90 protein-coding genes and 1 pseudogene (2 of these 91 only partly in view) are annotated in these 115343 nt (G+C 71.4%); 28 read left to right on the top strand and 63 right to left on the bottom strand.

Annotated elements, in window-relative coordinates:
* A protein-coding gene (locus ABZ117_RS03790; protein WP_356817056.1) for a 3-hydroxyacyl-CoA dehydrogenase NAD-binding domain-containing protein crosses the window boundary here: on the top strand, positions 1-731 show its 3' end. The gene continues 1399 nt to the left of window position 1, outside the view; the window shows 731 of its 2130 coding nt (coding positions 1400-2130); its start codon lies beyond the left edge, outside the window; it ends in the stop codon at positions 729-731.
* An 88-nt stretch (positions 732-819) separates the two neighbouring features.
* On the opposite strand, the gene ABZ117_RS03795 is transcribed toward ABZ117_RS03790, so the two are convergent.
* Positions 820-1836 (bottom strand): hypothetical protein, encoded by a 1017-nt coding sequence (locus ABZ117_RS03795; RefSeq protein WP_356817057.1) that lies wholly within the window; start codon positions 1834-1836, stop codon positions 820-822.
* A 72-nt stretch (positions 1837-1908) separates the two neighbouring features.
* On the opposite strand from ABZ117_RS03795, the gene ABZ117_RS03800 reads away from it, so the two are divergent.
* On the top strand, positions 1909-2301 hold the full coding sequence (locus tag ABZ117_RS03800) for an NTP pyrophosphohydrolase (RefSeq protein ID WP_356817058.1): 393 nt from the start codon (positions 1909-1911) through the stop codon (positions 2299-2301).
* Here the strand turns inward: ABZ117_RS03800 and ABZ117_RS03805 are convergent.
* The 10 genes from ABZ117_RS03805 to ngcE form a co-directional block, all read right to left on the bottom strand.
* The gene (locus ABZ117_RS03805; RefSeq protein WP_356817059.1) at positions 2222-3760 is read right to left on the bottom strand and encodes a glycosyltransferase family 39 protein; all 1539 of its coding nucleotides are present in this window, start codon (positions 3758-3760) and stop codon (positions 2222-2224) included. The two genes, ABZ117_RS03800 and ABZ117_RS03805, sit on opposite strands and share 80 nt — an antisense overlap.
* Before the next feature lie 72 nt (positions 3761-3832).
* Positions 3833-5359, bottom strand: coding sequence for an amino acid permease (locus ABZ117_RS03810; protein ID WP_356817061.1), 1527 nt, complete (start codon positions 5357-5359; stop codon positions 3833-3835).
* A 141-nt stretch (positions 5360-5500) separates the two neighbouring features.
* Positions 5501-7429: a 1-deoxy-D-xylulose-5-phosphate synthase gene (gene dxs, locus ABZ117_RS03815; protein ID WP_356817063.1), complete on the bottom strand. Its 1929-nt coding sequence runs from the start codon at positions 7427-7429 to the stop codon at positions 5501-5503.
* A 141-nt stretch (positions 7430-7570) separates the two neighbouring features.
* The gene (locus tag ABZ117_RS03820) at positions 7571-8863 is read right to left on the bottom strand and encodes a sugar ABC transporter permease (RefSeq protein WP_356817065.1); all 1293 of its coding nucleotides are present in this window, start codon (positions 8861-8863) and stop codon (positions 7571-7573) included.
* Positions 8860-9648, bottom strand: coding sequence for an ATP-binding cassette domain-containing protein (locus tag ABZ117_RS03825; protein ID WP_356817067.1), 789 nt, complete (start codon positions 9646-9648; stop codon positions 8860-8862). The genes ABZ117_RS03820 and ABZ117_RS03825 overlap by 4 nt, the downstream gene beginning before the upstream one ends.
* Positions 9649-9831: 183 nt before the next feature.
* Positions 9832-10947: a substrate-binding domain-containing protein gene (locus ABZ117_RS03830; RefSeq protein ID WP_356817068.1), complete on the bottom strand. Its 1116-nt coding sequence runs from the start codon at positions 10945-10947 to the stop codon at positions 9832-9834.
* A gap of 121 nt (positions 10948-11068) precedes the next feature.
* Entirely contained in the window at positions 11069-12268 is a 1200-nt protein-coding gene (locus ABZ117_RS03835; RefSeq protein WP_356817069.1) for an ROK family transcriptional regulator, read from the bottom strand.
* 186 nt (positions 12269-12454) lie between these two features.
* The gene (locus ABZ117_RS03840) at positions 12455-13378 is read right to left on the bottom strand and encodes a carbohydrate ABC transporter permease (RefSeq protein WP_356817071.1); all 924 of its coding nucleotides are present in this window, start codon (positions 13376-13378) and stop codon (positions 12455-12457) included.
* 15 nt (positions 13379-13393) lie between these two features.
* Positions 13394-14329, bottom strand: a complete 936-nt coding sequence (locus ABZ117_RS03845) for a sugar ABC transporter permease (RefSeq protein ID WP_356817073.1) — start codon at positions 14327-14329, stop codon at positions 13394-13396.
* Positions 14330-14452: 123 nt separating this feature from the next.
* Complete coding sequence (gene ngcE / locus ABZ117_RS03850) at positions 14453-15901, bottom strand: N-acetylglucosamine/diacetylchitobiose ABC transporter substrate-binding protein (RefSeq protein ID WP_356817075.1); 1449 nt, start codon at positions 15899-15901, stop codon at positions 14453-14455.
* Between the two features lie 383 nt (positions 15902-16284).
* On the opposite strand from ngcE, the gene ABZ117_RS03855 reads away from it, so the two are divergent.
* Both ABZ117_RS03855 and ABZ117_RS03860 read left to right on the top strand, forming a co-directional pair.
* Positions 16285-20088: a GH92 family glycosyl hydrolase gene (locus tag ABZ117_RS03855; RefSeq protein WP_356817076.1), complete on the top strand. Its 3804-nt coding sequence runs from the start codon at positions 16285-16287 to the stop codon at positions 20086-20088.
* 697 nt (positions 20089-20785) lie between these two features.
* Complete coding sequence (locus tag ABZ117_RS03860; RefSeq protein ID WP_356817077.1) at positions 20786-23497, top strand: SpoIIE family protein phosphatase; 2712 nt, start codon at positions 20786-20788, stop codon at positions 23495-23497.
* Between the two features lie 71 nt (positions 23498-23568).
* On the opposite strand, the gene ABZ117_RS03865 is transcribed toward ABZ117_RS03860, so the two are convergent.
* Positions 23569-26364, bottom strand: a complete 2796-nt coding sequence (locus ABZ117_RS03865; protein ID WP_356817078.1) for an aconitate hydratase — start codon at positions 26362-26364, stop codon at positions 23569-23571.
* Positions 26365-26865: 501 nt separating this feature from the next.
* Here ABZ117_RS03865 and ABZ117_RS03870 point away from each other — a divergent pair.
* A complete protein-coding gene (locus ABZ117_RS03870) occupies positions 26866-28395 on the top strand; it encodes a UDP-N-acetylglucosamine 1-carboxyvinyltransferase (protein WP_356817080.1) in 1530 nt (509 codons plus the stop codon).
* A 178-nt stretch (positions 28396-28573) separates the two neighbouring features.
* On the opposite strand, the gene ABZ117_RS03875 is transcribed toward ABZ117_RS03870, so the two are convergent.
* Positions 28574-29506, bottom strand: a complete 933-nt coding sequence (locus ABZ117_RS03875; RefSeq protein WP_356817082.1) for a hypothetical protein — start codon at positions 29504-29506, stop codon at positions 28574-28576.
* 383 nt (positions 29507-29889) lie between these two features.
* On the opposite strand from ABZ117_RS03875, the gene ABZ117_RS03880 reads away from it, so the two are divergent.
* On the top strand, positions 29890-30360 hold the full coding sequence (locus ABZ117_RS03880; protein WP_356817085.1) for a hypothetical protein: 471 nt from the start codon (positions 29890-29892) through the stop codon (positions 30358-30360).
* 261 nt (positions 30361-30621) lie between these two features.
* On the opposite strand, the gene ABZ117_RS03885 is transcribed toward ABZ117_RS03880, so the two are convergent.
* The 4 genes from ABZ117_RS03885 to ABZ117_RS03900 all read right to left on the bottom strand — a co-directional run bounded on the left by ABZ117_RS03885 (position 30622) and on the right by ABZ117_RS03900 (position 33284).
* On the bottom strand, positions 30622-31188 hold the full coding sequence (locus ABZ117_RS03885; RefSeq protein ID WP_356817086.1) for a YetF domain-containing protein: 567 nt from the start codon (positions 31186-31188) through the stop codon (positions 30622-30624).
* Positions 31189-31534: 346 nt separating this feature from the next.
* Positions 31535-32176: an NAD(P)-binding domain-containing protein gene (locus tag ABZ117_RS03890; protein ID WP_356817088.1), complete on the bottom strand. Its 642-nt coding sequence runs from the start codon at positions 32174-32176 to the stop codon at positions 31535-31537.
* Complete coding sequence (locus ABZ117_RS03895) at positions 32173-32490, bottom strand: hypothetical protein (protein WP_356817090.1); 318 nt, start codon at positions 32488-32490, stop codon at positions 32173-32175. Before ABZ117_RS03895 ends, ABZ117_RS03890 begins: the two co-directional genes overlap by 4 nt.
* 92 nt (positions 32491-32582) lie before the next feature.
* The gene (locus ABZ117_RS03900) at positions 32583-33284 is read right to left on the bottom strand and encodes a TetR/AcrR family transcriptional regulator C-terminal domain-containing protein (protein WP_356817399.1); all 702 of its coding nucleotides are present in this window, start codon (positions 33282-33284) and stop codon (positions 32583-32585) included.
* Positions 33285-33337: 53 nt separating this feature from the next.
* On the opposite strand from ABZ117_RS03900, the gene ABZ117_RS03905 reads away from it, so the two are divergent.
* From ABZ117_RS03905 to ABZ117_RS03920, 4 genes are all read left to right on the top strand, one after another.
* Positions 33338-34069: an SDR family NAD(P)-dependent oxidoreductase gene (locus ABZ117_RS03905; RefSeq protein WP_356817092.1), complete on the top strand. Its 732-nt coding sequence runs from the start codon at positions 33338-33340 to the stop codon at positions 34067-34069.
* A 79-nt stretch (positions 34070-34148) separates the two neighbouring features.
* Positions 34149-34922, top strand: coding sequence for a hypothetical protein (locus tag ABZ117_RS03910; RefSeq protein ID WP_356817094.1), 774 nt, complete (start codon positions 34149-34151; stop codon positions 34920-34922).
* A 245-nt stretch (positions 34923-35167) separates the two neighbouring features.
* Positions 35168-35551, top strand: coding sequence for a hypothetical protein (locus tag ABZ117_RS03915; protein ID WP_356817096.1), 384 nt, complete (start codon positions 35168-35170; stop codon positions 35549-35551).
* A 6-nt stretch (positions 35552-35557) separates the two neighbouring features.
* Positions 35558-39457 carry an AAA domain-containing protein gene (locus ABZ117_RS03920; RefSeq protein WP_356817097.1) on the top strand — a complete coding sequence of 1300 codons (3900 nt, stop codon included), beginning with the start codon at positions 35558-35560 and terminating at the stop codon, positions 39455-39457.
* Between the two features lie 133 nt (positions 39458-39590).
* On the opposite strand, the gene ABZ117_RS03925 is transcribed toward ABZ117_RS03920, so the two are convergent.
* The 4 genes from ABZ117_RS03925 to ABZ117_RS03940 all read right to left on the bottom strand — a co-directional run bounded on the left by ABZ117_RS03925 (position 39591) and on the right by ABZ117_RS03940 (position 43087).
* A complete protein-coding gene (locus ABZ117_RS03925; RefSeq protein WP_356817099.1) occupies positions 39591-40082 on the bottom strand; it encodes a hypothetical protein in 492 nt (163 codons plus the stop codon).
* A 319-nt stretch (positions 40083-40401) separates the two neighbouring features.
* Positions 40402-41376, bottom strand: coding sequence for a hypothetical protein (locus ABZ117_RS03930; protein WP_356817101.1), 975 nt, complete (start codon positions 41374-41376; stop codon positions 40402-40404).
* Between the two features lie 401 nt (positions 41377-41777).
* Positions 41778-42497, bottom strand: coding sequence for a cysteine hydrolase family protein (locus ABZ117_RS03935; protein ID WP_356817103.1), 720 nt, complete (start codon positions 42495-42497; stop codon positions 41778-41780).
* A complete protein-coding gene (locus ABZ117_RS03940) occupies positions 42497-43087 on the bottom strand; it encodes a cysteine hydrolase family protein (RefSeq protein WP_356817105.1) in 591 nt (196 codons plus the stop codon). Before ABZ117_RS03940 ends, ABZ117_RS03935 begins: the two co-directional genes overlap by 1 nt.
* A 145-nt stretch (positions 43088-43232) precedes the next feature.
* Between ABZ117_RS03940 and ABZ117_RS03945 the strand changes: the two genes are divergently transcribed.
* On the top strand, positions 43233-44225 hold the full coding sequence (locus tag ABZ117_RS03945; RefSeq protein ID WP_356817107.1) for a helix-turn-helix domain-containing protein: 993 nt from the start codon (positions 43233-43235) through the stop codon (positions 44223-44225).
* 16 nt (positions 44226-44241) lie between these two features.
* On the opposite strand, the gene ABZ117_RS03950 is transcribed toward ABZ117_RS03945, so the two are convergent.
* The 10 genes from ABZ117_RS03950 to ABZ117_RS03995 all read right to left on the bottom strand — a co-directional run bounded on the left by ABZ117_RS03950 (position 44242) and on the right by ABZ117_RS03995 (position 57095).
* Positions 44242-46365: a SpoIIE family protein phosphatase gene (locus tag ABZ117_RS03950; protein ID WP_356817109.1), complete on the bottom strand. Its 2124-nt coding sequence runs from the start codon at positions 46363-46365 to the stop codon at positions 44242-44244.
* A gap of 524 nt (positions 46366-46889) precedes the next feature.
* On the bottom strand, positions 46890-48098 hold the full coding sequence (locus ABZ117_RS03955) for an MFS transporter (RefSeq protein WP_356817111.1): 1209 nt from the start codon (positions 48096-48098) through the stop codon (positions 46890-46892).
* The gene (locus tag ABZ117_RS03960; RefSeq protein ID WP_356817112.1) at positions 48098-48619 is read right to left on the bottom strand and encodes a GNAT family N-acetyltransferase; all 522 of its coding nucleotides are present in this window, start codon (positions 48617-48619) and stop codon (positions 48098-48100) included. Before ABZ117_RS03960 ends, ABZ117_RS03955 begins: the two co-directional genes overlap by 1 nt.
* A gap of 11 nt (positions 48620-48630) precedes the next feature.
* Positions 48631-49875, bottom strand: a complete 1245-nt coding sequence (locus ABZ117_RS03965) for a type III PLP-dependent enzyme (RefSeq protein WP_356817114.1) — start codon at positions 49873-49875, stop codon at positions 48631-48633.
* Positions 49872-51161, bottom strand: coding sequence for a DUF6271 family protein (locus ABZ117_RS03970; RefSeq protein ID WP_356817115.1), 1290 nt, complete (start codon positions 51159-51161; stop codon positions 49872-49874). The genes ABZ117_RS03965 and ABZ117_RS03970 overlap by 4 nt, the downstream gene beginning before the upstream one ends.
* The gene (locus ABZ117_RS03975) at positions 51158-52189 is read right to left on the bottom strand and encodes a phytanoyl-CoA dioxygenase family protein (protein ID WP_356817117.1); all 1032 of its coding nucleotides are present in this window, start codon (positions 52187-52189) and stop codon (positions 51158-51160) included. Before ABZ117_RS03975 ends, ABZ117_RS03970 begins: the two co-directional genes overlap by 4 nt.
* A gap of 155 nt (positions 52190-52344) precedes the next feature.
* Entirely contained in the window at positions 52345-53856 is a 1512-nt protein-coding gene (locus tag ABZ117_RS03980) for a glycoside hydrolase family 3 protein (protein ID WP_356817119.1), read from the bottom strand.
* 8 nt (positions 53857-53864) lie between these two features.
* A complete protein-coding gene (locus tag ABZ117_RS03985) occupies positions 53865-54695 on the bottom strand; it encodes a carbohydrate ABC transporter permease (protein WP_356817121.1) in 831 nt (276 codons plus the stop codon).
* Entirely contained in the window at positions 54692-55693 is a 1002-nt protein-coding gene (locus tag ABZ117_RS03990; RefSeq protein ID WP_356817123.1) for a sugar ABC transporter permease, read from the bottom strand. Before ABZ117_RS03990 ends, ABZ117_RS03985 begins: the two co-directional genes overlap by 4 nt.
* 121 nt (positions 55694-55814) lie before the next feature.
* Positions 55815-57095, bottom strand: coding sequence for an extracellular solute-binding protein (locus tag ABZ117_RS03995; protein WP_356817125.1), 1281 nt, complete (start codon positions 57093-57095; stop codon positions 55815-55817).
* A gap of 303 nt (positions 57096-57398) precedes the next feature.
* Between ABZ117_RS03995 and ABZ117_RS04000 the strand changes: the two genes are divergently transcribed.
* Positions 57399-58217: a GntR family transcriptional regulator gene (locus ABZ117_RS04000; RefSeq protein ID WP_356817126.1), complete on the top strand. Its 819-nt coding sequence runs from the start codon at positions 57399-57401 to the stop codon at positions 58215-58217.
* Positions 58218-58314: 97 nt separating this feature from the next.
* Here ABZ117_RS04000 and ABZ117_RS04005 read toward each other — a convergent pair whose 3' ends face one another.
* From ABZ117_RS04005 to ABZ117_RS04015, 3 genes are all read right to left on the bottom strand, one after another.
* Positions 58315-58761: a DUF6299 family protein gene (locus ABZ117_RS04005; RefSeq protein ID WP_356817128.1), complete on the bottom strand. Its 447-nt coding sequence runs from the start codon at positions 58759-58761 to the stop codon at positions 58315-58317.
* A 151-nt stretch (positions 58762-58912) separates the two neighbouring features.
* Positions 58913-59311, bottom strand: coding sequence for a RidA family protein (locus ABZ117_RS04010; protein ID WP_356817130.1), 399 nt, complete (start codon positions 59309-59311; stop codon positions 58913-58915).
* Entirely contained in the window at positions 59308-60438 is a 1131-nt protein-coding gene (locus tag ABZ117_RS04015) for an acyl-CoA dehydrogenase (RefSeq protein WP_356817132.1), read from the bottom strand. The genes ABZ117_RS04010 and ABZ117_RS04015 overlap by 4 nt, the downstream gene beginning before the upstream one ends.
* A 230-nt stretch (positions 60439-60668) precedes the next feature.
* Between ABZ117_RS04015 and ABZ117_RS04020 the strand changes: the two genes are divergently transcribed.
* Entirely contained in the window at positions 60669-62279 is a 1611-nt protein-coding gene (locus ABZ117_RS04020) for an AMP-binding protein (RefSeq protein ID WP_356817134.1), read from the top strand.
* Positions 62276-63088: a PaaX family transcriptional regulator C-terminal domain-containing protein gene (locus tag ABZ117_RS04025; RefSeq protein WP_356817136.1), complete on the top strand. Its 813-nt coding sequence runs from the start codon at positions 62276-62278 to the stop codon at positions 63086-63088. Before ABZ117_RS04020 ends, ABZ117_RS04025 begins: the two co-directional genes overlap by 4 nt.
* A 34-nt stretch (positions 63089-63122) precedes the next feature.
* Here the strand turns inward: ABZ117_RS04025 and ABZ117_RS04030 are convergent, their stop codons facing one another.
* A complete protein-coding gene (locus ABZ117_RS04030; protein WP_356817137.1) occupies positions 63123-65483 on the bottom strand; it encodes a bifunctional salicylyl-CoA 5-hydroxylase/oxidoreductase in 2361 nt (786 codons plus the stop codon).
* A 7-nt stretch (positions 65484-65490) separates the two neighbouring features.
* Positions 65491-66318 (bottom strand): enoyl-CoA hydratase family protein, encoded by an 828-nt coding sequence (locus tag ABZ117_RS04035; protein ID WP_356817139.1) that lies wholly within the window; start codon positions 66316-66318, stop codon positions 65491-65493.
* Positions 66319-66533: 215 nt separating this feature from the next.
* Between ABZ117_RS04035 and ABZ117_RS04040 the strand changes: the two genes are divergently transcribed.
* The gene (locus tag ABZ117_RS04040) at positions 66534-66971 is read left to right on the top strand and encodes an ATP-binding protein (protein ID WP_356817140.1); all 438 of its coding nucleotides are present in this window, start codon (positions 66534-66536) and stop codon (positions 66969-66971) included.
* On the opposite strand, the gene ABZ117_RS04045 is transcribed toward ABZ117_RS04040, so the two are convergent.
* The 7 genes and pseudogenes from ABZ117_RS04045 to ABZ117_RS04075 all read right to left on the bottom strand — a co-directional run bounded on the left by ABZ117_RS04045 (position 66931) and on the right by ABZ117_RS04075 (position 77506).
* Complete coding sequence (locus tag ABZ117_RS04045) at positions 66931-68379, bottom strand: amino acid permease (protein WP_356817142.1); 1449 nt, start codon at positions 68377-68379, stop codon at positions 66931-66933. The genes ABZ117_RS04040 and ABZ117_RS04045 overlap by 41 nt on opposite strands.
* 100 nt (positions 68380-68479) lie before the next feature.
* On the bottom strand, positions 68480-69487 hold the full coding sequence (gene argF / locus ABZ117_RS04050) for an ornithine carbamoyltransferase (protein ID WP_356817144.1): 1008 nt from the start codon (positions 69485-69487) through the stop codon (positions 68480-68482).
* 62 nt (positions 69488-69549) lie between these two features.
* Positions 69550-70773, bottom strand: coding sequence for an arginine deiminase (locus ABZ117_RS04055; RefSeq protein WP_356817145.1), 1224 nt, complete (start codon positions 70771-70773; stop codon positions 69550-69552).
* Between the two features lie 101 nt (positions 70774-70874).
* Positions 70875-71414: a DUF5825 family protein gene (locus tag ABZ117_RS04060; protein WP_356817147.1), complete on the bottom strand. Its 540-nt coding sequence runs from the start codon at positions 71412-71414 to the stop codon at positions 70875-70877.
* Positions 71411-73258 carry a RiPP maturation radical SAM C-methyltransferase gene (locus ABZ117_RS04065; protein WP_356817149.1) on the bottom strand — a complete coding sequence of 616 codons (1848 nt, stop codon included), beginning with the start codon at positions 73256-73258 and terminating at the stop codon, positions 71411-71413. The genes ABZ117_RS04060 and ABZ117_RS04065 overlap by 4 nt, the downstream gene beginning before the upstream one ends.
* A gap of 191 nt (positions 73259-73449) precedes the next feature.
* On the bottom strand, positions 73450-75993 hold the full coding sequence (locus tag ABZ117_RS04070) for a polynucleotide kinase-phosphatase (protein ID WP_356817151.1): 2544 nt from the start codon (positions 75991-75993) through the stop codon (positions 73450-73452).
* Positions 75990-77506: pseudogene (locus ABZ117_RS04075) on the bottom strand (3' terminal RNA ribose 2'-O-methyltransferase Hen1). The gene ABZ117_RS04070 and the pseudogene ABZ117_RS04075 overlap by 4 nt, the downstream one beginning before the upstream one ends.
* Positions 77507-77692: 186 nt before the next feature.
* Here ABZ117_RS04075 and ABZ117_RS04080 point away from each other — a divergent pair.
* Positions 77693-78649, top strand: a complete 957-nt coding sequence (locus ABZ117_RS04080; protein WP_356817152.1) for a serine hydrolase — start codon at positions 77693-77695, stop codon at positions 78647-78649.
* Between the two features lie 118 nt (positions 78650-78767).
* Here the strand turns inward: ABZ117_RS04080 and ABZ117_RS04085 are convergent, their stop codons facing one another.
* The 5 genes from ABZ117_RS04085 to ABZ117_RS04105 form a co-directional block, all read right to left on the bottom strand.
* The gene (locus ABZ117_RS04085) at positions 78768-79691 is read right to left on the bottom strand and encodes an LLM class F420-dependent oxidoreductase (protein ID WP_356817153.1); all 924 of its coding nucleotides are present in this window, start codon (positions 79689-79691) and stop codon (positions 78768-78770) included.
* Positions 79692-79823: 132 nt separating this feature from the next.
* Positions 79824-80318 (bottom strand): DUF6099 family protein, encoded by a 495-nt coding sequence (locus ABZ117_RS04090; protein WP_356817155.1) that lies wholly within the window; start codon positions 80316-80318, stop codon positions 79824-79826.
* A 168-nt stretch (positions 80319-80486) separates the two neighbouring features.
* Positions 80487-80840, bottom strand: a complete 354-nt coding sequence (locus tag ABZ117_RS04095) for a nucleotide pyrophosphohydrolase (RefSeq protein WP_356817157.1) — start codon at positions 80838-80840, stop codon at positions 80487-80489.
* Entirely contained in the window at positions 80837-82033 is a 1197-nt protein-coding gene (locus ABZ117_RS04100) for an ATP-binding protein (RefSeq protein ID WP_356817159.1), read from the bottom strand. Before ABZ117_RS04100 ends, ABZ117_RS04095 begins: the two co-directional genes overlap by 4 nt.
* A 1143-nt stretch (positions 82034-83176) precedes the next feature.
* A complete protein-coding gene (locus ABZ117_RS04105; protein ID WP_356817160.1) occupies positions 83177-83554 on the bottom strand; it encodes a cell division protein SepF in 378 nt (125 codons plus the stop codon).
* A gap of 230 nt (positions 83555-83784) precedes the next feature.
* On the opposite strand from ABZ117_RS04105, the gene ABZ117_RS04110 reads away from it, so the two are divergent.
* The 4 genes from ABZ117_RS04110 (at position 83785) to meaB (ending at position 90670) form a co-directional block, all read left to right on the top strand.
* Complete coding sequence (locus tag ABZ117_RS04110; RefSeq protein WP_356817401.1) at positions 83785-85524, top strand: hypothetical protein; 1740 nt, start codon at positions 83785-83787, stop codon at positions 85522-85524.
* A 144-nt stretch (positions 85525-85668) separates the two neighbouring features.
* Positions 85669-87486, top strand: a complete 1818-nt coding sequence (locus ABZ117_RS04115; RefSeq protein ID WP_356817162.1) for a methylmalonyl-CoA mutase family protein — start codon at positions 85669-85671, stop codon at positions 87484-87486.
* Positions 87486-89660, top strand: coding sequence for a methylmalonyl-CoA mutase (scpA, locus tag ABZ117_RS04120; RefSeq protein ID WP_356817164.1), 2175 nt, complete (start codon positions 87486-87488; stop codon positions 89658-89660). Before ABZ117_RS04115 ends, scpA begins: the two co-directional genes overlap by 1 nt.
* Positions 89661-89665: 5 nt before the next feature.
* On the top strand, positions 89666-90670 hold the full coding sequence (gene meaB / locus ABZ117_RS04125; protein WP_356817166.1) for a methylmalonyl Co-A mutase-associated GTPase MeaB: 1005 nt from the start codon (positions 89666-89668) through the stop codon (positions 90668-90670).
* Positions 90671-90873: 203 nt separating this feature from the next.
* On the opposite strand, the gene ABZ117_RS04130 is transcribed toward meaB, so the two are convergent.
* Complete coding sequence (locus ABZ117_RS04130; RefSeq protein ID WP_356817167.1) at positions 90874-92469, bottom strand: hypothetical protein; 1596 nt, start codon at positions 92467-92469, stop codon at positions 90874-90876.
* A gap of 342 nt (positions 92470-92811) precedes the next feature.
* Between ABZ117_RS04130 and ABZ117_RS04135 the strand changes: the two genes are divergently transcribed.
* The 5 genes from ABZ117_RS04135 to ABZ117_RS04155 all read left to right on the top strand — a co-directional run bounded on the left by ABZ117_RS04135 (position 92812) and on the right by ABZ117_RS04155 (position 97606).
* On the top strand, positions 92812-94287 hold the full coding sequence (locus ABZ117_RS04135) for an amidase family protein (protein WP_356817169.1): 1476 nt from the start codon (positions 92812-92814) through the stop codon (positions 94285-94287).
* Between the two features lie 61 nt (positions 94288-94348).
* On the top strand, positions 94349-95017 hold the full coding sequence (locus tag ABZ117_RS04140) for an HAD family phosphatase (protein ID WP_356817170.1): 669 nt from the start codon (positions 94349-94351) through the stop codon (positions 95015-95017).
* Between the two features lie 23 nt (positions 95018-95040).
* On the top strand, positions 95041-96519 hold the full coding sequence (locus ABZ117_RS04145; RefSeq protein ID WP_356817172.1) for an MFS transporter: 1479 nt from the start codon (positions 95041-95043) through the stop codon (positions 96517-96519).
* Between the two features lie 59 nt (positions 96520-96578).
* On the top strand, positions 96579-97421 hold the full coding sequence (locus ABZ117_RS04150) for a helix-turn-helix transcriptional regulator (protein WP_356817174.1): 843 nt from the start codon (positions 96579-96581) through the stop codon (positions 97419-97421).
* Positions 97403-97606, top strand: coding sequence for a DUF397 domain-containing protein (locus ABZ117_RS04155; RefSeq protein WP_356817176.1), 204 nt, complete (start codon positions 97403-97405; stop codon positions 97604-97606). The genes ABZ117_RS04150 and ABZ117_RS04155 overlap by 19 nt, the downstream gene beginning before the upstream one ends.
* A gap of 12 nt (positions 97607-97618) precedes the next feature.
* Here the strand turns inward: ABZ117_RS04155 and ABZ117_RS04160 are convergent, their stop codons facing one another.
* The 5 genes from ABZ117_RS04160 to ABZ117_RS04180 form a co-directional block, all read right to left on the bottom strand.
* The gene (locus tag ABZ117_RS04160) at positions 97619-99382 is read right to left on the bottom strand and encodes a thiamine pyrophosphate-dependent enzyme (protein ID WP_356817178.1); all 1764 of its coding nucleotides are present in this window, start codon (positions 99380-99382) and stop codon (positions 97619-97621) included.
* 14 nt (positions 99383-99396) lie between these two features.
* Positions 99397-100980 carry an FMN-binding glutamate synthase family protein gene (locus ABZ117_RS04165; protein ID WP_356817180.1) on the bottom strand — a complete coding sequence of 528 codons (1584 nt, stop codon included), beginning with the start codon at positions 100978-100980 and terminating at the stop codon, positions 99397-99399.
* A 129-nt stretch (positions 100981-101109) separates the two neighbouring features.
* On the bottom strand, positions 101110-101322 hold the full coding sequence (locus tag ABZ117_RS04170) for a hypothetical protein (RefSeq protein ID WP_356817181.1): 213 nt from the start codon (positions 101320-101322) through the stop codon (positions 101110-101112).
* 255 nt (positions 101323-101577) lie between these two features.
* Positions 101578-102600 carry a DUF2637 domain-containing protein gene (locus ABZ117_RS04175; RefSeq protein WP_356817183.1) on the bottom strand — a complete coding sequence of 341 codons (1023 nt, stop codon included), beginning with the start codon at positions 102598-102600 and terminating at the stop codon, positions 101578-101580.
* Positions 102601-103167: 567 nt separating this feature from the next.
* Positions 103168-104400, bottom strand: coding sequence for a PP2C family protein-serine/threonine phosphatase (locus ABZ117_RS04180; RefSeq protein ID WP_356817185.1), 1233 nt, complete (start codon positions 104398-104400; stop codon positions 103168-103170).
* Positions 104401-105247: 847 nt separating this feature from the next.
* Here ABZ117_RS04180 and ABZ117_RS04185 point away from each other — a divergent pair.
* The gene (locus ABZ117_RS04185) at positions 105248-105607 is read left to right on the top strand and encodes a hypothetical protein (RefSeq protein WP_356817186.1); all 360 of its coding nucleotides are present in this window, start codon (positions 105248-105250) and stop codon (positions 105605-105607) included.
* A 153-nt stretch (positions 105608-105760) separates the two neighbouring features.
* Here ABZ117_RS04185 and ABZ117_RS04190 read toward each other — a convergent pair whose 3' ends face one another.
* Both ABZ117_RS04190 and ABZ117_RS04195 read right to left on the bottom strand, forming a co-directional pair.
* Positions 105761-106159 carry a Fic family protein gene (locus ABZ117_RS04190; protein WP_356817188.1) on the bottom strand — a complete coding sequence of 133 codons (399 nt, stop codon included), beginning with the start codon at positions 106157-106159 and terminating at the stop codon, positions 105761-105763.
* 123 nt (positions 106160-106282) lie between these two features.
* Positions 106283-107080 (bottom strand): alpha/beta hydrolase, encoded by a 798-nt coding sequence (locus ABZ117_RS04195; RefSeq protein WP_356817189.1) that lies wholly within the window; start codon positions 107078-107080, stop codon positions 106283-106285.
* A 147-nt stretch (positions 107081-107227) separates the two neighbouring features.
* Between ABZ117_RS04195 and ABZ117_RS04200 the strand changes: the two genes are divergently transcribed.
* Entirely contained in the window at positions 107228-108112 is an 885-nt protein-coding gene (locus ABZ117_RS04200; RefSeq protein ID WP_356817191.1) for an AraC family transcriptional regulator, read from the top strand.
* A gap of 51 nt (positions 108113-108163) precedes the next feature.
* Here ABZ117_RS04200 and ABZ117_RS04205 read toward each other — a convergent pair whose 3' ends face one another.
* The 3 genes from ABZ117_RS04205 to ABZ117_RS04215 form a co-directional block, all read right to left on the bottom strand.
* Complete coding sequence (locus ABZ117_RS04205) at positions 108164-109405, bottom strand: NAD(P)/FAD-dependent oxidoreductase (RefSeq protein ID WP_356817192.1); 1242 nt, start codon at positions 109403-109405, stop codon at positions 108164-108166.
* A gap of 722 nt (positions 109406-110127) precedes the next feature.
* The gene (locus ABZ117_RS04210; RefSeq protein ID WP_356817194.1) at positions 110128-110559 is read right to left on the bottom strand and encodes a DUF1360 domain-containing protein; all 432 of its coding nucleotides are present in this window, start codon (positions 110557-110559) and stop codon (positions 110128-110130) included.
* A 97-nt stretch (positions 110560-110656) separates the two neighbouring features.
* Entirely contained in the window at positions 110657-110971 is a 315-nt protein-coding gene (locus tag ABZ117_RS04215; protein ID WP_356817196.1) for a hypothetical protein, read from the bottom strand.
* Between the two features lie 212 nt (positions 110972-111183).
* Between ABZ117_RS04215 and ABZ117_RS04220 the strand changes: the two genes are divergently transcribed.
* Complete coding sequence (locus ABZ117_RS04220) at positions 111184-111447, top strand: hypothetical protein (RefSeq protein ID WP_356817198.1); 264 nt, start codon at positions 111184-111186, stop codon at positions 111445-111447.
* Between the two features lie 516 nt (positions 111448-111963).
* Here ABZ117_RS04220 and ABZ117_RS04225 read toward each other — a convergent pair.
* The 4 genes from ABZ117_RS04225 to ectB form a co-directional block, all read right to left on the bottom strand.
* On the bottom strand, positions 111964-112587 hold the full coding sequence (locus ABZ117_RS04225) for a LysE family translocator (protein ID WP_356817402.1): 624 nt from the start codon (positions 112585-112587) through the stop codon (positions 111964-111966).
* Positions 112588-113159: 572 nt separating this feature from the next.
* Positions 113160-114392: a cytochrome P450 gene (locus ABZ117_RS04230; RefSeq protein WP_356817200.1), complete on the bottom strand. Its 1233-nt coding sequence runs from the start codon at positions 114390-114392 to the stop codon at positions 113160-113162.
* A gap of 229 nt (positions 114393-114621) precedes the next feature.
* Positions 114622-115161, bottom strand: a complete 540-nt coding sequence (gene ectA / locus ABZ117_RS04235) for a diaminobutyrate acetyltransferase (protein WP_356817202.1) — start codon at positions 115159-115161, stop codon at positions 114622-114624.
* 51 nt (positions 115162-115212) lie between these two features.
* Positions 115213-115343, bottom strand: the 3' portion of a protein-coding gene (ectB, locus tag ABZ117_RS04240) for a diaminobutyrate--2-oxoglutarate transaminase (protein WP_356817203.1). It continues 1132 nt past the right edge of the window; only the last 131 of its 1263 coding nucleotides appear in the window; the start codon falls outside the window, past its right edge; its stop codon occupies positions 115213-115215.

A 115343-nucleotide genomic window follows, 5' to 3' on the forward strand; every position in this document is an offset into this window, starting at 1 on the left:
TCAAGAACCCCGAGCGGGTCGTCGGCTTCCACTTCTTCAACCCGGTCGCGGTCCTGCCGCTGCTGGAGATCGTCCGCGGCGAGCAGACGGACGACGCCTCGCTGGCGACCGCCTTCGCGGTGGCCAAGAAGCTGAAGAAGACGGCGGTTCTGGTCAAGGACGCCCCGGCGTTCGTCGTGAACCGCATCCTGACCCGCTTCATGGGCGAGATCCAGAACGTCATCGACGAGGGCACCCCGGTCGAGGTCGCCGAGAAGGCCGTCGAGCCGCTCGGTCTGCCGATGTCCCCGCTGGTGCTGCTGGAGCTGGTCGGTCCCGCGATCGGCCTGCACGTCTCGCAGACCCTCAACCGGGCCTTCCCGGACCGCTTCACCGTCTCCCCGAACCTGAAGGCGGTCGTCGAGGCCGGCAAGCGCGGCTTCTACGTCTACGACAGCGGCAAGCCGGAGCTGGACCCCGAGGTCGCCGCGCTGCTGAAGCAGGGCGACACCGTCCTCACCGAGGAGCAGGTGCGGGCCCGGGTGCTGGACGCGGTGGCGCAGGAGATCGGGCTCATGCTCGACGAGGGCGTCGTCGCCGAGGCCCAGGACATCGACCTGTGCCTGATCACGGGCGCCGGCTGGCCCTTCCACCTGGGCGGCGTCACGCCGTACCTGGACCGTGAGGGTGTCTCGGAGCGCGTGAACGGCAAGAAGTTCCTGGCGCCGGGCGTGGCGAGCGTGCCCGCGTAACGCCTGTTCCGGTCGGACACCGGGTGCCCGCGCTCCTCCGAGAGTGCGGGCATCCGGCGTTTCCCCGGCCGTTGCCCGCCGGTCGGGATCACGCCTCCTGCCACGCCTCCAGCGCGAGCCCCGGCTCGTCCTTGCGCCGGGTCAGCAGGAGCCGCCCGGTCGACGGGGACCACGTCGCCGCCACCACCCGGTCCTCCTCGTCCGTGGCGAGGCACACCAGCGCGTCCAGGGGCAACTGCGGGCCCGACTCGGTCCACCAGGCGCCCGCCGGCTCCACCTCGGTCGGATACGCGGCGAAGGCGACGCGTCCGCTCGCCGACCGCTGGGCCAGCAGGGTGCAGTCGTAGCCGTCCAGCGCGCAGCGGACCGCCGCGACCGGGCCGGGGCCCGCCGCCGGCAGGAGGGTGGCCGGCTCGTCGCCGGGACGCCAGGCGCACAGGTCGCCGGAGGTGTCGGTGTAGAAGACGGTCGTCCGCTCGGGTGAGGTGGCGAGGGCGCGCAGGGTACCCGGGCGGACCAGGGTCTTGAGGGTCTCCCGGAGCACGGGCTGGGCGCCCGGCTCCTCCTGGCGCCAGTGCAGCAGACCCTGCGGCACCGCCGCGTACAGCTCGACCCTGCCGGACTCCCCCGTGACCGCGGCCAGTCCGTCGGTCACCTCGTCGCCCTTCAGGTCCCGCCAGGGTTCCCAGCCGCCCTTCTCCTTCTGTGCGAGCAGGCTCACCCCGCCGTCGCCGTCGGGCACGAAGAGATGGGCGCGGCCCTGGGCGTCGACGGCGGCCGCGGGGGTGCCGGTCCGGCCGCCCTTCTTGTGCGGGTGGCCGACCGGGTTCCAGTCCAGGGCGGCCAGGTGCGGGCGGAAGTGCGTGGAGTGCACGAGCCCGGACTCGCCCTTGCCGGTGGGCCGCCAGGAGACCAGGTGGGCGTAGCCGTCGGCGCCCTGGCCGACCGCGAGGACGGGGTGCAGCCGCTGGTCGCCGCCCACCCGGCGCGGGGCGGACCAGGGGCCGCCGGGGCCGCGCTCCGCCCGGCACAGGACGGCGTCGCCCGACAGCTGGTAGACACTGAGCCGGCCGTCTCGGCCGCGGAGGAGCCAGTCGCCGTTCACCGGTTCACTTTATGCCGCTCGGCAGCGGCCCCGGGGCCCGGCCCCCGCCCGCCGCCGTGGCACCCTTGCCGCATGACCGAGCCCCTGGACACCCCGTCTCCCCCGGTCCCGCTGCTGGTGATCGTGGACGGCGCGAACGTCGTGGGTTCGCGGCCCGACGGCTGGTGGCGCGACCGTAAGGGGGCGGCCGAGCGGCTGCGGGACCGGCTGGCGGACCAGGGCCTGCCCGGGCGTGCGGAACCGGTGGAGATCGTGCTCGTGGTCGAGGGCGCGGCCCGTGGGGTGACGTCGGTGCCGGGTGTGCGGGTGGAGGCGGCCCCGGGCAGCGGCGACGACCGGATCGTGGAGCTGGCCGCCGCGAGCGCCGGCCGGGCCCGCCTGGTGATCACCGCCGATCGTGAGCTGCGGCGCCGGGTTGCGGAGCTGGGCGCGGAGGTGGCCGGTCCGCGTACGGTCCTGGGCTGAGCCGCGCCCGCTGTGCCCCCGGTACCGGGGCGTACAGCAGCGCGCCGTCCACCCGGCCCGCCCGCGTGTACCCCGCGGCCAGCAGCCGCCGCAGGGTGGGGACGCGGTCGGGAGCGTACGGCCCGCCCCGGGAGTCGTCCACGACCAGCGCCGGGGCGTGTGCGGCCAGCTCCCGGCGGAAGACCGGCCAGGTGCCGGCGACGGCGTACTCCTCGCCGACCCGGAGGCCGTCGCGGCCACCGCTGTAGTTGGTGAGCAGGCCCGCGGTGAGGTAGCGGGTGGCGGGGGTGCGGCCGGCCAGCCAGTACGTCTCCGGATGTATGCCCCACACGAGGACCCGGTCGGCGGGCCCGGTGCGGTGGGCGAGGGCCGCCGCGAGCCGTTCGGCGTGCCGGAGTTCGGGGCGCGGGGCGAGCAGGCCCCAGGCCAAGAACAGGGCGCAGCAGCAGGCGGAGATCCGGACGGCGGCCCGGTGCCGGTCCCGGGGCGGGGCCTGGAGCGCGGCGGTCGCCAGGAGGGCCAGCGGCGGGGTGAGCTGGAGGTAGTAGTGGCCGAAGAAGTGGAAGCCGAGGGTGACGGCGGCGGCCGAGGATGCCAGCCACAGCCACAGCTCGGGCGCCGGCGAGCGGGCGGCGCGCACGGCCCGTACGACGGGCGGGAGCAGGCCCGCCGACGCCCCGGCCAGGAGGGCGGTGTTGGCCGACGCGCGGGCCAGGACGTGCAGTCCGGAGCCGGTGAGGGAGGCGTACGCGGCGGAACCGGTCACCGTCCAGAACAGGAAGCCGGCCGGGCCGGTGAGCAGCGCCGCGACGGTCACCGGCACCACGCAGCCGGCCGCGAGCCGTGCCACGTCCGCGCGCGGGGCGCCCCGGCTGTGCAGCAGCCAGGCCACCGGCAGCAGGACCGCGCCGCCGGTCTGCTTGGTCAGGAACGCGGCGGCGACGGCGGTCCCGGCCGCGCCCCAGCGCCCCCGGTCGGCGCACCACAGGGCCGCGGCGGTGGCGGGCAGCATGAACACCTCGAAGGTGGCGGCCTGTGCGTCCTCGGGGTTGAGGCCGACGGAGACCAGCAGGTACAGCACTCCGGCGGTGCGGCCCGCGCGGTCGCCCCAGCGGCGGCGGGCGAGGGAGGCCAGCGTCACGGCGGTGAGCAGCTGGGCGAGGACGGCGAGCACCCGCAGCGGGGCCAGGGAGCCGGACCCGCAGACCGCGAACGCGGCCTGGTACAGCCAGGGCAGCAGCGGCGGTTTGCGGTCCACCACCGTGTCGTACAGCCGGCCGCCCTGGAGCAGCAGCCCGGCCTGTACGGCGAGATAGCCCTCGTCGGGGTTCCACAGCGGCCGGAGGAAGGACGGGATCCGGGTGACGCAGGCCAGGGCCGCCAGGAGGGGCAGCAGCCGCGGCCAGTACGCCGTCCGGGTGACCGCGGTCCGTACGGGGGCGAGCGGGGCGGCGAGCATGGTCAGCACGCTATCCGGCCCCGCGGTCCGCGCCGTGGCGGACATACGGGGCCGGTGCCGGAACGCGTCCGGTCAGGCGGTGTCCCCGCTCGGCGGCGGTGCGGCCCGGCCGGCCGTGACGCTCTCCCGCCGGCCGAGGCGGCTGTGCGAGCGGCCGTAGAGGAAGTAGACGACGAAACCGATGAGCATCCAGATCGCGAAGCGCAGCCATGTCTCGGCGGGCAGGTTCAGCATCAGCCACAGCGAGGCGCACACCGACAGGATCGGGATGACCGGCACCCACGGGGTGCGGAACGCGCGGGGCAGGTCGGGGCGGGTCCGGCGGAGGATGACGACGCTGATCGCGACGACGACGAACGCGAACAGCGTGCCGATGTTGACCAGTTCGCCGAGGGTTTGCAGGCTGGTGAAGCCCGCGACCACGGCGATGATGACGCCGAGCAGGATCGTCGGCCGGTACGGCGTGCGGAAGCGCGGGTGGGTGCGCGAGAAGAACCGCGGCAGCAGCCCGTCGCGGCTCATCGCGAAGAACACCCGGGTCTGGCCGAGCAGCAGGATCATGCAGACGGTGATGAGGCCGATGGTGGCGCCGAAGCTGATCACGCCCGCGAACCAGGGGTGCCCCGTGGCTTTGAAGGCCTCCGCGAGCGGGGCCTCCACGGACAGCTTCGTGTACTTCTCCATGCCGGTGACGACGATCGACACCGCGACGTAGAGCAGTGTGCAGATGATGAGGGAGCCGATGATGCCGCGGGGCATGTCGCGCTGCGGGTTGCGGGTCTCCTCGGCGGCCGTGGCCACCACGTCGAAGCCGATGAAGGCGAAGAACACGATCGAGGCGCCGGTGAAGATGCCCATCACACCGAAGTTGGACGGTGCCCAGCCGAACATCAGCTGGACCAGCGGGGCCTTGAGGTTGCCGCCGGCCTCCGCGGGCTGCGCCGGGGGGATGTACGGGTGGTAGTGGGCCGTGTTGACGATGAACGCGCCCGCGATGATGACGATGAGCACGACGGTCACCTTGACCGCCACGACCACCTGGGTGACGCGCGCGGACAGCTTCATGCCGACGACGAGGACGGCCGTGAGCGCCAGCACCAGCAGGGCGGCGAAGATGTCGAACCCGAAGCCCTGGGCGCCGTCGCGTCCGCCGAGTACGGCGGGGACGTGCCAGCCGATGTTGTTGCCGAGGAACGACCGGAAGTAGCCCGACCAGCCGACGGCGACCACCGCCGTGCCCAGTGCGAACTCCAGGACCAGGTCCCAGCCGATGATCCAGGCGGGCAGCTCGCCGATCGAGGCGTACGAGAAGGTGTACGCGGACCCCGCCACCGGGACGCTGGAGGCGAACTCGGCGTAGCACAGGGCGGCGAGGGCGCAGGCGACGCCCGCGGCGACGAACGACAGGGAGATCGCGGGGCCCGCGGTCGTCTTGGCGACCGAGCCGGTGTAGACGAAGATGCCGGTGCCGATGATCACACCGACACCGAACACGGTCAGGTCCAGCGCGGACAGGGACTTCTTGAGCGCGTGCTCCGGTTCCTCGGTGTCGAGGATGGACTGCTCGACCTTCTTCGTCCGGAAGAGGGTACTGCTCACGGGCCTACCTCCCACGCGCTTGTCGTCCTCGACATGATTCGAGAGGGCCGGGGACGCGTATGCCCCGGCACAGGCAGGTTCACGCAAAAACGCCGGCTCCGCCACCTGGAGTGGCGGAGCCGGCGCCCGGAGCGTGCGGTTCTAGTCGCGCGCGGGTTCCACGGAGTCCACCGCGTCGGCCGCGCGGTCGAACCGGCCGTCGAGCTTGGAGACCAGCCCGGTGACCTGGCGGGCGATGTCGGGCGCGGTCAGTCCGATCTCGGTGAGCACCTCGGCGCGGGAGGCGTGGTCGAGGAAGCGCGGCGGGATGCCGAAGTCGCGCAGCGGCACGTCCACGCCCGCGTCGCGCAGCGCCTGGGCGATCGTGGATCCGACACCGCCGACGCGGCTGTTGTCCTCGACGGTGACGACGACCCGGTGCCGCTCGGCCAGCGGGGCCATGGCCTCGTCGACGGGCTTGACCCAGCGCGGGTCGACCACGGTGGTGGAGATCCCCTGCCGGTCCAGCAGGGCGGCGATCTCCAGGCACATCGGGGCGAGGGCGCCCACGGAGACCAGCAGCACGTCCGGGCCGTCGGTGCCGGGCTCGCGGAGCACGTCCATGCCGCCGACCCGGCCCACGGCCGGTACGGCGGGGCCGACGGCGCCCTTGGAGAAGCGCACCACGGTCGGCGCGTCCTCGACGGCGACGGCCTCGCGCAGCTGGGCGCGGACCTGGTCGGCGTCGCGCGGCGCGGCGAGCCGCAGCCCCGGCACGACCTGGAGGAGGGACATGTCCCACATGCCGTTGTGCGAGGCGCCGTCGGTGCCCGTGACACCGGCCCGGTCGAGCACGAAGGTGACCCCGCACCGGTGCAGGGCGACGTCCATGAGGACCTGGTCGAAGGCGCGGTTGAGGAAGGTGGCGTACACGGCGAAGACGGGGTGCAGCCCGCCGTGCGCGAGGCCCGCCGCGGAGACGGCGCCGTGCTGCTCGGCGATCCCGACGTCGTACACCCGATCGGGGAAGCGCTTGGCGAACCTGTCCAGGCCGACGGGCTGGAGCATGGCCGCGGTGATCGCGACGATGTCCTCGCGCTCCTCGCCGAGCCGCACCATCTCCTCGCCGAACACGGAGGTCCAGTCGGCGCCGGAGGAGGCGATCGGCAGCCCGGTGTCGGGGTGGATCTTGCCGACGGCGTGGAAGCGGTCGGCCTCGTCCTGGAGGGCGGGCTGGTAGCCGCGGCCCTTCTCGGTCAGGCAGTGCACGATCACCGGGCCGCCGAACCGCTTGGCCCGGGCCAGGGCCGACTCCAGGGCCTCGATGTCGTGCCCGTCGATCGGGCCGACGTACTTCAGGCCCAGGTCCTCGAACATGCCCTGCGGGGCGATGAAGTCCTTCAGCCCCTTCTTGGCGCCGTGCAGCGTCTCGTACAGCGGCCGTCCGACGACCGGGGTGCGGTCGAGGATCTCCTTCGTCCGGGCCAGGAAGCGCTCGTAGCCGTCGGTGGTGCGCAGCGTCGCCAGGTGGTTGGCGAGCCCGCCGATGGTCGGGGCGTAGGAGCGCTCGTTGTCGTTGACGACGATGACGAGCGGGCGGTCCTTGGCCTCGGCGATGTTGTTCAGCGCCTCCCAGGCCATGCCGCCGGTCAGCGCGCCGTCACCGATCACGGCGACGACATGGCTGTCCCGCTCGCGCAGCTGGTTGGCCTTGGCGATGCCGTCGGCCCAGCCGAGGACCGTGGAGGCGTGGCTGTTCTCGATGACGTCGTGCTCGGACTCGGCCTGCGAGGGGTAGCCCGACAGGCCGCCCTTCATCTTCAGCCGGGAGAAGTCCTGCCGGCCGGTGAGCAGCTTGTGCACGTAGGACTGGTGGCCGGTGTCCCACAGCACCTTGTCCTTCGGCGATTCGAAGACCCGGTGCAGGGCGATGGTCAGCTCCACGACACCGAGGTTCGGGCCGAGGTGGCCGCCGGTCTTGGAAACCGCGTCGACGAGGAAGGTCCGGATCTCCCCTGCCAGCTGATCCAGCTCCTCCAGGCTGAGCCGGTCCAGATCGCGCGGTCCCGTGATACGGGTCAGCAGCGGCACCCGTGCCTCCTTGCAGTAGAGCTGATCGAGCTTTGCCGGGCCTGTCGAGTCTAATGTTCCGGCTTCGCGGGTGGTGTCCGGGTGTAGGACACGGCAGTGCCCGGCGCCGCGAGGGCGCCGGGCACGGGGATCGTCGGGGTGTTACGCCCGCCCGGCCGACTTCTGGGTCTTGCGGGTCACCGCGTCGATGACGACGGTGGCCAGCAGGACGCCGCCGGTGATCATGTACTGGACCGGGGAGGCGATGCCCTGGAGGGCGAGGCCGTACTGGATCGAGACGATCACCAGCACGCCGAGGAGCGCGTTCCAGGTCCGGCCCCGGCCGCCGAACAGGGACGTGCCGCCGATCACGGCCGCCGCGATCGCGTTCATCAGCAGGTCACCGCCGCCGGCGCCCTGGTTGGCCGAGGTGATCTTGGAGGCGATGAACAGACCGCCGATGGCGGCGAAGGTGCCGGAGATCGCGTAGACCGAGATCCGGACCGCCGCGACGTTGATGCCGGCCCGGCGGGACGCCTCGATGCTGCCGCCGAGCGCGAAGATCTTGCGGCCGTACGCCGTGCGGCGCAGCACGAAGTCGGTGATCACCAGGACCGCCAGGAACAGCACCACGGCCAGCGGCAGGCCCTTGTACTGGTTGAAGACGGCGGCGGCGGCGAAGGCCACCACGGCGAGGAGCACCGTGCGGACGATGATCTCGCTCAGCGGACGGGACGGCACACCCGCGGCCTCACGGCGGCGGTTGTCGAAGAACGTGGTGAGGAAGAACACGGCGACGGCGACGACGGCGAGGCCGTAGGCGGCCGCCACGTCACTGAAGTAGTAGCCGCTCAGCTTGGCGACCAGACCGCTGTCGTCCAGGTTGATCGTGCCGTTGCTGCCGAGGATCTGGAGCATGAAGCCGTTCCAGAACAGCAGGCCGGCCAGGGTGACGGCGAAGGCCGGGACACCGACCCGGGCGAAGAAGAAGCCGTGGATCGCGCCCGCGACCGCGCCGGTGAGGATGGCGAGGATCAGCGCCAGCCACTCGGCCATGCCGTGCGTGATGTTGAGGACGGCGAAGGTGGCGCCCGCGACACCGCTGACCGAACCGACCGACAGGTCGATCTCGCCGAGCAGCAGGACGAAGACGATGCCGACGGCGATCATGCCCGTGCCGACCATGGCCACGGAGATGTCGGACAGGTTGCCCGCGGTGAGGAAGTTGGAATTCAGGCTGGCGAAGATCGCCCAGATGACGATCAGGCCGACGACGACCGGGATCGAGCCGAGGTCACCGGCGCGGATCTTGCGCTTGAACTCGCCGACGTAGCCCGCGAAGCCCTGCTCGCGCACGAGCAGCCGGGGGTCGACGGCCACGTCCGAGCCGGCGGCGGCCTCCGGGTTCTCCACGGTGTGGGACCCGGCAGGGGCGGAGGTCTTGTCGATGCTCACTTCTGAGCCTCCCCGTTGCGCGCCGCACGGCGGGTCACGGCGTTGTCCGTGGCACCGGTGATGGCGGAGATGATCTCTTCCTGCGAGGTGGACTTGACCTCGAACACGCCGTTGTTGCGCCCCAGGCGCAGCACGGCGACCTTGTCCGCCACGGCCTTCACATCGGCCATGTTGTGGCTGATGAGGATCACGGCGTGGCCGCGCTCGCGCAGCCGCTCCACGAGGTCGAGGACCTGCGCGGTCTGCTCGACACCGAGGGCCGCGGTGGGCTCGTCGAGGATGACCAGCTTGGGCTCGCCGAGCATGGAGCGGGCGATGGCCACGGTCTGGCGCTGACCGCCGGAGAGCGAGGCGATCGGGATGCGCACGCTGGGGATGCGGATCGACAGCGTGGTGAGCAGCTCACGGGAGCGGCGCTCCATCTCCACCTCGTCCAGGACGCCGCGCTTGCGCAGCTCCCGGCCCAGGTAGAGGTTGCCGACGACGTCGATGTTGTCGCACAGCGCGAGGTCCTGGTAGACGGTCGCGATGCCCAGGTTCTGGGCGTCGTGCGGCTTGCTGATCTGTACGGTTCTGCCGTCCCACTCGATGACGCCCTCATCGATGGGATGCACGCCGGCGATCGTCTTGACCAGCGTGGACTTTCCGGCGCCGTTGTCGCCCACCAGGGCGACCACTTCACCGGCGTGGACCTCAAGCTCGACGTCGGTGAGCGCCTGGACGGCACCGAACCGCTTGGAGACCCCGCGCAACGCCAGCACGGGCGTAGCGGACACGTGAACCATCTCCTTCGCCGCCTGACCCGGCGGGAGGTTGTGCAGAAGTGTGGAAAGGGGGGTCCGTCCGGCGCCCCGCCCTAGCTTTGCGGGGCTGGTGGATGCGGGGCACCGGAGGGGCTTGTCACCGCGCGCGTCCGCCGGAGGTTTTCTCCGGGGACCTCGCGGGTGGGGTGAGCGTCGTGCGGCTGCTTACTTCAGACCGATCTTGGCGCAGGCCGACTTGTACTTGTCGGTGCAGATGTCGCTGATCGTGTAGAAGCCGTCCTTGATGACGGTCTGCTTGATGTTGTCCTTGGTCAGCGAGACGACCGGGACGATGACCGAGGGGACCTGCTTCGTGGTCGCGCTGTCGACCTTGCTCGTGGCGATGGAGTCGAGCTTCTCGCCCTTGCCGAGCGCGACGGCCATCTTAGCGGCCACGGCGGCCTCCTGCGGGTAGGACTTGTACACGCTCATGTACTGGTCACCCGTGACGATGCGCTGCACACCGGCCAGCTCGGCGTCCTGGCCGGTCACCGGGACGTTGATGCCCGCGGCCTTGAGCGCGGTGATGATACCGCCGGCCATGCCGTCGTTGGCGGAGTAGACGCCCACGATGTTCTTCTTGCCGAGGGCGGAGATGGCGCCCTCCATGTTGGCGTTGGCGTTCTCCGGCTTCCACTCCTTGGTGTCGTACGACTTGGCGATGTCGACCTTGCCCTTGAGCTCCGCCAGCGCGCCCTTCTTGAAGAAGGCGGCGTTCGGGTCGGTGATCGCGCCGTTCATCATGACGATCTTGGCGGAGGGCTTGGCCTTGGCGCCCAGCGCCTTCAGCAGGGCCTTGCCCTGGGTGTGGCCGACCGCTTCGTTGTCGAAGGAGGTGTAGGCGTCGATCGGGCCCTCGGCCAGGCGGTCGTAGGCGATGACCGGGATGCCGGCGTCCTTGGCCTTCTTGACCGAGCTGGCGATGGCCTTGGAGTCCACCGCGTCCACGATCAGCACGTCGACGTTGTTGGTCACCATCGTGTCGACCTGCTGGTTCTGCGTGGTGGCGTCCTGCTTGGCGTTCGCGTAGACGACCTTGCCCTTGCCGTTCGTCAGGTCCGCGACCTGCTTCTCGATGATGGGCTTGTCGAACTTTTCGTACCGCGCGGTCTGGTTCTCCGGAAGGAGCAGGCCCACCGTGATGGCGTCGCCCTTCTTCTTGCCGGAGCTGGCGTGGTCGCTGCCACCCTTGGATTCCTTGGCACTGCCACAGGCGGCCAACGAGACGGCCATGGCACCGGCGGCGACGGCAACGGCGACACGACGCATACGTGCGTTCACTTGAGAAACCTCCCTGACGAGGCCGCGTCGTTGCGGCCGAGGTGGCTGGAAGTCAACTCGGCCACACGTGCGACGTCAAGAAGTAAATCCTTAACGAGATGGCAACGGTGCCATCCGTTCTCTAAGTGAAGGCAGGGGTCGCCACGTGGAACGCCCCCTCCAAAAGGGTCGAATCACCCATCTCGCTGAGGGCCAGGGCGAGCGCTCCCAGTACTTCCGCACGACCGCCAAGTGCCCCGGGGCGCACGGACAGTTGGCGCGCCGCGCTGGGGATGGCGTAGCGGCCGACCGACTCCCTGATGGGCCCGAGGACCAGCTCACCGGCCTCGGCGAGATCACCGCCGAGGACCACCCGGCTCGGGTTCAGCAGGTTGCAGAGATTGGCCACTCCGCTGCCGATGTGGCGGCCCACGTCGGCGACCACCCGGCGGCAGCCCGGGTCACCGTCCCTGGCCAGCCGTACGACGCCCTCCATGGTCAGCTCGCTGCCGTGACTCGGCTGGAGCAGCGGGAGCACATAGCGTGCCGCTGCGAAGGTCTCCAGGCAGCCGCGGTTGCCGCAGCGGCAGACCGGGCCGGACTCGTCGAGGGTGATGTGCCCGATCTCGCCGGCCGTGCCGCCGGGGCCGCGGTAGATCTTCCCGTCGATCACCAGACCGGCGCCGACGCCGCTCGCGACCTTGATGTAGGCCAGGTCGCGCACGCCCTTGCCGCTGCCCCAGACCAGCTCGCCGAGGGCGCCGAGGTTGGCGTCGTTGTCCACGTGCACGGGCACGCCCAGCCGTTCGCGCAGCTCCTCGGCGGGCTTGGTGCCGCCCCAGCCGGGCAGGATCGCGGTGGACCCCAGCGTGCCGGACTCCACGTCGATCGGACCCGGCACGCCGAGTCCCACGCCGGCCACCTTGGACCGGTCCACCCCGGTGGCCGCGACGAGCCGGCTGACCAGCTGTTCGGCCCGGTCGAAGCCCTGGTCGGCGGAGGCGTCGACGTCCAGCGGCTCGGCCTCCTCGGCCAGCACCTGGTGGGCGAGGTTCCCGATCGCGACGCGCAGATGGGTGTGCCCGAAGTCGACGCCGATCACGATGCCGGCGTCCCCGCTCAGGCTGACGCTGCGGGCCCGCCGCCCGCCCGCCGACGTGGGCGTGACCTCGACGGTTCCGCCGTCCTTCAGTTCCCGCACGATATTGGAGACGGTCGCGGCCGACAGACCGGTCGTCCGCGCGATCTCCGCCTGCGTGAGGGACCCGGCCAGGCGCACGGCCCGGACGACCCGCTCCAGGTTGGCTCGGTGCAGTGATGACTGCGACCCTGGAGTCTCCACGACGACCTCCTGAGCGCGGGGCCGCTTCGATGAGGCCCCGTGTATGTCCAACTAGTGAACTCTAAGCTGAGCCGTTCGGGGTGACTCCCGTCAAGAGGTTGAACCGTTTCCGGGTATCCGGACACACGCGTACGCGCCGTCCCCGGAGCCCGGGGCGGCGTGCGCGCGGACGGTCGCGGCGTGCGGTTACTTGAGGGTCGCCGAGGTCAGCCCCGCCTGCACCTGGCGCTGGAAGGACAGGTACACGACCAGCATCGGGATCATGGCAATGGTCACACCCGCGAACAGAACCGGCAGGTCGGCGGCGTATCCCTGCTGCTGGTTCAGCTGGATCAGGCCCTGGGTGAGAACGTAGCGTTCGGGGTCGGAACCGCTCTGCGGCTGCATGAGGACCGTGGGCAGGATGAACTGGTTCCACTGCCCCAGCGTGTTGAAGATCCCCACGCTGATCAGTCCCGGCTTCGCCATGGGCAGCATCACCTGGAAGAACGTCCGGGTGTGCGAGGCGCCGTCCAGAACGGCCGCCTCGAAGACCGCGGTGGGCAGGGTCCGGAAGAAGGCGTGCATGAAGAACACCGTGAACGGCATCGAGTAGGCGATGTAGACCAGGACCAGCCCCTGGTAGGTGTTCAGCATGTCCAGTCGCTTGACCATGAAGAACAGCGGGACCAGGGCCAGGAACACCGGGAACATCGCGCCGGCGACGAAGAAGTAGTAGAGCAGCCGGTTGCCCGGGAACGGGTAGCGGGCCAGGACGTAGGCGGCCATCGACCCGAAGAGCATGGTCAGCGGTACGGAGAAGACCAGGACGATCACGGTGTTCAGGAAGTAGTCGCCGATGCCCTTGTCCCAGGCGCGGGCGAAGACGTCCAGGGACCAGTGCCGGGGCCAGCCGAAGGCCGAGCCGCCGATCTGGGTGTCGGTCTTGAAGGAGCTGAGCACCAGCCACAGCAGCGGCAGCACGATCAGCAGGGCCCACAGGGCGAGGAAGCCGTGGGAGAAGGCGTTCAGGACCACGCCCTCGCCGCGCCGGCCGCCGGCTCGCAGGGGGGTGCCGGCGACGGGCCGGGCGGCCGGCGCGGGGGCGGTTTCCTTGATGGGTGTGCTCATCGTCGTCTCTTCCGCTCAGAACTCGATGCGCTCGCGGCGGGTGGCGCGCAGCGTGACCACGGACAGCACCAGCGTGAGCAGCAGCATGACGACGCCCATGGCGCAGGCGTAGCCGCTCTTGCCGTAGTAGAGGAAGTTGCGCATCATCACCGTCGACATCACGTCGCTGTGGTGGTCGGGGCCGCCGCCGTACGCGCCCATGTTCTGGGTCATGGCCGACACCAGGACGAACATGTCCATGGCGACGATGCCGAGGTAGACCCAGGCGGTCTGCACCGAGTCCCACAGCAGGGGCAGGGTGATGCGGAAGAAGGACTGGTTGCGGCTCGCCCCGTCGATCAGGGCGGCCTCGTAGATGTCCCGCGGGACGGACTGCATGGCGGCGGAGAACAGCACCAGGTAGAAGCCGACGCCGTGCCAGACCACGACCAGCATCAGCGCCCAGAGCACCATGTTCGGCTCGTTGAGCCATTCCACGGGGTTGTCGGCGTCGACCAGCCCGGTCTTGATCAGCAGGCCGTTGAGCAGGCCGCCGCCGTCGCTGCGGTACACGGCGTTGAAGAGCACCGCGAGGATCGCCAGTGACAGCACCTGCGGGAAGAAGTAGAGGATCTTGTAGAACGTCGCTCCGGCGACTCCCCGCACCCCGCCGGCCCGGCTGCGCCCGCCCGCGTTCAGCATGAAGGCGAAGAACAGGGCGAGCAGAATCGTGATCACCGGGATGAAGACCAGGAAGAGGATGTTGTGCCAGACGGCCTCCAGGAAGATGTCGTCCTGGAACAGCGCCCGGTAATTGTCCAGACCGACGAAGCGGAAGGTCTGCGACTCTCCCCTCCAGTCGGTCAGCGAATAGCCGATCGTCTGGATGTACGGCCAGATCACGAAGATCAGATAAAGCGCCACGGGGACGAGGAGAAACCCCGTGACGAACCGGTACTGCCCTTTGCGCATACCTGCCCCTGACATTCCGGCCCGCACCGGCGCCCCGGAGGGAACGCGGGGAACTGCGCGACACGCCGCGACGGGCCGTCGTCCGCAGTCACACCCGCGCCCCCCGGAGGCGGCCCGGCGGACCTAGTCCCGGTGGTTCTTCTTCGACGCGGGGTCCTTGGCCTGCTTGTCCACCGCTGCCTGACAACGCTTCAGCCACTCCTTCGGCTGGATGCGTCGGGCCATCAGCTCGTTGGACGCGGCCTCGATGGCGGTGCCCATCTCGCCGTACCACTCGGTGTACAGGTAGCGGAAGGTGTGGTCACCGGCCGCCTTGGACGCCTCGACCGTGGACTGGGTGCCCGGACGCAGCCGCACATCCGGGTCGACGCCGTCCTTGAGGATGGTGAGCGAGTTGGCCTGCTTCGCGAAGAGCGTCGACCACTCCTTGGAGAGCATGCGCCGCATGAACTCCTTGGCGGCCGGCAGGTTCCCGCCCTTCGACGGGATGACGAAGGGTTCGCCCGAGCCGGCCCGGATCGCCTCGAACGGCAGGGCGCTGCCCGACAGCAGCGGCATGGGCAGGAACTTCATGTCGAAGTCCGTCGGCGTCTGCTTGAGCTGCTCGTTCTCCAGCCAGGAGCCGCAGGTGATGAACGCGGCCTTGTACTGGTTCCAGCGGGTCTGCGACTCGGTGTGGGTCAGGCCGTTCGTGCCGGGCATCAGATAGCCCTTCTCGACGACCTCGTAGACGGCCTCGACGGCGGCCTGCGCGGCGTCGGAGCCGACGAACGCCTTGGGGTCCAGGTTGTCGATGGCCTTCATCGCGTCCAGACCGCCCTTCTTGGCGATCAGGTCCATCAGGGCGACGTTGATGTAGTACGGGTACTTGCCCTGGTGGGCGAGGCCGCCGATGCCCTGCGACTTCGCGTCCTTGCAGATGGCGAGGAAGTCGTCCCAGGTCTTCGGCGCCTGCCAGCCCTTCTCCTTGAAGAGCTTGCCGGAGTACCACAGGCCCCAGACCGTGTAGATGTAGTTCAGCGCGACGATCTTGCCCTCCTGCATGCCCGGGTCGAGCGTGCCGGGGATCAGGGTGTCGCGGACCTTGCGGGCCGGGTCGTCGAGCGAGGGCGCGTCCAGGACCTCGGCGAGGTCGAGGAGCTGGCCGTTCTTGTACAGGACATCGATGTTGATCTTCTGGGCGCCCGAGTCGTCCACGATGTCCGGCGGGTTGCCCGCGTTGAAGCGCGGCTGGAGCTTGCCGGTGATCTCCTGGGTGCCGGTGTGGCTGGAGGTGATGCCGAGCTTGCCGGCGAAGTCGGCCTCCCACGCCTTGGCGTAGTCGTCGCCGTATCCGCCCTTGAAGACGACGACGTCGAGTTTGCTGCCCTTCTTGGCGCCGAAGGGGTTGTCCTTCGACGTCTTCCCCTTGGCCGTGCCCTCGCCGTCACCTCCGCCTCCGCCACCGCTGGCGCACGCGGACAGGAAGCTCATCGCCGGGACACTGACCAGGCCGAGCGCGGCGGACCGCTTGATCAGTGCGCGGCGGCCGACACCTGCGCTGCCGTGGTCCCCTTCAGAAGTGGATGCCATGCTCAAGTCCTCGCCTTCTCCAGGACTCAGGCGGTGAACCGGATCCTGCCCGGCACCGCGGTCGGGTCAAGCTGGGTGGTGCAGGAAGTGCGGAGTACGCGTGCTGCCGGGAGTGCGATTCTGTACCGGGCGCCGACAGGTATAGTCCACTTCCCGCCGACGGAGCAAGATCGAGCGCAAGGTGGCCATGGGTCTTTTCCGAGTTGAGACCTCGCGGAAATATCCGGAGCCGCCGCGTGCCATGCCCGGAAAACCAGCGGCATAACGCCCTGAATGCCACAGCCAACACCCTTGACATCTCCGGCCACTTGACCACCTACTGGTTTCTGCGCCCCGTAACTGACAACGTTGTCCGAAGAGGGTGCGGGAGGGGAATTCCGTAGATGCAGCTCAGAACTCGGCACAGCTGGGGCCCGGCGGCCGTCCTCACGGCCGCCTTTGTCATGGCCGTCAGCGCGCAGGGCGCGGCGGTCGCCCTGCCGGCCAGGGCCGCGGCGGCCGACCAGGAGTTCGCGTCCTCGTTCGAGGCGGGGGATCCGGCGCCGGACTGGCTGAACACCGTCGACACCGGGCCGGACGGCGGCAAGCGCGCCTCGGGCGTCGACGGCGGGTACAGCACCGGCATCCCGGGCAATGTCACCGACCATGTCACCGAGGTCGGCGCGAGCGGCGAGAACCCGGGCGCGGGCGAGGTGAAGGAGAACCTCGTCGACGGCGAGCCCGGTACCAAGTGGCTGACCTTCGAGCCCACCGGCTGGGCGGAGTTCGACCTGGACAAACCCATCCGGATAACGACGTACGCCCTCACCTCGGCCAACGACTACGCCGAACGGGACCCCGCGGACTGGACCCTGCGGGGCTCCACCGACGGCAAGGACTGGAAGACCGTCGACACCCGTTCGGGCGAGGCGTTCTCCGAACGGTTCCAGACCAAGTCCTACGACCTAGCCGAACCGGCCGAGTTCCGGCACTTCCGGCTGGAGGTGACACGGAACAACGGTGCCCCTGACCTCCTCCAGCTCGCCGACGTGCAGTTCTCCACCGGCGGTGGGGGCGGGCCGGTGCCGCAGGACATGCTGGCCCTGACCGACCGGGGACCGAGCGGCTCGCCGACCGCCAAGGCGCGGGCCGGTTTCACCGGAAAGCGGGCCCTGCGCTACGCCGGACGGCACACGGCGGCCGGCCGTGCGTACTCCTCCGACAAGGTCTTCGACGTGAACGTGAAGGTCGGCCGCGACACCCTGCTGTCGTACCGCCTCTTCCCCTCGATGGCCGACGGCGACCGCGACTACGACGCCACCTTCGTCTCCCTCGACCTGGCCTTCACCGACGGCACCTATCTGAGCGATCTGAAAGCACTGGACCAGCACGGCTTCCCGCTCTCGCCGCGCGGACAGGGCGCCTCGAAGGCGTTGTACGTCAACCAGTGGAACAACGTGAGCGCGCGGATCGGCGCGGTGGCGGCGGGCCGGACGGTCGACCGGATCCTGGTGGCGTACGACTCCCCCGCCGGTCCGGCGAAGTTCCGCGGCTGGATCGACGACGTGTCTCTGCGACCCGTGGCACCGGAGCGGCCGAAGGCGCACCTGTCGGACTACGCCCTGACCACCCGCGGCACCAACTCCAGCGGCAGCTTCTCGCGCGGCAACGACTTCCCGGCGACGGCCCTGCCGCACGGCTTCAACTTCTGGACGCCGGTCACCAACGCGTCCTCGCTGAGCTGGCTGTACGAGTACGCACGTGCGAACAACGCCGACAACCTGCCGACGATCCAGGCGTTCAGCGCGAGTCACGAGCCGAGCCCGTGGATGGGCGACCGGCAGACCTTCCAGCTGATGCCGTCGGCCGCGTCCGGCACCCCGGACACCGGGCGCGAGGCGCGGGCACTGCCCTTCCGGCACGAGAACGAGACCGCGCGGCCCTACTACTACGGCGTCCGGTTCGACAACGGCCTCAAGGCCGAGATGACCCCGACCGACCATGCGGCCGTCCTCCGCTTCACCTACCCCGGTGACGACGCGAGCGTGCTGTTCGACAACGTCACCGAACAGGCCGGTCTGACGCTCGACAAGGAGCACGGCACCCTCACCGGTTACTCGGACGTGAAGTCGGGGCTGTCCACGGGCGCGACCCGGCTGTTCGTGTACGGCGAGTTCGACAAGCCGGTGACGGACGGCGGCGCGAGCGGGGTGAAGGGCTTCCTGCGCTTCGACGCGGGCGCCGACCGCACCGTCACCCTGCGGATCGCGACCTCGCTCATCGGCGTCGACCAGGCGAAGGACAATCTGCGCCAGGAGGTACCGGACGGCGCGTCCTTCGACACGGTCAGGGCACGGGCGCAGCGCGTCTGGGACAAGCTGCTGGGCAGGGTCGAGGTGGCGGGCGCGACGCCGGACCAGCTGACCACGCTGTACTCCGGGCTGTACCGGCTGTACCTCTACCCCAACTCCGGCTTCGAGAAGGCCGGCGGGAAGAACCGGTACGCCTCCCCGTTCTCCCCCATGCCGGGCCCGGACACCCCGACGCACACCGGCGCGAAGATCGTCGACGGCACGGTGTACGTCAACAACGGCTTCTGGGACACCTATCGCACCACCTGGCCGGCGTACTCGTTCCTGACGCCCTCCCAGGCGGGGCGGATGGTCGACGGGTTCGTGCAGCAGTACAAGGACGGCGGCTGGACGTCCCGCTGGTCCTCCCCCGGCTACGCCGACCTGATGACCGGCACCTCCTCGGACGTGGCGTTCGCCGACGCCTACGTCAAGGGCGTGAAGTTCGACGCGGAGGCGGCGTACGACGCGGCCGTCAAGAACGCCACCGTCGTCCCGCCGATGCCGGGCGTGGGCCGCAAGGGCATGAGCACCTCACCCTTCCTCGGCTACACCGGCACCGACACGCACGAGGGCCTGTCCTGGGCGATGGAGGGCTACGTCAACGACTACGGCATCGCGAAGATGGGCGAGGCGCTCTACCGGAAGACGGGCGGGAAACGCTACCGGGAGGAGTCGGAGTACTTCCTCAACCGGGCCCGGGACTACGTCAAGCTGTTCGACGCCAGGGCCGGCTTCTTCCAGGGCCGGGACACCGGGGGCGACTGGCGCGTGAAGTCCTCGGAGTACGACCCGCGCGTGTGGGGCTACGACTACACGGAGACCAACGGCTGGGGCTACGCCTTCACCGCCCCGCAGGACAGCCGGGGCCTGGCCAACCTCTACGGCGGCCGGGACGGGCTCGCGGACAAGCTCGACACCTACTTCGCCACCCCGGAGACGGCCTCCCCGGACTACGTCGGCTCCTACGGCGGAGTCATCCACGAGATGACCGAGGCCCGGGACGTCCGCATGGGCATGTACGGCCACTCCAACCAGGTCGCGCACCACGTGCTCTACATGTACGACGCGGCCGGCCAGCCCTGGAAGACGCAGGCCCACGTGCGCGAGGCGCTCTCCCGGCTCTACACCGGCAGCGAGATCGGGCAGGGCTACCACGGCGACGAGGACAACGGCGAGCAGTCGGCCTGGTACCTCTTCTCCGCGCTCGGCTTCTACCCGCTGGTCATGGGCAGTGGCGAGTACTCCATCGGCTCCCCGCTGTTCAAGCAGGTCACGGTGCACCTGGAGAACGGCCGGGACCTGGTGGTCCGGGCGCCGCACAACAGCGCCAGGAACGTCTACGTCCAGGGCGTCACGTTCGACGGCCGCCCCTGGACGTCGACCTCGCTCCCCCACTCCCTGCTGTCCAAGGGCGGGGTGCTGGACTTCTCCATGGGCGCCGAACCCTCGACGTGGGGAACGGGCAAGGACGCGGCCCCGGTCTCCGTCACCCGGGACGACAAGGTCCCGGCGCCCCGGTCGGACGTCCTGAAGGGCGAGGGCCCGCTCTTCGACGACACCTCGGCGACGAGCGCGACGCTCACCTCGGCGGACCTGCCGGTCCCGGGCGCCGTGAAGCCGGTGCAGTACACCCTGACCTCGTCGGCGGACCGCACCAGGGCGCCGGCCGGCTGGACCCTCCAGGGCTCCGCCGACGGCACGGCCTGGCGGACCCTGGACCACCGCTCCGGTGAGACGTTCGCCTGGGACCGGCAGACCCGCGCCTTCACCATCGCCGCGCCCGGCACGTACACGAGGTACCGCCTGGTCCTGGACGGCGCCTCGGACCTGGCGGAGGTGGAGCTGCTGGCCTGACCGGCCGGCGCGTACGGCGGCCGGCCGTTCGCCGGACGGCGCGCGGCACGGCGGTGGAAGGGAGGCGGCCCGCCCCGGATCCGGGGGCGGGCCGCCTCGGTGTGCGGGCCTCAGCCCGTCGCGAGGGTGAACACGTGCAGGTCGCCGTCGCGCGGGAGCGTGACACTTCGGATCGCCTTGCCCGCCGGACCCGGTACGGCCTGGCGGCGAACACGTACGTCGCGACCGGGTCCTTGTCCGCGCCCGCGACATCGCGGTACGCGTTCCTGGCGACGACCTCGGCGGCCGTCGGGTGAGGCGGGCCAGGTGAACGTCAGCCCGTCGACGGTGGGGCACCGGTACCACGGAAGAGCGCCCGCGTCCGGCCGGGCGCGCCCCCGCCTCACCCGGCCGGACCGGTCAAGCGGGTCGACATCGTTGGTGGTCGCGGCGGTGGAGTCACGTACGAACTTTCTGACAACGATGTCGCGCCTCCACGCCGGCGCACGAGCCACGCACGCCCCGCCCCCTCCGGGCAGGTCGCGGCCCCACTCCGCCCGCTCCGTCCCGCCGGTGGCCGTTTGGACGCCCGGGCGCGGCGGGTGGATGCTGGAGAGCAGATGCCGTCCCGGGTCAGGAGTCCCGGGACGGTATACGGACCGTCCATCTCGTGGACGGGCCATAGCCAGCCGCAATTCACCAGTGCTACACATGCCGCATGTCGGACGCACCTGCCCGATTCAGACGCCTCGCATGGCGCACTGTGATCGGCAAAAGTCCCCGCAGCGTCGCCGGACAGGTCTTCCTGCTCCAGGTCGCGCTGGTGGTGCTGCTCGTGCTCTGCGCCGTCCTCGCCCTCGTCCTCCAGTCGCGGCGGGACACCACCACGGAGGCCAGGCGCCGGTCCGTCGCCGTCGCCGAGACCTTCGCCCACGCTCCGGGCCTGCGACAGGCACTGGAACGCCCTGATCCGTCCAAGGTCCTCCAGCCGCTCACCGAGGCGGCGCGCAAGCCCGCCGGTGTCGACTTCATCGTGGTCATGGACACGCACGGCATCCGGTACACCCATCCGATACCCAGCCGGATCGGCAAGCGGTTCGTGGGCACCATCGCGCCCTCCCTGGCCGGAAAGGTGTACACCGAGAGCGTGCACGGTCCGCTGGGCCACGAGGTGCAGGCCACCGTGCCCGTCGAGAACGCCCGTGGCAAGGTGATCGCGCTGGTCTCCGCCGGGCTGAAGGTCAGGAACGTCACCAGCGAGCTGGACCGGCAGCTGCCGATCATCCTCGGCGCCGGCGCCGGCGCCCTCGTGGTGTCGACGGGTGGTACGGCGCTGGTGGGCCGCAGGCTGCGGCGCCAGACCCACAGCCTGGCTCCGGACGAGATGACCCGCATGTACGAGCACCACGACACGGTCCTGCACTCGGTGCGCGAGGGCGTGCTCATCGTGGGCCCCGACGGCCGGCTGCTGCTCGTCAACGACGAGGCCAGACGCCTGCTGGAGCTGCCGGCCGACAGCGAGGGACGGACCGTCCGGAACCTGCCCGACCTCGACCCCGCGACGGTGGAGCTGCTCGCCTCCGGGCGCGAGGCCAGTGACGAGGTGCACTTCGCCAAGGGACGTCTGCTCGCGGTCAACCAGCGCCCCACGGACCGGGCGGGAGGCCCCGGCGGGACCGTCGTGACGCTGCGCGACTCCACCGAGCTCCAGGCGGTGTCGGGCCGCGCCGAGGCCGCCAGGGAGCGCCTGGAGCTGCTGTACGACGCGGGGCTGTGCATCGGCAGCAGCCTGGACGTGGTCCGCACGGCCGACGAGCTGGCGCGGGTCGCCGTGCCCCGCTTCGCCGACTTCGTCACCGTGGACCTGGCCGACGCCGTACTGCACGGGGACGAACCCGCTCCGGCGCGGGACACCATGTTGGCGGCGACGGACATGCGGCGGGTCGCGGTGAGCGGCATCCGGGACGACCACCCGCTCTACGAGCAGGGCCGGCTGATCGACTTCCTGCCGTCCACGCCGCAGGCCCGCGGCTACGGCGCCGGACGCTCCGAGCTGGTGACGGACCTGTCGTCGGCCGACGGCTGGCGGGCACAGGACCCGGAGCGGACCCGGCAGATCCTGGACTACGGCATCCACTCGCTGATCGCCGCCCCGATCCAGGCACGCGGGGTCGTGCTGGGCATGGCCAACTTCTGGCGTGCCAAGCAGGAGGCCTTCGACGTCGAGGAGCTGTCCCTTGCGGACGAGCTGGTGGCCCGGGCAGCGGTCAGCATCGACAACGCCCGCCGCTTCACCCGGGAGCACGCCCTCGCGGTCACGCTCCAGCGCAGTCTGCTGCCGCGCGCCCTGCCCGAGCAGGGCGCGCTGGACGTCGCCTACCGCTATCTGCCGGCGCAGTCCGGGGTGAGCGGTGACTGGTTCGACGTGATCCCACTGCCGGGCGGCCGGGTCGCGCTGGCCGTCGGTGACGTGGTCGGGCACGGTCTGCACGCCGCCGCGACGATGGGCCGGCTGCGGACCGCGGTGCACAACTTCTCCACCCTCGACCTGCCGCCCGACGAACTGCTCCATCACGTGGACGACCTGGTCAGCCGCATCGACCAGGACGAGGCCGGCGCGGACCGGGCCGGGGAGATCGTGGGCGCCACCTGTCTGTACGCGATCTACGATCCCGTGACGCGGCACTGTGCCATGGCCCGGGCCGGGCATCCGGCGCCCGCGCTGGTCCACCCCGACGGCCATGTCGTCTTCCCCGACCTGCCGGCGGGCCCGCCACTGGGCCTGGGCGGCATGCCGTTCCAGACGGCCGAGCTGGAGCTGGCCGAGGGCAGCCAGCTCGTGCTGTACACCGACGGCCTGGTCGAGGACCGCTCGCGTGACCTGGACGTGGGCCTGGAGATGCTGCGCCGGGCACTGGCTGGCCACCCCGACCGGTCGCCGGAGGAGAGCTGCCGGGCGGTGCTGGAGGAGCTGCTGCCCGAGCGCCCCAAGGACGACGTGGCCCTGCTGGTCGCCCGCACCCGGGCGCTGCCGCCCGGGCAGGTCGCCGACTGGGACGTGCCGCGCGACCCGGCCGCCGTGTCGAGGATGCGCGGTGCCGTCTCCGGCCGGCTGGAGGAGTGGGGGCTGTCGGAGCTGGGCTTCGGGATGGAACTCGTACTGAGCGAGCTGATCACCAACGCCATCCGGTACGGCTCCGATCCCGTCCATGTGCGGCTGATCCGGGACCGCACGCTGATCTGCGAGGTGGCCGACGGCAGCAGCACCTCGCCGCATCTGCGGTACGCGGCGACGACCGACGAGGGAGGCCGGGGGCTGTTCCTGGTCTCCCAGCTGGCCGAGCGCTGGGGCACCCGGTACACCCCGCACGGCAAGGTGATCTGGGCCGAACTGACGCTGCCGGACCTCTCGGCGTTCCCCGCGGACTGAGGGGGCCCGGGCACGGCGAGGGCCGCATCCCCGGGGTCGGGGATGCGGCCCTGGACCGCCTGCCGTGCCGCTTACTTGCGGATCAGGCTGCGCAGCACGTACTGCATGATGCCGCCGTTGCGGTAGTAGTCGGCCTCACCGGGGGTGTCGATGCGGACGACCGCGTCGAACTCGACACCGGTGTCGGTGGTGACCTTGACGGTGCGCGGCGTGGTGCCGTCGTTCAGCTCGGTCACACCGGAGATGGAGAAGGACTCCTCGCCGGTCAGGCCGAGGGACTCGGCGTTCCGGCCCTCCGGGAACTGGAGCGGCAGGACGCCCATGCCGATGAGGTTCGAGCGGTGGATGCGCTCGTACGACTCGGCGATGACGGCCTTCACACCGAGCAGCGCGGTGCCCTTGGCCGCCCAGTCGCGGGACGAGCCGGAGCCGTACTCCTTGCCCGCGAGGACGACCAGCGGGATGCCCTGCTCGATGTAGTTGCGCGAGGCGTCGTAGATGAACGACACCGGGGCGTCCGGCTGGGTGAAGTCGCGGGTGTAGCCGCCCTCGGTGCCCGGCGCGATCTGGTTGCGCAGGCGGATGTTGGCGAACGTACCGCGGATCATGACCTCGTGGTTGCCGCGGCGGGAGCCGTAGCTGTTGAAGTCGCGGCGCTCCACACCGTGCTCGGTGAGGTACTTGCCGGCCGGGGTGTCGGCCTTGATGGCACCGGCCGGGGAGATGTGGTCGGTGGTGACCGAGTCGCCCAGCTTGGCCAGGACGCGGGCGCCCGTGATGTCGGAGACCGGGGTGGTCTCCATGGTCATGCCCTCGAAGTACGGGGGCTTGCGGACGTACGTCGACTGCGGGTCCCACTCGAAGGTGTTGCCGGTCGGGATCGGCAGCGCCTGCCACTGGGCGTCGCCCGCGAAGACGTCCTGGTAGGACTTGTTGAACATGTCCTCGCCGATGGCGTTGGCGACGACCTCGTTGACCTCGGCCTCGGAGGGCCAGATGTCCTTCAGGAAGACCGGGTTGCCGTCCTGGTCGGTGCCGAGGACGTCACGGGTGATGTCCACCTTCATGGAGCCCGCGAGGGCGTACGCGACGACCAGCGGCGGGGACGCCAGGTAGTTCATCTTGACGTCGGGGTTGATGCGGCCCTCGAAGTTCCGGTTGCCGGAGAGGACCGAGGTGACCGCGAGGTCGTGGTCGTTGACGGCCTGGGAGACCTCCTCCGGCAGCGGGCCGGAGTTGCCGATGCAGGTGGTGCAGCCGTAGCCGACGAGGTTGAAGCCGACCTTGTCCAGGTACGGGGTCAGGCCCGCCTTGTCGAAGTAGTCGGTGACGACCTTCGAGCCCGGGGCGAGGGTCGTCTTGACCCACGGCTTGCGGGTCAGGCCCTTCTCGACCGCCTTCTTGGCCACCAGGGCGGCGGCGACCATGACGTACGGGTTGGAGGTGTTGGTGCAGGAGGTGATGGCCGCGACCGTCACCGCACCGTGGTCCAGCTCGTAGGTGGTGCCGTCGGGGGCGGTCACCTGGACCGGGCTGGACGGGACGGCACCGGTGCCCTCGCCGTGCCGCGGCGCGCCGGCGCCGTTCTCCTGGTGGCCGTAGGCCGGGGCGTCGGAGGCCGGGAAGGACTCGTCGCTGGCCTCGTCGACCGGGGAGCCGGAGGCGGCCGGCGTCTGCCCGACGGGCGCCTCGACGTAGTTCAGGACGTCCTTGGCGAACTGCTGGGCGGCCTCGGCGAGGACGATGCGGTCCTGCGGGCGCTTCGGGCCGGCGATGGACGGCACGACCGTGGACAGGTCCAGCTCGAGCTTCTCGGAGAAGTCCGGCTCGGCCTGCGGGTCCAGCCAGAGGCCCTGCTCCTTGGCGTAGGCCTCGACGAGCGCGACCTGCTGCTCGTCGCGGCCGGTCAGGCGCAGGTACTTCAGGGTCTCGTCGTCGATCGGGAAGATCGCGGCGGTGGAGCCGAACTCCGGCGACATGTTGCCGATGGTGGCGCGGTTGGCCAGCGACGTGGCGGAGACGCCCTCGCCGTAGAACTCGACGAACTTGCCGACCACACCGTGCTTGCGCAGCATCTCGGTGATGGTGAGCACGAGGTCGGTGGCGGTGGTGCCGGCGGGCAGCTCACCGGTCAGCTTGAAGCCGACGACGCGCGGGATCAGCATGGAGACCGGCTGGCCGAGCATCGCGGCCTCGGCCTCGATGCCGCCGACGCCCCAGCCGAGGACACCGAGACCGTTGACCATGGTGGTGTGCGAGTCGGTGCCGACGAGGGTGTCCGGGTACGCCTGGCCGCCCCGGACCATGACCGTGCGGGCCAGGTGCTCGATGTTCACCTGGTGGACGATGCCGGTGCCCGGCGGTACGACCTTGAACTCGTCGAACGCGGTCTGGCCCCAGCGCAGGAACTGGTAGCGCTCCTTGTTGCGGCCGTACTCCAGCTCGACGTTCTGCTTGAAGGCGTCGTTCGTGCCGAACTTGTCGGCGATGACGGAGTGGTCGATGACCAGCTCGGCCGGCGCCAGCGGGTTGATCTTGGCCGGGTCGCCGCCCAGCTCCTTGACGGCCTCACGCATCGTCGCGAGGTCCACCACGCAGGGGACGCCGGTGAAGTCCTGCATGATCACGCGGGCCGGCGTGAACTGGATCTCCTGGGAGGGCTGGGCCTGGGAGTCCCAGTTGGCGAGTGCGCGGATGTGGTCGGCGGTGATGTTCGCGCCGTCCTCCGTGCGGAGCAGGTTCTCCAGCAGGACCTTGAGGCTGTACGGCAGGCGGGCCGAGCCCTCCACCTTGTCCAGCCGGAAGATCTCGTACGACTCGTCGCCCACCGGCAGCGTGCTGCGGGCGTCGAAGCTGTTCGCCGACACGACAGTCTCCTTCATTGATGTACGCGTACCACCGTCAATCCTGCCGCCACGCCGACCGGGCCGATCCGCTAAGGTAAACCTAAGTTAGGCGGCCCTTACTGGCGTGGCGACCGCGGTGCGCCTCGGCAGATATCTCGATGTCGAGATAACTCTAGTACATGGGCGTCGGATGGTCATGCCCAACCCGGCCCGGCACGCATCCCGGACCGGCGCGCACGGCGGCCACCGCCTCCGGAAGGGGGGCGCGCGGGGAGATCGGAATGCGGCAGCTTCCCAGCTCCCCGTTACCGCGCGGACAGGGTTCCGCGGACGCCGAGCGGATGTCCTGATTAGGCGCTTTCTCCCGAAGCCATACGATTTGCCCGTGAACGCCAGATGTCGCGTCAGGCTACGAGGCTGAGCAGGGGCGTTGACGGGCCGTCACCACGGTCACCCGAAAGGGCGTCACTCGAACGGACCCCCTGACGGGCGCAATCTCATATCTGAGATAGCCTCAACCTCATGTCAGACGACTACCTCGTACGCATCGGCAAGCTCATCCGCGACGCCCGGCAGCACCGGGGCTGGACCCAGTCGCAGCTCGCGGAGGCTCTCGGCACCAGCCAGAGCGCGGTCAACCGCATCGAGCGCGGCAACCAGAACATCAGCCTTGAGATGATCGCCCGCATCGGCGAGGCCCTCGACAGCGAGATCGTGTCGCTCGGTTACGCGGGTCCGATGCATCTGCGCGTGGTCGGCGGGCGCCGGCTGTCCGGCGCCATCGACGTCAAGACCAGCAAGAACGCGTGCGTGGCCCTGCTGTGCGCCTCACTGCTGAACAAGGGGCGCACGGTGCTGCGCCGGGTGGCGCGGATCGAGGAGGTGTACCGCCTCCTGGAGGTCCTCAACTCCATCGGCGTGCGCACCCGCTGGATCAACGACGGCGTCGACCTGGAACTCGCCCCGCCCGCCGAGCTGGAGATGGCGGCGATCGACGCGGAGGCCGCCGTCCGCACCCGCTCGATCATCATGTTCCTCGGCCCGCTGCTGCACCGCGTGGACCACTTCAAGCTGCCCTACGCCGGCGGCTGCGACCTGGGCACCCGCACCATCGAGCCGCACATGATCGCGCTGCGCCGGTTCGGTCTGGACATCGCGGCCACCGAGGGCCAGTACCACGCGCAGGTGGACCGCACGGTCCGCCCCGACCGGCCGATCGTGCTGACCGAGCGCGGCGACACCGTGACCGAGAACGCGCTGCTGGCCGCCGCCCGGCACGACGGCGTCACCGTCATCCGCAACGCGTCCTCCAACTACATGGTCCAGGACCTGTGCTTCTTCCTGGAGGCACTGGGCGTCAAGGTCGAGGGCATCGGCACCACCACGCTCACCGTGCACGGCGTGCCGAACATCGACACCGATGTCGACTACTCCCCCTCCGAGGACCCGGTAGAGGCGATGAGCCTGCTCGCCGCCGCCGTGGTGACCGAGTCGGAGCTGACCGTGCGCCGGGTGCCGATCGAGTTCCTGGAGATCGAGCTGGCGGTCCTGGAGGAGATGGGCCTCGACCACGACCGCAGTCCCGAGTACTTCGCGGACAACGGCCGCACCCGGCTGGTGGACCTCACGGTCCGCCCCTCCAAGCTCGAAGCCCCGATCGACAAGATCCACCCCATGCCGTTCCCGGGCCTGAACATCGACAACGTCCCGTTCTTCGCGGCCATCGCGGCGGTCGCGTCGGGCCAGACCCTCATCCACGACTGGGTCTACGACAACCGCGCGATCTACCTCACCGACCTCAACCGCCTGGGCGGCCGGCTCCAACTCCTGGACCCCCACCGGGTACTGGTCGAGGGCCCGACCCGCTGGCGCGCCGCCGAGATGATGTGCCCGCCCGCACTGCGCCCGGCCGTGGTCGTCCTGCTGGCCATGATGGCGGCCGAGGGCACGTCGGTACTGCGCAACGTGTACGTCATCAACCGCGGTTACGAGGACCTCGCCGAACGCCTGAACTCGATCGGGGCGCAGATCGAAACCTTCCGGGACATCTGATACGACGATGCCGCCGCGCCTTGTCCTGACCTCTGTTCAGCCGGTCAGGAAAGGTGCGGCGGCATCTCTGGGACTTCTCTGGGACTGCTCTGGGACTTCGGGCCCGCGGCAGACCGCGAGCCACGCTCCACAGGTCTCTGCCGACCGGGTACGGCTACGGCTACGGCTACGGCTACGGCTACGCGAAGATCGCGTCGAAGGCGGCACTTCCCCGTGCGTCGGCGCGGGGCAGGAAATGGGAGTACTTCCGCAGCGTGAACCCGGGGTCAGAGTGCCCCAGCCAGCGTGCCAGGGAGACGACCGATTCGCCGGCCTCCAGTTCCTCCAAGGCGAAGAAGTGACGCAGGGCGTGGAAGCCAGGGTGCTGTACCAGTAATCGCGCGAACTGCGCCATGTGCTGCCGGATGGCTCGGGCCACGCTGGGCGGCGAGGGCACGTCCTTGCGCCCCTTGGGGAGCCGGAAACACAGCTTCGAGCGCACCATCTTGACCTGCCGCCGGACATGAAGCCCGAGCGCCTCCCCTTGGCGGAACCCGAGACCTGCTCCGATCACGAGGAGCCGGTAGCGGTCCGGCAGGGCTTCCCGTACCGCCAGGGCCCGTTCGAGCGGCCACGCTTCGCCCTTGCCGGGTGCGGCGGCCGGAGGGCCGACCGTACTGGAGCGGCATGGGTTGCGTCCGAGGCGACGGTCCTCGACCGCGGCCTTGAGAGCGTCGCCCAGCCCAGACGGATCGAGGTCGACCGAGGTCTTCTCCAGCCGCTTCTTCCAGTGACGCAGGACTTCCGTGCCGATGGCGTTGAGCGGCCGAGCACCGATCGTGGAGGGGTCGCCGCTCTGGGTCGGCCACCAGTGCGTCGCGATGTAGTCGTTGAGGGAGACGGCCCCATCACGCGGATCGACGAACTCGCCTCGGCCTGCGTCGGTCTGGGCCTGGGCGAGCCAGGTATTGGCGTCCTGGAGCGAGTCGATGGAACGGTCCTCGACACCGGCTATGCCCTTGACGCGGTAGCGGGTGCATTTGCCGTACTGGGCACCCGGGCTGGGCGAACAAGGTGTGCCCGAAGGAGGCTGAGTTGGTTCGGCGCTTCCAGGCAACGCCAGGAGGCCCACCGGGTCAGGCCGTAGATGGCACCGCGGAACTCCGGTTACGGAAGGTCCAGTCGCAATTGGGTCCCCGCCCACTCATAGGCGCCACCGCGTACGCGGTTCGGCCAGGGAATCATGGAGTGACCGCGGGCCCCGTGCACATCTCGTCGCGGGCGTATCCGTCGATGCCCCGCCCCGACCCAGCCGTATAGGACCTGAGGCCCGCACCGACTTCGGTGATCACCACGATCTGCTCGCCGTGGCGGATCTCGTACGGCTCCCCGACGGTACGGCTGGCACGTCGCCCTCCTGCGATCACTCGCACGTAACCCGTCACGTTGCGGCGTTTCTGCCCGAGGAGTCCCGGCCTCGTGTTTCGCCTGCCGGCCTTGTGAGACCCGGTCCGTATGACTCACAGCATCCTGCGCGGTTGCGCAGCGGGGGCTGTCGGCACCACCGCCCTCAACGCGATCACCTACGCCGACATGGCAGTGCGCGGAAGGCCCTCCAGTGACACCCCTGCGGACGCCGTGGACAAGATCACCACCAAGAGCGGGCACCCGGTGCCCGGCTCCGGCGACACCCGTGACAACCGGCTCTCAGGTCTGGGGGCACTGTCGGGCATCGCGGTCGGCTGCACCACCGGCGTCGCCGTATCTCTGGCGCGCAGGGCCGGGGCCCGCATGCCCCTGTGGCTCGGCGGTCTGCTCACCGGGACCCTGGCCATGGCCGCGACCGACCTGCCGCTCGCCCGCCTCAAGATCAGCGACCCCACCACCTGGTCCGCCCAGGACTGGGTCTCGGACATCGTTCCCCACCTCGTCTACGGCCTGATCACGTACGCCGTCGTGGCCGCGGAGGAGGATCGACGACCGTGATCCACGCAGTTTTGGACGAGCCTGATCGGTGCGGCCACGGTGCCGCGCGGCCAGTGCGGACCGGCCGCCGTCGCCGCGCTGGACGCCGCCGCGCGAAGATGCGCCGCGCCGGCCATCTGGCGAGAGGACTACGGGTCGCGCCCACGAGGGCTGGGAGACCAGGGTCCCGCCGCGAGGCGTATCGGTGTGCAAGGTCTCGGTGCGGTCGCCGGGCGGGAGCGCCCCCACTGTTGCCGCGGACGTCGTGTCATGGCGACCGGCTCACTCGTCCCCACGAGCCCGTACAGCGTCCTCGAGGGCCGCGAAGCGCTGTTCCAGACGGTGGATGTCACCGCGTGTCGCGTGTCTTTCGGACGGCATTTCGACGATGAGGAACCGTCCGTCCGGCTCGAGACTTCCCCGTTCGACACCGCTGATACTGCCGCCCGTCTGCATCCGAACCGCCTGGCTGACCTCTCCGAGCCGCAGGCCGAGGCGCCGCATCGCGCTGGTCTCGACGCTGCCGTCCCTGATGATGGTGGTCGCTGACCCCTCCAGCAGGCGAGCGGCGTGTTCGTCGACGGCCAGCCACCGGTTCAACAGCGCGTTGACGGTCACCAGAGTGGTGGCGCCGATGGCCCCACCCAGCAGGCTCTGGTCCTCGCCGATGACAGCGTTCTGGACGACGTTCGACAGCAGGAAGATCACGACGAGATCCAAGGTGTTCATCGACGCGAGTCCCCGTTTTCCGGTGAGCCGAAAGAGCACGAGGATCACCAGGTACACCAACAGCGTCCGCAGGATCTTCTCCGCGACGGGGATTCCCATGGTCATCATGTCGTGCCACATGGGCCAGGCTGCCTCTCGGCGTCGGTACGAGTGGATTCCTTAGTGTTGACCCAGATATCGTCGCCTCCCGTCTGCACCACGCCGAACGGCGCTCCGGTTCACTGGCGATGCTCGCCAGGGACGTGGATATGTCCGAGAGGGGCGATGACTGGCTGCCCTCAGCCAGTACCGGCTGATGATGGGTGCGCACGGCCGATGGAAATCCTGCCGCAACGGCATGTACACCGAACGAGGCATCGAGGAACGCAACGGCACCGGCCGCTGGTAGGGGCGGTGGAGTTCTCGTACGTGATCCGGGCACCAGCTCAGATCGCGGATCGCCGTGGGCTGCTGGGGCAGCGGGTAGCTAGGGCAGGATGGCGATGGCGCTGGACCAGGCGAGGCCGAGCCGCTCCTGGCATGCCATGTGAAGGAACTGGAACGCTTCGAGTTCTCGTGCCCGGCGCAGCGGCCCGACGTCGAGCGGGCGCATGCCGCCTGAGGTGACGATCGAGGCCACGGTCTCCTTGGCTGCGTCGTCATCACCTGCGATGAAGACGTCCAGTGGCCGGCCGGCTACTTCACCCGCAACAAGGGGGCCGGCGAACGTCGTGTTGAAAGCCTTGACGACGCGTGCGTTCTCTACGGTCGTTGCGATCTCCTCGGCTGCCGAGGTGCCGGGCGGTACCGTCAGCGAGTCGAAGGTGCTGAAATCCACGGGGTTGGAGATGTCGACCACGACTTTGCCGGACAGTGCGGCGCCGAGCGAACCGGCCACTTCCCGCCCGGCAGGGTAGGGGAGGGCAAGCACCACGACATCCGCTGCTGCCGCGCCTTCCACGCCGTGCGCCTGCACGTCCGCCCCGCCTGCCGCCCCGGACAGGGCTACGGCCAGTTCCTCGGCCTTGTCCTGGTTGCGATCGTGCAGCCGGAGAGAGTGACCACCCGACAGCGCCCGTGTACCGATGCCACGGGCCATGTTCCCAGCCCCGACGATGCTGATGATCACTTGCTGCTCCCGGGTGAGGTGACGTGTCTCGTTCCACGCTCACATCCGCGGGCGGACCGCGCCATCGCCTGCCGCTGTCCGAGGTAGCCGCGGTGGTCCGTCCTGGAGCTCTGCCGGAAGCAGGCGCCCTTGCAGGCGACGATGAGATCCTCGAACATCGGCATCAGCTGCTCCAGCGGGCCGCCCTCCCCGGTGAGCTTCACACCACCGGCCTGAGCCCGGGCCGCCAGCTCGGCGACCAGCCCGTCATCCGCAGTACTCGTTGCCCCCACAGCGGCGCCCCCGGCCTCGATGTCACTCCTCACGTCAGTCATCAACTGCCGCTTCCAGCTCGGGAGTTACACCGATCACCGTACAGACCCGCTCTCCGCCCGCGCCCGCGCTGTCGAAGCGGGCGGCAGGCAGGTCAGCGCGGGGTCTGCGCCTCGTCGGAGCGCGTCACGTCGTCGAGGTCCGGGTCGGTGTGAAGGTTGCCGATGAGCAGCCCGAGGGCGAAGTCGAAGCGATGGTGGCCGGTGCCGGATGTCAGATGGGCGGCGTGCTTCCGAGTGTGGGGGAAGGTGGCCTCGGGCAGGGCGCGGAATCGGCGCAGTAGTTCTTCGCGGCTTTCGACCCAGGTGTCATCGGGGTGCTTGCGCCGCTGCTGGACCATCGACACTTCCAGCGCGTAGCCGGCGACGTACAGACTAAGGGCGTCGATGGCCGATGCGGCGGTTCGGGGCTCAATGCCACCCGCGAGAAGGATGGCGAGCATACGCTCCCTGACCCGCAGCGCCTCCAGGCTGGTCGAGACTATGGCGAGCGCAGCGCGGGAGATGCCGGGGTACTGGAGGTACTGGTCGCGCATCTGGTTGCACACGTCGCGGATCTGCGCGCGCCAGTCATCCGGGTCGGGCTCCGGCAGGACGATGCGGGAGCACAGCCGGCCGATCAACAGATCGTCGACGTCGGCCATGTTGACGATGTGGGCGTAGATGGAGGACGGGCTGGTGCCCAGCACCTTCGTGATGCCGCGGACCGTCAACGCGTCGTACCCCTCGGCGGCCACGACCCGCAGGATCTCAGCCCTGGCGGGGGCCGCCCCCGGCCCGGGGGCGCGATCGCCCAGCCACGTAGAGCCGCCGGCCACATGCCCGTCCGCCCGAAAGGACACCCCCTGCTATGACGCTCAAGACCGCCCTCATCACCGGGACCAGCCGCGAGGCCGGACTCGGTTTCGCCGTCGCCCGCCGCCTGGCCGAACTCGACCACCACGTCGTCCTCACCGCCCGCGACCTCGCCGCCGTAGAACCGCTGGCCGAGCAACTGCGCCGGGACGGATACACCGCCACAGCCCTGCGTCTGGACCTCGCCGACCGCGCCACCATCGACGCCTCCGCCGAACACCTCGCGCGAACCGTCGGCCACCTGGACGTCTTGGTCAACAACGCCACCGCGATGCCCGACTTCGGCATCCTGTCCGCGCTGGACGCCGATATGGACCAGGTGCGAACGGCCATGGAGGTCTCGGTGATCGGCACGTGGGCGCTGACCCAGGCCCTGCTGCCCCTGCTGACCGCCGCCCCTGCGGCCCGGATCGTGAACGTCTCCAGCCTGTCCGCCCAGCAGATCGCCACCGGCCTCGACCTCGGGGCCCCGCTCCGCTCCCCGGCCTACTCGATGGCCAAGTACATGCTCAACGCCCTGACCGCCGTGCTCGGCCGCGCCCTGGCCGACACTCCGGTCCTGGTCAACGCCGTCGACCCCGGCAACACGGCCACCCACCCGGAGCTCGGCGACGACGAGAGCGACCGCCCGGCCGCCGAGAACGCTCTCGACATAGTGTGGGCCGCGACCCTCGGCCCCGACGGCCCCACCGGCGGTCTGTTCCGCGACCGGCAGCCCGTCGCCTGACCGGCCACCGCCCGATGCCACCCGCTCCCACCGCTCCCGAACGGCCACGAGCCCCTTCGATCGAGAAACCCAGATAGGCATGTTCGGCGCGTTCTTGTTCCTCGACTCCTGCCTGCAAGGAACCCTGCGCCACTCGCCGATCACGACGGGCCTGGCGTTCCTGCCGATGGTCGCCACCCTGGTGATGGCCGGCGGGGTGTGCACCACCCAGCTCTACCCGCGCCTGGGCGGGAAGGCCCCGGTGTCCGCAGGAATGCTCATTGCCGCCGCCATGGCCTGGCTCACCGGCATCGGCCGCCACAGCTCCTATGTCGCCGACGTCCTGGGCCCGCTCATGCCCTTCGGCCTGGGCATCGGCGCCACCATCGCCCCGGCCATGAACGCCGGCACCACTGGCGTTCAACCCCGTGACGCCGGCGTCACCTCCGCCACCGTCAACGTCGTCCAGCAGATCGGCGGCTCGATCGGCACTCCCCTGCTGAACTCCCTCGCCGCCTCGGCCCTGACCCGCTACCTGGCCACTGATGACGCCACCAGCCCCGCCATCCGACCGACGCAGCGATCCACAGTTACACCGTTGCCTTCTGGGCCACCAGCGCGATCTTCACCGCAGGCGCCCTCATCTGCGCACTTCTCCTGCCCGCTGGAGCTCCCGCACCCGCCGCCTGATGCGAAGCATCACAGCAGCGCCCAACCCCCGATCAGCATGTCGCAGGACGGGACTTCCACGTCCGGCTCACTCACAGCATCAACACCCTGCGCGTCAAGGTCACCGACACCCGGACCGAACGCGTCCCCGTACTCTCCGACCCGGAACCGCCCGGCGATGCGGAGTCCGGCCGGGGTCTGCTGATCGTCGCGGGGTTGGCGACCCGCTGGGCGGTCGCCCCGCGTGAGGGCGCGCCGGGCAAGGCGGTCCAGGCGGAACTGCACGTGACCTGACCCGGCAGGGAACGCACAGGCCCCGGCCATCGGCAAGCACTTTCACGCCAACGACCTGCGAGGCAAGGCCGAACGGGGGCTGCAGTGTCAGTACCGGGCGCTAGTGTCGTTCGCCCGGCAAGGAGCCGGTGAACCCAGGGGGAGCACGAGACCGCCATGCCCGACAACCACACCGGTTACCGGATCTCCGTCGTCGACGAGGACCCGCTGCGCGCCCGCAAGGAGGCGCGCGAACTGCTCGCCGTGCTCGCCGAGGCGGACTCCACGGCCAGGCTGGACCTGCCCGCACCCGGCGGCCCGGTGGGAACCGGCGACAAGGGTGGCCCGTCCGCCGAGACCGTCGGGCTGCTGCTGAGCGCCGGTTCTTTCGTCGTCGCTCTGGTGCAGACGTGGCTGGCGCGGGTCCCTCAGCGGACCATCGTCGTCTCGCGGCCCGACGGCGCGGTCCTGCACATCACCGGCAAGGAGGCCCGCGAGGACGACACGCTGATCGAGCGATTCCTCGCGGACGAGGGCGACGACGGCACGACGGCGAGCTGAGCGGCGATGACCGACAACGACCGCCACGCGTTACTCGTCGGCGTCTCCACCTACGACAGCGAGGCGTACCAGGATCTCCCGGCCGTGCGAGCCGATCTGCACTACATGCGGGCGGTGCTGGAGAACACCGAGATCGGCATGTACAACGAGTGCGCGGTGGCCGCCGAGCCGACGCGTGCGGAGATGCTGCACGCCGTCGAGTCCTTCCTGGAGGCACGGCAGCCCAGTGAGACCGCGCTGCTCTACTTCAGCGGGCACGGCGAGTACTGCGAGCAGGACGGCCAGCTCTACTTCCTGACCCGCGACACCGACCCCGCCGACCTGCCGGGCACGGCCGTGCCGGCGGAGTTCCTGGAGCGGATGCTCCAGTCCTGCCGGGCCGCCTCCAAACTGGTGCTGCTGGACTGCTGCTCCAGCGGTTCCGTCGTACAGGGCTGGACCGCCAAGGGCCCGGCGGGGGTACCCGACCGGCCCGCGGCCAGCACCCTGCTGCGGCCGACCGGCGTGTATTTCATCACCGCGTCCGACGCCCTCCAGGCGGCCTCCGCGATGGCGCCGCCCGGGTCGGGCCTGGGCACCTCCCGGTTCACCGGGGAGATCGTCGAGGGGCTGCGCAACGGCCGGATCAAGGACGGCGGCTGGATCACCCCGGACGACCTCTTCGACTACCTGACCGCCCAGATGGCCCGCGACGGCGTCCCGGAGGAGCAGCGGCCCACCAAGTCCACGATCAGGGCCACCCGAAGCCTCCCCTTCGCCCGGTCGGTGGCACGGCCCGTACGCCTGCCCGCGCTGACCCACGACGCCACCGAAGCCGCCCGGCGCTCCCCCGCGCTGCTGAAGGCCCGTGAGCTGGCCGAGGCGGACGAACGGGACGGCGTCGACCCGCAGCGGCTGCTGCGGTACTACGCGGACTGCCTCACCGCACAGGCGGCGGCCGGCATGCGGCCCGACCGGGACAGCGGCCGGAACACGAAGTACTTCCTCCTCGCCCAGGGCGAGGAGACCATCCAGTCGGGCCGCGGACCGCACATCGTCGCGCCCGGATCGCTGCCCCGGCCGCAGGGCGGGCGGGCCGGGTCGGACACCGAGGCGGGGACGCGGCAGGAGTACTGGTACGGGTATCCGGCGATCACGCTTCCCTCGCGGGACGGCGGCCGGGGACGGCGCGCGACGGTGGAGCTGGCGCCGCTGCTCGTCCAGCAGATGGAGCTGGCGCCGGACGAGGACGGCCGGGACGTGCTCCGGCCCAGCGGCGTGCCGTCCCTGCACAGCGGCGTCGTCTCCGAACTCCTGGACGCGGGCGACGCCGCCGACCTGGTCGCCCGCTGGCAGCCGGCCTGGCAGGAGGGCAACGACGCCCAGATGCTGCGCGCCATACGGGAGTTGCTGGAGGAGCTGGGGCTGCCGGAACTCGAACCGCTGGACCCCTCGGCGCTCAGCGACCGCACGGTCATGCAGGCACTGCGGCCCGGCGCGCACAACGCGGCCGTGCTACTGGTGCCCTCGGGCGCGGAGGCCATGGCCACCCAGGCGCTGGTGGACAACCTGCTGGAGATCTCCACCCGGACCGCCCAGATCGCGGGCACCGCCCTGGACGCCCTGCTGGACGGCGGGGACCGGCGGGCGCCGGCCACGATCGCGGCCTCGGCGAACCCGGTGACACCCGTCGCCCCGGGGCCGTGCAACGAGAGCCAGGAACAGGTGATCTCCTCAGCGATGACCCAGCCGCTGACGGTGGCGACGGGGCCGCCCGGCACGGGCAAGAGCGAGGTCGTCACGGCGGTCGTCACCACCTGCGTCGCCGCGGGACAGTCGGTGCTGGTCGCCTCCACGAACAACGAGGCCGTGAACGTCGTCGCCAAGCGCTGCGACGACATCGCGCCCGGCCTGCTGATGCGGACGGGCAACGCGGAGGCGCTGGAGCGGGAGGCGGCCAAACTGGAACGGCTGCTCGCCGAACCGGTCGAGGCGTCGCGACGCGGATCGGCCACCGTCGGCGGCGAGCTGCGCAACACCCGGAGTACCGCCGACCGGCTGTGGGCACAGGCGGCACACCGCGTCGGTGAGGAGACGCGGCTGCTGGAACTGCTCCGCGACCGGGAGGAGCGGGCCGCCGGACTGGAGCTGGCCCTGCCCCTCCTCGAAGGGGCCTGGGCGGCGGACGAGGACGGCCCGGCAGCGCTGGGCCGGTGGGCGGACCGGGCACGGAAGACGGCCGAGGCCCGCTGGTGGCAGCTGGGGGCATGGCGGCGTGGGCGTGCGCTGGCCGCGCTGGTCTCGGCGGGGGCGGAGCAGCCGGAGGGGGCCGGACCGGCGTGGCCGGAGTGGGCGACGGGACGACCGGTGCCGCCCGAGTTGCTGGAGTCCCTGGCCGAGATCGTGACCGTGGAGCGGGAGGTGCGCGAACTCGTCCGCAGGCAGGGGGACTGGGACGAGGAAGGGCTCAAGGCGTCCCGGCTGGCGACGGCGGAGGCTCTGTCCGGCCTGGCGGCGGAACTGTCCCGCGCGCTGTCCGCCGAGAGCCTCGACCGGGCCACCGGGCTCATGAACCAGCGGCTCCAGGCGCTCCGCCGCCGTTCCGGCTACCAGCGCAGCCAGAAGAACCTGATGACTCACATCAAGGGATGGGCCGTCAGCACCCACTCGGTGCGGCAGCTGGAACTCACCCCGCAGCTGTTCGATCTCGTCGTCATCGACGAGGCCAGCCAGTGCTCCATCCCGTCGGTGCTGCCGTTGCTGTTCCGGGCCCGGCGGGCACTGATCATCGGTGACCCCATGCAGCTCGGGCACATCCCCGGCGTGTCACCGCAGCAGGAGCGGCAGGCACGGGTGCGGGCCGGGCTGAGCGGCGCACAACTGGAGCACCACCGCCTCACCTACCACGCGCACTCCTCGTACCAGGCGGCCGAACAGCACGGCGACGGCGCGCTGCTCCTCGACGAGCACTACCGCTGCCACCCGCGGATCGCGGACGTCGTCAACGGCCACTGCTACGGCGGCCGGCTGCGGGTGCTGACCGACGTACGGCGGCAGGTGCCGGCGCACGACCCGGGAGCGGCCGGCCCGGCACCGGTGCTCGGCTGGGTCGACGTACCGTCCGGGGCATCGGCGCGCGGCGGCGACGGGCGGTCCTGGCGGAACGCGGCGGAGGCGGAGGCCGTCCGGCGCGTGGTCGACGGACTGCTGGCGGGACTTCCGCCGGACGCGACGGTGGGGGTGGTCACGCCGTTCCGGGCGCAGAAGGAGACACTCGCCCGGATGTGGCGGGACGACGACCGCGTCCGGGTCGGCACCGTCCACACCTTCCAGGGCGGACAGCGCGATGTGATGGTGCTCAGCCCGGTGGCGGCGCACAACACACCGCCCCGGACCACGCACTGGGTCGCGAGCCAGGTCAACCTGTGGAACGTGGCGGTCACCCGAGCCAAGTCGCAGCTGATCACCGTGGGCGGCCACGTCTTCTGGCAGGACCAGAGCGGCCTGCCCGCCCTCCTCGCCACGCGCTCGGCACCGCTGGGAGCAGGCGACGACGGCACGGCGGCCGAGGTCGCCGTGCCCGGCCCGGTGAGCGAGGCGCGCGAGGACCTCGCCGACCGCCTGCAGCGGTGCCTGGCCGAACGCGGCGTCACCGATCTGGAGCGCGCCGTACTCGTGGGCGGGCACCCGGTGGACCTGCTGTTCACCGACGCCGGCGAGAACACGGCGGTGCTGATCGACCCCGGCCCGAGGCCCGGCGAAGACCCCGCGCGGCACCTTCGGCTCACCCACGCGCGAGGCGACCTACTCACCGGACTGCCCTCCGGGGGCCACGGGGCCAAGCCCGGCCCGGTGAGCCGGACGGTGCGCGTGCCCGCCTGGCGGATCCTGGCGGGCGAGACCGCGCTGGCACCGCTGTTCGGCTGAGCCGCCGGACGGGGCAGCCGGCTCGGGCGCCCCTGCCCGGCGGCCCGCTCAGCCGCCGGGCAGGCTCCGTACGACGTACGTCATGTGCTGCGGGTTCCCCGCCCGCAGCCACTCCGTGGGCCCGCCCACGCCCTCACCCGTCGAGAGCGGGCCGTTCGCGCAGCCGCTCATTCCTCGCCCTGTCCGGCTCCCGCTCCCCGGAACTCGGGCAGTTGGGTGATCCGGCGGGCCGCAGCGCGGTTGACGGCGATCCGGTCGGGGCCCGGGTCAACGTCCTGACGAGGACGTGCGAGCTGTCGGTGGTGTAGTGGAGCACGCCCCAGGGCGGGCCGCCTTTCCTCCCGGGTGCCGGGGCCTGCGCGAGGACGCTCGGATGCTGCACCCCGTAGTCGCCGTAACCGAGCAGCGGAGCATAGGCCCTGCCCGTGGCGTGCGCCTCCTGCCACATGCGCCACTCCGCCGTCGATTGCTCACAGGCCCCTCCCTCCAGCTTGTCGGCGGTGATCCGGGAAAGGCCTCCCCCTAGCGGAGTGGCGCTCCGCCGGACCGCCAAGGGCATCAGCGCGTCGAGGGCGCGCAGCGCCTCCTTGGCCGCGTCGGGCCGGTCGTCGAGGACCGCGCCCATGTCGAGCAGCAGATCCGAGACAGGTGTCGCGGATCACGATCTGGATCGAGGGCATCTGGTGGAGTGCGCGTCGAAGGGGCACCCGGACAGCTACGCGCTGAGCGTCAACGGGCGTCGCGTGTCGACGCGCGACCATGTCCTCTATCCGCAGGAGCGGTTCACCCAGCACCCGCGCCAGGACGCGGAAACCTCCCTCGACCTGAAGAGCGCGTCCGCGGAGATCAACAGCTCCCTCGCAACCGACGGCCTGAAGGACGCCGTTCGCGGCCGGCCCAAGCGCCCCCTGCCCGGAGGTCCCGGTACAGGGGGCGCTCATCGGTCAGACCGTTGCGGTGTGTCCGGTGATCGGGCAGGTGGCGGCTGCCGGGGTGGTGAGCGCGGCGGTCTTCGCGGCGGGTGCCGTGCCGCCGATCTGCTGGAGAATCTCGTCCGACAGCAGGTCCTCCTTGCCCTTGAGGGCGTCGGCGACCTGGAGGTCGGCGTTGAAGACCATCTCGGCGGCGACGTTGTCCTGGACGATGCGCGCCAGGTTGTCCAGGGCCACGGCGATCGGGTCCGAGGGGGGCTGCACGGTGGGCAGGTCGATCAGGTGGGTGGCCACCTTCGCCTGGTTCATGGTGCGGCGGATGATGATGGACGCCTGGTTCAGTTCGGACGTCGTCCAGATCGACAGGACCGTGACGTACAGGTCGCTCCACGCCTGCTCACCGATCAGCGTGCGCCACCGCTTCATCAGCCCCTCGATGCCGTTGATCTGCGCGGTGGCGGCGAAGGTCATGTTGACGCGGATGGACGGGTAGACGGTCGCGGCGAACCGGTTGAACGCCACCATGTCGAACGACCCCGCCTTGACGATGGTGTCGACGAACCTGGTGGCCTCGGTGAGGATCCTGGTGGAGGACGTCTCCAGGTCGGCCGGGAGGTTCGCGGTGGGCAGCATCGTGAGTGCCGAACCCAGCGTGGTGCGGTAGCTGTTGAGCGGGGTGATCCAGCCCTTGTCGCCCGGGGTTCTGAACGCGACCATGTCCAGGTCGTGGGGGTCGATGCGGCCCGCGTTGGGGATGTTCGGCACCTGGTCGCTGAGGTAGGCGGCGAGCACCGAGTAGATACCCAGGGGAACATGGGCGATGGACTTGGCCAGTTCGAAGTACTCCGGGACCGGGTTGACCCTCTCGACCTGCACGCCCTTGCTGATCAGGGTGAAGCGTCCGCCGACGGCGTTGTTCTCGACGACGATGACCGGAGTGAGGTACTTGCTGAGCTCAGCCTTGAGGGACGCGTAGTTGGCGCGCATCCCGGCGTTGACATTGCGTATCGCGTTTCGCGCCGCTTTCTCGTCGGTCGCGGCCACGGCGGCCGACGCGTCGGTCGCCGCTCGGGTCTGTACGAGGAGTGTGGCTGCCCCTGCTGCCGAAACGGTACCCAGAAATCCTCTACGAGTTGCCATGCCCCGTCTTTCCATGGTGAGTGATCGGTGTGCTGCGGGGTGGGGGGAAAGGTATGGGGGGATTCAGGGTGGGGGGACAGGCGTGGGGGGAAGTCCGGAGTGCGGGAGAAGCGTGGGGAACAACAGGCTGGGGGCGTGGCGGACGGCGCGGTGGTGCGGGCGCGGGGGACGCCCGGTCGTTCACCGGCCTTGGGCCGGGCGTTCGCCGGCCGGGGTGGCCGAGCCTCGCCGTCTGCCGGACCCCGGTCTCAGGTCAGGGACTTCTGTGACGGCACCACGACGCCGTAGAGGTCCTGGACCGTGGCGAGAGCGGCCTCGTGGAGCTGCTTGGCGGGAATGCCGTTCGGGTTGCCCTTCAGCGGCAGCGGCCGGGTGGCCGAGGCGTCGGCGACCACGGTCGGCTGGTAACCGTCGAGGAAGGCGCCCTGCGCGGTGAACAGGACACACATGTTGGTCATGAACCCGGCGACGATCACCTTCTTGTTCCCGGCCTTCTCGACCTTGCCGGCGAGATCCGTGCCGTGGAAGGCGTTGGGCACGCTCTTCACGACGACCGGCTCGCCCTTGACGGGCTTGAGCGCCGGGATGATCCGTCCGGCCTTCGACTTCAGGTCGTAGCCCTTGTCGACGATGTGGATGACCGGGGTCCCCGCCTTGCGGGCCCGCTTCAGCAGAGCCTTGGCGTTGTCCACCGCGGGCTGCCATCCGTCGAGTTGCATCACGCCGTCGGTGTAGGTGTTCTGGTAGTCGACGAGGATGAGTGTCGCGTCGGACAGCCTGGCGGGAGTCTCGTCGAAGCCGTTGAGTTCCCTGAGGGTCGTCGTGTCCTCGGCGACGTTCGGCCGAGCGGCGGACGCCGGTGGCCCGGCCTCGGGGGAGGCGGCCTCGGAGATTCTGCCGCACGCGGCGACGGTGGCCGCGAGAACGGCGACGGTGCAGAGCGCGACGGCCGAACGCAGCGGCTTCATCAGTCGAGGTCCTCCTGGGACGGAACGACGACCCCGTACAGGTCGGCGATGGTGGCGAGGGCGCTGAGGTGCACCTGGCGGGCGTCCAGTTCCGTACCCGCGACCGGCAGGGAGCGGGTGGCGCTGGCGTCGGCCACGACCGTGGGCCGGTTGCCTCGCAGGAAGGCTCCCTGAGCGGTGAAGGCCACGCACATGTGGGTCATGAACCCGGCGATGACGAGGTCGCTCCGGCCCGCCTCGTCCACGAGGCGGCCCAGGTCGGTGCCGTGGAAGGCGTTGGGAGCCTGCTTGACGACGACGGGTTCGCCCTCGGCCGGCGCGACGCTCGGATGGATGCGGCCGATCTCGGCGCGGATGTCGTACGGCGTGCCTTCGCCGCCGTCGTTGACGACGTGGATGACCTCGGCACCCTCGCGGCGGGCCCGCTCCAGCAGCCGGGCGGCGGCGTCGAGGGCGGCCTGCCAGCCGTCCAGCTCCATGACGCCGGTCGTGTAGGTGTTCTGGTAATCGATCATGACCAGGGTCGTGTCGGCGAGCTTCGCGGGCGTGTCGTCGAAGCCGTTGAGCTGACGCAGCGTCGTTCTGGGCATGAAATACCACCTGAAGAGAGGGAGTTGGGAGAGCGGCGCACCGGTGCGGCGGCCTGTGTGTATGACGCTATGGCCCGGCAGACGCGTCGGCAATGTCATCTAGCATGCAGAAAACGACATCACCGTCGCCGCGCCAGGGGGGTCCGTGCACACCGTCGGACGACTGATCGTCATCGTCCTCTTCGAGGGCGTCGACCTGCTCGACGTCACGGGGCCGCCGGAGGTGTTCTCCCTCGCACGGCGGGAGACGGAGGAAGCGGCGGGCTACGACGTGGTCCTCGCCGCCGGCACGATGGACCCCGTCGTCACCACCGCCGGGGTCCGCGTCCTGCCCGACGTCACCTTCGAGGAGCTGGCGACGAGGAGCATCGACACACTCATCGTGCCGGGCGCCGTCGAGGTCGACAGCGATCGCCGCGTGCACGCCCTCGTCGATCCGGCCGTGGTCGAGCGGGTGGTGCAACTCGCCCCGCGGACACGGAGGATCACCTCCGTCTGCGTCGGGGCGCACATCCTCGCCGCCTCCGGTCTCCTCGACGGCAAGCGGGCCACCACCCACTGGTCGACCGCCCGGCAGCTCGCCGCCGACCATCCCGCGGTCGAGGTGGATTCCGACCCGATCTTCATCCGCGAGGGGAACGTGTGGACCGGCGCGGGGATCAGCGCCTGCCTCGACCTGTCGCTCGCGCTCATCGCCGACGACCTGGGCGAGGCCGTCGCGCTGCGCGTCGCCCGGCAACTGGTGATGTACCTGAAGCGGCCGAGCGGACAGAGCCAGTTCAGCGTCCCGCTGGAACAGGTCTCCGCGACCCGGCGCATCGAGGAACTCCGCCACCACATCCTGCGCCACATCGCCGAACCGCTCACCGTCGCGCACCTCGCCGAGCACGTCCACATCAGTGACCGGCAGCTCACCCGGATCTTCAAGAGCGAGCTGGGCATGACCCCGCACGCCTACATCGAGCTGGTCCGCGTGGAACGGGCCCGCAACCAGCTGGAGTCCACCGATTCCACCCTCGAACGCGTCGCGACCGCCTGTGGGTTCGGCACGGTCGACACTCTGGTCAGGGCCTTCCGCCGCAGACTCGACACGACACCGACCGAGTACCGGCGCCGGTTCCGGACCGGCCCCGAGTGATCTGCCCGCGCACACTTCACGGGTGCGGAGTCGTCTCGTGCAGGACGAGGACGGCGACGTCGTCGGTGCGCTGCCAGCTGGTGCCCGCCTTGCCGACGAGGGTGTCGATGAGAGCCTCCAGGTCCCGGGTGCCGGCCTGGGCGAGGTGGTCCGCGAGAGCGGCGATGGAGTCCTCCAGGTCGGTCCCCGGCCGTTCGATGAGGCCGTCGGTGTAGAGCAGGAGCATGAGTCCGGGGGTGAGCGGGATCTCGGTGACGGGGAAGGCGGCGTCGGGGTCGATGCCCAGGAGCGGGCCGGGCGGCACGTCGAGGGGCCGGGTGCCGCGGCCGGGCAGCCGGACGATCGGCGGTGGATGGCCGGCGCTGGCCAGGGTCACGCGGCGGCCGGCAAGGTCGAGGTGGGCGTAGAGGCAGCTGGTGAACAGGTCCGGGCCGAGATCGATGACGAGCCGGTTGGTGCCGGCGAGGACCTGGTCCGCAGTGGTGCCGAGGGTGGCGTGGGCGTGGACGGCGGTACGGACCTGCCCCATGAGCGCGGCGGCCGCCGCGTCGTGGCCCTGGACGTCACCGATGACGGCCGCGACGGCACTGTCGCCGATCGGGATGAGGTCGTAGAAGTCGCCGCCGATGTCCATGCCCCGGGTGGCGGGCAGATAGCGGGCGGCGACGCGCAGGCCGGTCACCTCGGGCAGGGTGCGCGGGAGCAGTGCCTGCTGGAGGCCGTGGGCGAGGTCGCGTTTGGTGTCGTAGAGCCGGGCGCGGTCCAGGGCCTGGGCGATGAGGCCGGCCAGCGAGGTCAGGACGGCCCGGTCCTCGGCCGGGAACGCGCGGGGTTCGTCGTAGGAGAGGATGCAGCAGCCGACGGGCCGGCCGGAGACGATGAGCGGCAGGAAGGCCCAGGCCTGCTTGCCGCTGATCCCGGAGGCCTCCGGGTAGCTGCGCCGCATGTCCTCCGGGTCGGCGAAGAAGGCGGGGATGCCGCTGCGCAGGACCCGTCCGGCCGGGGTGAACATGGTGTCGAGGGGCAGGCCGTCGAGACGCTCGATGGCCTCGGGGTCGTAGCCGCGGTAGCCGGTGATCCGCAGTCGCCCGGCGTCGGCGGCGGACAGGACCAGGGACTGGGCGCCGAAGGCGGGCATGATCTGGTCGGCGACCAGGTCGATGACGTCCTGGACGCCGACGACCTCGGTCAGCGCGGCGGCCAGGTGCATGAGCTGGTAGAGGCGGCCCGCGCGGGTCGCCGGGGCGGTGCGTGAGGACTGCGGGGCCGCCGGGGACGGCGGCCCCTGACCGCCGCTGGGCACGATACGGACGCTGATGCCGCTGGCGTCCGGGTAGAGGTGGAAGTCCAGCCACTGGTCGGGCGGGCGGCACGCGGTGAAGACGACGGGCTCGCGGCTGATGACCGCGGCGCGGTAGCGGTCCTCGTAGACGGGTTCGTCCAGCCAGCGCAGGGACTGCCAGGGCAGCGTCCCCAGCAGCTCACCGGCGTCGCGGCCCAGCAGTTCGCAGGCTCCCGCGCTCAGGTAGGTGAAGTTGCCCTCCAGGTCCAGGGCGCAGCTGCCGCCGGGCAGCCGCTCCACGAAGTCGGCGGCGGCCATCTCCGGGCCCGCTGACCGGCGCACCCGGTGGGGGGCCAGTACACGCGGCCGGTCGCCGGGGACCGGGAACGCCCCGTGGTCGACGCCCTCCTCGATCAGCCGGGCCAGCCGTCCGCAGCTGGCCGTGATGTGCCCTCGTTCCCGCTGGGTCATGTAGGGCGGGCGGGTGGCCGGCCACATCAGCAGGAGGGTCCCCCAGCGGCGGACGCCGGTGACCGGCGCGGCGGCCAGCGCGAGCGGGTACGGCAGCGCCATCGCGGTACGCGGGTAGCTGCGGGCCATCTCCTCCTGGCTGGCCACCCACACCACGCGGTCGCCGCGCAGCGCGTCGGCCACCGGCGCCGGTGCGCCGACCGGGATCCTGGTCCACGGGAGGGCGAAGTCCGCGGGCGCGCCGCAGAGCACGTCCAGGGAGAGCTGCTGCCCGTCCGGGGTGAGGAGGTAGAGAGCGCCGATGGACGCGCCCGCCCGGCGCACCGTCTCCGCGAACGCGGCATCCCGTGCCTCCGCGTCCGTGCCCCCGCCACCCGCACTCGTCACGAGGCGCCTCCAGCCTGGCCGGCGACTCCGGGAAGTCACCACGGAGGGGCTCGGGCCGGGCCGCGCGGGACACCGCGCCGGTGACGTCAGCCCCTAGGGGGACGCTACCGCCCTGGACGGCGGTCGGCACGCCGTCCCGGACCCCGCGGCCGACGGATCTCCGATGGTGCCCGCTCCCCGGCGGTGGCCGGCCCGCTCACCGGCGGTGGTCGGAGGGCGGCACCGCCGGGGTGCCACCCGGCAGCCGGCGCCCGTCACCGTGATCCGGCCGCTGCGGTCTCCCCCCGTCATCCGGCCGCTGGGAGTGTCCCCCGGCACCCGGGCACCCCGCACCGGGTCCGGCCCGGTCCCCGGGCGCTGTCGGTGCCTCGCCCCTCGCCCGGCCGGCCGGGCAGCCAGCCGGCCGGCCAGGGGCCCCCGGAACCCGGTCGCTGAGGCCTCCCCCGGCACCCGGCCGCCCCCGAAGCACGCCATCCGGCCCTCGCCCGGCCCGGCCCGGCCCGGCCCGTGAGGCGGCGCGCCCGTCACCCGGCCGGTGCCGGTGCCTCGCCCGGCAGACGGTCGGGGTCGGAGTCGGGGCCGGAGGTGTGGGTCCGCCACGGGATGCGGAGGGCGGTCAGGGTGACGATCAGCGCCGATACGGCGACGGTGGCCATGCCCGCCGTCAGGTTCGCCGCGCCGGCGACGAAGCCGATCAGGGCGGGGCCGCCCAGCAGGCCCGTGGTGCCCATCGCGGCGACCAGCGCGAGAGCACCGGAACCGTGTCCGGCAGCCGCCACGTACACGCACGGGGTGATCGCGGCGGCGCCGAGGCCGACGCAGGCGAACCCGAGGAGCGTGGGGACCACTCCCCCGGTGAGCAGGGCGAGAGCCAGTCCGGCGGCGGCCACCGCGCTGCCGGCGCGGACCACCGGCCCGTCGCCCCAGCGGCTGCGCCAGCGGTCCGCTCGGAGGCGGGCGAGCAGCATCATCACGGAGACGACGGCGATGCCGAGCGGGGCGACGGTCGCGGACGCCTTGACGACGTCCTTCATGTAGAGCGTCGACCAGTCGTTCATGGCGCCCTCGGTGATCGTGCCGAAGGCCATGGCGCAGCCCATGAGGAGGGTCGTGCCGGAAGGGAGGCGGCGGGCGTGCCGCTTCGGCCCGTCCTCGGTCGCGGGGGACGTCTCCCGGTGTGTCAGCAGACCCGGACGGGCGGCGCCGAGCAGGAGCAGCAGCAGGGCCCCGGCCAGCGCGAAGTGGCCGGTGACGGAGGTGGTCAGGGTGGTGACGCCGGAGGCGAGGAGGGCGGCGGCGAGCAGGCCTCCGCTGAAGGTGGCGTGCAGCTGGGACATGGCCGTACGCCCGTGGGCGCGCTCCAGTGCGGCGCCCTGCGCGTTCATGGCGACGTTGAGGCAGCCGACCGCGACGCCGTCGGCGGCGACGGCGAGCAGCGCGAGCGGGTAGTCGGGAACGACGGACAGGGCGGCCAGTACGGCGACCAGGCAGGCGGCGGAGGCGAGGGACAGACGCCGGGAGCCGAGCCGTCGCATGAGGAAGGTGACCAGCGGGAAGGAGGCCGCCGCGCCGGCGCCGCAGGCCATCAGCAGCAGGCCGACCTCGCCGGCGCCCAGGTCGAGGCGGGTCTTGAGCGCGGGCAGGCGGGCGACCCAGGTGCCGTACTGGAAGCCGAGGAAGCAGAACAGTGCCGCGATCGACCATTTGGCGCGCGTGAAGGAGGGTTCGGGCATCACACGGCCTCCCGGGCCTGGTGCGGGCGGGGTGCGGTGGCCAGCGGGGCCGACATGTAGACCGCGTCGCTGCCGTAGCCCGGCGGGACGGGTGCCGCGTGGTGGGGGTGGTAGCCGTTGGCCTGCCAGAACGCCTCCTTGCCGGCGACGGCGACGAGCGACATGGTCGTGAAGCCGCGGGTGCGGGCCACGTGGGCCAGATGGTGTGCGAGCCGGGTGCCGAGTCCGCGGCGCCGCAGCGGGGCGCTGACGACGAGGTCGTGCAGGTGGAGGTTGGTGGTGTGGTGGACGGTCCGCTCGGGGCGGGTGGGGTCGGGGCAGCGGAACGGCGGGTAGGGCAGGGCGAGGACGTAGGCCTCGGGCCGGCCGTCGACGTCGAGGACGAAGCAGGTGCCGGCGGAGGCGCGGGCCCGTGAGCGCAGCAGTTCCTCGCCCTCCGCGAGGGAGAGGTCCGCGTACGCCTCGCTCTCCAGGGCGGCCAGCCGCGGCCAGTCGGCCTCGGTGATCCCCCGTATGCGCATGGGGTGTCCTTTCAGTGCCGTTCGTCGGGGGCGTCGGGGGCGGTGCCGGGTACGCAGACGCAGGGCAGCGGGCGGATGCCGTTGAACCCCCGGGTGGTGTAGCTGGTGGCGTAGGCGCCGGCGGAGAGGATCCAGACGGGGTCGCCGGAGGTGAGGGAGCGGGGGACGGACACGGGGTGCCGGCCGCCGCCGTAGGCGTCGTCGCTGTCGCAGGTGGGGCCGGCGACGACCGCCCGGACGTGGCCGTCCGCCGGGGAGTGGGCGGGGAAGACCAGCCGGTGCGTCACCTGGTCCATCTCGTACAGGCCGTTGAACTTGCCGCAGCTCAGGTAGAGCCAGTGCGCGTCCTCGCCGTCCGGCTGCCGGCGCCGGGTCAGCCGCACGACGTGGGCGCGGACGGCACCGTGGTCGGCGACGAGGTGGCGGCCCGGTTCCATGACGAGGGCGAGGGGCGTGGGGGTGAGGCCGCGCAGGCGGTCGGTGCCTTCGCGGATGACGGTGAAGATCTTGTCCAGGGGCGGGTCGAGGGGGGCGCCGTGGCGGTCCCGGTAGCCGAGCGCGGGCAGACCGCCGCCGAGGTTCACGTGGTCGGGTACGATCCCCCGCCCGGCCAGTGCCGTCAGGGTGTCGGCGAGCGTGTCGAACGCCTCCTGCCAGGCCTCGCCGGTCATCTGCTGGGAGCCGACGTGCACGGACAGGCCGGCCGGGACGAGGCCGGCCGCGCGGGCCGTCTCCAGGACACGGACGGCGTCGCCGGGGGTGCAGCCGAACTTGCGGTTCAGGCCCCACAGGGCGCCGTGCCCGCTGGTGGCGAGGCGGCAGAACACGCGGGCGCCGGGGGCGTGGCCGGCGATCGCGGTGACGTCCTCGACGCTGTCGGTGGCGAAGGTGCGGATCCCCAGGCGGTGGGCTGCGGCGATGTCGTGGTCGGACTTGACGGTGTTGCCGTAGTGGATGCGGCCGGGTTCCGCGCCGGCGCGCAGCGCTTGCGTGATCTCGGCGGGGCTCGCCGCGTCGAACCCGGCTCCGCGGGCGGCCAGGCAGCTCAGGACGTCGTCCACGGGGCAGGCCTTGAGGGCGAAGCGGACGCGGGTCGCGGGCAACTCGGCCAGCAGCGCGTCGTACTGGCGCGCTATGCCGGTCAGGTCGTAGACGATGCGGTCGGTCTCGGCGGTGGCCAGCGCGGTGAGGAGAGGGTCGCCGGGACCGTCAGGAACGGGCGCCGGCCGTCCCCGCGCCGGTCGTGGGCCGTTCATGTGCGGGCCGCCTCGACGAGTGCGGGCCAGACCTCGGTCAGGTCGGCGAAGGCATCGATGTCCGACTGGGCCGTGTCCAGTAACCGGTCGCGTTCCCTCGCGAGCCGGTCGGCGAAGGCGGCGTACCGTCCGCCGAGTTTGCGGTACGCCGTGTCGACGCGGTCGAGCCGCCAGACGTTCTCGGCGCGGTCGGCTCCGGTGCTCCCGCGCAGCAGGCCGGTGACGGCCTCGGTGCGCACGCGCAGGTCGGGGCCCAGGAGCCGGTCGCCCTCGGCGGCCATCCGGTCGTAGACGTGGTGGAAGTAGAGCATCGAGAGCAGGAACTTCACGAACCGCCGCTGGTAGGCCGGGAAGCCGGTGTCGGTGCGGCGTTCGGGGGTGTGGAAGTTCTCGATGTGCCGGTTGTGCAGGATGCCGGGCAGTCCCGCGTCGTGGACGAGGTGGAGGAGGAAGTAGTCGCTGCCGATGGTGTCGGTGGCGGGCGGGAGCGGCACCCGTTCGTAGACCGCCCGGTCGAAGGCGACGTTGCACATGTCGACGCGCATGGGGTCGACCAGGGTGAGGGTGGAGTGGTCCCCGGTGAAGGGTGCGGTGCCCGCACCGGTGAAGGACTCCTCGACCAGCGCGCGTGTGCGGTCCTCCGGCCAGTCGCCGGGCGCCCAGAGACCGACCACGTCGTGGTAGACGCTCTCGTCCAGTTGCCGTATCTCCGCGATGTCCACGGAGAGTTCGCCGATGAAGGAGGCCCCGGCCAGCGAGACCGGGCGGTGTGCCAGGGCCGGGTCGAGGTCAGTGCGGGTGACGGCGGCCGAGGCGTCGGCGGCGGGCCGGCCCAGCCAGGGCAGCTCGTGGTGGATGGGGAACACCGGTTCCCCGGAGTGGACCTGGTAGGCGCTGTCGGAGTCCCTGCGGTGCACCGAGTGGCAGCCGAGGGAGGCGGCCAGCAGGAAGGCGCGGTTGGTGCAGGCGCCGTAGGAGACGGCGGACGGGAGCATCAGGCGCAGCAGGCGGTCCGGGCCGGGCAGGCCGGCGCGTGCGATCGTCCGGCGCAGCCGGTCGCGTTGCTGGTGTTCGTCGAGGTGGTGGACGGTCACGCCCGGCTCGCGGGGCAGGGCGGCGACCGTGCGGGCGTGCCCGGCCCGGGTCCGCTCGTCGGCGGAGTCCAGGATCAGCAGCTGGACGTCGGCGCCGAAGTGGCGTGCGGCGTAGGTCGCTTCGGCGTGCACGGTGGTGATGGTGGGCGAGCAGGCCCGGTTGGTGGGCAGGGTGAGGCAGACGCGGTTCACCGGACGCCTTCCGCAAGGGCCCAGGAGTCGAGACCGAGCAGTCTGCGCCCGAGGCCGTTCAGTTCGGCGGTGCCGTAACGCAGGGCCTCGGGGGTGCGGGCGTCGCCGAGCAGGGTGGCGTTCCAGTCGGGGGTGGCGAGGGTGCGCCAGGATTCCACGCGGGAGTCACGCAGGGCGGTGTGCTCCTCCAGCGCGGGCATCATCGACAGGTACTGGACGGCCCGGACAGCGTTGTCGGAGAGGTTGGGCGCGACGCCGTGGGCGAGCAGCCCGTTGAAGATCAGCAGGTCGCCGGCCTGGAGGTCGGGACGGACGACGGGGAACTCGGCGCGGTCGATCGCGGGCCGGACCGGGTCGCGGCCGGGGGGCTGGGCGACGCGCCACTCCTCGAAGCGGCGGAAGAGTTCGGGCGCGCACTGGAAGCCGCCGAGTTCGGGCCGGGTGTCGGTGAGCGCGATGATGCCCTGGACCCGCTGCGGCAGCACGGCGAGGGTGGTGTCGACGTCCCAGTGCAGCTCGATGTCGAAGCCCTCGTCGGTGGGTTCGATCAGGGAGCGTGAACGGGTGTGCCGGTTGGGCGGGTTGAGGTTGAGCCGGTCCAGGGTGACCCACAGTTCCTCGCTGTCCCAGACGTCCGCGAAGGCGCCGTGGACGCGGGTGTTCTGGCGGCTGTTCCACAGGAGCTGGTGGTGGTACGCCTCGACGAAGCCGTAGATGTAGAGGTGCCGGTCCAGTTCGGAGCGGAACTCCGGTTCGGTGTACCAGGTGTCGGGGCGGTCCGGGTCGAGGCCCTGGAACTCCCAGGCGAAGTCGAGCAGTTCCTTGGCGTCGCCGGGGGTGATGGCCTCGCGGACGACGACGTAGCCGTACGTCTGCCAGAACGCGAGGTCCTCCTCGGACAGTACGCGCAGGGGCTGGGTCTTCTCCAGGTCGCGCAGGGGCGCCGGGGCGAGGTAGGTCTCGCCGTCGGCGCTGAAGTAGGGGCGGCCGGTCGCCGCTCGGTGCAGGTAGGGGGCGGGTGTCTGCATGCGATCACTCCGGGGTGGAACGGGAACACCTTCGGGTCGGGCGTGAGACATGTGCCGGTGGCAAGCGCCGGAGCGCGGGAGGGCCGCCGGATTCCGCGGGGAGGGGAAGGAGTGGGCCGCCCGCCGCGGGGCGGGCGGCCCGGTGCGGCCGTGGGTCAGCCGGCGACGACGGCCTCGGCCGCCGCCACGCCGCAGACGCGGGCGGCGCCGTAGGTGGCGATGTGCAGGGCGCCGCGGGGCGGGGCCTGCGGCAGACCCATCTCCACCACGACGGTGTCGGGGCGGGCGGCGAGCAGGGAGTCGAGCGCGGAGCGCATCCAGTCGTGCCGGTGTGCGTCGCGGACGACGGCGACGATCCGGCGTCCGCCGGCCGCGGCGAGGACGGCGTCACCGGCGCCGTCGCCGGTGAAGGAGCCGGCGGTGCTGCCGGGCAGCAGCCGCTGGAGTTCGGCGGCCACGCCCCAGGGGGTCTGGTCGCCGACGGCGATGTTCGGGGCGGGGTTGAACTGGGCGGCGAACACGGGTGCGGTGACGGGTGCGGCGGCGCCGGCGCGGGTCACGGTGAGCGCGCGGCGGGCCGCGACCAGGCCGATCTCCGGGTCGGCCGGGGTCCTGTCCGCGTCACCGCGTGCTCCGGCAGTCCAGGCGGCCAGCGCCCGCACCCGGGTGGCCGCGTCGGCCAGCCGTTCCTCGGGCAGTGCACCGGAGCGTACGGCGGCCACGAGCGCGTCCCGGAGGTTCAGCACGGTGCCCTCGTCGCACAGTCCGCCGCCCACGCAGATGGCGTCGGCGCCGGCCGCGATCGCGAGGACCACGCCGTGCTCCAGGCCGTAGGTGCCGGAGATCGCGCGCATCTCCATGCCGTCGGTGACGATGAGGCCCTGGTAGCCGAGTTCGCCGCGCAGCAGCTCGGTGAGGATGCGCCGGGACAGGGTGCCGGGGCGGTCCGGGTCGAGGGCCGGGACGAGGATGTGGGCGCTCATGACGGCGCGGGTGCCGGCGGCGATCGCGGCGCGGAAGGGCGGCAGTTCGCGTGCGTAGAGGGTGTCGGCGTCGACGTCGATGCGGGGTACGGCGTGGTGGGAGTCGACGTTGGTGTCGCCGTGGCCGGGGAAGTGCTTGGTGCAGGCGGCGACGCCGGTGGACTGGAGTCCCTCGACCCAGGCGGCGGTGTGCCGGGCCACCAGATCGGGGCTCGCGCCGAAGGAGCGGACGCCGATGACGGGGTTGTCGGGGTTGGCGTTGACGTCGGCGGAGGGCGCCCAGTCGAAGTTGACGCCGCAGGCGGCCAGGCGCCGGCCCAGTTCGCGGGAGACGGCCCGGGTGAGCCGGGGGTCGTCGACGGCGCCCAGGGCGTGGTTGCCGGGGAAGGACGAGCCGGTGCGTACGTCGAGGCGGGTGACGTCGCCGCTCTCCTCGTCGATGGCGACCAGCAGGTCGTCACGTTCGGCGCGCAACTGGGCGGTGAGGGCGGTGACCTGCTCCTCGCTGACGACGTTGCGGCCGAACAGGGCGACGGAGGCGAGGCCCTCACCGAGGCGGCGGCGCACCCAGTCGGGAGCGGTGGTGCCGTCGAACCCCGGCTGGAGCACCGCGAGCGCATCCCTGCTGAGGGTGTCGCCCGGGGCGGAGCCGCTGTCGGAGGCGGTGGTGGGGATGGTGGTCATCGGGGGCGTCATCCCTTCACGGCGCCGTCGGTGAGACCGCTGACTGCCTTGCGTTGCAGGAAGATGAAGAGGATCAGGATGGGCAGCGCGAACAGGGACGAGGCGGCCATCGTGGCCCCCCAGTCGTCGCCGAAGGCGGTCTGGAACTGGGACAGCCACAGCGGGAGGGTCTGCTTCTCGATGTCCTTGTTGAGGATCAGGACGAGCGGGAACTCGTTCCAGGCCGTGACGAAGCCGAACAGCGAGGTCGCCATCAGGCCGGGCGCGAGCAGCGGGAAGATCACCTTGACGAAGGCCTGGAAGCGGGTGCAGCCGTCGACCATCGCGGACTCCTCCAGCTCCTTGGGCACGGCGGCGACGTAGCCGCGGAGCGTCAGGATGGTCAGGGGCAGCACCATCATCGTGTAGAAGACGGTGAGCGGGACCAGGCTGTTGAGCATGTCGTTGTCACGGACGAGCATGTAGATGGCGATGATCATGACTTCCCAGGGGGCCATCTGCGCCAGCATGAACGTCACGATGAGACCGCGCCGGCCACGGAACCGCATCCGGGTGAGGGCGAAGGCCGCGAGCAGGGCGATGACGAGCGAGAAGAGCACCGACAGGACCGTGACGGTGACGGAGTTGAGGACCAGGGTCCAGAAGTGGTCGGCGTCGACGGCCTTCTTGAAGTGGTCGAGCGTGGCGTGCGCCGGGAACCACACCGGGTCGTCGGCGATGATGTCACCGGTCGGCTTGAAGGCCGTGGCGAACATCCAGTAGACGGGGAACACGAAGCCGGCGAAGAGGACGACGGCGGTCGCGTTGGGCCAGATGCGGCCGATGAGCGAGCGCTTCACAGCTCGTCCTCCTCTTGCTTGAGCACCATGCGCAGGTAGTACGAGGTGATGGCGAGCAGCACCACGATGGTCAGGAAGGAGATCGCCGCGCCGAGCCCGAAGTGCTGGTTGCCGACGCCCTGGACGTAGGCGTAGATCGGCAGGGTCTCGGTCAGGTGGTCGGGGCCGCCCTCGTTCATGGCGAAGATCTGCGCGAATGACTTGAAGACCCAGATGACTTCGAGGAACGTCGTGGCGTACAGGAACGGCCGCAGGAAGGGCAGGGTCACGGAGGTGAAGTTCTGCCAGGCGCCGGCGCCGTCCAGGGAGGCGGCCTCGTACAGTTCCTTGGGGATCGTGGTGGTGGCGGCGTAGAGGTTGATCGCCACGAACGGGATCGACTGCCAGACGATGAGCAGGGTGACCACGGCGAAGGTGGAGAGCTGGGTCTCCAGCCAGTTGTGGTCGGCCATGGAGTGCCAGCCGAGCTTGTCCAGCACCCAGTTGACGACGCCGAAGCGCTGGGCGAACAGCCACTGGTAGACGGTGGTGGCCGCGATGATCGGCATGGCCCAGGCCAGCACGAGGCCCACCATGAGCAGCAGCCGCATCTTCTTGCCGAGCCGGGCGAGCAGCAGCCCGATCAGGGTGCCGATCACCATGATCAGGACGACGTTGACGGCGGTGAAGACGACGGAACGCTCGACGACGTGCCAGAACTCCCCGCCGGACAGCACCTCCCGGTAGTTGTCGACGCCGTTCCACTCGGTGAGGTGCTGGATGAGCTGCCGCGGGTTGAGGTTCTGGAACGACAGCATGCCGTTCTTGACCAGGGGCCAGCCGAGCAGCACCAGGGTGGCCAGCAGCGCGGGGAGCAGGAGCAGGTAGGGGGCGGTGGCGGCACGCCGGGACGGGGCCCCGGCCAAGGCGCGGTCCTCACCTGGCGGCGGGGCCGGTACCCGGGCCTTGCGGACGGCGGGCTCCCCGGCCGTGTCCGTGCCTTCGGTCTGCACTGACATGAGTTGCCATCTCTTCCGTGGCCGTACGAACGACTTCCTCGGCCGTGCGCACGACCTTCCGGGCCGTGCGCACGGCACAGGTGAGCCGGGGGCGCCCCCTCGTGGCGCCCCCGGCGCGGGTCTAGTTCTGCTGGGCCAGGCGCTTGTTGATCTCGCCCTCGACCTGCTTGGCGGCGTCCGCCGGGGACTTACCGTTGAGCACGGCGGTCATGTAGGACTTGATCGGGTTGGGGCTGTTCTCCACCGCGCCCCACTCGGGGATCAGCGGGGTGGTGCCACCCACGGCGGCGCCGGGAGCGGCGGCCTCGGCGACGACGTTGCCCTTGAGGTTGCTCTCCAGGGCCTGCTTGTTCGGGATGACGCCGTTGAGCTTGGCCAGCTCGCCCTCGTACTGGTCCGACAGGGCGATCTTCAGGAACTCCTTGGCCAGGGCCTGCTTCTTGCTGCCCTGCGCGACGGCGAGGTTGGAGCCGCCGAGGAAGACGCCCTCGGGCTTGTCCGCGCTCTCGCCGGGGATCGTGAAGTAGCCGAGGTCCTTCTCGATCGCCTTGTTGGCGGTGACGGCGGTGCCGGCCTCCCAGCCCATGCCGATGAAGGCGCCGGTCCTGCCCTTGGCGAAGACCTCGGCCTGCTGCGGGGTGGCCTCGTCCTTGTCCTTGGGGGCCTTGGAGTAGGAGGCGTACTTCTTGTAGATCTCCATGGCCTTGGTGACCTTCGGGTCACCGAGGTTGGAGACGTACTTGCCGCCGTCCTTCTTCACCAGGTCGGCACCCTGGCCGATGGTCAGGCCGTCGAAGAAGTACCAGTTCTGGCCGGGCAGGTAGAGCGGCTCGGCGTCGGTCTTCTTGCCGATGGTCTCCAGGTCCCGGTAGAACTCGTCGCGGGTCTTGGGGGTGTTCTTGATGCCGGCCTTCGCCCAGATCCTCTTGTTGTAGATGACCACGCGGTTGGCGAAGTACCAGGGGGCGGCGTACTGCTTGCCCTCGTAGACCGAGGACTGGGAGACCGACGGCGTCCAGTCGGAGCCGATCTCCTTCTTCAGGTCGCTCAGGTCGGCCAGGCCGCCGGTGGCCGCGTAGGCCGGGGTCTGGGTGTTGCCGACCTCCAGCACGTCCGGCGGAGTGGACTCGGAGAGGGCGGTGGTGATCTTCTGCTGGATCCCGTCCCACTTCTGCGTCTCGAACTTCAGCTTGGCGCCGGTCTTCTTCTCGAAGGCGGCCGTGACGTCCTTGGACCACTGGTCCGGCGTGGAGCCGTCCATCGCCCAGACCGTCAGCGTCTGCCCCTTGAAGCTGTCCGGTCCGGCGTTCTTGCCGCTGTCGTCGCCGTTGTCTCCGCCGCACGCCGACACGGAGACCATCATGCCCGCGATCACGATCGCGGCCGCAAGCTTGCGCTTCACGCCACCCTCCTCAGGGATGCCACTTATCCCCCCACGCCCTCGGCGGTGACCTGCATATGACGCTGTTGCACGTAGGGCTCGGGACCTGGCCACTAATGGTGTAGACCAGTACGGTGGAGCTTGGCCTAGACCTTTTGGAGTGTCAAGGGTGGTTCGGGAAGCCGGTCCCGGCCGTTACGAGAAAGACACCGGAGCGCGTCCGTCCGCATTCGGCCGCATTCCCCCGGACGGGCCAGTTGGACTAGACCATAAGGCAGTTGGTCGCTATAACGGGAGCCCATCGACCCAGCCGGGAAGGCAGGCATGACCACCGACGTCAGCAGCGCCCAGCCGCACAGAGGAGTGCCCGGCCGCACCGCGCGCGTGCCGAAGTACTACCGGATCAAGCAGCAGCTCCTCGGTATGGCCGAGGCGCTCCAGCCCGGTTCGGCCATGCCCGCGGAACGGCTGCTCGCCGTGCGGTTCGACACCTCCCGGACCACCGTCCGCCAGGCGCTCCAGGAACTCGTGGGCGAGGGCCGGCTCGACCGGATCCAGGGCAAGGGCACCTTCGTCGCCCAGCCCAAGCTGTACCGCACGCTCCAGCTCACCTCGCACACCGAGGACATGCGGGCGCAGGGCCTCACGCCCGCCTCGCAGACGCTGGACGTCGCGGAGGTGCCCGCGGACGAGAGACTGGCGGGCCTGCTCGGCATCGGGATCGGCGAACGGGTGCTGCGCATCGAGCGGTTGCGGCTGGCCAGCGGCGATCCGATGGCGATCGAGACGACCCACCTGTCCGTACGGCGCTTCCCCGGCCTGCGCCGTTCCCTGGCCGGGTGCCCGTCGCTGTACACGGTGCTCGCCGAGGTGTACGGCGTCCACCTCACCGAGGCCGACGAGACCATCGAGACCTCGCTGTCCACCCCGCGCGAGGCGCAGCTGCTCGGCACCGACGTGGGGCTGCCCATGCTCCTGCTCTCCCGGCACTCACGGGACGCGGAGGGCTCCCCCGTGGAGTGGGTGCGCTCGGTGTACCGGGGCTCCCGCTACAAGTTCGTCGCCGCCCTGCACCGGCCGGGCGCCCCGGTGGTCCGGCGCAGGACGGTCGCCGCGGACCGGGACGGACCCGGCTGCGCCTGAACCGGGCGGGCGGCGGCCGCGGGCCGGTGGGCGGGGAGTCGTCCGTCGGGCCCCTGCGGTGAGGGGCCGGACCACGGACGGGCGGGGCTGCCCGGTGTCACCCCTGGACGAGCGTGACGTCCTGCCCGGTCACCGCGTGGAAGGCCGGCAGCAGCAGGAAGCCCGTGGGGCGCAGCTCCGTGAGGGTGGCCTCGACGTGCGCCGCCCCGGCGTTCAGCACCTCCGAGGAGACCTGCCCGGAGTTCTCCCAGCGGTGTTCGGCGCCGTCGCACCGGGCCAGGCCGCCGCCGATGCCGTGCCGGACCCGGGAGTCGCCCTGGCTGACCGAGGAGCTGATGAAGACCGGGCCGGTTCCGCCGGCACAGCGGTAGGTGCCCGAGAGCGTCACCGAGCCGTCGGACGCGAGCCGGCCGACGGTGTCGACGGTGACGGTCTCGGAAGGGTCGGTGACGGTCCCGGCGGGGGCGGCGCCGGCCGGGCCGGCGGCGGCGCACAGCAGGGCGGCGGCACCGAGGGCCGTGACGAGTGCGGGGCGCAGGGGCATGTGATACCTCCCGGTTTCGATGGATTCGAGGAATTCCACTGGTACCGGGCGGCTAAGCGGGCGGGCGTGACCGTCACCCCATCGGCGGTGCGTCATGGCACCGCCGGAGCCGGTCGGGCGGGGGTACGGCGGGTGCGCGGGCCGGGTCGCCCTACGGCAGTACGGCGAACCCGTCCAGCTCGACCAGCGCCCGCTCGTCCCACAGCCGGACGACCTCCACGACGGCCATCGCGGGATAGTCACGGCCCGCCAGCCGGTGCCAGATGCCGCCCAGTTGCCGGGCGTGCGCGCGGTAGGCGGCGACGTCCGTGGCGTAGACGGTGACACGGGCCAGGTCGGCGGGGTTGCCGCCGGCCGCGCGCAGGGCGGTGAGGAGGTTGCCGAGCGCCGTCCCGAACTGCTCGGGGAGGGTGCCGCCGGTGACCTCGCCGTCGGCGTCGAGGGCGGTCTGGCCCGCGAGGAACACCACGCGGGAACCGGTCGCGACGACGGCGTGGGAGAACCCCGTGGGCGGGGACAGCTCGGGCGGGTTGACGCGCTCGGTCGTCACCGGGCCTCCTCGGGTGCCGTGGCGTACAGCTCCTTGGCGATGATCCCTCGCTGCACCTCGCTGGCGCCCTCGTAGATCCGGGGCGCGCGCACCTCGCGGTAGAGGTGTTCGAGGAGGTGGCCGCGGCGCAGGGCGCGGGCGCCGTGCAACTGGACAGCGGTGTCGACGACGTACTGGGCGGTCTCGGTGGCGAGCAGTTTGGCCATCGCGGCGCGCCGGGGTACGTCGGCGGCCCCCGCGTCGTACGCGGAGGCCGCCGCGTACACCATCAGCCGGGCCGCCTCCGTGCGCAGCGCCATCTCGGCGACCTGGTGGGACACGGCCTGGAGATCCATCAGCCGGCCCCGGAACGCCTCGCGCCGGCTGGTGTGGGTGAGGGTGGCGTCCAGTGCGGCCTGGGCCATGCCGACCGCGAAGGCCCCGACACTGGGGCGGAAGAGGTTGAGGGTGCCCATGGCGACGGCGAAGCCGCGGTCGGGCTCGCCGAGCACGTCGTCGGCGGTGACGGGAACGGCGTCGAACGCGAGGGCGCCGACGGGGTGCGGGGAGAGCATCTCCAGGGGACTGCCGGTGAGTCCCGGCCGGTCGGCGGGGACCAGGAAGGCGGTGACGCCCCGGGCGCCGGCGCCGGGGGTGGTGCGGGCGAAGACGGTGTAGAAGTCGGCCTCGGGGGCGTTGGAGATCCAGCACTTGGCGCCGGTGAGGCGCCAGCCGTTGCCGTCGGGCTCGGCCGCGAGGGCCAGCGCCGCCGCGTCCGAACCGGCCCCCGGCTCGCTCAGCGCGAACGCGGCGACGGCGCTGCCGTCGGCGACCCGGGGCAGCCAGTGCCCGCGCTGGGCCGGGGTGCCGTGCGCGTGCACCGGGTGGGCGCCCAGGCCCTGGAGGGCGAGTGCGGTCTCGGCCTCGGTGCAGGCCTGGGCGAGGGACTCGCGCATCAGGCACAGGTCGAGCGCGCCGGAGTCGAACAATCGGGCGAGCAGCCCGAGGCGGCCCAGTTCGGCGAGGAGCGGCCGGTTGACGCGGCCGGGTTCGCCCCGGTCGGCGAGCGGGCGCAGCGGTCCGGCGGCCAGCGCGCGCAGCTCGGCGCACCAGGCGGCCTGTTCCGGCCCGAGCGAGAATGCGGACACTGCCGTTCCTCCCTCCGGGAAGGACAACGGACCCTCCCCGCGACGCCATGACGCTCGCCATCCGGGGGCGCGCGCCCCCACCGACGTGCCGTCACCTTCCGAGGCGGCTTCCCGTCTCCCCCTGACGTTATCGCGCACAGTTGACTGCCGTCACCAACACGATACGCTCCAGATGCGAGCCCACCAGGAAGCCCGTCCGGACGTCTGTCACGGCAAGGGGGCGGACCGCCATGCATCGCTCGGCCCACGTCGACACGTTCACGCGCGACCACCTCCCACCGCCGCACGCCTGGCCCGAGCTGCGGTTCGACCTGCCGGAGCTGCGTTACCCCGGCCGGCTGAACTGTGCCGCGGAGCTGGTGGACCACGCCGATCCGGACCGCCCGGTGTTCCGCACCCCGGCCGGTGCCACCTGGACGTACGGCGAGCTGCGGGCGCGCGTCGACCGCATCGCGCACGTCCTCACCACCGGCCTGGGCGTGGTTCCGGGCAACCGGGTCCTGCTGCGCGGCCCCACCACCCCGTGGCTCGCCGCCTGCTGGCTGGCCGTGCTGAAGGCGGGCGCGGTCGCGGTCACCGTGCTGGCCCAGCAGCGCCCGCACGAACTGGCCACCCTGTGCGGTATCGCCCGGGTGGGGCACGCGCTGTGCGACATACGGGCCGTGGACGACCTGGCGCGGGCCCGGATACCGGGGCTGCGCATCACCACGTACGGCGGCGACACCCCCGACGACCTCCTGCGGCGCCCGGCGCCCGCCGCCCCGTACCCGGCGGTGGACACCGCCGCCGACGACGTCGCGCTGATCGCGTTCACCTCCGGCACGACCGGCCACCCGAAGGGGTGCATGCACTTCCACCGGGATGTGCTGGCAACAGCCGACACCTTCTCGAAGCATGTGTTGCGCCCCCATGGGGACGACATCTTCGCGGGCAGCCCCCCGCTCGGATTCACGTTCGGCCTCGGCGGACTGGTGATCTTCCCCCTGCGCGCCGGCGCCAGCGCGCTCCTGCTGGAGCGGGCGGGCCCCCGGCAGTTGCTCCCCGCGATCGCCGAGCACCGGGTCTCGGTCCTGTTCACCGCGCCGACCGCCTACCGCGCCATGCTGGACGACATGCACCGGTACGACCTGTCGTCGCTGCGGCGCTGTGTGTCGGCCGGCGAGAACCTGCCCGCGGCCACCTGGCGGGCCTGGCACGCACGCACGGGCCTGCGCCTCATCAACGGCATCGGCGCCACCGAGCTGCTGCACATCTTCGTCTCCGCCGCCGACGAGCGGATCAGGCCCGGCACCCTGGGTGTCCCGGTCCCGGGCTGGCAGGCGCGCGTCCAGGACGCCGACGGCAGGCCCGTGCCCGACGGCGAGCCCGGTCTGCTCGCGGTACGCGGCCCGGTCGGCTGCCGTTATCTCGCCGACCCGCGGCAGCGGGAGTACGTCCGGGACGGCTGGAACGTCACCGGGGACACGTGTGTCCGCGAGGCCGACGGGTACTTCCGCCATATGGCCCGTGCCGACGACATGATCATCTCCGCCGGGTACAACATCGCGGGCCCGGAGGTGGAGGACGCGCTGCTGCGCCATCCGGACGTGGCCGAGACGGCGGTCGTGGGCCGCCCCGACGAGGCCCGCGGCCAGATCGCGGTGGCCTACACCGTGCTGCGCGCCGGAGCCCGGCGCGACCCCGAGGCGCTGCGCGCCTTCCTCCGCTCGGAACTGGCGCCCTACAAGTGCCCGCGCGAGTTCGTCTTCCTCGACGCGCTGCCCCGCACGGCCACCGGCAAGGTGCAGCGGTTCCGGCTGCGCACCCACGTGACCAGCGGCGATGCCGACGACCTAAAATGATCAACGTGTCCGAGCAACACGCCCCCCGGTCCCTCATCGTCACGCTCTACGGCGCGTACGGCCGCTTCGTGCCCGGCCCGGTGCCCGTCGCCGAGCTGATCCGGCTGCTGGCCGCGGTAGGGGTGGACGCGCCCTCCGTGCGCTCCTCGGTGTCCCGGCTCAAACGGCGCGGCCTGCTGCTGCCGGCCCGCACCGGTTCCGGCGCCGCCGGCTACGAACTGTCCGCCGAGGCACGCCAGTTGCTGGAGGACGGCGACCGGCGCATCTACGCCACCGCGCCCTTCGGGGACGAGGGCTGGGTGCTCGCGGTGTTCTCGGTGCCCGAATCGGAGCGGCAGAAGCGGCACGTGCTGCGCTCCCGGCTCGCCCGGCTGGGGTTCGGCACGGCGGCCCCGGGGGTGTGGATCGCCCCGGCCCGGCTGTACGAGGAGGCGGAGCACACCCTGCGCCGGCTGCGCCTGGATCCGTACGTGGACTTCTTCCGCGGCGAGCACCTGGGCTTCGCGCCGACGGGCGAGGCCGTGGCCCGCTGGTGGGACCTGGCCGCGATCGCCAAGGAGCACGAGCGGTTCCTGGACACGCACGCGCCGGTGCTGCACGCCTGGCAGCGGCGCACCGGCACCCCGCCCGAGGAGGCCTACCGGGACTACCTCCTCGTCCTGGACTCCTGGCGCCACCTGCCCTACACCGACCCGGGCCTGCCCGCCCGGCTGCTGCCCGCCGACTGGCCGGGCGTCCGGTCCGCGGAGGTCTTCCGGGGCCTGCACGAACGGCTGCGGGACGCGGGCGCGGAGTTCGCGGGGCTGTGACCCCCGGCGTCCCCGGGAGCCGGGGCGGCGGTTCTCAGCCGCCGAGCGACAGGCGGGGCCTGGGCGCGTCGGTGCGGCCGGTGCGCGGGGGCCGGCTGCCCGCGCGGTAGGGCGCGGGCCAGCCGGCGCCGGGGCCCTCGTACCCCTGCTCGGCCGCCGCGTGCAGGGTCCAGTGCGGGTCGTACAGGTGCGGGCGGGCCAGTGCGCACAGGTCGGCCCGCCCGGCCAGGATCAGGGAGTTCACGTCGTCCCACGAGGAGATCGCGCCGACCGCGATCACCGGGACGCGCGCCTCGTGCCGGATGCGGTCGGCGAACGGCGTCTGGTACGACCGCCCGAACTCCGGCCGCTCCTCGGCCACCACCTGCCCGGTGGAGACGTCGAGGGCGTCGGCGCCGTGCGCGGCGAACGCCCGGGCGATCTCGACGGCGTCCTCCGCGGTCGTCCCGCCCTCCGCCCAGTCGGTGGCGGAGATCCGGACGGTCATGGGCCGTTCCGCCGGCCACACCGCGCGTACGGCGTCGAAGACCTCCAGCGGGAACCGCAGCCGCCGCTCCAGCGAGCCGCCGTAGGCGTCGGTGCGCCGGTTGGTGAGCGGGGAGAGGAAGCCGGAGAGCAGATAGCCGTGGGCGCAGTGCAGTTCCAGCAGGTCGAAGCCGGCCCGGGCGGCCCGCCACGCGGCGGCGGCGAACTGCTCGCGTATGTCGGTCAGCTGGGCGCGCGAGAGCTGGCGCGGGACCTGGCCGTCCGGCCGGTAGGGCAGCGGCGAGGCGGCCAGGAGCGGCCAGTTGCCGTCGGGCAGCGGCTCGTCCATGCCCTCCCACATCCGCTTCGTGGAGCCCTTGCGGCCGGAGTGCCCGAGCTGCACGCCGATCGCGGTGCCCGGTGCCCGGGTGTGCACGAAGTCGGTGACGCGCCGCCAGGCCTCGGCCTGCCGCCCGGTGTAGAGGCCGGCGCAGCCCGGGGTGATGCGGCCGTCCTCGCTCACACACGCCATCTCGGTCATCACCAGGCCGGCCCCGCCGAGGGCGCGGGCGCCCAGGTGGACGAGGTGGAAGTCGCCGGGGAGGCCGTCGGTGGCGCAGTACGTGTCCATCGGTGACACGACGACCCGGTTGCGCAGGGTCAGGCCGCGCAGCCGGAACGGTGTGAACATCGGGGGTGTGCCGGGCGGGCAGCCGAACTCGCGCTCGACCGCGCCGGTGAAGTGGGCGTCGCGCAGGCGGAGGTTGTCGTGGGTGACGCGGCGGCTGCGGGTGAGGAGGTTGAAGGCGAACTGGCGGGGCGGCTGGCGCAGGTACAGCCGCAGGTTCTCGAACCACTCCAGGCTGGCCCGGGCGGCCCGCTGGGTGGAGGCGACGACGGGCTTGCGCTCCTCCTCGTAGGCCGCCAGTGCCCTGGGGATGCCGGGCTGTTCCTCCAGGCAGGCCACGAGGGCCACGGCGTCCTCCACGGCGAGTTTGGTGCCGGAGCCGATGGAGAAGTGGGCGGTGTGGGCGGCGTCGCCGAGGAGGACGACGTTGCCGTGCGACCAGTGTTCGTTGACCACCGTGCGGAAGGTGGTCCAGGCCGGCCTGTGGGAGCGCAGGGGCCGGCCGCCGAGCGCGTCGGCGAAGATCTTGGCGCAGCGTTCGACGGATTCTCGGGGGGTGATGTCGTCGAACCCCGCCGCCCGCCAGACCTCCTCGCGCATCTCGACGATGACCGTGGAGGCGTCCGGCGCGTACGGGTAGCCGTGCAGCTGCATCACGCCGTGCTCGGTCTCGGCGACCTCGAAACGGAAGGCGTCGAAGGCCAGGCCGGCGGCGAGCCACAGGTAGCGGCAGTGGTGTTCGGCCACCTGGGGGCGGAACACCTGCGCGTAGGCCGCGCGGACGGTGCTGTGGACACCGTCGGCGGCGATGACGAGGTCGTGTCCGGCGGCCAGGACGTCCGGGTGCGGGGCCTCGGTACGGAAGTTGATCCGCACGCCGAGACAGTGGCAGCGGGCGTGCAGGATCTCCAGGAGCCGGCGCCGTCCCAGGGCCGCGAATCCGTGTCCGCCCGAGCGGTGCCGCACGCCCCGGTGCACGACGTCGATGTCCTCCCAGCGGGTGAAGTCCCGGCTGAGGGCCTCGTGGACGACGGGGTCCGCGTGTTCCATGCCGCCCAGGGTCTCGTCGGACAGGACGACGCCGAAGCCGAAGGTGTCGTCCGGGGCGTTGCGTTCCCAGACGGTGACGTCCCGGGCGGGGTCGCGGCGTTTCAGCAGGGCTGCGGCGTAGAGGCCGCCGGGGCCGCCGCCGACGACCGCTATACGCGCGGGCCGGCCGCCCGCGGCCGGTGTCCGCAGGCCGTCGGTGGCCGGTCGCGCGGTTCCCCGCGCCCCTCGGTCCGGTCCGTCCGGGGTCGGCATCACGAGCTCACCTTCCCTGCCACTTCGGCGGGCGCTTCTCCGTGAACGCGGCGTGGAACTCGGCGTAGTCCGCGCCGTTCATGAGGAGGGCCTGGGTGGAGGCGTCCAGTTCCACCGACGCGGCCAGCGGCATGTCCAGCTCGGCCGTCAGCAGGGCCTTCGTCTGGGCGTGGGCCAGGGCCGGGCCGTCGGCCAGGCGGCGGGCGAGGGCCTGGGCGGCCTCGTCCGCGCGGCCCTCCTCGGTCAGTTCGCTGATCAGGCCGATGCGCTCGGCCTCGGGGGCCCGAGCCGGGTCACCGAGCATGAGGAGGCGGGTGGCGTGGCCCAGGCCGACGACCCGGGGCAGCAGATAGGCCGCGCCCATGTCGCCGCCGGAGAGACCGACCCGGGTGAAGAGGAAGGCGAAGCGGGCCGAGGGGTCCGCGATCCGGAAGTCGGCCGCGAGGGCGAGGACGGCGCCGGCGCCGGCGGCGACGCCGTGGACGGCCGCGACCACCGGAAACGGGCATTCCCGGATCGCCCGCACCACCTGGCCGGTCATCCGGTTGAAGTCGAGCAGCTGGGCCGTGTCCAGCGACAGCGTGGCGCCGATGATCTCGTCGACGTCGCCGCCGGAGCAGAAGCCGCGGCCCTCGCCGGCCAGGACGAGGGCGCGCACCGCACGCTCCCGGGACAGCTCGGCGAGCAGGTCGCGCAGGTCGGCGTAGCCGCCGAAGGTGAGGGCGTTGAGCTTCTCGGGACGCGCGAGGGTGACGGTGGCGACCCCGTCGTCGAACCGGACGCGCAGGTGTTCCCAGTCGGCGGTGCGGGCGGCGGAGCCGGTGAAGGGACTCATGACGTGCGGCCTCCTAGGCGGGGCGGTGCCGTACGTTGCTCTTCCTGACGAAGTTATCACCTGTTTGTGACTGTCGTCACGGGTGCGCGACAAGGCGGGGCCGTCGCCCGGGCTCGGAGGCACCGGACGACGCCCGGCGACGGCCCGCGGAGCCGGGCCCGTACCATTTCCCACAGCCGAAAGCAGGACAGCCTGCTCCACGAAACGGACTCACCTTGCCCGAACGCTCCGCCCGACCGGCCTCCTGGCGCATCGCGCTGCCGCACACCACGGCGGCGGTGCCGGTGGCCCGCGCCCTGGTGCGCACCGCGCTCACCGAGGTGGAGCACGTGACCGACTGCGACACGGCGGAGCTGCTCACGGCCGAGCTGGTGGCCAACGCGGTGGAGCACACCGCCGGGCGGGGCCCGATCGAGCTGGTGGTGGAGCTGGCGCCGACCGGCTGCCGGGTCGAGGTGCACGACCCGGACCCCGCGCCGCCCGGCCATCTGACCCGGCCGGTGATCGAGGAGCCCGACGTGTGGGACGAGGGCGGGCGCGGGCTGCTCCTGATCCGCGCCCTGAGTTCCTCGTGCGGGCACCGCCCCACCCCGTCGGGCAAGGCGGTGTGGTTCAGACTGCCTGTGGTTCCCGCTCAGCGGCGTCCGGCGTGACGGCGTCCGGCGCGGCGGTGGCCAGCGTGGAGTGCCGGCGGCCGTAGGCGCCGTAGACCAGCAGGCCGGCCGCGAGGAACACGGCGAACTGGATCCAGGTCCGCCAGCCCGTCTCGTACATCAGGTACAGGCAGAAGCCGACGCCGAGCAGCGGTGCCACGGGGTAGAGCGGCACGCGGAAGCTGCGGGCGAGGCCCGGCTCGCGGCGGCGCAGGGCCATCACGGAGATGTTGACGACGGCCATGATGGCGAGCGTGCCGATGGTGCACAGGTTCATGACTGCGTCGAGGGAGGCGAAGGCCGCCGGGACCGCGAAGACGACGGCGACGATCAGCGTGCCGGCGACGGGCGTGGACGTCCTCGGGGACACCTTCTCGAAGACGGCCGGGACGAGGCCGTCCCGGGACATCGACATCAGGATGCGGGTCTGGCCGTACATCACGGCGAGGACGACGGAGGCGATGGCGACGACCGCGCCGAAGGCGATGACACCGCCGCCGACGGCCGAGCCGGTGACCTCGTTGACGACGTAGGAGAGGGCCGCGGGCCGGCCGGCGACCTGGTCGCCGCCGATGGCGCCGATCGCGGCGACCGCGACGGCGCAGTAGAGCAGGGTGACCAGACCCATGCAGACGAGGATCGCGACGGGCACGTCCCGGCGCGGGTTCTTCGCCTCCTCGCCGGCGGTGGTGATCGCGTCGAAGCCGATGTAGGAGAAGAACGCGGCGGTGGTGCCCGCGCCGATGCCGCCGAGGCCGGCCGGGGAGAACGGGGTGAGGTTGCCGTCCTTGAAGGCGCTGTAGCCGATGGCGCAGAAGGCGAGCAGGATGGCCAGCTTGACGGCGGCCATGGCGGCGGTGGCCCGGGCGCTCTCGCGCACCCCGCGCACGAGCAGCACGGAGGCCATGGCGATGACGATCACCGCGGGGAGGTTCACGGCCCCGCCGTCGCCCGGCCCCGCCGACAGGGCGGCCGGGAGCTGCCAGCCGGTGAGGCTGTGCAGCAGCTCGTTGACGTACTGGCTCCAGCCGACCGCGACGGCCGAGATGGAGATGCCGTACTCCAGCAGCAGGCACCAGCCGACCAGGAACGCGGTGGACTCGCCGAGGCCGGCGTAGGCGAAGGAGTACGAGGAACCGGAGACCGGGATGGCTCCGCCCAGCTCCGCGAAGGAGAAGGCGGTGAAGACGCAGGTCAGCGCGGCGAGGATGAAGGAGACGACGACGGCCGGGCCGGCCTGGGCGACGGAGTCGGAGAGGCCGACGAAGATGCCGGTGCCGACGATGGCGCCGACGCCGAAGCAGATGAGCTGGAAGAGGCCCATGGTGCGCTTCAGGCCGTGCCCCTCGCGGTCGGCGCCGGATTCGGCGACGAGGACGTGCGGGGACTTGATGCGGGGAGCGGGCATGCGGGTGGTGCTCGTTTCTGGTGGTGCGGGCACCCGTCGTACGGGCGCGGCGGCGGCCCCGGAAGGGGTGGCTCCGGGCCGCCGGTCAGGATAAGGCGGGTCAGGCGAGTGTCGCCACCAGCACCGCCTTGATCGTGTGCAGGCGGTTCTCGGCCTCGTCGAAGACGACCGAGTGCGCGGACTCGAACACTTCGTCGGTCACCTCCAGGGCCGTCAGGCCGTGGCGGTCGTGGATCTCCCGGCCGATCTCGGTGCCGAGGTCGTGGAAGGCCGGCAGGCAGTGCAGGAACCTGACGTCGGGGTTGCCGGTGGCGCGCAGGACGTCCATGGTGACGGCGTAGGGGGCGAGGGCGGTGATGCGTTCGCTCCACACCTCCTTGGGCTCGCCCATGGAGACCCAGACGTCGGTGGCCACGAAGTCGGCGCCCGCGACGCCCTCGGCGGTCTCCTCGGTGAGGGTGATGCGGGCACCGCTGGACGCCGCCAGGTCATGGGCGCGGTCGATGATCTCCTGGGCGGGCCAGTAGGCCTTCGGGGCGACTATCCGGACATCCATGCCGAGCAGGGCGCCGGTGACCAGGTAGGAGTTGCCCATGTTGAAGCGGGCGTCGCCGAGGTAGGCGAAGGCGATCTTCCGCAGCGGCTTGGCGCTGTGCTCGGTCATGGTGAGCACGTCGGCGAGCATCTGGGTGGGGTGCCAGTCGTCGGTGAGGCCGTTGTAGACGGGCACGCCGGCGTGCGCGGCCAGCTCCTCGACCTTGGCCTGGCTGTCGCCCCGGTACTCGATCCCGTCGTACATCCGGCCGAGGACCCGGGCGGTGTCCCGCACGGACTCCTTGTGCCCGATCTGCGAGCCGGAGGGATCGAGGTAGGTGGTGTGGGCGCCCTGGTCGGCGGCGGCGACCTCGAACGCGCAGCGGGTGCGCGTCGAGGTCTTCTCGAAGATCAGCGCGATGTTCCTGCCCCGCAGGTACTGGGTCTCGGCCCCGGCCTTCTTGGCGGCCTTCAGCTCGGCGGCCAGCTCGACCAGGCCGCGGAACTCCTCCTCGGTGAAGTCGAGCTCCTTGAGGAAGTGGCGGCCGGCGAGGGCCGTCGGCACTGTCGCCATGGCGGGCGCTCCAGACGTACGACTACGGATGACCCTGAAAGTCTATACGACCTTCCACATTTCTATACGGCGTCTCGTTCCACGGGACAGCTCATGCACCGCGGACCGCCCCGGCCCCGGCCCAGCTCACTGCCCGGGATCTCGATCACCTCGATGCCGCACTTGCGCAGATGGGTGTTGGTGGTCACGTTCCGCTCGTAGGCGACGACGACACCGGGTTCCACGGCGAGGACGTTGCAGCCGTCGTCCCACTGCTCGCGTTCGGCGGCGTGCACGTCCTGGGTGGCGGTCAGCACCCGGATCTCGCCGAGGCCGAGCGCGGCGGCGATCGCGCGGTGCATGTGCTCCGGGGGATGGTCGGTGACCTTCAGCTCCCGCTCGCCGACGCCCGGTTCGATGGTGTACGAGCGGAGCGTGCCGAGGCCCGCGTACTGGGTGAAGGTGTCGCCGTCGACCATGGTCATCACCGTGTCCAGGTGCATGAACGCGCGCCGCTTGGGCATGTCCAGGGCCACGATCGTGCGCGCCGAACCGGCCGCGAACAGCTTGTGCGCGAGCATCTCGACGGCCTGCGGGGTGGTGCGCTCGCTCATACCGATCAGGACGACGCCGCCGCCGAGGACCAGGACGTCGCCGCCCTCGATGGTGGAGGGGTAGTCGGCCTGCCCCCGGGACCAGACGTGAAACGTTTCGTCACGGAACAGCGGGTGGTGCCGGTAGATCGCCTCGAAGTGCACGGTCTCGCGCTGCCGGGCGGGCCAGCGCATGGCGTTGATGGAGACGCCGTCGTAGATCCAGGCGGAGGTGTCGCGGGTGAACAGGTGGTTCGGCAGCGGGCGCAGCAGGAAGTCGTCCAGGTCCATGACGTGGAAGCGGACCGAGGCCGGTTCCGCGTGCGCGTCCAGGAACTCCCGCTTGGTCATGCCGCCGACCAGCGCCTCGGCCAGCTCGGGCGGGGCCATGCCGTCGAAGGCGGCCCGCAGGTGGTCGGTGGCGAGCGGGCCGTATTCCTTCTCGTCGAAGACGCGGTCCAGGACGAGCGTGCGGGCCTCGGGCAGCGCCAGGGTCTCGGCGAGCAGATCCCCGAAGAGGTGGACCTCGACCCCGCGGTCGCGCAGGACGTCGGCGAAGCCGTCGTGCTCGGCGCGCGCCCGGCGCACCCAGAGCACGTCGTCGAAGAGCAGGGCGTCCTTGTTGCTGGGGGTGAGCCTTTTGAGCTCCAGATCCGGCCGGTGCAGGATGACGCGGCGCAGCCGCCCGGCTTCGGAGTCGACGTGGAATCCCATGCCTCCATCCTGACCACGCAGGGCGGGGTTCACCCCCTGCCCGGCCGGATCCGCGTCGGCGTTCTTCGTCACTGCGGCCCCGAGCGGTGCGCGGGGCCGGCTCAGATCGCGGTGCACGGGACCGGCCACCGCCGGATCCGCGGCGGCAGGCTCACCGCCCACCCGCCGGCGGCGAGGACCAGCCGTTCGTCGGCGAGCAGGCCGAGCGCCTCGCGTCCGACGGGGTCCAGGGCGTCGAGGGGCGTCGGCTCCAGGAGGCGCAGGAACGTGCCGACGAGAGCGGGGTGGTCCAGGGTGAGCCGCACGGCCGTGCCCCGCTCCCGGCGGTCCAGGACGGTGACGAAGTCCGGGCCGCGCCGGTGGTAGAGGATGCCGTGGCCGTAGGCCGCCCGCCAGTCCGCCTGCCCGGGGGCGGGCGAGGGGAGCGCGGTGGGCGGCGGCAGGTGGTGCAGCAGGGCGAGGTCGTACGACGGGGTGCCCGCCGCCCGCCAGTCCACGCGCAGGCCGAGGCCCTGGCACTCGCGCAGGAACCGCACCGCCTCCGCGGTCCCGCGCCCGCTTCCGCTCAGGTCCAGGGGCCCGGCCGCCTCCACCCGCTGCCCGGTCCGCCGGTGCGGCACGGTCGCGGCCGGCCCGGTCATCCGGCCCCCTCGGGCAGCCGCACCGGTTCGCCCCAGGTCGGCAGGGACACGTAGGTGGCGCCGTCCCGGAACAGCAGGCCGAGCCGCAGGGCCTCCTCGGCCCAGTCCGCCAGCGCGCCGGACGGCACCTCGTGGCCGTCGGCGGCCAGCAGCCGGTGCAGCGCGGGGACGGTCCGGCCGTCCTCCAGCCGGCGCAGGGCCGCGGCGCGCCAGCCGGTGAAGCGGTGGCCGGCGGGCGGGCGGCCGTGCCGCCGGTCGTGCACCAGCAGGTCCGCGCCGTCCTCCTCGAAGAGCAGCCGGGAGTGCGCGTGCCCGGCCCGCCAGGCGGCCACGGCCTCCCGCAGCCGCCGTTCGACCCGGCCGGTGATGCCCGCCTCCTCGGTGTCGAACAGGTAGACGAGGTCGGTGAGTTCCTCCTCGGGCAGGTCGTAGACGTGCTGGTACATGCCGGCCGGGCGGCGCTTGCCGAAGCCGAGCCGCGGATCGGTGAAGTGGGGGCTGAACCGCTCCAGCTGGATGCGGTGGGCGCCGCTGGGCGGCTGGAGGTGGACCAGGTTCGGGAGCTGGTCGATGACGGGCGTGTAGTCGTCGGCGCTCTCGCCGGGGAAGCCGTACAGCAGGTTCCAGGAACAGGTCAGCGCGTGGTTCTCGCACTCGCGCAGGGTGCGGACGTTACGGGCGCCGGTGACGCCCTTGTCCATGAGGTCCAGGACCCGGCTGCCCAGGCTCTCGATGCCGGGCTGGATGTGCACCGTGCCGGACGCGGCGAGGAGCCGGAGCTGGTCGGCCGTGAGGTTCGACTTGACCTCGTAGTGCAGCCGCAGGTCCCAGCCGCTGCCGGCGACACGGGGCAGGAAGTCGCGGAAGTAGGCCATGCCGATGATGTTGTCGACGGTGACCACGTCGAGGAGGCGGTGGCGGCGCACCAGCCGGTCGATCTCGGCCCACAGCCGCTCCCCCGGCTTGGCCCGGAACTCCATGGCGGTGCCGTTCAGGCCGCAGAAGGTGCAGTGGTGCTTCTCGCCCCACCAGCAGCCCCGGGCTCCCTCCACGACCAGCTTGGGGTGGATGTGCTCCCGGACCGGGGAGGCGTCCAGCGCGGCCTGCCACTGGTCGTAGTCCGGTGAGGGGATGTCGGCGGGGGCCACGGTGCGCCGGGTCTCCGTGTTGGCCCGCGCCGTGCTGCCGTCCCACCAGCACAGGCCGGGCACGTCCGCGGGGGTGGTGCCGTCGGCCAGGTGCCGTAACAGGGCCGGGAAGGCGTACTCGGCCTCGCCGCGGACCACGTGGTCGACGAAGCGGTGGTTGCGGTGCAGGGCGTGGCCCATGGGGCCCTCGCAGTTGCCGCCGCCGAAGACGACCGTCAACTCCGGTCTCCTTCGCTTGAGTTCGCGGGCCAGCGCCAGGGAGGGCACGTTCTGCATGAAGGTGCTGGTGAACCCGACCACGTCCGGCTCGGCCGCCAGCACCTCGGTGGCGCAGGCGTCGACGAAGGGCGCCGCGTAGGGACGCATCGCGACGGCCGTGTCGATGCGGACGTCCCGGCCGGCCGCGTAGTCCCGCAGCCGGGCCAGGCCCCAGCCGGGGTCGTCGTGGAGGACTCCGGAGAAGACCCAGTCGCCCAGGCCGTGGAAGATGCCGTCGCTGCCGACCTCCACACAGTCGCCCGGCAGCAGCCGGCCGCCGGTCCGCTCCAGCAGGAACTCCGCCCAGCGCAGCGACCCGTGGAACTCGGTCACCTCGTCGCCGGGACGCGCCTGCCGCACGATCCGGTGCAGCAGGCCCAGTTGCAGCGAGGGCAGGTCGAGCGGATGCCATGGCATGGTGACGAGGTGGACGCGCATGTTCAGCGGGTCGGCCGCTTCTCCAGGATCGCCGGCCTGCGCGTGGTGCTCTTCGGGTCCTCGCGGACCACCACCTTCTTGATCTCCACGCCCGCCACTCCCCTCACGACCCGCCAACACCCTTGTGCCGCACGGCTGTCCACCGTATGGACAGCATGTGTGCGGCACAAGGGCTTTCTGCGCCGGCCCGCCTACAGACGGGGGTCCACCGGCTCCGACTCCAGCGCCAGCACCCCGAACACCGCCTCGTGCACCCGCCACAGCGGCTCCCCGTCCGCGAGCCGGTCCAGGGCCTCCAGACCGAGCGCGTACTCGCGCAGGGCCAGGGACCGCTTGTGGTTCAGGAACCGCCCCCGCAGCCGGGCGAGGTTGTCCGGCCGGGTGTACTCGGGACCGTAGATGATCCGCAGGTACTCCCGGCCCCGGACCTTGACGCCGGGCTGCACCAGCCGTCCGTCCCCGCCCCGGACCAGCGCGCCGACCGGCTTGACGACCATGCCCTCGCCGCCCCGGCCGGTCATCTCCAGCCACCAGTCGACGCCCGCGCGGACCGACTCCGGGTCACCGGTGTCGACGTAGAGCCGCCGGGTGGTCCGCAGCAGTCCGCTGCCGTCGTGCTCCACCATCCGGTCGATCAGCGCCAGTTGCCCGTCGTGCGGCAGCGCGGCGAGGCTGCGTCCCTGGGCGGCCAGGATCTGGAAGGGGGCCAGCCGGACCCCTTCCAGGCCCTCGGTGGTCCAGCAGTAGCGGCGGTAGGCGGCGGTGAACGCGGCGGCGTCCGCGGCGCGCTCCCGCTGCCGGGCGAGCAGGCCGCCGACGTCGGCGCCGCGCGCGGCCGCCGCCTCCAGAGCGGCGAGCGCGTCCGGGAACACCGCGCCGGAGGCCGCGCCCACCGCCGCGTACTGGCTGCGCAGCAGCCCGGCGGCCTTGAGCGACCAGGGCATCAGCTCGGCGTCCACCAGCAGCCAGTCCGTGCCGAGTTCGTCCCACAGCCCGGCGTCCGTGACCGCCGAGCGCAGCCGGCCGAGGATCTCCTCCGTCATCGTCGCGTCGTCGAAGAACGGCCGCCCGGTACGGGTGTACAGCGAGCCCGTCGGCCCCGCCCCGGCGCCGAAGCGGGTGCGGGCGACGTCCGCGTCCCGGCACACCAGGGCCACGGCCCGCGAGCCCATGTGCTTCTCCTCGCACACCACCCGCGCGACCCCGTCCCGCGCGTACTGCGCGAACGCCTCCCGAGGGTGCTCCAGGTAGCCGTCCACCGCCGAGGTGGCCGTCGGCGCCATGGTCGGCGGCAGGTAGGGCAGCAGGCGCGGGTCGACCGCGAAGCGGCTCATGACCTCCAGGGCCGCCGCCGCGTTCTCCTCCCGGACCGCCACCCTGCCGGCGTGCCGGGTCTCCACGGCCCGGCGGCCGTGCACGTCCGCCAGGTCCAGCGGCCGGCCGTCGTGCCCGCCGGGCGCCTCGGAGCGCAGCGGCCTCGCCGGCTCGTACCAGACCCGCTGCGCAGGTACGTCGACCAGCTCGCGTTCCGGCCAGCGCAGCGCGGTCAGCTTGCCGCCGAAGACGGCGCCGGTGTCCAGGCAGATGGTGTTGTTGAGCCAGGTCGCCTCCGGGACGGGAGTGTGCCCGTAGACCACGGCCGCCCGGCCCCGGTAGTCCTCCGCCCACGGATAGCGCACCGGCAGCCCGAACTCGTCGGTCTCCCCGGTGGTGTCGCCGTACAGGGCGTGCGAGCGGACCCGGCCCGAGGTGCGGCCGTGGTACTTCTCCGGCAGACCGGCGTGGCAGACCACGAGCCGGCCGCCGTCCAGGACGTAGTGGCTGACCAGTCCGTCGATGAACTCCCGCACCTCCGCGCGGAACTCCTCGCTCTCGCCCCGCATCTGCTCGACGGTCTCGGCGAGTCCGTGCGTGTGCCGGACCGTGCGGCCCTTGAGATGGCGGCCGTACTTGTTCTCGTGGTTGCCGGGGACGCAGAGGGCGTTGCCCGACTTCACCATCGACATCACGCGGCGCAGCACGCCGGGGCTGTCCGGGCCGCGGTCGACCAGGTCGCCGACGAACACCGCGGTACGGCCCCCGGGGTGCACGCCGTCGGCGTACCCCAGCTCGGCGAGCAGTGACTCCAGTTCGGCCGAGCAGCCGTGGACGTCGCCGATGATGTCGAAGGGACCGGTGAGGTGGGTCAGGTCGTTGAAGCGCTTCTCGGTGACGACGGTGGCGTTCTCCGCCTCCTCCACGCCGCGCAGCACGTGCACCTTGCGGAAACCCTCGCGCTCCAGCCCGCGCACGGAGCGGCGCAGTTCGCGGATGTGCCGCTGGATGACCCGGCGGGGCATGTCGGCGCGGTCCGTGCGGGCTGCGTTGCGCTCGGCGCACACCTCCTCCGGCACGTCCAGCACGATGGCGATGGGCAGCACGTCGTACTTCTTCGCCAGTTCGATCAGCTGCCGCCGGCTGTCCTGCTGCACGCTGGTGGCGTCCACGACGGTGCGGCGGCCGGCGGCCAGCCGCTTGCCGGCGATGTAGTGCAGGAGGTCGAAGGCGTCGCCGGAGGCGCTCTGGTCGTTCTCGTCGTCGCTGACCAGGCCGCGGCAGAAGTCGGAGGAGATCACCTCGGTCGGCTTGAAGTGCCGGCGGGCGAAGGTGGACTTGCCCGAGCCGGACGCGCCGACGAGGACGACCAGCGAGAGGTCGGTGACGGGCAGCACCCGTCCCGTGCGGGTCTCGGTCATGCGGCCTTCACCTCTTTCTTGTCGTCCTTCTTCTCGTCTTTCTTGTCGTCCTTCTTCTCGTCCGTGGCGGTCGTGAGGGTGAACACGGCCATCTGGGTGGGGGGCCCGACCTCGGGGTCGTCCGGTCCGACCGGGGTGAAGGCGAGGTCGTAGCCGTGCCGTCCGGCCACGGCCGCCGCCCAGGCGCGGAACTGCTCACGGGTCCACTCGAAACGGTGGTCGCCGTGCCGGACGTGCCCGGCGGGCAGGGTCTCCCAGCGGACGTTGTACTCGACGTTCGGGGTGGTCACCACGACCGTGCCGGGGCGCGCGTGGCCGAACACGGCGTACTCCAGGGCGGGCAGCCGGGGCAGGTCGAGATGCTCGATCACCTCGCTGAGCACGGCGGCGTCATAGCCCTTGAGCCGGTTGTCGGTGTAGGCCAGCGAACCCTGGACGAGCTTGACGCGGGACGCCTCCCGCTCCCCCATGCGGTCGGCTTCAGCCTGCGGGAGGCGATGGTCAGGGCCCGCACGGACACGTCGACCCCGACCACCTCGGTGAACCGCACGTCCTTCAGCAGCTCCTGCACCAGCTGGCCCTGCCCGCAGCCGAGGTCGAGAACGCGGGCGGCGCCGCGGTCACGCAGGACGGCGAGGATCGCCTCCCGGCGCTGGACGGCGAGCGGGGCCGGCTTCTCCTCGGCCTGCGCGCCGGTGTCCTGCGGGACCGCGTTGTCGATGTCCTCGACCGCGCTGTCGTCGGCCTCGGCCAGCCGCACCAGTTCCAGCCGCTCCCGCGCCTGCCGGGTCAGCGACCAGCGGCGGGAGAGATAGCGGCTGGTGATCAGCTCCTGCTCCGGGTGCCCGGCCAGCCAGCCCTCGCCGGCCCGCAGCAGTTTGTCGACCTCGTCGGCGGAGACCCAGTAGTGCTTGGCGTCGTCGAGCACCGGCAGCAGGACGTACAGGTGGCGCAGCGCCTCGGCGAGGGTCAGGGTCCGCGCCTGAAGGTCGAGCCGGACGTACCGCGAGTCGCCCCACGCGGGGAACTCGGTGTCCAGGGGCACCGGGTCGGCGGTCACGTTCCAGCCGAGGGGCTCGAAGAGGCGCCGTACGAGGGAGGCGCCGCCGCGGGCCGGCAGGACCGGTATCCCGACGCGCAGGGGCAGCGGCGTGGCCGCCCGCTCCGGGCGGGCCGCGCACACCCCGCGCAGGGCGCTGGAGAACACGTTGCTCAGCGCGACCGCGAGCAGCGAGGAGGCCGCGTAGGGGCGGTCGTTGACGTACTGCGCGAGGGCCGCGTCGGGTGCGCCGCCGCGGCCCTTGCCCTTCCCCCGCCTGACCAGGGCGACGGTGTCGATCTCCAGCAGGAGCGCGGCCGTGCAGCGCTCGGCGTCCGCCTCGGGGTAGAACACGTGCGCCGTGCCGTACGAGGTGGAGAACGCCTGCGCCTTGCCGGGGTGCTTGTGCAGCAGGTACCCCAGGTCGGTGGCCGGGCTGCCGGGCGCACCGGTGGTGGAGATCGTCACGAACATGCTGCCGAGTCTCCCGGGCCCGGGCCCCTGTGACCAGAGGTTTTCCGCACCCCGGCGGCCGGCCGGGGCGCCCGCAGCGGGCCGCCTGGGCGCACAGGTGTGCGGTGTGATCTCCGTTATGGCCCCCGCACCCCGGAGCTGGTGAACTGATGGCTCGTCAACTGACCAATGACAGAAGGGGGAACCATGACCATCGGCCAGGGAGTCCGGGTGCGCGGGAGAGCCGCCGCCGTCGTGGCGGCCGGCGCCGTCCTGGGTGCGGGGGTCCTCGCGACCGCTCCGGCCCGGGCGGCCACGCCGACATCCGCCGCGCGGGTGGCGCGCGCCGCCGCGGCGGCGCCGCAGGTGCAGGCCCAGGGTGCGTACGCGATGGACGTGGCCACCGGCAAGCAGCTCTTCGGCAAGGCGCCGGACGGGCAGCTGCGGACCGGCTCCACCACGAAGATCATGACGGCGCTCGTGGTGCTGTCCCAGCGGAATGTGGACCTCGACCGCAAGGTGAGGATCAGGAAGGAGTACACGGACTACGTCATCGACCCGGTGACCCACGCCCAGCGCTACTCCAGCGCGAACCTGATCCTCGGCGACTCGATGACGGTGCGCGACCTGCTGTACGGGCTGCTGCTCCCCTCGGGCTGCGACGCGGCGTACGCGCTCGCCGACACCTACGGCACGGGCACCACGACGGCTCAGCGCACCAGGTCCTTCGTCGCCAAGATGAACGCCAAGGCCCGTGAACTCGGCCTGACGAACACCCACTTCGACGGCTTCGACGGGGTGTCCAACGGCAAGAACCACGCCTCGCCGCGTGATCTGGCCAAGCTGGCCGGGACGGCGCTGAAGAACAGGACGTTCAAGGCGGTCGTCGGCAGGAAGGTCTACGGCGACATGAAGTCCTACCGGCCCGGCGGCGGGACGCACGCGATGAACCCGTGGAAGAACACCAACACGCTGCTCGGCTCCTACCGGGGCGCGATCGGCGTGAAGACCGGCTCGGGGCCGGAGGCGAAGTTCTGCCTGGTGTTCGCCGCGACCCGCGGTTCGAAGACCGTGGTGGGCGCCGTGCTCGCCGACACCTCGGTGGACCAGCGGGTCAAGGACGCGACGAAGATCCTGGACTACGGCTTCGCCCGGCGCGGCTGAGCAGGGCCGGGGGGATCGCCCGATCCTCCCGGCACCGGCCGGCCCCAGGGCCGGGCGATCCCCCCGAGCACAGGCCGGCTCCCCGGAACCGGGCCGGGCCGTCGGGCCTTTGCGACCCCTACGACAGCTGCGACTGGACCTGGGAGGAGATCAGCTCCAGGTGGTCCAGGTCGTCGAGGTCCAGCACCTGGAGGTAGATCCGCCGCGAGCCGATCGCCGCGTACCGGCCGATCCTGTCGACGACCTCGGCCGGGGAACCGGCCAGTCCGTTGGCCTTCAGCTCGTCCACCTCGCGGCCGATGACGGCGGCCCGCCGGGCCACCTCCCGGTCGTCCCTGCCGACGCAGACCACGAGCGCGTTCGAGTACGTCAGGTCGTCCGCGTCGCGGCCGGCCTCCACCGCGGCGGCCCGCACCCGGCCGAACTGCCGCTCACTGTCCTCGATCGAGGCGAACGGGATGTTGAACTCGTCGGCGTACCGGGCGGCGAGCCGGGGCGTACGCGTCGCGCCGTGACCGCCGATGAGCACCGGGACCTTCCGCTGGGCGGGCTTGGGCAGCGCGGGCGAGTCGGTGAGGTCGTAGTACGTGCCGTGGAAGTCGAAGGTCTTGCCGGCCTCGGTCGCCCACAGCCCGGTGACGATCGCCAGCTGCTCCTCCAGCCGGGCGAACCTCTCCTTCGGGAACGGGATGCCGTACGCCTTGTGCTCCTCCTCGAACCAGCCCGCACCCAGGCCCAGTTCGACCCGGCCGCCGGACATCTGGTCGACCTGGGCGACCTGGATGGCGAGCACGCCGGGCAGCCGGAAGGTGCCGGCCGTCATCAGGGTGCCGAGGCGGATGCGCTTGGTCTCACGGGCCAGGCCGGCCAGCGTGATCCAGGCGTCCGTGGGACCGGGCAGGCCGTGCACGCTGCCCATGCGGAGATAGTGGTCGGAGCGGAAGAAAGCGTCGAAGCCGAGGTCCTCGGTGGCCTTGGCCACGGTGAGCAGGGTGTCGTAGGTGGCGCCCTGCTGGGGCTCGGTGAAGATTCGAAGGTCCATACACCTATCCTGCACGCCACGGGGCGCGCCGACCGCGCCGGTACCGACCGGCAGGGCCGTCCGCGGTCGGGTGAGCACCCGTCCGGACCCGCCGTCCGTTCGTCCTGCCCGCGGCGCTCGTGCCGCTCGCCGTCACAGGGCGCCGGAGGGGCTGCTGCTCTCGTTGCCGCTCTCCCGTAACACCTCCTCCCGGGCCGCCAGTTTGCGCAGCATCTCCCGGACGCGGTCGCGGGACTCGTCGGCCGCGTCGATGGCCTCCATGCACTGCCAGTACGTCGTCTCGTCGGCCGCGGCGCTGGCCATGCCGACCAGGGCTATGCCGACCTCGCCGAGCAGGCCGCCGAGGCAGAGCAGAGTCTCGCGGGCGTCGGCCAGTTCGGTGAGCTGGGCGGCGCGCAGGTCGCCGGGGTCGAGTTCGGGCGGGTCCAGGACGCCGCAGCCCCGGCCCGCCAGCTCCGTCAGCCCCAGCGCCTCGCCGCGCAGCTCCGGCGGACCGGAGACCGCGAGGCGGCTGCCGATCGCCTGCGCCAGGGCCTGCGCCTGCCAGACCTCCGCCATCATCTCCGCCGCGTCGACGCCGCCCGCCAGCGCACGCCTGCTCGTGAGGATGAGCCGTACCGCGTCCATCCGGTGCCCCCGTCCGTCCTCCGTGCGCTGTCGCGCCTCTTCTGGGACTCTCAGTTACCCACTACCCAGCGTGAGGGGATCCGGATCGAAAAGCTAGAGGAAGACGGAAATTGTGGACAACAATTCGGATTCGGCGGGCTTTTTGACTCCGGAGAGTAATAATGGAATCTAGGACTCCGGTTGTTGCTCCTCCGGCCCCGGGACCGGGAAGCGGTGTTCGTTCCGGTCGATCTTCGCGGCCAGCGCCGCCAGCGGGTCGATGCGCAGGACCTCGCACAGTTGCAGCAGATAGGCCAGCACGTCGGCGACCTCGTCGGTGACCCGGTGCGCGGTGTCCGGGTCCGCCATCACCCCGGCGGACTCCTCCGGGGTCAGCCACTGGAAGATCTCGACCAGTTCGGAGGCCTCCACCGAGAGGGCGGCGACGAGGTTCTTGGGGGTGTGGAAAGGCTGCCAGTTGCGTACGGCGGCGAACTCGGCCAGCCTGCGCTGGAGTCCGGCGAGGTCAGGATGTTCTGTCACGGGTTCATGTGTACCACCGTGACGTCCGGGGTTCCCGTGGCCCACGAGGCGTCGCTCACCGCGGCCACGCACCGGATGTGCCCGCGTCCGCCCATCCGCGCGGCCAGCCCCAGCAGTTCCCCGCGCTGCACCGGATCCAGGCCGCGGTCGAAACCGTCGGCCAGCACCGTGAGGGTGCGCAGGGCGTCGGGCACCTCGCCCGGGGCGTCCACCGCCAGGACGCCGGGTCCGGTCAGCAGCACCAGCGTCAGCGCGAGATAGCGCAGTTCGCCGTCGCCGAGCCGGGCGAGTCCGGTGCGCAAGCCGTCGCCGCGGTCGAGCACCGCCCGGACCGTGCCGTCCGGCAGCGGCTCGGCGACCAGGTCGGCCACCGGTCCGGCGCAGCCCGCGTGCAGCGCCTCGACCAGCTGGGCGTGCCGGCGGCCGCACTCCGCGCGCGTACGCCACAGCACGTCGGCGAGGTTGTCGCAGCCGGACAGCAGCCGGCCCGAGCCCAGGGGGACGGGGGCGCGCATGGACGCGGGGCGGGGGTCGCAGGGGAAGACGGAGCGCAGGGCGACGACCATCTGCTCGGCCGCGGCCAGCACATGGCGCTGCCCGTCCGTCTTGCCGGCCACGCGCAGCGGCAGCAGGGCGGTGCCGAGGCGGTCGTCGGGGAGCGGGGCGCGGGTCACGGGGGCGGACCCCGCGGTGTGCCAGGCCGCCTGGACGGTACGGCGGCCGGGGTCGCGCAGGGCGGTCTCCAGCAGGACGACTCCGCGCGCGGTCAGCCGCTCCCCCACGATGCGCAGCTCGGGCTCGGCCTGTACGGCGATGTCCAGCCGGACCGGGCCCTGCGCGCCGTCGGCCGTACACCCGATCCGGAAGCCCCGCCGTCCCCCGGCGTCGGGGCGCGCGCGTTCCGGTACGCGGGCGGCGGGGTCCGGGAACGCCTCGGCGAGCTGGGCGCCGCCGCCGAGCCGTGCGAGGGCCTCGTAGGCGGCCAGCGCGCTCGTCTTGCCGGACCCGCTGGGCCCCGCGAACAGGGTGACCGGCCCCAGCGGATACCCGGCGCCGCGGTGTCCGGCGAAGGCCGACAGCCGCAGCTCGGTGATCCGGGCGCGGACATCGAGGGGCGGGCGGGAAGGCGCGGGAACGGTCCCGGCGGGTGCGGCGACCGCCGGGAGGTCGGCGGACACGGGAGGCACGGCCATATGCGGACCGTAGGACTCCGCCCGACCGGCGAACCGTTTCCCCACCACCCGGTTCCCACGAACGAGCGACCACCGGCTCCCCGCCGCCCACCGGGCAGTGCTGGAACACCTGCGGTGGAAGGGGGCGGCAGAACAGCCAGGGGCAGGCTGCGCACGCCGACGACTCCGCCCGAACGACTGACGTCCACCTCACGGCGAAAGTCCCCCCGGCCCGGAGCCCACGGGCGGAACCCGACCCGCGCCCCGGGAGTTCGGGCAACGGCAGCCCACAGCCGGCGTCCGGCTCAGACCGGGAATCCACCGGGCCCGGGCCCAACAGGCGGCATCCGACGCACGGCTGGGGCTCCATCGGACCGGAGCCCGGCAAGTGGCATCCGGCTCACGGCCGGCAATCCGCCAGACCCAGCCCCACAGGCGGCGGCGCCCAGCTCGCGACGAACCTCCCGCCGCACCGGAGCCCACGGGCGGCAACCCGCTTCCGGACCGGGAATCCGCCCCACCTGGGCCCAACGGGCGGCACCCGACCCGCGGCCGGGGCACTGCGGTCCGGAACCCCGCAAGTGGCATCCGGCTCACGGCCGGCAATCTGCCAGACCCAGCCCCACAGGCGGCGGCGCCCAGCTCGCGACGAACCTCCCGCCGCACCGGAGCCCGCGGGCGGCAACCCGCTTCCGGACCGGGAATCCGCCCCACCTGGGCCCAACGGGCGGCACCCGACCCAAGGCCGGGGCTTCCTCGGGCCGGAGCCCGGCAGGCGAACCCGACACGCGCCCCGCGAGTCCCGCCGGGCCGAGGCCCGCAAGTGGCGTCCGGCTCACGGCCGGGGATCTGCCGGGCCCCGGACCCAACGGGCGGCACCCGACCCACAGCCAGGCCTCCACCGGCCCGGAACCCGCAGGCGGAACCCGACACGCGCCCCGCGAGTCCCGCCGGCCCCGGCCGGCGCAAGTGGCGCGGCGGGAGTTCCGCCGGAACGGCACCGCAGGCGGCGTCCGGCGAGGTTCCGGCGGGCCGGGGCCGCAGACCACCCCAGCCCGTGGGCCGACCCAGGCCGCAAGCCAACCCAGCCCGCAGACCAACCCAACCCGTAAGTCAGCCCAGGCCACAAACCAACCCAGCCCGCAGGCCAACCCGGCCCGTGGGTCAGACCGCGCCCTCCATCAGGCCGCTGACCTCCGTGCCGGGCGGGGTGAGCAGGAAGACGTTGCGGTCGACGCGGTGCATGCCGCTGCCCAGGCCGAACACGACGCCCGTGCTGAAGTCGAGGACGCGCTTGGCGACGTCCCCCTCCGCTCCGGACAGGTCGAGCAGGACCGGCGATCCCGCCATCAGCGTCTCCGCGACCTCGCGGGCGTCCGCGAAGACGTTGACCCGCAGGACCACGAACCGGCGCCGGGTCTCCGTCTCGGCGTCGGGCAGTGAGCGGTGGCTCACCGCGGAGGGCCAGGCGTCCCGGCCCCGCAGTGGCACGACCTGGGCGAGCCCCTCCCACTGTTCATCGGTGACGTCGTAACGGCTCACCGGCTCCCCCTGACCTGACTCGCTTGCGATCCGTGCACCAGGCAATTCTTACGCCAAGTCACCTGTTCGGCCCAACAGCGACACGGTCCGCGACCGGCCCGGACCCCGATCCGGGTCCTTTCTCGCGTCAGATATGCGCATACGCCCGATTCTTACCGGGCTCATACCCGACTCTTCACCGCCCTCCATGCTCCGCTCACCGGTGACCGCTAGCGTTCGGTGCCGTGCACTTGGCAGAAAAACAACAGGTGGCACCCGCTCCGCGGGCCGTGCGCACGGAAGCCCCGGACAGTCCCGCGCAGTGGCACCGTGTGCTGACCCTGCTCGCCGACGTGAGCCTGTTCATCGGCACGCGGTCGGTGTGGACCCAGGCGGCCACGCACCGGCTGGTCCTCGCGGGGGTCATCTCGGTCTGCTACGCCGCGATCCTGGTGACCGGAGTGCTCGCCCTGACGGTCCGCCGGACGCGTTCGCTGGCCCGCCTGGACCTGGTGGTGCTGGTGACCGCGGTGACCCTCGTGCTGTGCGCGTGGGCACTGAACCACGCCGGCGGCGACGAGGCGGTCCTCACCACGCAGGCGGCGCGGGAACTGGCCGGTGGCCACGCCGTGTACGGGCAGCCGTGGCCCTGGCTGTTCCACGGCCCGGGCGTCGCGCTCACCCCGACGGCCGACGGCGGGTACGACCTGACGTACGGCTATCCCCCGCTGGCCCCGCTGCTCAGCGTGCCGTTGCTGTGGCTGGGCCACGGCGGCGCCCCGGCGACGGCGGCGGCCACGGCGGCGCTGATCGCGGGCGCGGTGACACTGTGGCGGCTGCTGCCGGTGCCGTGGCGCTCGGCGGCGACAATGGTCTGCCTGGGGTTCGGTTTCCTGCCGGCGTACGCCCGTCAGGGCTATCCGGCGATCATCGGCCTGGTCCTGCTGATTCCGGTGGTGGTGCGCTGGCCCCGGCTCGGCGCGCACGGCCGGCTGGGCGCGGCCGGGGTGGCGCGGGCGGTGTGTCTGGGCGCGGCGTGCGCGGCCCAGCAGCTGCCGTGGTTCGTCACGCCGTTCCTGCTGGCCGGGTTGTACGCCGTGCGCCGCGGCGAACTGGGCGGGCGGCGGGCGGCGCGGGTGGTGCTGCGGATCACCGGTATCGCGGTACTCACCTGGCTGCTGATCAGCACGTACTTCATCGTGAGCGAGCCGGGGCCGTGGCTGCGGGGCGTCGCCCTGCCGCTGACGCAGGGTGCCGTGCTGCACGGCCAGGGCCTGGTGGGCGTCTCGCTGTACTTCACCCACGGCAGCGACCGGCTCGACTGGTACGGCCACGCGGGCATACTGCTCGCCCTGGCCCTGCTGGCGCTGTCCGTGCTCTTCGTGCGGCGGCTCGGACCGGCCATGACGGTGCTGCCGTGGTGCGCGTTCTATCTCGCGACCCGGTCGCAGGACGGCTACTACCTGATGATGACCCCGCTGTGGCTGGCGGCGGCGGTCACCGTGCCCCTGCCGGAGTTCGCCCGCGCCTGGCAGCCGCGGCCCCGCCCGCTGGCCGGTCCGCGCCGCCGGACCGCCCTGGCCGCGACCGCCGCCCTGCTGCTGACGCCCGCGCTGGTGAGCGCGGCGCTGGCGGCGACGGGGCGGCCGCCGCTGCGGATGGACGTCGCGGCGACCCGGCGCACCGCGCCGTACAGCGTGTCCCGGCTGACCCTGCGGGTCGCCAACACCGGCGGTGACGCGCTGACCCCGCACTACATGCTGACCACCGGCCAGGGCATGAGCCGCTACTGGTCACTGGTGCGCGGCCCGGCCACCATCGCCGCGCACAGCACGGCGATGGTCGAACTGCGCGCCCCCTCCGGCACGTTCACGGTGTCGTCGAAGAAGACGGCCGGCCTGCGGCTGCGCGCCTTCACGGCGGACCCGCAGACGCTGTCCACCCGGGACGTACGGCGCGCGGAGCTGGGCCTCGGGTCCCCGCCCCGCTGAGCCGGAGCGCGGCCGGCGCCCGGCGTGCCGGGTCCGCGGGGCGTACCGTCCCGGGCGGGAGAGGCGCCGGTCACCACCGCAAGGGGAGAAACCTCACAGCCCGTGCGCCGCCCCCGCTTGTGCGGCCTGCCCTAGCATCCAGCCATGACGGTCCTGCCTGACGACGGGCTCTCACTGGCCGCCGAGTTCCCTGACGCGACACATGAGCAGTGGCAACGCCTGGTCGAGGGCGTACTGCGCAAGTCGGGCAAGGAAGTCTCGGGCGCGGCAGCTGAGGACGCCCTGTCCACGACGCTGGAGGACGGGCTGCGCACCCGGCCCCTGTACACCGCGCGCGACAGCGCGCCCGACCCCGGCCTGCCGGGCTTCTCCCCGTTCGTGCGGGGCAGCCGCCCCGAGGGCTCCCTCGCGAACGGCTGGGACGTACGGCAGCGGCACGCGGCACTCGGCGACGGCACGGCGCACGCCGTGCTCGCCGACCTGGAGAACGGCGGTACCTCCCTCTGGCTGGTGCTCGGTGAGGGCGGCATCCCCCTCTCCGAGCTGGACCGCGCCCTGGACGGCGTCTACCTCGACCTGGCGCCGGTCGTCCTGGACGCGGGCCGCGACACCCAGGCGGCCGCGGAGGCGCTGCTGCGGCTGTACGCGCGCCGGGGTGTCGCCCCGGAGGCCGTGCGCGGCAACCTGGGCGGCGACCCGCTGGGCCACGAGGCCCGTACCGGCACCGCGCTGGACTTCGCGTCGTTCGCCGCGCTGGCCGCGCGCTGCGCCGAGTCGTACCCGGGCCTGCGCGCGCTGACCGTGGACGCGCTGCCGTACCACGAGGCGGGCGGCTCGGCCGCGCAGGAACTGGGTGCCTCGCTCGCCACCGGCGTGGCCTACCTGCGGGAGCTGACCGAGGCCGCGCTCGGGATCGAACAGGCCGTGGGGCAACTGGAGTTCCGGTACGCGGCCACCGCCGACCAGTTCCTGACCATCGCCAAGCTGCGCGCCGCGCGCCGGCTGTGGGCGCGGGTCGCCGAGGTGTGCGGGGCGCCGGACGCGGGCGCGCAGGTGCAGCACGTGGTGACCTCGCCGGTGATGATGTCCCGCCGTGACCCGTGGGTGAACATGCTCCGCACGACCGTCGCGACGCTCGCCGCGGGAGTGGGCGGCGCCGACTCCGTGACCGTGCTGCCGTTCGACCACGCGATCGGACTGCCGGACGCGTTCGCGCGGCGGATCGCCCGCAACACCTCCTCCATCCTGATCGAGGAGTCCCACCTGGCCCGGGTCATCGACCCGGCGGGCGGCTCCTGGTACGTCGAGCGGCTGACGGACGAACTCGCCGAGTCCGCCTGGCAGTTCTTCCGGTCGGTCGAGCGGGACGGCGGCCAGGCGGCCGTGCTGCGCTCGGGCCGGCTGCGCACCGACCTGGCGACGACCTGGGCCGAGCGCTCCAAGCGGCTCGCCAAGCGCCGTGAACCCATCACCGGGGTCAGCGAGTTCCCGCTGCTGTCGGAGAAGCCGGTGGAGCGCGCACCCGCACCCGAGCCGCCGTCCGGCGGCCTGCCGCGGGTGCGCCGCGACGAGGCGTACGAGGAACTGCGGGCCCGCTCCGACGCCCACCTCGCGGCGACCGGCGCCCGGCCCCGGATCTTCCTGGCCACCCTCGGCTCGCCCGCCGAGTACACCGCGCGCTCGTCCTTCGCCGCCAACCTCTTCCAGGCGGGCGGCATCGAGACGGTCACCGAGGGCCGCTTCGAGGACAGCGGCGCGAGCGAGGCCGTACTGTGCTCCAGCGACGCCGTCTACGCCGAACGGGCCGCCGAGACCGCCCGGTCGCTGCGTGCGGCGGGTGCCCGGCACGTGACCCTGGCGGGCCGGCCGGCCGACCACGACGGCATCGACTCCTACGTCCACGCGGGCTGCGACGCCGTGACCGTGCTGTCCGCGACCCTCGACCGCATGGGAGTGTCCTGATGGGAATCCCCGACTTCTCCGGCATCGAGCTGGGGACCCCGGTCGCCGGCGGAAACGACGACGCGTGGCGGGCGGCCGTCGAAGACGCCACCGGTGGCGCGCCGCCGGTGTGGGAGACCCCGGAGGGCATCGGGGTCAAGCCGCTGTACACCGGACGGGACCTGGAGGGCCTGGACTTCCTGGGCACCTACCCGGGTATCGCGCCGTACCTGCGCGGCCCGTACCCGACGATGTACGTCAACCAGCCCTGGACGATCCGCCAGTACGCGGGCTTCTCCACCGCCGAGGAGTCCAACGCGTTCTACCGGCGCAACCTGGCGGCGGGCCAGAAGGGCCTGTCGGTCGCCTTCGACCTGCCCACGCACCGCGGGTACGACAGCGACCACCCGCGCGTGACCGGTGACGTCGGCATGGCGGGCGTGGCCATCGACTCGATTCTCGACATGCGTCAGCTGTTCGACGGCATCCCGCTGGACCGGATGACCGTGTCGATGACGATGAACGGCGCCGTGCTGCCGGTGCTGGCGCTGTACATCGTGGCGGCGGAGGAACAGGGCGTACCGCCCGAGAAGCTGGCCGGGACCATCCAGAACGACATCCTCAAGGAGTTCATGGTCCGCAACACCTACATCTATCCGCCGAAGCCGTCGATGCGGATCATCTCCGACATCTTCGCGTACACCTCGCAGCGGATGCCCCGCTACAACTCCATCTCCATCTCCGGCTACCACATCCAGGAGGCCGGCGCGACGGCCGACCTGGAGCTGGCGTACACCCTCGCCGACGGCGTGGAGTACCTGCGTGCCGGGCGGGAGGCGGGCCTGGACGTGGACGCGTTCGCGCCCCGGCTGTCGTTCTTCTGGGCGATCGGCATGAACTTCTTCATGGAGGTCGCCAAGCTGCGGGCGGCGCGGCTGCTGTGGGCCAGGCTGGTCGCGCAGTTCGACCCGAAGAACGCCAAGTCGCTGTCGCTGCGCACCCATTCGCAGACGTCGGGCTGGTCGCTGACCGCGCAGGACGTCTTCAACAACGTCACGCGCACGTGTGTGGAGGCGATGGCCGCGACCCAGGGCCACACCCAGTCGCTGCACACCAACGCCCTGGACGAGGCGCTCGCGCTGCCGACCGACTTCTCGGCGCGCATCGCCCGCAACACCCAGCTGCTCATCCAGCAGGAGTCGGGCACCACCCGGGTCATCGACCCGTGGGGCGGCAGCGCCTACGTGGAGCGCCTCACCTACGACCTCGCGCGCAAGGCCTGGGCGCACATCCAGGAGGTCGAGCAGGCCGGCGGCATGGCGCAGGCCATCGACGCCGGCATCCCGAAGCTGCGCGTGGAGGAGGCGGCGGCCCGCACCCAGGCACGCATCGACTCCGGGCGGCAGCCGGTGATCGGCGTCAACAAGTACCGCGTCGAGACCGACGAGCAGATCGACGTCCTCAAGGTCGACAACTCCTCCGTACGCACCCAGCAGATCGAGAAACTGCGGCGGCTGCGCGCGGAACGGGACGAACAGGCATGCCGGGACGCCCTGGACGCGCTCACCCGGGCCGCCGAGGGCACCGAGAACCTGCTGGAGCTGGCCGTGCGCGCGGCCCGCGCCAAGGCGACCGTGGGCGAGATCTCCGACGCCCTGGAGAAGGTGTACGGGCGGCACGCCGGCCAGATCCGTACGATCTCCGGCGTGTACCGCAACGAAGCAGGCCGGTCCCCGTCCGTGGACCGCACCCGTGCCCTGGTGGAGGCTTTCGAGGAGGCCGAGGGGCGCCGGCCGCGCATCCTGGTCGCCAAGATGGGCCAGGACGGCCACGACCGCGGCCAGAAGGTGATCGCGACCGCCTTCGCCGACCTCGGCTTCGACGTCGACGTCGGCCCGCTGTTCCAGACGCCGGAGGAGGTCGCCCGGCAGGCGGTGGAGGCGGACGTGCACGTGGTCGGCGTGTCCTCGCTGGCCGCCGGTCATCTCACCCTCGTCCCCGCGCTGCGCGAGCAGCTCGCCGAGGAGGGCCGCGAGGACATCATGATCGTGGTCGGCGGGGTGATCCCGCCGCAGGACGTGCCGACCCTGCTGGAGATGGGCGCCACGGCCGTGTTCCCGCCCGGGACGGTGATCCCGGACGCGGCCCACGACCTGGTCGAGAAGCTGTCGGCCGACCTCGGCCACACCCTGTAGCGCCGATGGCAGCGATCGGTCTCGACACGTATGTGAAGGGTGTCCTCGACGGGAAACGGGCCCTGGTGGCCCGTGCCATCACGCTCGTCGAGTCCACCCGCCCGCAGCACCGGGCGCTGGCGCAGCGGTTGCTCACCGAGCTGCTGCCGCACAGCGGCCGGGCCCGGCGGATCGGGGTGAGCGGCGTGCCGGGTGTCGGCAAGTCGACGTTCATCGACGCGTTCGGGACGCTGCTGACCTCGCTGGGGCACCGGGTCGCCGTCCTCGCCGTCGACCCGTCGTCCACCCGCACCGGCGGTTCCATCCTGGGTGACAAGACCCGGATGGAACGGCTCGCGGTGGACCCGGCCGCCTTCGTCCGGCCCTCCCCCAGCGCGGGCACGCTGGGCGGCGTCGCCAAGGCCACCCGGGAGTCGATGGTGGTCATGGAGGCGGCCGGCTACGACGTGATCCTCGTGGAGACCGTCGGCGTGGGCCAGTCGGAGACGGCGGTCGCGGGCATGGTCGACTCCTTCCTGCTGCTGACGCTGGCCCGCACCGGCGATCAGCTCCAGGGCATCAAGAAGGGCGTCCTGGAACTGGCCGACGTCATCGCCGTCAACAAGGCGGACGGCCCGCACGAGCGCGACGCGCGGGCCGCGGCCCGGGAACTGGCGGGCGCGCTGCGGCTGATGCACGGCAAGGACGCGTTCTGGACGCCGCCGGTGCTGCACTGCAGTGCCCGGGACTCCACCGGTCTTGACACGGTGTGGGAACGGCTGGAGCAGCACCGTACGCTGCTGGACTCCACCGGGCGGCTGGCCGCCAAACGGCGGGACCAGCAGGTCGAGTGGACCTGGGCGATGGTCCGCGACGAACTGCTCGGCCGGCTGTACGCCGACCCGGCGGTGCGCGCGACCGCGCCCGGCCTCGAACGGCAGGTCAGGGAGGGCCGGTTGACGGCGACCCTGGCGGCGGAACGCATCCTCGCGACGTTCGAGGACCGCGCCGCTCCGTCGGCGGACGGCTGAGCCGGCAGGCCCGGACCGGCGCGGCGCGCAGGTCGCCGCCGTCGTCCGGTTCGGGCGGCCTGCGGCCCGTGCGGTCGGCCGGCCCCCTTCCGGCCCGGACCGGACCCGGGCGTCTCCCCGGCCGTGGCTCGGCTTCACCGGTGGGTCCTGCCGGCCGCCGGAAGGACCACCCGCCGCCGACCGGCCTCGTGACCGCCCGATGGCTACAGGTGCAGCCCCACATGGTTCACGATCAGGCGCTTGCCCTCGGGGTCCAGGGCGAAGTAGATGCGTCCGGCCTCGTTGGGCGACACGGCGTCCCGGACCTTGATGTGCGGCAGCCCGTCCCGGCGTTTGTGCTCGAACGTGAAGTAGCGCTTGTCCTTGTTCTTGCTGAGCTTCTCGTCGCTGTTCGCGAACCTCAGCCCGTGGTGGTCGTAGAACCACTGGTCGAGCCGGGGCCGCTTGCCGGGCTTGGTGTACAGGTCCATCGCGGCCTGCGCGAGGGCGATCAGCTGGTCGGTCATCTCCTCGGGATACGGGTACTGGGAGGCCTTCCACGCGCGCGCCGCCCGCACCGTGAACACGATGCGCTCCTCCGACGTCCTGGCGAGAGCCTCGAACGTGGGTACGGCGTCGGGGCCCAGGACCGGGATCGCGTTCCAGACGTCCGGCTCGGCGGCCTGTCCGCTCCCGCCCCTCGACAGGTCCAGGTACAGCTTCTTCCAGTAGTCCCGGTCCTGGCGCAGCGCCTCGGCGGCGGTGGCCTCGGACTGCGCCTTGTCACGGTCCTCCATACAGCTCTGGGCCATGTCCTCCCACGACCTGGCGTCCTCCTCCAGCTGCCGCGCCCGTTCCTTCAGCGCCTGGAGTTCGGCGGTCGTGTCGCCGGCCGCCTGTGCGCGCGACAGCCGTTCCGCGGCTCTGCGTGCCCCGTCCCGGTACGAGGCCTGCCGCGCCCGCTCCCACGCCGTGTCACTGCCCCGGGCGATGACGGAGAGGTGGGCGAGTGACGGCATCAGCCGCCTGCTCACGAAGGTCGGCTGGGACACCTGCTCACGCGTGTAGACGGGATGTTCCAGGCCGAGGTTGGGCCAGACCAGCCGGGCCCCGCCGCTGGGGACGGCCACCTGCTCGTGGACCCGGCGGACGGCCTGCGCGGTGACGTAGTTCAGCGTCACCACCTGGGCCAGTCCGGCGAGTTGCCCCGAGGCGTCGGCCGCCGTGGTCCAGGCCGCCTGGTCCCGGGGGTGCATCAGCAGGATGGGGAGGCGTGTGCTCAGCGCGAGCGACTCCAGCAGCACGGCAGCGTGCCCGGGCTCCCGGATCCGCTCGTACCGCCCGGTGGCGCGCTGGCCGAGCACCCGCACATCGAGTTCGCCGTCCGCGAGTACCGCGCGCAGCAGATGGGGACGTCTGAGCCGCGGGTTCTGCACCGGCGCGATCCAGCCGTCGGGGATCTCCCTGCCCATGACGACCCGGAGCCCCCCGCCGCCGTCCTCCGCCCGGGAGACCGTGACGCGGGTGACGAACTGTGCCGGGCCGTCGGACAGCGGCTGGTGGATGGTCATCCGCAGCGCGCGGGCGCGCTCGTCGCCCGCCACGGACCAGCTCACCCGCCGTTCGCCCTGCCCCGGAACCTTCCCGGTGAGCACCGCCCGCCCGGCGCGGTCGAGATCCGCGGGGTACGGCGCCGGTAACCGGCCCCGGTCACCGAGCCAGGCGGCGAGATGGTCACGGAGACGCTCGTACACGTGTCCCGGCCACCGGGCGGACCGGGCGTCCTGGACGTCGAAAGCGACGGCATACAGCACCTGCACGGTGGCTCCCCTCGGCCCCGGACGCCCCGCTGAGCGGACCGGGTCCCCCCACGGACACGGTCAGGGCATGGCTTGAGGGGTCACCGTAGTACCGCCGCACCCGACCGGCCATGACTTCGCAGCGCTCGACCTCGCTCACGATCGGTGTCCGGGCTCCGCGGGGGCGTCGCGGGACCGGCGGAAAACGATCGTCGCGGGCGGTCCGGCGTGCGTACGCGGCCGCGGATCATGCAACCCTCTGCGACGGCACGGTGTTTTAGTCCGTACCAAGTCCCACCCGGCTGGGCCGGCTCCTGGTACGCCGGTCCACGCATGCCAGTGTTGTCGAGGAAGGAAACAGTGATGAGCGATTTCGAGGCGCTGACAGCGCTCCAGCTCGCTGAACTCGTTCGTTCCCGGGCCGTGTCACCGGTGGAAGTGGTGCAGAACTCCCTGGACCGCATCGAGCGGCTCAACCCCGCGGTCAACGCGTTCGTCACGGTCTGTGCCGACCAGGCGCTGGCCGCCGCCAAGGAAGCCGAGCAGGCCGTGCTGTCCGGAGCCGAGCTGGGACCGCTGCACGGCGTGCCCATCGGCGTGAAGGACCTGGACCCCGTCGCGGGCGTGCGTGTCACGCGCGGGTCGAAGATCTTCGCGGAGGAGGTCGCACAGGACACGATCCTGTGTGTCGAGCGGCTGACCGACGCCGGCGCCATCGTGGTCGGCAAGACGAACACACCGGAGTTCGGGTTCAAGGCCACCACGGACAGTGCCCTGCTCGGGCCGGCGTCCACGCCGTTCAACCTGGCGATGAACGCGGGCGGCTCCTCCGGCGGCAGCGCGGCGGCCGTCGCCACGGGCATGGTCCCGCTGGCGCAGGGCTCGGACGCGGGCGGTTCGCTGCGCGTCCCCGGAGCCTTCTGCGGTGTCTTCACCATGATGACGACCTTCGGACGGGTGGCGGTGCCGGCCCGGCCCAACGCGTTCCGCCGCCTCAACCCGATGGTCTGCTACGCGCCGCTGACCCGGACCGTGGACGACGCCGTCCTGGGACTCGACCTGATGTCGGGCCCGCATCCCCGGGACCCCTACTCCTTCCCCGTGGGTGAGCCGCTGGCCGCGGCGCTCTCACCGTCGCTGGCCGGGATGCGGATCGCCTACACGCCCGACCTCGGCGGATACCCGGTCGAGCCGGAGGTCGAGGCGCTGGTGCGGGCCGCGCTGCCCGCACTGGAAGAGGCCGGCGCCGAGATCGTGGAGGTGGACTTCCGGCTGCCGCTCCCCGCCGCCGAGCTGACCAGGATGTGGCGCCGCTACCTGTCGATGGCCCACGCGGAGTCCGCCGAGATCAGCCTGCGGCAGGGCATCGACCTGCTGGGCGAGCAGGGCCGCGTGGTGGACCCGGGCTATCTGGACAGCGTCCGCACCGGCGCGGCGTTGAGCGCCGTCGACTTCCGCCTCGGCGACCTCGTGCGCACCCAGGTGCTGGACGCGTTCGAGGACCTCTTCGACGGCTACGACCTGATCGTCAGCCCGGTGAACTGCGTGGCGGGCATCCCCAACGACACCACACGCACCACCGTCGGCCCCCGTCAGGTCAACGGCCAGGACACCGACCCGTTCGTCGGCTGGTCCATGACGAGCCCGTACAACCTGATCGGCAGCCCCGCGGCCACGGTCCCGGTGGGCCGGGCGGCCAACGGCGTCCCCGTCGGCATGCAGCTCGCGGCCCGCCGCCACCACGACGCGGCCGTCGTCCGCGGTGCCGCCGCCTGCCAGCACCACCTCGACTGGCAGCACCTGTACCAGGAGTTCGACCCCGCGCTCACCGCCCGGTGACGTCCCGGCCCGGCCACCGGGCCCCACACCCGCCCCCCAGGGACAAGGATGGTTGACACCGATGACCGCACAACCTGCCGGCGCTGAGCCGGTCCGCGCCGCACTCTTCGATCTCGACGGCACGCTCGTGGCCACCGAGCACCGCAGCCGTGCCGCGTGGACCAGGCTGTTCCGCGCCCACGGGCTGGAGGTCGACGACGCCCTGCTGGCCACCTTCGTCGGCCGCCGTGGCCAGGAGGCGCTGGCCGACCATGTGCACCGCTTCCCCGGCGGTTCCGTCCCCGACCTCTTCGAGGAGGCCGTCGGATACCTCGACGGCCCCGACATCCCGCCGCCCTATCCCGTACCGGGGGCCGAGGTGCTGGTGAAGAGGCTGCACGCCGAGGGGGTGCCGATGGCCGTGGTCACCTCCGGGCTGCGCGAACACGCCCGCGCGCTGCTCGACCACGTGGGCGGCGCCGGCCTCTTCACCGCGCTGATCACCGCCGAGGACGTACGCCTGGGCAAGCCGCACCCCGAGGGCTTCCTGGCCGGATGCGCCGCGCTGGGCGTCTCCCCCGCACAGGCGGTGGCGTTCGAGGACGCGCCCGCGGGGATCGCCGCGGCCAAGGCGGCCGGGCTCCGGTGCGTCGCGGTGACCACCACGCACGCCGCCGAGGCGCTCGGCGCCGCCGACCTCGTGGCGCCCGACCTCGCCGACATCAGCTGGCCGCGGCTGTTCGCCGCCTGATCCCCTGCACGGACGGACCCACCATGCGCAGCAAGGACGCCGACCCGGACCGCTCCCCCGCACAGCCGCGGACGGACGATCCGGTGCCCCCCGGGGGGAGCGGTGCGCCGGCCCTGCCGGCCGCCCACCGCTGGCGGCTCCTTGCGGTGCTGCTCGCGGCGCAGTTCATGGCGAACATCGACACCGCGATCGCCAACATCGCCGCCCCCGCCATCCGCGGCGACCTCCACGCGTCCGGCGGGGAGACCGGCCTGGTGATCTCCGGTTACGTGGTGGCCTACGCCGTCCTGCTCGTCACCGGCGCCCGGCTCGGCGCCAGCCACGGTCACCGCCGTGTCTTCCTGGCCGGGATGGCCCTCTTCACCGCCGCCTCGCTGGTCTGCGCGCTGGCCCCGGGCGCGCTCGTGCTGATCGCCTCACGCGTCGCGCAAGGGGCCGGCGCGGCACTGATGGTGCCGCAGGTGCTCAGCGGCATCCAGACGCACTTCGCCGGCCGGCAGCGGATCAAGGCGCTGGGCTACTACGCCGTCGCGCTCTCCGGCGGCGCGGTGGCCGGCCAGGCCCTGGGCGGCGTACTGATCGCGGCCGACCTGTTCGGTACGGGCTGGCGCCCCATCTTCCTGATCAACGTGCCCGTCGGCATCCTGCTCGGCTGGGCGGCACTGCGCTGCATGCCGGCCGAGGAGCGCAGGGGCGGCTGGGACGACGTCGACGCCCGCGGCATGCTCCTGCTGTCCGTCGCGGTCCTGCTGCTGATCGTCCCGCTGCTCCTCGGCACCGACCAGGGGTGGCCCGCCTGGACCTGGCTGTGCCTGGCCGCGAGCGTACCGGTCGCGGTGGCCTTCCGGCGCGGCCAGCGCCGGCTCGCCGCGCGGGGCGGCCGGCCCCTGATCGCCGAGGAGGTGGTCCGCGAACCCGCCGTCCGCTGGCTGCTCGCCGCCCACGGCGCCACCACCATGACCTACTTCGCCCTGCTGTTCGTCCTGGCGGTCTACCTCCAGGACGGCCTGGGACACGGGCCCGCCTACGCCGGGCTGGCGATGGTCTCGTGGGTGGCGGCCTTCGGCCTGGCCGGCCCCCTGCTGGCCGCCGTACCGGAACGCCACCGGCCGGCGATGCCCGCACTCGGCTGCCTGGTCCTGGCCGCCGGCTACACCGCCGTGTGGTGCTACCTGGCCACCGGACACCGCTCCGGACCCGCCCTGTTCCTGCTGCTGGCCATCGGCGGACTGGGCCTGGGCATCAGCTCCAACTCCCTGATCGGCCAGATGACGTTCACCCTCCCGGACGACTACGCCGCCGACCTGTCCGGGGTCATCAGCACCAACGCCCAACTGTGCGGGGCGCTGGGGGTCGCGACACTGGGCGGCGCCTACCTCTCCCTGTCCGACACGCCCGGGTCGGCGCCCCACGCTCTGAGGTGGATGCTCGCCGCGTCGGCCGCCCTGGCCGTCCTGTCCGCGGCGGCGGCCCACCGCGGCAGCCACCCGCGCACCGGGTGAACTACGCTGTGTAGCCGGAGCGTTACGAGACTGCGCTCGGACCGAGGGGAGCCAGCCGTATGTCGCAGCGCCGCGTCGTCACCGGCCGCAGCCAGGAACCACGACAGCGCTTCGCCGAGGAACTGCGGACCCTGCGCACCGGCAGCGGGACCAGCCTGCGGCAGCTCGGGGAACGGCTGGGCTGGGACTGGTCCCTGTTCGGCAAGATGGAGAAGGGCGAGACGCTCGGCAGCCCCGAGGTCGTCCAGGCCCTCGACACGCACTACGGCACGCCCGGACTGCTGCTCGCGCTGTGGGAGCTGGCCGCCGGGGACCACACGCAGTTCCGCGAGCGGTACCGGCGGTACATGGCGCTGGAGGCCAAGGCGGTGAGCCTGTGGCACTTCGCGGTGAGCGTCCTGCCGGGACTGTTGCAGACACCGGGCTACGCGCGGGAGGTGCTGGCGGCCGGTGGGCTCAAGGGGAGGGAGCTTGAGCAGCAGGTCAAGGCCCGGATGGGGCGGCGGGAGCTGCTGGAGGGGAAGGACGCGCCGCCGTTCCGGACGATCCTGTCGGAGGCGGTGCTGCGGACGCCGTTGCGGGATGTGGGTGAGTGGCGGGAGCAGTTTGAGTACCTGGGTGAAGTTGGGGAGCGTCCCAACGTCACGCTTCAAGTGGTCCTTCAGAGTGCCGGGTTGCACGGCCTGCTGGGGGTAGACGTCTGGTATCTGCTCCTTCCGGAGGGCAGAACCGTGGCGTATACCGAGAACGGATACTGGGGCCAACTCATCGAGGACGCCGGTCCGGTTGTACGTTTGCAGAAGACGTACGATGCGGTCCGCGACCTGGCCCTCACTCCGGCGGAGTCGCGCAAGTTCATCCTGCGGATGTTGGAGGAAACGGCGTGCGATCCATCGACCTGAGTGCGGCGTCTTGGCGTAAGAGCAGCTACAGCAACCAGGACGGCGGCGCGTGCCTCGAGGTCTCCGACGACTTCGACACCGTCGTTCCCGTGCGGGACAGCAAGGTCCCGCACGGGCCGGTGCTCGTGTTCCCGGCCGGCGGCTGGTCCACCTTCGTGGCAGCCGTCAGGAGCGACGGACGCTGAACCCGGTTCCGTTCACAGCGTGCTGTCGTCCCCGTGGCTGCGGACGATCTCCTTGACCTTGGCCATGGCGAACCCCCAGCCCTGCTCGACGGTCGGCTTGGCCGGTACCGCGATCTCGTCCGGGTTGGTGAGCACGTCGAGCAGGACCGGCCCGGGGGTGTCGAAGGCCCGGCGTACGGCCTTCTCCAGTTCGGCCGGGTCGGTCACGCGGATGCCGGGGATGCCCATGGCCGTGGCGACGGCGGCGAAGTCGGGGTTGTCCAGGACGGTGCCGAACTCGGGGAGCCCGGCCTGTTCCTGTTCCAGCTTGACCATGCCGAGGCGGCGGTTGTCGAAGACGACGAGCTTCACGGGCAGGTTGTGCGTCTTCAGTGTCATGAGGTCGCCGAGGAGCATGCTCAGCCCGCCGTCCCCGCAGAAGGCCACGACCTGCCGCTCACGGTCCAGGCTCTGCGCTCCCAGCGCCTGGGGCATGGCGTTGGCCATCGAGCCGAGGTTGTAGGAGCCGATGAGCTGCCGTTCGCCCCGCATCTCGACGAAACGCGAGAGCCACACCGTCGCCATACCGGTGTCGGAGGTGAAGACGGCGTCGTCGTCGGCCAGCCGGTCCACCACGGCCGCCAGCGCCTCCGGCCGGATGTCGTGGGTGCGGTTGTCGAGCGAGGAGCGGACGCGGCCGATCAGGCCCTTGTCGTGTGCCGGGTCGGCCAGCCGCGCCTGGCTCTCACGCCACTGCTGGAAACGCTCGCGTGCCTTGTCGAGGTGCGAGCGGTCCCGCGCGCCTTCCGTGCCGGCGGGAGCGGCGGCGAGGTGGGTGAGAAGGTCTCGGACGGTCACGCCGGTGTCGCCGACGAGGCCGACGTCGACGGGTACGCGCCGCCCGATGTGGGCCGCCTCGGTGTCCACCTGGATGACGGTCCTGCCCTCCGGATACCAGTCCCGGTAGGGGAAGTCGGTTCCCAGGAGCAGCAGGGTGTCGGCGTCGTGCAGGGCGGACGCGGCGGCCGGGTTGCCGATCAGCCCGGTCTGGCCGACCTGGAACGGGTTGGTGTCGCCCTCGAAGCCCTCCTTGGCCTTGAGGGTGAGCACCATCGGCGCGGCCAGCCGGTCGGCGAGGGTCAGGACATCCTGGCGCGCCCCGCGTGCGCCCCGACCGACGAGCAGCGTGACCCGTTCCGAGCCGTCCAGGAGTTCGGCCGCCCGGCGCACGCCGGACTCCTCCGGCCGGCTGAGCGGGGAGTTGAGGGAGAACCTGGTGGGGCGGTCCGTGGTGAGTTCGCGTTCACCGAGGTCGCCGGGCACGGTCAGGACGGCGACCCCCTTGCGGCCCAGGGCGTGGCGCACCGCCGTCTCGAGCATCTGCGGCAGCTGGTCGGGCGACGTGATGGTCGCGCGGAAGACGGCCACGTCGCTGAAGAGGGCGTCGTTGTCGACTTCCTGGAAGTAATCGGTGCCGAGTTCGGCGAGCGGTACCTGGCCGGCGATCGCCAGGACGGGCGTGTGGCTCTTGGCGGCGTCGTACAGGCCGTTGAGCAGGTGGACGGAACCGGGTCCGACCGTGCCCATGCAGACCCCGAGGGTGTCCGAGAGCTGCGACTGGGCGCTCGCGGCGAACGCCGCCGCCTCCTCGTGCCGGCAGCCCACCCACTCCAGGTCCTCGGTGGTGCGGATGGCGTCCGTCAGGGGATTGAGCGCGTCTCCCACCACGCCGAACACCTGGCGCACGCCGAGTTCGCTCAGTGCGTCCACGATGACGCGGGCGACGGTACGGGCCACTTGATTCCTCCAGGTCAGACGGTGAATCGGTCGGGGTCGGCGGCCTGCCAGTCGACCGCCCAGGCGGCAGGGGGCTCAGCGAGCAACTGCCCGGGGCGGAGCCACTCGTACAGTTCGTCGTAGGAGCGCTCGGTGTACGGGTCGATGCGCCGGCGGAGCATGTGCGGGCGCAGCTCGGCGGGGTCGGTGACGCCCATGGACGCCATGAGCTGGAGCGCGCCGGCCACGGTCGCCTCCTGGAAGCGCTGGACGCGCGGCGTCTTGTCCCGCACGTCGAGGGCGCGGGCGCGGCGGGGGTCCTGGGTGGTCACACCGGTGGGGCAGGTGTTCGTGTGGCACCGCTGGGCCTGGATGCAGCCGACGGCGAACATCATGGCCCGTGCCGCGTTGCCGTAGTCGGCTCCCTGCACCAGGCGTTTGACCAGGTCGGTACCCGTGGCGATCTTGCCGCTCGCCCCGATCCTGATGCGGTCGCGCAGGCCGGCGCCGACGAGGGCGTTGTGCACGGTGAGCAGGCCCTCGGTCAGCGGGGTTCCCATGTGGTCGGCGAACTCCAGGGGCGCGGCCCCGGTACCGCCCTCGCCGCCGTCCACGACGATGAAGTCGGGAGCCGTGCCCTCCTCCAGCATGGCCTTGCACACGGCCAGGAACTGCCGGCGGGAGCCCACGCACAGTTTGAACCCGGTGGGCTTGCCACCGGACAGCTCGCGCATCCGGGCGATGAAGCGGACGAGTTCACGCGGGGTGGAGAACACCCGGTGGTACGGCGGTGAGATCACCGTCCGCCCCTCGGGCACGTCCCGTACCTTCGCTATCTCGGCGTTGACCTTCGCGCCCGGCAGGACGCCGCCGATGCCCGGTTTGGCGCCCTGGGAGAGCTTCAGGGACACGCACTTGACGTGGTCGTGCGCGGCCTTGTCGGCGAACTCGGCGGGGTCGAAGTCACCGTCCTGGGTACGGCAGCCGAAGTAGCCGGTGCCTATCTCCCAGACCAGGTCGCCACCCGGCCGCAGGTGGTACTCCGACAGGCCGCCCTCACCGGTGTCGTGGGCGAAGCCCCCGGCCGCCGCGCCGCCGTTGAGCGCGAGGACGGCGTTGCCCGACAGCGAGCCGAAGCTCATCGCCGACACGTTGAGCAGTGCCATGTCGTAGGGGCGGGTGCAGTCGGGGCCGCCGACCCGCACCCGCAGGGGCGTCTTCGGCACCGGGCACGGGGCCATCGACGGCACGAGGAACTCGTAACCGGGCTCATAGACGTCCCGTTCGGTGCCGTACGGCTGCTCGGCGTCCGTGCCCTTCGCCCGCTCGTAGACGATGGTGCGGACGTCCCGGTCGAAGGGGCGTCCGTCGAAGTTGCGCTCGACGAAGTACTGCTGCAACTCCGGGCGGATCCGCTCCAGAAGGAAGCGGGCATGCCCCAGAACGGGATAGTTGCGCAGCACGGAATGCCGGCGCTGCACCAGGTCCGCCGTACCCAGCAGACCGAGCAGGACGAGCGGTACGGCGGCCACGCACCACCAGGGGGACAGGCCGACCGCCGCGACGGCCGCCACGATGCCGGCGACCAGGGTCAGGGCCACGATTGCCATACGAGTCACTTCTCGCTCCTTGCCCTGGGCCGCCCTTCCAGTCCTGCGGTTTCGTCAAGAAACCGGTAAAGGGCACCACAACGGAGGCGGTGGCGAGGCGCCGGACGGGGAGCGTCGCGGTGTCTGCGGCCCTGGGCGCTAGATGGTCCGGAAGGTCGGCCGGGACGCCGGGCAGCCGATCACGCAGACCCAGAGCCGGAACGGCAGCCCCCGGTGCCGCACCTCGGCCAGCACCCGCCCGCTTCCTCCCAGCGGGCGGGCGCAGACGGCACAGTCGATGGCCATCTGCTGGCGAGGCAGGAGCCGGGCGATGTCGGGGAAGGACGTGAGCGCTGTGACGGAACCGTTCACCCGGTGTACCCGCGCAGTCCTGCCCACACCTGTTCGCCGTGCGGGTGCCTTGTGCCCGGAGCGTCCTGGACGAGCCCGTGGCCGGTGTCGTCCGTGAGCGGCAAGCGCCGGAAGGTCCGGCCACCGGCGGTCCGGGAGCGGGCGCCGGAGGCGGTCCTGGCTGGAGTGGTGGAACTCGTCATCGATGTGGGGCCCTCGGCTGTCGGCAGGCGGTGGTCGGCTTGGCTGGTGTCGCCTCGGTGCGCCGGCGCGCGTTCACCGGATGTCACCGGTCCGTCCGAAGAGGCGTGGATCGCCGAGGCGCTGGTCGTAGACCGCTTGGCCGCCGGAGCCGAACTGTCCCGGCTCGGCCTGTCGGGTGAGGCCGGTGGTGGTCACGTCGTGCGGCGTCACCGGCCCGCGACCGGGAGAGCGGGCATCCCGCGGCCCGTGCTCGTCCCTGGCGAGGTCGCCGTACGCCGAGGGCGTACGGCCCTGTGGCGGTCGCCCGTCCGGCGCCTCCTCGGCGGGCGCCCTGGGAATCCGCAACCGGTGCCGGGGCAGCGTCCGCCGGGGCGGCCGCGTCAGGGTGATCTGCCGCACCACCTGCTGGAAGCAGGCCAGCGAGGCAAAACACGGCAGGGCGGCGGCCGCGATGCCGACGAGGTTTCTCGGCGCCTGCGCGACGCACAGCGCCATGGCGATGGCGGAGAAGACCAGGAGCATGGACCAGGAGTGCAAGGCGCGACGCTGGTGCAGCGCCGCCCGGAGGATGGACAGCGACGCCACCAGCCAGGGTCCGAACACCAGCAGAGGCCACCAGGAGACCACGCTGCTCTGCATCCGCGACACGGCCACCAACCGCAGCGGATCGTAGGCGATCAGGCCGCCGAAGATGCTCACGGCCGAGGCGATGGCGGTCACCAGGGCGGCGATGAAGCGGGTGGCGATCCTGATTCTGCTCGGACGCTGCCGTGTTCGCACCTTCCGGTGGCCCCGAGGAGGGGACTTCACCGGCGGCGGTTCCGCTGTGACGTCCATCAGGGTCTCGCCGGAGGACATCGGACCCGTACCGGCGAGGAAGTCCTCATGGCGTGCCGTCGGGATCCTCGACTGCTGGTCGATGGCGTCCCGCAGCATGAAGGCCAGTTCTTCCGCGGGGTCCCAGTTCGAATCGGGAGGAGTCAGGTTCGACGGGAATTCGTCGGCGGACGCCCGATGCCGTCCGCCGCTGTTCTGGAATCCGTCCGGATACTCGACGGGGGGCTCTGGATAATGCCCCATATGTTCACCGTACATGGCGCCGCCCGGTCATTCCGCCGGCACGCACGACCCGGTTTCCGGACTCGGCCAACGTCTCGACATGTCCGTTTCCAGGGAACTCATGGCGTCCATGAATTCCTGAAGGGTCCCCTCGATGACCTCGAGCGTGACGGGGAGGCCACCCTTCACCAGCACGCCCTTGGTGGACCCGGCCATGTTCGGTGCAGGCAGATACATGTAGGAGCCCAGCCGTGCGGGTCGCCTTACAGTCGAGTACGACCACCCTGGGGTGACTTCGAGTGCCCGTCCTCGGGTTGCCTTCGTCATATTGCAGATAACGCCGCCATTCGATGATGGATGCGGGGGCGAACGGGTGACACATTAGCCCGACTAGCACCTAGGTCAGGTATCGTCTGGACCTATATGAGGCTGTATTAATAACGACAAGCGCCCGCCGTCGAGCGGCGCTGACATCACCGGCCCGGCATTCCTCGCGGCCCATCGGAACGACGTTCCGCGGTCACCGTCCGGCGGTTGTTGTCGACAATGCCCAGGGAGACGGGCCCCTGCCCGGCAGCCTCCCGGAGCGCGCCGCGGTCGCGGCTACCGTGTCGTGCGGGCGGCCGAGGCCTGCCGCGTGTCCGCTCCGGAGTTGACGTGCCGCTGGGTGTCCTCGGGACCGTGCCAGTCCAGGCACACCACGGTGGCATCGTCCTCGAGCTGGCCACCGGCCGCGTCCAGGACCGCTGACGTCAGGATCAGCGCGACCTCCCGCGGGTGCAGATCCGAGGTCCTTTCCAGCAGGACAGCCAGGTCGACCTTCTCCCCGTGGTGTTCGAGCATGCCGTCGGTCAGCATGAGCAGACGGTCACCCGGGCGCAGATCGATGTCCTGGACGCGGTAGGGGTGGGGCACGCGCACGGACAGCCCGAAGGGATGGTCCACCTCGCAGGTGATCGTCTCCGCAGCGCCCTCGCGCATGCGCAGCGGCCAGGGGTGACCTGCGTTGACGAGCTGGGCCCGCCCGGTGCGCAGGTTGACGCGCAGCAACTGCCCGGTGGCGTGACCCCGGTTGTGGTCGGCCAGCGCCTTGTCGGCCAGGTGGGCCTGGTCGGCCAGTCCGGCTCCGGCGCGGCGGGCGCCGCGCAGGGCGCCAACCAGGACGGTGGCGGCCAGGGCGGCGTCGATGTCGTGGCCCATGGGATCGGTCACCGACACATGCAGGGTGTCGCGGTCCAGGGTGTAGTCGAAGGTGTCGCCGCTGAGGTTTTCGGAGGGCTCCAGGCTCCCGCACAGGGTGAACTGTGCGGCCTCGCACGACAGCGACGGGGGCAGCAGCTGGTACTGGATCTCCGCTGCCAGGGTGGGGGGCCGCGAGCGCTTGCCCCAGGTGTAGAAGTCGGTGAAGCGTCCGTTGGCGATCACCACGTAGGCCAGCACATGAGCCGCTTCCCCGACCTCTTCCAGGACACCTTCGCCGGGGGCATCCGGCAGGAGGAGTTCCAGCAGCCCGATGGCGTCTCCACGGTTGGTGACCGGCACGATCACCCGCTGCCCCTTGCCGGTCGGCTCCTGATACAGCCGCTGGGTACGGATCACCCGCTCGTAGACGCTGCCGATCAGGGGGATCCGCTCCGCTTCCCGCCCGCCCTCCGCTTTCCCGGCGGTGGACAGCCGGGCCACCGCCCTTCCCGTCAGGTCCGCGATGAGAAAAGACACGTGGGTGGCCCGGAAACGCCGCAGCAGATCCTGTGCGATGACGTCGACGGCCTCGACGGGCGCCGCCCTCTCAGCCGCCGTCAGCAGCCGGGGATATCCACTCTGCCCATCGCCCACGGCCGCGTTCCCTTCCGCCGGCCCCCTCACCAGCTTGGGAGCCGCCACGGTGAGCGTCAACCGGGCCGGTCACGGCGAGCGCTGCGGCTGCGGCTGCGGCCAATGGCGCAGGCGGGGCGGTCATCGTCGCGGGGACGGCCGGGACGGTCGCGGGTGCCGTCCACTGCCGTCGCGGCTCCGTGCGGAACGCTCGGAGGGGCCCCGGTGCCGTACCGGCACCGGGGCCCCGAAGGAAGTGCTACACCATCTGCCGACCCTGGTTCTGCGCCGGCCTTCTGTTTCCGCCGCCCCGGCCTGAATCCTGCCGGGGATGCGCGGATCGCGGACCTGTGACCGGAGACCACCTGCCTATCGATGTCCTGCGGTACCCGGACCCAGTGCTGCCGTCCGGGCGATCCTGATGGCGTTCAACTCCTCCGTTCTTCCCTCTGATCAATCACTTACCGAAGGGGTGCTGCGTACTGCTGGTACTGCCGTACTGCTCATGGCGGCCCCTGATCACCGCGGGCCACCCGGTCCGGCCGTCAGTCCCGTCGCCGTCCTGCAACCTCTGGCTCCGACACTCCACCGCCGCACCGCCCTGCGTACTGCGTGTACTGCTGCCCGGCAGTTCATCTCTGCCGGGCTCTTCTCGATCTCGGCTACGAGAGAAACCCTAACCGTACGACCGCCCGATGTCTACTTTCACCACTACAGATTTTCGGGTGTCCCGCAGCGAGGTAGTCGCCCACCGGCAGAACAGGGCGGCGAGACACAGAGCTGCCGGGCCACGGGCCGGACACAACCCGTCCCGTCCTGGAGCGGTACCGCTCAAGCAGTCGGCCGGCGGGCAAATACAATCGGCCTCATGTCGAAGCCTGACGAGTTGCTCGTAGACGTCGCCACCCTGGTGGAGTCCGGACGGAGCAATCAGATGTCCCTGACCGTGGTCGCCGGTGGCGCTGTCATCACCGGCCGGCTGGCTCCCGAAGCAGTGTGGCGGCAGAGGGTGTCGGATGTGCTGACCGATTCCGACCGCCTGGGCGAGTTCTCCGGCGTCTTCGGCCCACCCGAGAAGAAGGACGGGCCGCCTACGCATCTGCACTTCCACGTCGCCCGGATCCTGCAGGGCACGGTGGGCATCCCGGACTCGGGCGGGATGTACCGGGTGTCGATCGAGGACGTCAGCGCCTGGACGGTGGGCGACTTCAGCTATTCCGACCACTGAGCCCACAGCGACGGGAACCCGTCGCAAGCGGTGTGGGGCCGGCCGGCGCGCGTCGGCCGGCCCCACACCGGTGTCCAGATACCACTCTCCAACTGCCGGTTCACGTCGCCGGTTCCCTGCGGACAGAGCCTGCGGCCCTCACGTCGTCGTACGTCAGGAAACGGGGAACCAGGCCGACAGCCGCTCGGCGATGACCGGTACGTCGACGGCGTCCTGCGCGACTTCCTCCACGAACGGGCCGGCAACGGAGACGGGCGGCGGGGGTGTACCGGCGCTGAGCCCGTTGAGCCGCAGGAAGACGCGCATGGCGAGCCAGGCGGTGCGCTTGTTCCCGTCGATCAGCGCGCGATTGCGGGCAGCGGAGTGCAGCAGTGCCGCCGCCTTCTCGTGCAGCGTGGGATACAGCTCGGCTCCGAAAACGTCGGTCCGGGGCCGTTCGATCGCCGACACCAGAAGTCCCATGTCGATGGCGAGTTCCTGCTTGCTGCGGCCCTCCCGGCGAGCGCGCTCGGTGAGCTTCGCGTCAAGGTCGTCGGGGAGTCGGAGTGCCATCGCCATACAGCGATATACCGGTCTGGTATCTGGGTGGCGAGGAGATACCAGCCCGCTCGGGACCCGGCGCCGGCACCGCGTTGCCCGGCGGGCTTGCCCGGTCCGGGAGGGTGACTCGTACGGTCAGCGCGCAAGGACCTGGAGGAAGTCTCCGAGTGCGGTCGCGACGGCGCGGGGGGCTTCCACCGGGAGCAGATGGCCGGCGTCGGGGACGACGGTCAGGGTCGCGCACGGGATGTGCGGCAGGAGACACGCGCGCAGCACGCTCGGCGGTTCCACCACGTCGCGCTCCGCGGCCAGCACGGTCACCGGAACTGCGATACCGCCCACAGCGCGTGTGATGTCCTGCGCGATCCCGCGCAGTGGCCACTCCTGCCGGGCCTCGGGTCCGGCGGCGAGGCTGTCGCGCACCGCGGTGGCCCGCGCCGTCTCCGGCAGCGGTGCGGCGGTCAGGACCTGGCCGAGGGCGTGCCGCACCGTCTCGGGCGAGTCGTACGCGTGGGACAGTCCCCGCCGGTACTCCTCGGTCACCGTGGCGGGTGGCTCGGGCGGTGCGGGCGCGACGAGCACCATGCCGGCCAGGCCGGCCGGCCGGCGGGCCGCGACGAGCTGGCTCACCTTGCCGCCCATCGAGTGGCCGACGAGGACGTACGGCCCCGGCACGCACGCATCGACGACGCGAGTGAGGTCGTCGGCGAGCTGGTCGAGGTGGTAGGGGCCGGGCAGTGCCCGCGAGGCGCCCCAACCGCGTTGGTCGAAGCGGACTGTCGCCTGCTCGGGCGGCAGCTGACCGATCACATCGTTCCAGGTGTCGGCGGAGCCGCCCCAGTAGTGGACGAACACCAGCACCGGTCCGGTACTGCCGCCGACCCGTACGTCCAGGGCCCCGCCCGTCACCGGCACCAGCCTTGTCGTTTCCATCATCGCCCCACCTTCCACTCGGCTGCGTGAGGCGATCGGCGTCGCGCGGTCGCAGCCCTGAACGGGTAGCCTGACCTGCCTGTCAGGCGCGGGCACGACGGTAGGGCAGATACGGTCCGCGCTCCGGTGGAAAGGAGCACGGCGCTTGTGGAAAACGGACACCAGACGGTGCGACAGCTGCGCTACTCGCCCGCCGTCGGCTCATCCCACGGCGTGGAGGTCCTCGACTTCGCCGCGCTGCGCGCCATGGACACCCACCGCCGTCGCGTACTCCCCCAGCGCCCCGACTTCCACGTCCTCGCCCTGATCGCCTCCGGCACCGGCACCCACGAGGCGGACTTCCACATCTACCGGCTGGCGGAAGGCAGCGCCGTATGGATCCGGCCCGGCATGGTGCACCGCTGGAGCGACATCGACGCCTGCGACGGGCCGCTGGTCCTCTTCCGGCCGGGCTTCCTCTCCGGCCTCACCACCGCGGAGGCCACCGCCCCGGCGTGCTGGCACCTGGACCGGCAACGTCTGAGCCTGGCCCTGCCGGCGGCCGAACACCTCGGCCGCGAGCACGACACGGCAGCGCGCACCCCGCACCTGGCATCTCCCGCGCTGCTCTCCCACCTGCTGGCCGCGCTGGTCCTGCGCGTACTTCCCGACGCGCCCGCCCGAACCGGCGGAACCCCGGCCGCCAGCCGGTCCACGGACGTGTTCCGCGCCTACCGGGCCGCCGTAGAGGAACATTTCACCGACTGGCACCACGTGGCCGACTACGCGCGGGCACTCGGCTACGACGTGCGCACCCTCACCCGAGCGACACGCGCCGCCACCGGCACGGGCGCCAAGACCTTCCTCGACCAGCGCATCCTGCTGGAAGCCAGGAGGCTCCTCGCCCACACCGACCTGCCGGTCGCCGGCTGCGCCCGACGCCTCGGCTTCCGGGACGCCGGCAACTTCACCACCTTCTTCCGGCGTCAGACAGCCACGCCCCCCGCCGCTTGGCGCGCCGCCTACGGCGCCCCCGACACCCGCGGGGCCTGACCACTCCTCCCGATCACTCCGTCGGCGGTGCGGATGTCGAACTCGGCCACCTCATCGGCCGCCGTCTCTCCCGGGTTTCCAGGTGCCCACCGTGGCGGATCTCCTGCTTGCCGCACCCTTCGACGAGTGACGGACAGCCGTCCATGCGGAAGAATGCGCGCCTGTCGGCCGGCCGCTCACGGGGGTCGGCTCCTCCCGGGTGAAGAGGTTGATCAGGTCCTCCAGTGCGGGGGTGTCAGAGGCCTCCGCTTCGCCGACAGCGGCGTTGCGAGGGAACAGCGCTCGCTCGTACTCGGCCAGCGCCGCCTCGATGTCATCGGGGTGCGCGACAAGAGCCTTGCCCAGTTCCGCGCCGTCGAGCATGGCCAGGTTGGCGCCCTCGCCGTTCGGAGCCGAAAGATGGGCGGCATCACCGAGCAGGGTCACTCCCGGCACTCGGTCCCACCGGTGCCCGGCCGGCAGAGCGTAGAGGGGGCGCAGGACCGGTGCGGTGTCGCCGTCGGTGATCAGAGCGGTGAGTTCCGGCGCCCAGCCGACGAACTCCTGCGCGATCCGCGCGGTGGCCGCAGCGGAGTCGGTGAAGTCGATCGCGGCGAACCAGTCCTGCGGCTCGGACAGCCCCACATAGGCATGCAGGGTGTCGTCCCTTTCCCGGTGAGCGAAGATCTCCCTGCCCGGGGTGAGCGCGATCATCGACCCGCCACCGACCGCTTTCGCGGCGGCGGGGTGGCGGGTGTCGGCGTCGAAAAGGTAGGTCTCCACGACCGACTTGCCGATGTACTCGGGTATCGCGGTGGAAAGCAGCGGCCGGACCCGTGACCAGGCGCCGTCCGCGCCGACCAGCAGGCTGGTGACGACGGTGCTGCCGTCGGCGAACGTCACCTCGTGACGTCCCTCTCCGAGGGCGCGGATCCCGCTGGCCTTGTGCCCCCACTGGACGGTGCCGGCCGGCAGCGAGTCGAGCAGGATCCGTCGCAGCTCCCCTCGCATCACCTCGGGGCGTCCGCCCGTACCGTCGTCGCCCTGGTCGAGCCGGACGCTCCCGTCCCGTTCGAGGATCCGCATGGTCTGGCGGCCCTCCAGGACGATGCCGCGAAACTCGTTCATCAAGTCGGCCGTTCGCAGAGCCGGTTGGCCGTTGTAATCGTGGATGTCGAGCATGCCGCCCTGCGAACGCTCCGCCGGTGAGGTCTCCGCCTCGTAGACCGTGGCCGGGATGCCGTGAACGTGAAGGACACGGGCGAGCGTCAGTCCGCCGAGTCCGGCACCGATGATCGTGACGTGCGTGGTCATGGTGATTCCTTGCCTGTCGTAGCCCTGCCGGACGGGCATCCGGCACGATCTCCAGCAAGACTCCGGGCTTCCGCCGACAAGCAGCCGACATCTGACCGACAGCCCCGACAGGCAGCCGACATGGCACACACGAACCGCAGGTCAGGTACTTCTCCGGCCAGTTCAAGGATGGCGAGGCACTTCACGTGACGCGGCATCGGATTTCGGGGACATGGGATTCCGGACACCGCCTACCGGCCGTTTCGGCGGCCGATGCGAGCGAGCTCCGGTGCGCTGCCCGCCACCGTGTCCGTGTCGCCGTGAAGGAGGCGTACGGCAGACGGGAAGGCGGCGGGGCAGCCTCACGTCCGGCAACCGCGCAGCGCGGACCATCGCCCCCTGGGCACCCCCTCTGGTGCACCGCCCGGTTGCCCCGCAGTGGCTGTTCGCCGGGACGCTCGGGCAGGCCGGTCAGCCGCTGCCCGTCAACCCGCGCGGGCACGTCGGAGTCGGGCCGGCCGGCCCGCCGGTGACGGTCTGCCCGACCCTCTCGCCGAGGGCCACCACGACTCCTCCGGCGGTGCCCGCGGGCAGCCCCTGCCACAGTGCGCGTCTGAGCCTGTCCCGGCCGCCCGCCGGCACCGCCTTCACCCGCGCGGTCGAGGCCCCGCACAACGGCGGAACGCGCAACGCCCGGGGAAACCATCGGCCCGGTCGAAACACCGCCGCGTTGCGCTGCCGGGTCACTCGCCGCCGGTTGTCTTCTCGACCAGCGCGCTGTACGCCAGTTGCAGCGTGTCTGCCCCGGCCAGGGCGGTGAGCGCACCCATGGCGGTGCGGGTCGCACGCGGCCAGAGCAGTTGGCCGGCGGTCAGGGTCGAGGCCACCCAGACGCCCATGCAGAAGGGACAGGTGACCAGTTCCCCGACGGTGTGCCGGCCGTCCTCCGACTGCGCCTCCTCGTGCAGCTCCGCCGGGCCCTGCGGAGCGACGTACCTGGTGAAGGGGGCGCGCAGCGGGCTGGTGACCGATGCCTTGGTCAGCAGTCGGCTGAGCCGGAACGTGGCGACCGACGTCAGGACCACGTCCCACGGCTCGGGCCGGTCGGGCAGCGGGCGGCCGCGCAGCCGTACGGCGGTGGCCCAGGCCGTCGTGTAGGCGGCAAAGCCCGCCATGGCTGTGAGATAGCCGGCCAACGGCCGGTCGTGCCCTGCCGAGTAACCTCGTCCGGTGCGCCGGAGCAGCCCCTGCACACGTCGTGCGAGGCGGTTGTCAGCTGCCGTGTTCATGTGCTCCCGTTTCCATGCGTCGCCGCTCTGCCGGCAGGCCCGCCTCGTGGGAGCGGCCGGGGCGCAGGTCCGGTACCGCCGCCGACATCCAGCTGCCGATCGGCACCTGCGCCATCAGCGGACGCACCGGCTGCCCGGGGCACCTGCCGGGCAACAGGCGGCGGCCACCGCCGAGCGGCGGCGCCTGCACTCCCTTGCGGAGCGCGTCGATCACCGCGTCGGCCTCCCGCTCCAGCCGGTCCAGCAACCACGGGACGCGGCTCTGCCGCATCCGTGGGCGGCGTGGCGTTGTGCTCATGGTCGGCCGGGTCCCCGCCTGCGCGGACGGCAAACGGAGCGGGAGCCACCTGCCGTGGACCACGGTCAGCCGCCCGGCCGGAGCACCGCGCGCGTCCACCGGCACGGTGTGGGTCACGAGGTGGGACGTGCTCAGCTCTTCGGCCGCCCGCCGGTCGGGCGGCATCAGGATGCAGCACCGGCCGTGCGTGACCATGGCTCGACTTCGTGTTCATGGCGCTGGGTGCGGGCACCAGGTGGTCGCAGCGTCGATCTCGGCGCGATTCATACCCCCGAGAGCATCGATTCTTCGCCTACATCGCCGCGGTCGTCGCGGTGCTGATCGCCTCCATGGTGGTGGGACACGAGGACGGTCACGCCGACTACTTCCGGGCCGACAAGGCATGGCTGTACATCGTGATCCTCACCGTCGGCTGCATGATCAGCCGCGGCCTGGCCAAGTCCGGCAGCCGCGACCCCTACGACGAGTCCCGCTGAAGCTCCTTCGGTACGTGTCGGGCGGCCTTTTCACCACGTTGAAGAAGGTGTCGGGCCAGCTGACGTGCGGCCGGCGGGGTGGGCTGCCGGCATGCTCCGCGGGGGTGCCCCCGCTCCTGATGTGCGCCCAACGGCTCAATGCACGACCAGCGGAGTGGGCCTCGGTGCGTGTGAGACAGCGGCTTTCGTGGCACTCACCGGATGCGGCCGCCCGGCCTGACCGTGCGGCCCGACCAGAACGGGCAAGGAGTGTGCCGTCGCGGCCTCCGGATGGTCAGCCCAGGTCGCCACCGCCCGCGCCGACGCCCTCTGGGCACCCGGGCTGCACCCGTGGGACTGCGCCGCGGGAGTCCCGTCCACCCGGGGACCGAAGGGATGCGGAACGGTCGGCCGGACAGCGATGACGGCCGGTTCCGAGATCGCCGGGCGTCAGCGGAGTGCGGCGAAGACGGCTGCGGCTGCCGCACGGCGTGCAGAAATACCCGCGCGGCCATTGAGTGATTCCACTGAGAACGGTTAAGCCACGAGGATCTCGACAAAGATCGTCCCCGCCAACACCACATAAACGGAGCACGCAATATAGTTCAGCACGGCCGTCGCTTTTGTCGAGTCGACAAGGCGCGCATGAAAGAATCCCGACAGTACTCCGATGCTTCCATAAAGAACCACCTCCATCAGAATGTCAATCGCACCAAGCATTGCCATCTGCAGTCCAAGATTCTCCGCGCTGCCCAAAAACTGCGGGAGTATCGCAAGGAAAAAGAGAATGATCTTCGGGTTCGTCACGCTGACGAGTACGCCTCGCAGATACCATCTACCTGTCGTGATATCGCTATGACCACTGATCGCACGACGCGCATGGCGCATTGTTACGTACGCCAACCACAGTAGATATGCTGCACCCAAAATTCTCACTGCATCGAGTACTGCCGGGTGCGATTGGGCGATCTTTCCTATCCCGGCAACGACAGCGGCCGCGTAGAGGCTCATGCCTGTCGCGATGCCGAGGATGGCTTTCAGCGCGGACCGGCGACCGCCTTCAAGACCCACTGCGAGCATGTAGGCCATATCAGGCCCGGGCGGACCGAGAAAGAGCATGATCACTGCGATGTAGCTGGGCAGTACCGTTAAATCCACCATCGTCAATGACCCCCGGCCCTGGCGTGGTGTGCGGGAGTTCCGCAGTGCTGACAGCGATCACTCCGCGCCGGGCTGCCACAGCCGGCGGCCGGGCACCCGATGCTGACCTTGGAGGGTGTCATGAGATCTCCGAGTCGAGGTAGAACCACGTAAGACGGTTCTACCATGTCTGGACTTCGGGAGGCAACCGGCTAAGGCGGTTCCTTCTCCGTCGAGCGGTCCCCGAGTTCCGTATTCCAAACGCGCCAGCGACTGATTTCCCGACGACTTCGGCGAAGCGTTACAGCAGGGCACTGGAGCGCATTCCTGTGCCATGCCGACCGCGGACCGGTCCGGAGCAGTACGGGGTGTCGGCGCGATCCGGTCGACCGACAGCCGCATGCCGTCCGGAATGCGGAGGCCGGGCGGCGCCACCAGTGACAGCCGATCTCCCTCCGGTGCACCGCCAGTCGACGGGCGAGATGCCGCAGGCGCGCCTCGGGCAGATCGATCGCCGACGCGTAGACAGGCGCGCGAAGCTCCTGGTGAGCATGGGTATCTTGCTCGTGCCCCCATCCACCAGGAGCTTTGTCTCAGGAACGTGGGGTGAAGGTGATCGGCAGTTTGTTCGCGCCTGTGTTCCCAGAATCAGGCAGCCACTCGGCATCTTCGCCTACACGCAGATCCGTCATTCGCGTAGCCAACGCCGAGAGAGCCACATTGATGTCCGCCCGGGCGACGAAATGCCCCAGACAATGATGCATGCCGCCACCGAACGCAAAATGAGGCGAACGATCAGCGTCGAGGTCAATACGGTCCGGGTTGTCATATTCGGCAGGATCAGTGGCCGATGAAAGGGTGAACAAGTGGACTGTTGTACCCTTTTCTATCGTGCGCTCCTTGTGCTGGAATGTCTCTGCCGCTTCGCGCGAGATCCATCGACCTATCGGATTGATGCGAAGCACTTCTTCGACTGCCTTGACAGAGTAGCGATCAGGGTTCGCAGCCAATTTTTCCCACTGGTCCGGCTGTTCAGAGAACGATGCAACAGCCAGAGCCAGTTGATTCCGGGTCGTGTCTATCCCTGCGAATATGAGCAGGATGATGAGATTGATCAGTTCCTCATCCGAGAGCTTGCCGGCATCCTCGTCCCTCGTCTCCACCAACGTGCTCAGAATGTCGTTCTGAGGAGACTCCCTCCTGCTTCGAACCAGAGACTCTGCATACCGAGTGAGTTCGACAATAGCTTCGTCGATCTGTGCGATATTCTCTTCGATCGTGATTCCGAGGCCGAGCCCGATCGTGGATGCGAGCTCATGGATCTGCTTCCAGTCATGCTCATCGATGCCCAGCATCATGCACAGGATCCTGGTCGCATACGGTGCCGCGAAGCGACTGGCGAAATCAGTCTGCCCCTCGCCGATCCATTCGTCTATCAGACTGTCCGCCAGGGCTCGAAACCGGGAGTGCAACGGCTCTATCCGGCGCGGGGAGAATGCCGGATTGACCAGGCGTCGGATCCTGTTGTGCTCGTCGCCCTCCAGCACAAGCAAAGTCTTCCGCCACCAACTGTCGAAGTGGCCATCGACCACTCCGTGCTGAGACGGCCATTTAGCTGACCCCTGTGCCAGATGAGGATTCTTCAGGAGGAAACTACTGTCCTCGTAAGAGAGGACGGCAATGCCCCAGTCAGTTCCTGCGTACCAATGGGCAGCTCGCGCCCTCCGCATTTCTTCTGAGTTCATACGGAAGTTTTTGTCACTGACGTCGAGGTGCAGAGGTGTGGATTGCTGCGCCATAGCGAACGACTCCCAATCGTCGAACATTGTGCCAATCGAGCCTTCTGTCGATCACCGTCGCCCGCCCCTCGAACCCGAGTCCGGCATCGACCCGTCATGCGGCGGTCGGACGGACCGGATCAGGCGGCTGCTGTCTCCTGTACACCGCTTGGCCGAACGGCCGGTCGGGAAGCAGGTCATTGTCAGCGACCTGCGCGACCACGATCAGTCCATGCCGGCGCGGCACGCGGATTCGGCTGGGGCAGGCGGATCGGAATCAGTCGGCGGTCAACGGGCCGATACGGTAGAGGACCTCGTCGTGGTGACTGTCGGAGAAGAGGCTGCTGGGGAACAGCACGCGAGTCTCGATAGGGGCCGAGTGCTTTTTGGCGAACTGCTTCAGCACCATGAGGATCGCCTTGTTCTCGGCGGAGACCGTGGCCTCGACGTACCGGGCACCATTGGCCACCTGCTGGTCGGCCGCGGCCTGGAAGAGCTTCACCCCGAGGAAGGGGATGCCGTGGCGCGGGTTGACGGCGGTTTGCCAGACGAAGTAGGTCTCGGGCTCGTCGGGGCGGCGGTAGCCGGTGAGGAAGCCGACGAGTTCGTCGTCCACGGTCGCAACCAGCGAACCGTCAGCGAAGTCCCGGAACCACAGCGTGTAGTAATAGACGCTGTTGGAGTCCAGGCCGGGGGTGTTCTCGACCAGCTTCCACACGGCTGGGCCGTCCTCGGGCACCGGTGCTCGGAAGACCGCCTGCTTCTTCGCGACGGTGCCCTGGTCTGCGCCGGCTGCGGGAGTGGTGATGATCGTCATGGTCGGACCGCCTCGGTCTCTGTCAGCAGTGGATGGACGCCGCGGGCGCGGTCATGCCGTCTCGAAGACGGCGCGTTGTGCGATGCGCAGCCCTTGGTCGAGTTCGTCGGTGGTGATGGTCAGTGGGGGCAGCAGCTTGACGACCTGGTCATGTGCTCCGGAAGTCTCGATGAGCAGTCCGA

Origin of the sequence: Streptomyces sp. NPDC006309 (assembly GCF_040613095.1) — a bacterium.
Classification (GTDB): Bacteria; Actinomycetota; Actinomycetes; order Streptomycetales; family Streptomycetaceae; genus Streptomyces.

Bases quoted from the DNA above. Each gene is read 5' to 3' on its own strand.
- ABZ117_RS04090 (WP_356817155.1), bottom strand. From the start codon at position 80,318: ATGGACGCGGTACGGCTCATCCTCACGAGCAGGCGTGCGCTGGCGGGC.
- ABZ117_RS03965 (WP_356817114.1), bottom strand. From the start codon at position 49,875: ATGAACGGCCCACGACCGGCGCGGGGACGGCCGGCGCCCGTTCCTGAC.
- ABZ117_RS03955 (WP_356817111.1), bottom strand. From the start codon at position 48,098: ATGCCCGAACCCTCCTTCACGCGCGCCAAATGGTCGATCGCGGCACTG.
- scpA (WP_356817164.1), top strand. From the start codon at position 87,486: ATGGGAATCCCCGACTTCTCCGGCATCGAGCTGGGGACCCCGGTCGCC.
- ABZ117_RS04140 (WP_356817170.1), top strand. From the start codon at position 94,349: ATGACCGCACAACCTGCCGGCGCTGAGCCGGTCCGCGCCGCACTCTTC.
- ABZ117_RS03880 (WP_356817085.1), top strand. From the start codon at position 29,890: ATGACTCACAGCATCCTGCGCGGTTGCGCAGCGGGGGCTGTCGGCACC.
- ABZ117_RS03845 (WP_356817073.1), bottom strand. From the start codon at position 14,329: ATGCGCAAAGGGCAGTACCGGTTCGTCACGGGGTTTCTCCTCGTCCCC.
- ABZ117_RS03870 (WP_356817080.1), top strand. From the start codon at position 26,866: ATGTCAGACGACTACCTCGTACGCATCGGCAAGCTCATCCGCGACGCC.
- ABZ117_RS03990 (WP_356817123.1), bottom strand. From the start codon at position 55,693: ATGTCAGTGCAGACCGAAGGCACGGACACGGCCGGGGAGCCCGCCGTC.
- ABZ117_RS04215 (WP_356817196.1), bottom strand. From the start codon at position 110,971: ATGAGCACAACGCCACGCCGCCCACGGATGCGGCAGAGCCGCGTCCCG.
- ABZ117_RS03960 (WP_356817112.1), bottom strand. From the start codon at position 48,619: ATGCGCATACGGGGGATCACCGAGGCCGACTGGCCGCGGCTGGCCGCC.
- ABZ117_RS04035 (WP_356817139.1), bottom strand. From the start codon at position 66,318: ATGAGTCCCTTCACCGGCTCCGCCGCCCGCACCGCCGACTGGGAACAC.
- ABZ117_RS04225 (WP_356817402.1), bottom strand. From the start codon at position 112,587: ATGGTGGATTTAACGGTACTGCCCAGCTACATCGCAGTGATCATGCTC.
- ABZ117_RS04175 (WP_356817183.1), bottom strand. From the start codon at position 102,600: ATGTACGGTGAACATATGGGGCATTATCCAGAGCCCCCCGTCGAGTAT.
- ABZ117_RS03935 (WP_356817103.1), bottom strand. From the start codon at position 42,497: ATGAAGCCGCTGCGTTCGGCCGTCGCGCTCTGCACCGTCGCCGTTCTC.
- ABZ117_RS03905 (WP_356817092.1), top strand. From the start codon at position 33,338: ATGACGCTCAAGACCGCCCTCATCACCGGGACCAGCCGCGAGGCCGGA.
- ABZ117_RS04185 (WP_356817186.1), top strand. From the start codon at position 105,248: ATGTCGAAGCCTGACGAGTTGCTCGTAGACGTCGCCACCCTGGTGGAG.
- ABZ117_RS04070 (WP_356817151.1), bottom strand. From the start codon at position 75,993: ATGACCGAGACCCGCACGGGACGGGTGCTGCCCGTCACCGACCTCTCG.
- ABZ117_RS03840 (WP_356817071.1), bottom strand. From the start codon at position 13,378: ATGAGCACACCCATCAAGGAAACCGCCCCCGCGCCGGCCGCCCGGCCC.
- ABZ117_RS03980 (WP_356817119.1), bottom strand. From the start codon at position 53,856: ATGACCACCATCCCCACCACCGCCTCCGACAGCGGCTCCGCCCCGGGC.
- ABZ117_RS04020 (WP_356817134.1), top strand. From the start codon at position 60,669: ATGCATCGCTCGGCCCACGTCGACACGTTCACGCGCGACCACCTCCCA.
- ABZ117_RS04055 (WP_356817145.1), bottom strand. From the start codon at position 70,773: ATGGGATTCCACGTCGACTCCGAAGCCGGGCGGCTGCGCCGCGTCATC.
- ABZ117_RS04210 (WP_356817194.1), bottom strand. From the start codon at position 110,559: ATGGCGGGCTTTGCCGCCTACACGACGGCCTGGGCCACCGCCGTACGG.
- ABZ117_RS03910 (WP_356817094.1), top strand. From the start codon at position 34,149: ATGTTCGGCGCGTTCTTGTTCCTCGACTCCTGCCTGCAAGGAACCCTG.
- ABZ117_RS03855 (WP_356817076.1), top strand. From the start codon at position 16,285: ATGCAGCTCAGAACTCGGCACAGCTGGGGCCCGGCGGCCGTCCTCACG.
- ABZ117_RS04230 (WP_356817200.1), bottom strand. From the start codon at position 114,392: ATGTTCGACGATTGGGAGTCGTTCGCTATGGCGCAGCAATCCACACCT.
- ABZ117_RS04115 (WP_356817162.1), top strand. From the start codon at position 85,669: ATGACGGTCCTGCCTGACGACGGGCTCTCACTGGCCGCCGAGTTCCCT.
- ABZ117_RS04100 (WP_356817159.1), bottom strand. From the start codon at position 82,033: ATGGCCGTGCCTCCCGTGTCCGCCGACCTCCCGGCGGTCGCCGCACCC.
- ABZ117_RS03800 (WP_356817058.1), top strand. From the start codon at position 1,909: ATGACCGAGCCCCTGGACACCCCGTCTCCCCCGGTCCCGCTGCTGGTG.
- ABZ117_RS04065 (WP_356817149.1), bottom strand. From the start codon at position 73,258: ATGCGCGTCCACCTCGTCACCATGCCATGGCATCCGCTCGACCTGCCC.
- ABZ117_RS04005 (WP_356817128.1), bottom strand. From the start codon at position 58,761: ATGCCCCTGCGCCCCGCACTCGTCACGGCCCTCGGTGCCGCCGCCCTG.
- ABZ117_RS04030 (WP_356817137.1), bottom strand. From the start codon at position 65,483: ATGCCGACCCCGGACGGACCGGACCGAGGGGCGCGGGGAACCGCGCGA.
- ABZ117_RS03860 (WP_356817077.1), top strand. From the start codon at position 20,786: ATGTCGGACGCACCTGCCCGATTCAGACGCCTCGCATGGCGCACTGTG.
- ABZ117_RS04080 (WP_356817152.1), top strand. From the start codon at position 77,693: ATGACCATCGGCCAGGGAGTCCGGGTGCGCGGGAGAGCCGCCGCCGTC.
- ABZ117_RS03895 (WP_356817090.1), bottom strand. From the start codon at position 32,490: ATGACTGACGTGAGGAGTGACATCGAGGCCGGGGGCGCCGCTGTGGGG.
- ABZ117_RS04190 (WP_356817188.1), bottom strand. From the start codon at position 106,159: ATGGCACTCCGACTCCCCGACGACCTTGACGCGAAGCTCACCGAGCGC.
- ectA (WP_356817202.1), bottom strand. From the start codon at position 115,161: ATGACGATCATCACCACTCCCGCAGCCGGCGCAGACCAGGGCACCGTC.
- ABZ117_RS04205 (WP_356817192.1), bottom strand. From the start codon at position 109,405: ATGACCACGCACGTCACGATCATCGGTGCCGGACTCGGCGGACTGACG.
- ABZ117_RS04150 (WP_356817174.1), top strand. From the start codon at position 96,579: ATGTCGCAGCGCCGCGTCGTCACCGGCCGCAGCCAGGAACCACGACAG.
- ngcE (WP_356817075.1), bottom strand. From the start codon at position 15,901: ATGGCATCCACTTCTGAAGGGGACCACGGCAGCGCAGGTGTCGGCCGC.
- meaB (WP_356817166.1), top strand. From the start codon at position 89,666: ATGGCAGCGATCGGTCTCGACACGTATGTGAAGGGTGTCCTCGACGGG.
- ABZ117_RS04135 (WP_356817169.1), top strand. From the start codon at position 92,812: ATGAGCGATTTCGAGGCGCTGACAGCGCTCCAGCTCGCTGAACTCGTT.
- ABZ117_RS04145 (WP_356817172.1), top strand. From the start codon at position 95,041: ATGCGCAGCAAGGACGCCGACCCGGACCGCTCCCCCGCACAGCCGCGG.
- ABZ117_RS03940 (WP_356817105.1), bottom strand. From the start codon at position 43,087: ATGCCCAGAACGACGCTGCGTCAGCTCAACGGCTTCGACGACACGCCC.
- ABZ117_RS04060 (WP_356817147.1), bottom strand. From the start codon at position 71,414: ATGACCGGGCCGGCCGCGACCGTGCCGCACCGGCGGACCGGGCAGCGG.
- ABZ117_RS04195 (WP_356817189.1), bottom strand. From the start codon at position 107,080: ATGGAAACGACAAGGCTGGTGCCGGTGACGGGCGGGGCCCTGGACGTA.
- ABZ117_RS04085 (WP_356817153.1), bottom strand. From the start codon at position 79,691: ATGGACCTTCGAATCTTCACCGAGCCCCAGCAGGGCGCCACCTACGAC.
- ABZ117_RS03805 (WP_356817059.1), bottom strand. From the start codon at position 3,760: ATGCTCGCCGCCCCGCTCGCCCCCGTACGGACCGCGGTCACCCGGACG.
- ABZ117_RS03920 (WP_356817097.1), top strand. From the start codon at position 35,558: ATGACCGACAACGACCGCCACGCGTTACTCGTCGGCGTCTCCACCTAC.
- ABZ117_RS03915 (WP_356817096.1), top strand. From the start codon at position 35,168: ATGCCCGACAACCACACCGGTTACCGGATCTCCGTCGTCGACGAGGAC.
- ABZ117_RS03885 (WP_356817086.1), bottom strand. From the start codon at position 31,188: ATGTGGCACGACATGATGACCATGGGAATCCCCGTCGCGGAGAAGATC.
- ABZ117_RS03925 (WP_356817099.1), bottom strand. From the start codon at position 40,082: ATGGGCGCGGTCCTCGACGACCGGCCCGACGCGGCCAAGGAGGCGCTG.
- ABZ117_RS04000 (WP_356817126.1), top strand. From the start codon at position 57,399: ATGACCACCGACGTCAGCAGCGCCCAGCCGCACAGAGGAGTGCCCGGC.
- ABZ117_RS04045 (WP_356817142.1), bottom strand. From the start codon at position 68,379: ATGCCCGCTCCCCGCATCAAGTCCCCGCACGTCCTCGTCGCCGAATCC.
- argF (WP_356817144.1), bottom strand. From the start codon at position 69,487: ATGGCGACAGTGCCGACGGCCCTCGCCGGCCGCCACTTCCTCAAGGAG.
- ABZ117_RS03975 (WP_356817117.1), bottom strand. From the start codon at position 52,189: ATGCAGACACCCGCCCCCTACCTGCACCGAGCGGCGACCGGCCGCCCC.
- ABZ117_RS04220 (WP_356817198.1), top strand. From the start codon at position 111,184: ATGGCGCTGGGTGCGGGCACCAGGTGGTCGCAGCGTCGATCTCGGCGC.
- ABZ117_RS04025 (WP_356817136.1), top strand. From the start codon at position 62,276: ATGATCAACGTGTCCGAGCAACACGCCCCCCGGTCCCTCATCGTCACG.
- ABZ117_RS03825 (WP_356817067.1), bottom strand. From the start codon at position 9,648: ATGGTTCACGTGTCCGCTACGCCCGTGCTGGCGTTGCGCGGGGTCTCC.
- ABZ117_RS03930 (WP_356817101.1), bottom strand. From the start codon at position 41,376: ATGCGCGCCAACTACGCGTCCCTCAAGGCTGAGCTCAGCAAGTACCTC.